This is a genomic window from Enterobacter sp. MGH 38, from assembly GCF_000492855.1.
In the GTDB taxonomy this organism is placed as follows: Bacteria; Pseudomonadota; Gammaproteobacteria; order Enterobacterales; family Enterobacteriaceae; genus Enterobacter; species Enterobacter hormaechei_C.
In genome coordinates this window covers 111973-225160 of record NZ_KI535607.1, presented here as the reverse complement: position 1 = coordinate 225160, position 113188 = coordinate 111973, and the positions used below count along the sequence as shown (strand labels likewise).

Genomic DNA, 113188 nt, shown 5'->3' with positions numbered 1-113188 from the left:
AACCGTGGTGCGCCTGAAAGGGGGCGATCCGTTTATCTTCGGTCGTGGTGGCGAGGAGTTGCAGGCGGCAGCCGAAGCGGGCGTCCCGTTCCAGGTGGTTCCCGGCATTACGGCGGCGTCTGCCGTCACGGCCTACGCCGGTATTCCGCTGACCCATCGCGATTACGCCCAGAGCGTGACCTTTGTGACCGGGCACTATAAAGCCGACAGTACGCCGTTTGACTGGTCGCATCTCGCCCAGAGCCGGCAAACGCTGGCGATTTATATGGGCACGATGAAAGCGGCAGACATCAGCGAACAGCTTATTCAGCACGGTCGCGATGCGGCGACGCCGGTAGCGGTGATCTCCCGCGGGACACGCGTCGATCAGCATGTCGCCATCGGCACTTTACAAGACCTTGCAACCCTGGCGAAAGACGCCCCAATGCCCGCCCTGATTGTGGTGGGAGAAGTGGTGCAGCTGCACAGCACGCTCGCCTGGTTCCAACACACAACCGACACAGAAGGCTTTGGCGCTTCTGTTATAAATTTGGCTTAAGGAACGGTTATGGACCAAAAACGACTTACTCACCTGCGGCAGCTCGAAGCGGAAAGTATCCACATTATCCGCGAAGTGGCCGCCGAGTTTTCTAACCCGGTGATGATGTACTCCATCGGTAAAGATTCCAGCGTCATGCTGCACCTGGCGCGTAAAGCGTTTTATCCGGGTACGCTGCCGTTCCCGCTGCTGCACGTGGATACCGGCTGGAAATTCCGCGAGATGTACGAGTTTCGTGACCGTACCGCCAAAGCCTACGGCTGCGAGCTGCTGGTGCACAAAAACCCGGAAGGGGTGGCGATGGGTATCAACCCGTTCGTGCACGGCAGCGCCAAGCATACCGACATCATGAAAACCGAAGGGCTGAAGCAGGCGCTGAATAAATACGGTTTTGATGCGGCCTTCGGCGGCGCGCGCCGTGACGAAGAGAAATCCCGCGCCAAAGAGCGTATCTACTCTTTCCGCGACCGCTTCCACCGCTGGGACCCGAAAAACCAGCGTCCGGAGCTGTGGCACAACTACAACGGCCAGATCAACAAGGGCGAAAGCATTCGCGTCTTCCCGCTCTCCAACTGGACCGAGCTGGATATCTGGCAGTATATCTATCTGGAAAATATTGAGATCGTTCCGCTGTATCTGGCGGCCGAGCGCCCGGTGCTGGAGCGCGACGGCATGCTGATGATGATCGACGACGATCGCATTGATTTACAGCCGGGCGAAGTGATCAAAAAACAGATGGTCCGTTTCCGTACTCTCGGCTGCTGGCCGTTGACCGGCGCGGTGGAATCCAGTGCGCAGACGCTGCCGGAGATCATCGAGGAGATGCTGGTGTCGACTACCAGTGAGCGACAGGGGCGCGTGATTGACCGCGACCAGGCAGGCTCCATGGAGCTGAAGAAACGTCAGGGTTATTTCTAAGGAGCCGCCATGAATACGACTATTGCCCAACAAATTGCCGATGAAGGCGGCGTAGAAGCTTATCTGCACGCCCAGCAGTACAAAAGTCTGCTGCGTTTCCTGACCTGCGGCAGCGTGGATGACGGGAAAAGTACCCTGATAGGACGTCTGCTGCACGACACGCGCCAGATCTACGAAGATCAGCTCTCTTCCCTGCACAATGACAGTAAACGCCACGGCACCCAGGGCGAAAAACTCGACCTGGCGCTGCTGGTAGACGGCTTGCAGGCGGAGCGCGAGCAGGGCATTACCATTGATGTCGCCTATCGCTACTTCTCTACCGAAAAGCGCAAATTTATTATCGCCGACACCCCGGGGCACGAGCAGTACACCCGTAACATGGCGACCGGCGCGTCCACCTGTGATCTGGCGATCCTGCTGATTGACGCCCGTAAAGGTGTGCTGGATCAGACTCGTCGTCACAGCTTTATCTCTACGCTGCTGGGGATCAAACATCTGGTGGTGGCGGTGAACAAAATGGATCTGGTGGACTACAGCGAAGCGCGATTCGACGAGATCCGTCAGAGCTACCTGACCTTTGCTGAACAGCTGCCGGGCAACCTCGATATTCGCTTTGTGCCGCTGTCGGCGCTGGAAGGGGATAACGTCGCCTCTCAGAGCGGGAACATGCCGTGGTACAGCGGCCCGACGCTGCTGGAAGTGCTGGAAACCGTTGAAATTCAGCGCGTGGTTGATACCCAGCCGATGCGCTTCCCGGTGCAGTACGTGAACCGTCCGAACCTCGATTTCCGCGGCTTCTCGGGCACCATTGCGTCCGGCGCGGTGAAGGTGGGCCAGCGCGTGAAGGTGCTGCCGTCCGGTGTGGAATCGGCCATTGCCCGAATCGTCACCTTTGATGGCGATCTGGACGAAGCCGGAGCAGGTGAAGCGGTAACCCTGGTACTGAAAGACGAAATTGATATCAGCCGCGGCGACCTGCTGGTCGACGCGCAGGAAACTCTGGCGGCGGTGCAGGGCGCATCCGTGGACGTGGTGTGGATGGCGGAACAGCCGCTGACCGCAGGCCAGAGCTATGACATTAAAATCGCCGGCAAGAAAACCCGCGCCCGCGTGGACGGCATTCAGTTCCAGGTGGACATCAACAACCTGACCCACCGTGACGTGAGCGAGCTGCCGCTGAACGGCATCGGTCTGGTGGATATGACCTTCGACGAGCCGCTGGTGCTGGATCCGTATCAGCAGAATCCTGTTACGGGCGGGCTCATCTTCATTGACCGCCTGACGAACGTTACCGTCGGTGCCGGCATGGTGCGCGAGCCTGACGCGCAGGCGAGCGTGACGTCTGAGTTCAGCGCCTTCGAGCTGGAACTGAACGCGCTGGTGCGTAAGCACTTCCCGCACTGGGGCGCACGCGATCTGCTGGGAGGCAAGTGATGGCCACCCATGATGAGAACGTCGTCTGGCATCCTCATCCGGTCACCGTCGCCCAGCGCGAACAGCTCCATGGTCACCGTGGGGTTGTGCTGTGGTTTACCGGGCTGTCTGGCTCCGGTAAATCCACGGTGGCAGGCGCACTGGAAGAGGCGCTGCATCAGCAGGGGGTGAGCACCTACCTGCTGGACGGCGACAACGTGCGTCACGGCCTGTGCAGCGATTTAGGGTTCAGCGATGAAGATCGTAAAGAGAACATTCGTCGGGTGGGGGAAGTCGCCAGCCTGATGGCGGATGCCGGGCTGGTGGTGCTGACGGCGTTTATCTCACCGCACCGCGCCGAACGTCAGATGGTGCGTGAGCGCGTGGGGCAGAATCGCTTTATTGAAGTGTTTGTGGATACCCCGCTGGCAATCTGCGAAGCGCGCGATCCTAAAGGGCTGTACAAAAAAGCCCGCGCGGGAGAGCTGCGAAACTTCACCGGCATTGACTCCGTTTACGAAGCGCCTGAATCCCCTGAGATTCATCTGGAAGGTCAACAATTGGTAACAAATTTAGTAAGCCAATTATTAGACCTGCTCAGACGGGACGATATTATCAGATCCTGAGACGGTATCGTTCGGGAGCTGTCTTCCCGAGCGATGAGTCACGGTCACAGGATTAGCTATGCGCAACAGTGAAAACTACATGATTACCACCGGGTCGGAACCGTTAACGACCGACGACGAGACGACCTGGTCCTTCCCTGGGGCGATAGTCGGCTTCGTATCGTGGCTACTGGCGCTGGGTATCCCGTTTTTGATCTACGGTGGTAACACCCTCTTTTTCTTCCTCTATACCTGGCCTTTCTTTTTGGCGCTGATGCCCGTTGCGGTGGTTGTGGGCGTGGCGCTGCACTCCCTTTTCAACGGCAAGCTTCTGTATAGTACGCTCATCACTATCGCCACCGTTGTGGTCATCTTTGGCCTGCTGTTTTTATGGCTGATGGGCTAACTTACGGCATAATTAGAACCCCGCAGTAGAGTCCAGCGGAAAGTTATGGGATGATGATGCCGTTTTTTCAGGGGGCAGGATGGGTAAACTAACGCTGCTGTTGCTGGCTTTGCTGGTCTGGCTGCAATATTCGCTGTGGTTCGGCAAAAACGGACTGCACGACTACAGCCGGGTGAGCGATGACGTCGCGGCACAGCAGGCGACAAACGCCAAACTTAAAGCGCGTAACGATCAACTTTTTGCTGAAATTGATGACCTCAATGGCGGCCAGGAGGCGATTGAGGAGCGCGCGCGCAATGAACTCAGTATGACTAAGCCGGGCGAAACGTTTTATCGCCTGGTTCCGGATGCGTCTAAACGCAATCAGGGCTCCGCACAAAACAATCGATAATCAGGCCCAGGATTACGACATGGCAGCAACTTTTTCGGACGTCTGTGCCGTGGTGCCGGCCGCAGGTTTTGGCCGGCGCATGCAGACAGAATGTCCTAAGCAGTACCTCTCAATTGGCGATAAAACGATCCTCGAGCACGCCGTGGCGGCGCTGCTGGCGCATTCTCGGGTGAAACGCGTTGTTATTGCCATCAGCCCCGGCGATGCACGTTTTGCTCAGCTCCCGCTGGCGAATCACCCTCAGATTACCGTCGTTGACGGCGGCGCAGAGCGGGCTGACTCCGTTCTGGCGGGCATTCAGGCTGCCGGGAACGCGCAGTGGGTGCTGGTGCACGATGCCGCGCGTCCCTGTCTGCATCACGACGATCTGTCACGTCTGCTGGCCCTGAGCGAAACCAGTAACGTGGGCGGCATTCTGGCCGCCCCGGTGCGTGACACCATGAAGCGTGCCGAACCGGGTAAACCGGCGATTGCCCACACCGTCGAGCGCGTCGATCTATGGCACGCGCTGACGCCACAATTTTTTCCCCGCGAATTACTCCACGACTGCTTAACGCGTGCGCTTAAAGAAGGTGCGACCATTACGGACGAAGCCTCGGCGCTGGAGTATTGCGGTTTCCACCCCACGCTTGTTGAAGGGCGCGCTGATAATATAAAAGTGACGCGCCCGGAAGACTTACAGCTCGCGGAATTTTATCTTACCCGTACGACCCCTCAGGAGAAGGCATAATGCGTATTGGACACGGTTTTGATGTACACGCCTTTGGCGGCGTTGGCCCAATTATCATTGGCGGCGTGCGCATTCCATACGAAAAAGGTCTGCTGGCGCATTCTGATGGCGACGTGGCGCTGCATGCGCTGACCGACGCGCTGCTGGGTGCCGCCGCGCTGGGCGACATTGGCAAACTGTTCCCGGACACCGATCCTGCTTTTAAAGGCGCAGACAGCCGCGAACTGCTGCGCGAAGCCTGGCGTCGTATTCAGGCCAAAGGCTACACCCTTGGCAACGTTGATGTGACGATCATTGCTCAGGCACCGAAGATGCTGCCGCACATCCCTCAGATGCGCGTGTTTATCGCTGAAGATCTGGGTTGCCATATGGACGACGTCAACGTCAAAGCGACCACCACGGAGAAGCTGGGCTTTACCGGTCGTGGCGAAGGCATTGCCTGTGAAGCCGTGGCGCTGCTGGTGAAGGCGGCCAAATGACGGATTTCGACAACCTGACGTATCTGCACGGTGAACCGCAGGGCAAGGGGCTGCTGAAAGCCAACCCTGAAGATTTCGTGGTAGTGGAAGATCTCGGTTTTGAGCCGGACGGCGAAGGCGAGCACATCCTGGTGCGCATTCTGAAAAACGGCTGCAACACCCGCTTCGTGGCGGACGCGCTGGCAAAATTCCTCAATATTCACGCCCGCGAAGTGAGCTTTGCCGGTCAAAAAGATAAACATGCCGTGACCGAACAGTGGCTTTGCGCCCGCGTGCCCGGCAACGGCATGCCCGATTTAAGCAAATTTGAGCTTGAGGGCTGTAAGGTACTGGAGTACGCCCGCCATAAACGCAAATTGCGTCTGGGAGCGTTAAAAGGCAATGCCTTTACTCTGGTGTTGCGCGAAGTGACCGAACGCGAAGACGTTGAAAAACGCCTGAAGGCCATTAACGAACGCGGCGTGCCAAACTATTTCGGCGCACAGCGCTTTGGCATTGGTGGCAGCAACCTGCTTGGCGCGCTGCGCTGGGCGCAAAGCGGTGCACCGGTGCGCGATCGTAATAAACGCAGTTTTTGGTTGTCGGCGGCCCGCAGTGCGTTGTTTAATCAGATTGTGAGCGAACGGCTGAAAAAACCGGACGCGAATCAAGTTGTTGTCGGCGATGCGCTACAATTAGCGGGACGCGGAAGCTGGTTTGTGGCAACGGCCGATGAGATGGCCGATGTCCAGTCGCGCGTGGACGCTAAAACGCTGATGATTACCGCCGCCTTGCCGGGTTCAGGCGACTGGGGAACCCAGGGCGAGGCGCTGGCCGCTGAGCAGTCAGCGGTGGCGGATGCGCCAGAATTACAATCGTTGCTGGTGCGGGAAAAGGTCGAGGCGGCGCGCCGTGCGATGCTCCTCTACCCGCAACAGCTGAGCTGGAACTGGTGGGATGACGTAACCGTCGAGTTACGCTTCTGGCTGCCGGCAGGTAGCTTTGCCACCAGTGTTGTCAGGGAACTTATCAACACGTCGGGTGATTATGCGAATATTGCTGAGTAACGATGACGGGATCCATGCGCCAGGTATTCAGACGCTGGCGAAACACCTCCGCGAATTTGCGGATGTGCAGGTCGTGGCTCCCGATCGTAACCGCAGTGGCGCGTCTAACTCATTGACGCTGGAGTCTTCACTTCGCACCTTTACCTTTGAGAATGGCGATATTGCCGTCCAGATGGGGACGCCGACCGACTGCGTGTTTCTGGGCGTAAATGCGCTGATGCGCCCTCGGCCGGATGTTGTGGTCTCCGGCATCAATGCCGGACCAAATCTTGGCGATGATGTGATTTACTCCGGCACCGTGGCCGCGGCGATGGAAGGGCGTCACCTGGGTTTCCCGGCGCTGGCGGTCTCGTTAAACGGCCACACCCACTATGACACTGCCGCCGCGGTGACCTGCTCCATTCTCCGTGCGCTTGGCCGCGAGCCACTGCGTACCGGACGTATCCTTAATATTAACGTGCCGGATCTCCCACTGGACGAGATTAAAGGGATCCGCGTGACGCGCTGCGGCAGTCGCCACCCGGCCGATCAGGTTATTCCCCAGCAGGATCCGCGTGGCAATACCCTGTACTGGATCGGCCCGCCGGGAGATAAATGCGATGCCGGGCCAGACACCGACTTCGCTGCGGTGGATGAGGGTTACGTTTCCGTAACGCCGTTGCACGTAGATTTAACCGCTTATAGCGCGCATGATGTGGTGTCGGACTGGTTAGATCGGGTCGGAGTGAACGCGCAATGGTAAGTAAACGTGTACAAACTCTTCTGGAACAATTACGCGCACAGGGGATTGCCAACGAGCAGGTGCTGGATGCGCTTGCCCAGGTTCCCCGTGAGAAGTTTGTAGATGAGGCGTTTGAACACAAAGCGTGGGAAAACGTGGCGCTGCCCATCGGGCAAGGCCAGACGATTTCGCAGCCCTACATGGTGGCGCGTATGACGGAGCTTCTGGAGTTAACGCCAGACTCCCGGGTGCTGGAAATTGGCACCGGTTCAGGGTATCAGACCGCGATCCTGGCCCACCTTGTGCACCATGTCTGTTCCGTGGAACGGATTAAAGGGTTGCAGTGGCAGGCGCGCCGTCGCCTGAAACAGCTTGATTTACATAATGTATCGACACGCCACGGCGATGGATGGCAGGGTTGGCAGGCTCGCGCCCCGTTTGACGCCATCATTGTCACGGCAGCGCCACCTGAAATCCCCGCTGCACTTCTCTCGCAGCTGGACGAGGGCGGCATTCTTGTTTTGCCCGTCGGCGATGAGCAGCAGCTTTTAAAGCGCGTTCGTCGACGCGGCGGCGAGTTTATTATCGATACCGTGGAAGCCGTACGCTTTGTGCCCCTGGTTAAGGGCGAGCTGGCCTGAGACTCGGATTTTTCCAGGGTTATTAAGGCAAATTCAGCGTATGGTGTGGCGCGATAGGTTCGTGCCATCACGGTTATTTTTAAGTCACTGGTAGTTAACACATTCCTGGGGGATAAATGAGCGCGGGAAGCCCAAAATTCACCATCAGCCGTGTTGCGGCATTATCACTGGTTTCGCTCTGGCTGGCAGGCTGTACAAGTTCAAATAACGCGCCTGCGCCCGTCAGTTCCGTTAATGGAACCAGCGGCTCGGGTAACACGTCCAGCGGAATGTTGATCACCCCTCCGCCTAAAATGGGCACCTCAACGGCGCAGCAAACGCCGCAGATCCAGCCGGTTCAGCGTCCAGTTACGCAGCCTACGCAGATACAGCCAGTGGAACAGCCTGTTCAGACTGAAAATGGCCGCATAGTGTATAACCGTAAGTATGGGAACATTCCGAAAGGTAGCTATACCGGCGGCAGTACCTATACCGTGAAGCGCGGCGATACGCTGTTCTATATTGCCTGGATCACCGGGAACGATTTCCGCGATCTGGCACAGCGAAACAACGTCCAGGCCCCGTATGCTCTGGAAGTCGGGCAAACGCTTCAGGTTGGCAACGCGACGGGGACACCGCTTACGCCAGGCAACACCGTTTCAGCAGCCGACGTAACTGCGCAAAATAACAGCGTCACCCCTGCACAAAAAACCACCGCGGTGGTTGCTTCACAACCTGTAATTACGTATTCTGAGGATTCAGGTGATCAGAGTGCTAACAAAATGTTGCCGAATAATAAAGGTACTGCGACTGTTGTCACAGCACCGACTACGGCACCTGTGGTTAGCTCTACTGTACCGACTGCAAGCAGTCAGAATGCCAGCTCGTCAATTACCACCTGGCGTTGGCCAACTGACGGCAAGATCATCGAGAACTTCGCTACCTCTGAGGGGGGCAACAAAGGGATCGATATCGCAGGCAGTAAAGGACAGGCAATCATCGCGACCGCAGACGGACGCGTTGTCTATGCCGGTAACGCACTGCGCGGTTACGGTAATCTTATTATCATCAAACATAATGATGATTACCTGAGTGCCTACGCCCATAACGACACAATGCTGGTCCGGGAACAACAAGAAGTTAAGGCGGGGCAAAAAATCGCTACCATGGGTAGCACCGGAACCAGTTCTACACGCTTGCATTTTGAAATTCGTTACAAGGGGAAATCCGTAAACCCGCTGCAATATTTACCGCAGCGATAAATTGACGGGGCATGCCAGCCAGGGTGTCTCGTCCAGGGATCACGGGTAGGAGCCACCTTATGAGTCAGAATACGCTGAAAGTTCATGATTTAAATGAAGACGCGGAATTTGATGAGAACGGAGCAGAGGCTTTTGACGAAAAAGCCTTAGTAGAAGAGGAACCCAGTGATAACGATTTGGCTGAAGAAGAGCTGTTATCGCAGGGTGCCACACAGCGTGTGCTGGACGCGACTCAGCTTTACCTTGGGGAGATTGGTTACTCCCCACTGCTAACGGCCGAAGAAGAAGTCTATTTCGCACGTCGTGCTTTGCGTGGTGATGTTGCCTCGCGTCGTCGCATGATCGAAAGTAACCTGCGACTGGTCGTGAAAATTGCCCGCCGTTACGGCAATCGTGGTCTGGCTCTGCTGGATCTGATTGAAGAGGGCAACTTAGGTCTCATCCGCGCAGTTGAGAAGTTTGACCCGGAACGCGGGTTCCGTTTCTCAACCTACGCGACCTGGTGGATTCGTCAGACCATCGAACGGGCTATTATGAACCAGACCCGTACGATTCGACTGCCGATCCACATCGTCAAAGAGTTGAATGTTTATCTGCGTACCGCGCGCGAGTTGTCCCATAAACTGGACCACGAGCCAAGTGCGGAAGAGATTGCAGAGCAACTCGACAAACCGGTTGATGACGTAAGCCGTATGCTGCGTCTCAACGAGCGCATTACCTCGGTTGACACCCCGCTGGGTGGCGACTCCGAAAAAGCGCTGCTGGACATCCTGGCCGATGAAAAAGACAACGGCCCGGAAGACACCACGCAGGACGATGACATGAAACAGAGCATCGTCAAATGGCTGTTCGAACTGAACGCCAAACAGCGTGAAGTGCTGGCACGTCGTTTCGGTTTACTGGGGTATGAAGCTGCGACACTGGAAGATGTCGGCCGTGAGATTGGCCTGACCCGTGAACGTGTTCGTCAGATTCAGGTTGAAGGCCTACGCCGCCTGCGTGAAATCCTGCAAGGGCAAGGTCTGAATATCGAAGCGCTGTTCCGCGAGTAAGCAACCATTCGTCAGAAAAGGCCCGTCGTGAGACGGGCCTTTTTTATGCCTTACGGCTGCGCCGTTTCGTGCAGCAAACGCCAGGTGATGTTATCCCCTTCCTGATTAAGCACCGCGGTTGACCAGCGCACGTTGACGGGCTGGCCTGGCCGGGTTTGCGTCTCCCGGTAATGGAGCACCGCGCCGTTGTCCCATGTCTGAAGCGTTGTTAACGCGTCAATACCGATCCTGAGCCCGGGTCGGGTTCCCCGCTGCGCATATAAAAATTGGGCAAGCGCGTGATGATCTAACGGGTTGCCACTCGGTGGAACCATCAGAAAATCCGGACGGAAACGGGCGAGCAGGGCGTCCCGATTGCCTTCGCCTGCACCTAACCAGTTTTCAAGGGCGACGTGAATGTCGAGGATCTCTTGTTCGAAATGGGTCATGGTTGCTCCTGTTGCAGTTGCGCAAGTAACTGCGTGTTGTTAAGACGGTAGACGTACAGTACGGGCAGTAGAGTGATGACTGCGGCAAAAACAAACATCCCGTGCCAGGCGGCCAGCGGCGAGAGATAAGCCTGCATGAAGCTCAGCGCCTGCGCCAGCAGCAGAGCGCCCGCAAAAAAGCTCAACTGACGATTGAGATTCCATAGCGCGCTGGCATCGGGCATATCTTCCGGTCGCATCGTCAAAAACGCGCTGCTCTGAGCCGTACTGCTGCAAAGGCTTCCCCCCGCGCCCATCAGCGCAAACGCAACGGCAGGTAGCAGCATTGCCGGGCCGACGTTAACTAAAAGCAGAATGCCCGTCGCCTGCAAAAGGCAACCGATGACCACCAGCGGCCGGGGGCCGATACGGTTGAAATAGCGTCCTGTCGCGGTGATAGCCAAAAACGAAGCCACAGACCACGGCAGCATAAGCATGCCCGTTGCGGCGGGTGTCATATTGGCCTCGCTCTGGAGGTAATACATGCCCGTTACGTTCACGCCGATAAAAATGCCGGGTACGCACACATAGATAAGCATGGATAAGCGCAACAGCGGATCCGTCAGCAAAGACAGGTTTACTGTCCTGGTGGGGGTTATCGGCGACGGTTCTGTTTTAAGCCACGCGCAGGCCAAAGCAAAGGTGACAATGACGACGGGCAGGGTGGCAAAAAATATCCAGCGCCAGCTGAATGTCTGAACCAGCATACCGCCCACAGCCGGTGAGCACGCGGGGGCAAGCAGTGCGACCAGCATCACCGCCGAGGAGAGTCTGGCCCGCTCATGAGGCTTAAACTGTTGCCAGGTCAGCGCCTGACCAACCGGGATCAGTAACCCCCCTCCGGCGCCCTGCACGACTCGCCAGGCAATCAGACTTTCCAGCGAAGATGAGAGACCCGCCGCAACGGAGGCCGCGCTAAAGAGAAGCAGTGAGAGCAGGATAACGCGCTTCGGCCCGACGCGGCGCATCAGGATACTGCTGAAAGGGATGACTAGCGTCAGCCCGGCAATGTATCCGTTACTTACCCAGGCAAGCGCGGAAGGTGTGGTATTGAAAGCGCGAGCCATCGCCGGAAAGGCGACGCTGGCAATAAACATGTTTATCAAATCAAGGAAAAAGCCGAGCAGAAAGACGACGGCGATTTTGCTGCGATACGTCATGGAAGTTCCTCCGGTGAGGTGGCGTATCGTATCGGCCCGCGCGTTACGGATAAACGCGACAAAGCACGATATACTGTCAACATTATTTTGACAGTTAACCAGGCAAGCGATGCTTAATTTACAGCGTACGGCAATGTTTATCGCCGTAGCGGAAACCGGCAGTTTCACCGCCGCGGCGGAGGCGATGGGGCTGACAAAAGCGGTGGTCAGCTTTCATATTCGTCAGCTTGAAGAGGAGCTGGGCGTCACCCTGTTGCTGCGAACCACCCGACGCCTGACGCTGACCGAGGCGGGGAAGCTCTTTCATCAACGAAGCGTGATGCTGTTACGGGATGCAGAGCGATTGCAGGATGACGTTCGCGCCAACCACGCCGGGCTGACGGGAGAACTGCGGATCACCACCACGCCCGAATATGGCTCGCAGGTGGTGGTGCCTTTGCTGGCTGAATTTAGCCAGTTGCACCCGGACCTTCGCGTGCGGCATGTCTCGTCCTCTTTGCATGCCGATCTTATCGCCGAGCGCTTCGATGTCGCTATCCGGCTCGGCACGCTTGCAGATTCGCGCTACCACGCCGCGTTGATGACCTCCTTCACCATCCTACCCGTGGCAACGCCAGGCTGGCTGGCAAACCATCCGGTTGACTCGCTGGAACAACTGGCGGAAGCGGACTGGATCATTCACGAGCGTTTAACGTCGCCGCTGCGCTGGCAGGTAAGAGGTGTTGATGGGCATCCGGTTTCCTTTGAGATCAAGAAAGCGCCGCGCCTGTATGCAGACAGCGCCCAGGCGCTGATGGCTTTTGCCCTCGCGGGATGTGGAGTGGCGCTGCTGCCGGAGTGGCTGGTGCGTAACGCACTGGATGCGGGGGAACTGGTCTCGCTGTTACCGGCGTACACGTTTGCTCAGCAGGGCATCTATGCCGTTTATCCCGATGCCCGGCATGTGCCCGCGAAAGTGCGAACATTTATTGATTTTATGCGCGTCAGGGTGACTTAACCCTGCATCATCTTTTTAATGAGCGCTGAAAATTGCTCTCGTTCCGCGCCGTTAAGGCGCCCCAGAAATGCCTCATCCACCTCATTTCCAATCGGTTTACTGCTCTCAAGCAGGGCCTCTCCTTCGGCAGTCAGAAAGACAAACCGACGGCGTTTGTCTGCCGGATCGTGCTCGCGCCTGACCAGGCCGCGTGCTTCCATGCGGCTCAGCATTTCTGCCAGCGTCGCTTTGGTGCTCACCGCGACTTCAGTCAGGGCAACCTGCTCAATACCAGGATTTTCAGCAATTGACCGCATCACCGCATATTGTGGCTTGGTCAGTTCAGGCAATGCGTGCTGCCACTGGGCGGTATGCTGTTGAAAAAGCTGACGTAGCAGGTGGAAAGCTTCTTGTCTTAACTCCATGGACACTCCGACGGAAAAATACTCCCTCTATGATAGCCGCTCTTGGGCTGAATTTTAACGCGAGAGTTTTTTAGCGATTAGTGTGATCGTATGCGAACGATCTTGTCAGCAGCAGGATCAAGGCGTAGTTTAATTAATTTGTTCGTATACGAACAAATTAATTGAGGTGCTGAATGAGATTGATTGTGGGAATGACGGGCGCGACGGGTGCGCCATTAGGCGTGGCGTTGTTACAGGCGCTGCGGGAAATGCCGGAGGTGGAAACGCACCTGGTGATGTCGAAGTGGGCAAAAACCACGATTGAGCTGGAAACGCCCTTCACTGCGCATGACGTTGCTGCACTGGCGGATGTCGTCCATAGCCCGGCCGATCAGGCTGCCACCATCTCCTCCGGCTCATTTCGCACCGACGGCATGATCGTCATCCCGTGCAGCATGAAAACGCTGGCGGGTATCCGCGCGGGCTACGCCGAAGGGCTGGTAGGGCGTGCGGCAGACGTAGTGTTGAAAGAGGGGCGCAAGCTGGTGCTGATTCCCCGTGAGACGCCGCTCAGCACCATCCATCTCGAGAACATGCTTGCTCTTTCCCGTATGGGCGTGGCGATGGTGCCGCCTATGCCTGCGTACTACAACCACCCGCAAACCGCCGATGACATTACCCAGCATATCGTGACCCGTGTTCTCGACCAGTTTGGTCTGGAGCATAAAAAAGCCCGACGCTGGGAAGGTTTGCAGGCAGCGAAACATTTTTCACAGGAGAATAAAGATGGCATTTGATGATTTGAGAAGCTTCCTGCAGGCGCTCGATGAGCAAGGGCAACTGCTGAAAATTGAGGAAGAGGTTAACGCCGAGCCGGATCTGGCGGCGGCCGCCAACGCGACCGGACGCATTGGCGATGGTGCGCCTGCGCTGTGGTTCGATAATATTCGCGGCTTCACCGATGCCCGTGTGGTGATGAACACTATCGGCTCGTGGCAAAACCACGCTATTTCGATGGGGCTGCCAGCGAATACCCCGGTGAAAAAACAGATCGACGAGTTTATTCGTCGCTGGGACAAATTCCCCGTCTCGCCAGAGCGTCGTGCAAATCCGGCCTGGGCGCAGAACACGGTGGACGGGGAAGACATCAACCTGTTCGACATTCTGCCGCTGTTCCGCCTGAACGACGGTGACGGAGGCTTTTATCTCGATAAAGCGTGCGTTGTCTCCCGCGATCCGCTCGACCCCGATCACTTCGGCAAACAGAACGTCGGGATCTACCGTATGGAAGTGAAGGGCAAGCGTAAGCTCGGCCTGCAACCGGTGCCGATGCATGATATCGCGCTGCATCTGCATAAGGCAGAAGAGCGCGGCGAAGACCTGCCTATTGCCATTACGCTGGGTAACGATCCGATCATCACCCTGATGGGCGCCACGCCGCTGAAATACGATCAATCCGAGTATGAGATGGCCGGTGCGCTACGCGAAAGCCCGTATCCGATTGCGACGGCTCCACTGACCGGTTTCGATGTGCCGTGGGGGTCGGAAGTGATCCTCGAAGGGGTGATTGAAGGCCGGAAACGTGAAATTGAAGGGCCATTCGGTGAGTTTACCGGACACTACTCCGGCGGACGCAATATGACGGTTGTACGCATTGATAAAGTCTCTTACCGCACCAAACCCATTTTCGAATCCCTTTACCTCGGCATGCCGTGGACCGAGATTGATTATCTGATGGGGCCCGCCACCTGCGTACCGCTCTATCAGCAGCTAAAGTCGGAATTCCCGGAAGTGCAGGCGGTAAACGCCATGTACACCCACGGTCTGCTGGCGATTATCTCCACTAAAAAGCGTTACGGCGGTTTTGCCCGTGCGGTCGGCCTCCGCGCCATGACCACGCCACACGGTCTGGGTTACGTGAAAATGGTGATTATGGTGGATGAAGACGTCGATCCGTTTAACCTGCCGCAGGTGATGTGGGCGCTGTCATCAAAGGTCAATCCGGCAGGCGATCTGGTGCAGCTACCGAATATGTCTGTGCTCGAGCTTGACCCCGGCTCCAGCCCGGCGGGGATCACTGACAAGCTGATCATTGATGCCACCACCCCGGTTGCCCCGGACAACCGTGGTCACTACAGCCAGCCGGTACAGGATCTCCCTGAAACCAAAACCTGGGCCGAAAAACTGACCGCGATGCTGGCGGCACGTCAATAAGGAGGAAAAAATGATTTGTCCACGTTGTGCCGATGAACATATTGAAGTGATGGCAACATCACCGGTGAAAGGTGTCTGGACGGTATATCAGTGTCAGCACTGTCTGTATACCTGGCGCGATACCGAACCGCTGCGCCGTACCAGCCGCGAGCATTACCCGGAAGCGTTCCGCATGACGCAGAAGGATATTGATGAAGCACCGCAGGTGCCGACGATCCCGCCGCTGCTGTAAAAAAAGCCCGGTGGCGCTACGCTTACCGGTCCTACGGGTTTTGTAGGCCGGGTAAGGCGAAGCCGCCACCCGGCAAAAGACCGCAGAAAACTAAACCAGACTCTTCAACCGATAAATCCACTCCAGCGCCTGACGCGGCGTCAGCGAATCCGGGTCGAGATTTTCCAGCGCTTCCACGGCCGGAGAGGTCTCTTCCGGGACCGCCAGCAGTGACATCTGCGTACCATCTATCTGCGTCGCCGCCGCATTCGGTGACAAACTTTCCAGTTCACGCAATTTCTGACGCGCGCGCTTGATCACCTCTTTTGGCACGCCCGCCAGCGCCGCGACGGCCAGGCCATAACTCTTGCTTGCCGCGCCGTCCTGCACCGTGTGCATAAAGGCGATGGTGTCGCCGTGCTCAAGCGCATCAAGGTGGACGTTAGCCACGCCTTCCATTTTCTCTGGCAGCTGTGTCAGTTCGAAATAGTGCGTTGCGAACAGCGTCAGCGCTTTGATTTTATTTGCCAGACTTTCCGCGCACGCCCAGGCCAGAGACAGGCCGTCATAGGTGGAGGTACCGCGTCCTACTTCGTCCATCAACACCAGACTGTTCTCTGTCGCGTTATGCAGAATGTTGGCGGTTTCGGTCATCTCGACCATAAAGGTAGAGCGACCGCTCGCCAGATCGTCCGCCGCACCCACACGGGTGAAGATACGGTCGATAGGGCCAATCTCAACCTTCTGCGCCGGAACGTAGCTGCCGATGTAGGCGAGCAGAGCGATAAGGGCTGTCTGGCGCATATAGGTGCTTTTACCGCCCATGTTGGGGCCGGTAATGATCAGCATTCTTCGCTGCGGTGACAGGTTCAACGGGTTGGCAATAAACGGCTCGTTCAGCACCTGCTCAACCACCGGGTGGCGGCCTTCGGTAATGCGAATGCCGGGTTTGTCAGTAAAGGTCGGACAGGTGTAATTCAGCGTGTCGGCGCGCTCAGCCAGGTTTACCAGGACATCCAGCTCGGCCAGCGCAGCGGCGCTCAGTTGCAGGTCAGCCAGGTGCGGCATCAGGATGTCGAACAGCTCGTCATACAGCTGTTTCTCCAGCGCCAGCGCTTTACCTTTCGACGTGAGCACTTTGTCTTCGTACTCTTTCAGCTCGGGTATAATGTAGCGCTCGGCATTTTTCAGCGTCTGGCGGCGAACGTAGTGAATCGGGGCCAGGTGGCTCTGCCCACGGCTGATCTGGATATAGTAACCGTGTACCGCGTTGTAGCCGACTTTCAGGGTGTCGAGCCCCAGACGTTCACGCTCGCGGATTTCCAGCTTATCCAGATAATCCGTCGCGCCATCGGCCAGCGCACGCCATTCGTCCAGCTCTTCGTTGTAACCCGGAGCAATAACCCCGCCATCCCGCACCAGAACAGGCGGCGCATCAATGATGGCGCGTTCCAGCAGTTCGCGAAGCTCGGTAAATTCGCCCATGGTTTCGCGCAGCTTTTGCACTGGCGCGCTGTCGATCTCTCCCAGCTGAGCGCGCAGTTCCGGCAACTGCTGGAACGCGTGCCGCATACGGGCGAGATCGCGTGGACGCGCGGTGCGCAAGGCCAGGCGCGCCAGGATACGCTCAAGATCACCCACCTGACGCAGCACCGGCTGCAATTCGGTGTAACGATCCTGCAATGCGGCAATGGTTTGCTGGCGGCCAGTCAGCGTTTCGGTATTGCGGATCGGCATATGCAGCCAGCGTTTGAGCATACGGCTTCCCATGGGGGTAACCGTGCTGTCAAGAACCGACGCCAGCGTATTTTCCATGCCGCCAGCGAGGTTCTGCGTGATCTCCAGGTTGCGGCGCGTGGCGGCATCCATGATGATGCTGTCCTGCTGACGCTCCATGGTGATGGAACGAATATGGGGCAGGGCGGTACGTTGCGTATCCTTAACGTACTGCAACAGGCAGCCTGCGGCACACAGCCCGCGCGGGGCGTTTTCCACGCCAAAGCCAATCAAATCGCGCGTGCCAAATTGCAGGTTTAACTGCTGGCGCGCGGTATCAATTTCGAACTCCCACAGTGGACGACGACGCAGGCCGCGGCGACCTTCAATCAGCGCCATCTCGGCGAAATCCTCTGCATAAAGCAGTTCTGCCGGATTAGTGCGCTGTAGTTCAGCCGCCATGGTTTCACGGTCAGCCGGTTCACTCAGGCGAAAACGACCGGAGCTGATATCCAGCGTGGCGTAGCCAAACCCTTTACCATCCTGCCAGATCGCCGCCAGCAGGTTATCCTGGCGCTCCTGAAGCAGGGCCTCATCGCTGATGGTTCCCGGCGTGACGATGCGTACGACCTTGCGCTCAACGGGGCCTTTCGATGTGGCCGGGTCACCAATTTGTTCGCAGATAGCGACAGACTCGCCCTGGTTCACCAGCTTCGCCAGATAGTTTTCAACCGCGTGATGCGGGATACCCGCCATCGGGATGGGCTCGCCTGCCGACGCGCCACGTTTCGTCAGGGAAATGTCGAGCAGCTGAGACGCACGTTTCGCATCGTCATAAAAAAGCTCATAAAAATCGCCCATACGGTAAAAGAGCAGGATTTCCGGATGCTGCGCTTTCAGCTTCAGGTACTGCTGCATCATTGGCGTGTGGGCGTCAAAATTCTCAAGTGTGCTCATAAAATCCTGGTGTCCATGTTCTTAAATTTCAATGAGTTGTATTTTTTTGTTGTCTGGTTACATATCCGCTCATTGGAACTCATGAATCCTGCGTTTCATTCATCGATGTATGGCGACCATGATAACGAAGTCTGTATGGCAGGAAAACAGCAGGAAAGGGCTCTTTCTGTAAAATGCGTACCTCATTCCATCCTTGTAGCTAATCCGGCACTCAAGGTGCTGTCGCGCTGTACAGCGTTAATCCACGCATACATCGCATTTAGCGTCCGTTACTCGTTATTACGTTCATCCCGCGGGTGAATATACTTTAAAAAGAGGCCCGACTATTAAATATTGCGATTGACTGTAAATCTGGTCCTTATCCGCGGCATTAATGTTCTGTCGGAACAGGTAAATGCGGAAGGAAAAAGTGATAACCCCCTGCTTTGACAAGGGTTGATCGCAGAGTATAATTACACTTCACCCCGGCAGTTAACTATTCTGTTTATCGTAAGCGAGCGGCATATGTTCTGGATAATTAACGATAAAATTAAATTTTGTCCAGAGAGGAATTTGCTGATTTCGTTGACCCGTCCTGACTTAAATGTAATTCTGACAACCCCTGCCAGCCGTTGTCTGAACCTTCTTTTAGAATCATTTCCAGAAGTCGTTACGCAGAAATACTTCTTTGATAAAGTCTGGGGCGAGGACGGCATGCTGGTTCCGGCAAATACGCTTTATCAGAATATCTCTATAATTCGACGCGGGCTCCGGACCACAGGAGAGACGGACGATACGCTGGTGGCGACGGTGCCGAGAAAAGGATTCCAGATAGAGAAAAATGTCAGGGTAACCCGCGTTGACACGGACTGTGTTGATGACGGAAAAAAAGCGACAGCGACGGGAGTGGAAACCTCTCCGGTTGAAACAAAGGATAAACCTGTCGAAAATATTCCCGTAATGCCGGGTGGGAGGAAAAAACAGCGTCAATTACGCCAGTATATTTTCTCGACAGCTTTAATGATAATCGCGTTTTGTGCCGGTTTCTTTGCGTTTCAATACCTTTTACATGATAACCCGGAAAAAGATTTTTTCAGGGATTATCCAATTACTCTTACACAGAACGGCTGTCATTTTTCCTCGCAAAACGATGATATTCGTGGCGTCGGCAACTTCAGGCGATTTATAAAAATCATTTTAGACACGGGGCTTGATTGTAAAAAATATCCGTGGGTCTATTTTTCCTCATCCAGCCATGCTCCGGCGCTTTCCGTTCTTGCTTGCAGAGAACCCTTTGAAATAAAAGCAAATGCCGGATGTATTTCGCTCTATTTTAGAGGACATCTCTGATGACCAAAAAGGCAACCGTTCTGTTGTTTCTGGTATTCTTCCTCGCTGGCGCACTGGCCGCATGGCTATACCGTCTACACCAGCAAAACAGTGAAAATACGGAGGCCTGTTCAGCGTCAATCGTCGTCTATCATGAGGATATTCGCGCTAACCTGACGATGGACTTCATGTACACGATGAAGAAGCAGACTGGCGTCATTGCGCTAAGCGGAGCCTATTATAAAAATGATAAACTTGCTGGCGTTATCCGCAGAGATGTCTCCTATGTATGGACAGAAAATAAAGACTCATTCCATTTTACATCGGTAAATATACATGACATTAATGGTCAGCAAACCGCACCAAATGAGATTATGAATGAAATTCTCCCTGACTTCTTTCTGTATCCGAAGAAAAACCTGAATTATTCCATTACGCAGCAGGGGCCCCGTGGGTTTATGTTTTCTGTCGGAAAACGCCCTATTTTTTACTGCTCTCGCTGAACGACATGGCCGGGATGTCCATCATCCGGCTCTTTAATGAGTTCGATAATTATTTTACCCGGCCCGACCTCCACCCGAACCTGCGAATGGGTTAAAAAGCCTGCTTTTTCGAGCCAGTCCCCTTTCAGATTCAGGGCTGCGTGTACGCTGTAACGCGTTGGGATCTTGGTTTTACGATCTTCATGACGCTTTCTGAAATAACCCACTTTTAAGTGACGATACGGTTTGGTGATAGCCATTCCTTGCATAGATCCTCCGGTAACTGTTGGCAACGTGTGTTCAGACTGCCTGTATAAAATAACAGTAAAAACGCGTCAGGAAAGAGCGAAGACTGGAAGGCACCTTCAGAAAACAGATTGCAACGACTGAAATCCCTTTTTTAAAATGGTATTCTGAATGCGTGTTATTGAGGGGGGATGAAAATGGCGGGGAAACGCATTGCGCGCGAAAAAGAGACGATCGCGAAAATGATCGCCCTGTATGAAAAAAACTGTCCGCAGGCGGTAAAGGATGAGGGCCATTATCAGGCGCTGAATGCCTACGCGGATAAGCGCCTGGATAAATGCGTCTTTGGTGAGGAAAAACCCGCCTGCAAACAGTGCCCGGTGCACTGCTATCAGCCCGCCAGACGTGAGGAGATGAAGCAGGTGATGCGCTGGGCGGGGCCACGAATGCTATGGCGTCATCCGATTCTGACTCTTCGCCACCTTATTGACGATCGCCGTCCGGTTCCGGAACTGCCTGAAAAGTATCGACCTAAAAAATAGGCGCTTCAGCGCCGCAGCGGGCGGCAAATCACGCTCAGCGCGACCGCGCTGCACAGTGGAAACACCGCCAGCAGCAGCCACGGGTAAATGGCCTCCGTCGAGGGCACCAGCGCCTTGTCCAGCAGGCTGCCTAAACCTAAATTCCCCACCAGCACCGCGATGCCGCCGGCGGTTGAGAGTGCGCCATAGTGCGCTCCAAGCGTTGACTCCTCGGCAAAGCGCGGGATCAAATCTTTAGCCGACGGCACCAGCAGCATTTGTCCGAGCGTCAGCAGCGTGACAAGGCTTGCAGAGGGCAGCAGGCGCAGCCAGCCCTCCGGCGGCTCCGTCGCGGCAAAGAGCGCCACGCTTGCAAATGAGGCGGAGAGCAGCAAAAAGCCCACCGGTAAAATCCTTACCGCGCCAACCTTTCGGGCGAAGCGGGCGAGGGGCAATTGCAGAACAATGATCAGCACCGAGGCCAGCATAAACAGCGGTCCCAGGTCTTTTTCGTTCCCCCCGGCGCGCTGGATCTCCACCGGCAGCGCCAGATAAAGTTGGTTATAGCTTAACAGCCATGAACTGTAGGCAATGATAAAGGCGACGAAACGCGGCTGGCGGAACGTCGACCACCAGGGCAGAATTTTCAGCGGCTTCGTGCTGCGGTGCGCCGCAGGCAGGCAGAAAAAGAGCACAACGAGCGCAACGATAAATATTCCCGCCCCCGCGAGCGCAACCTGACGAAAGCCCAGCCCCGTCAGCAGGGCCCCCATCACCGGGCCAAGAACGGCGCCAAGTTCACCGCACACCGCAAACAGCGCAAACCACTCCGCGCGGCTGCGTTTACCCTTTGCCTCACTTTGCGTTCCCGCTTTTGCCAGCAGGGCTTCTATCGACGGTGAGAACAGCGCGCCGCCGACGCCCGTCAGACAGGCCCCCAGAATGACGGGCCACAGGGATTGTCCAAAGGCCAGCAGCAAATAACCCGCCACACGAACAATGCAGCCGCTGAGGATCACGCTCTTCGCGCCAAACCGGTCTGAAAGCGCGCCGCCGACAATAAACATCCCCTGCTGGGAGAAGGTGCGCAGCCCCAGCACCAGCCCAATCAGCCCGCCGGAGAGCAGCATATCGTCACGTAAGAAGATCGCCAGGAAGGGGACGACCGCGTAAAAGCCGATATTAAACACAAACTGGCTGCCCAGCAGAACGGGCGGCCAGAGCGTGGTGGCAGTGCGAAGAGGCATCGTTTTAACTCACCCCTACACGATAAAATGGATGTGTTTTTTGCCGTGGTACGGCGAGATCTCGATTCTGGTTTTCACCCTGAAGACGTCCCAGAGTAGTTCCTCGGATAAGATTTCCTGCGGCGTTCCGGTCGCCACAATCTGCCCTTGCTGCATCACAATCAGCGAATCGCAGAACATGGATGCGTGGTTAAGATCGTGAATGGCGACGATGCTGGTTACCGGCAGCTCACTGATAAGCTGCATGAGCTGCATCTGATGATGAATGTCCAGATGGTTGGTCGGTTCATCCAGCAGGATCTCGGTGGGCGTTTGCGCCAGCGCGCGGGCGATATGTACCCGCTGACGCTCGCCGCCGGATAAGCTCAGCCAGCCCTGTTCGCTGCGATCCAGCATATCCACGCGTTGCAGGGCGGCGGTGACGGTTTCGTCATCCTGCGCGCTCCAGTTTGAGAAGGGAGAATGGTGCGGAATTCGCCCCAGTTTGACGACGTCACGCACGCGCATATTGGCGTCGGTCATTCCGTGCTGTTCAACAAACGCCACGCGCCGCGCCAGCTGCTTTTTGGCAATGCGGGCAATGTCCTGTCCGTCCAGCGTCACGCACCCGGCATCCGGGCGGCGCAGACCTGCCAGTATGCGCAACAGCGAGGATTTACCGCAGCCGTTAGGGCCAAGCAGGCCCACCGTTTCGCCCCGGGAAACCTTCAGCGAAACATGATTCACAATGATCTTTTTACCTACCTTCCAGGTGATTTTCTCGGCGCAGATGCTCATTACTTATTCCTTGAGCGGTAGATAATCACGGCGAAGAACGGTACGCCCACCAGTGCGGTAACGACGCCAACCGGCAGGCTTTGCGGAGCAATCAGCATCCGCGAGGCGATGTCGGCCAGCACCATCAGGATCGCCCCCGCCAGCGCGCTGGCTATCAGCAGCGTGCGGTGCAGCGGCCCGAACAGGAAACGCATAACGTGCGGCACGACCAGCCCGACAAAACCAATAGAGCCCGCCATGCTGACGATGGTCGCGGTGATCAGGGCGGTGGTGGTAAACAAGGCCAGGCGCACCCAGGGCACGGCAATGCCCAACGAGGCGGCGGCATCATCACCGAACGTAAAGGCGTCCAGCGCACGGGAATAATAAAGACAGACGGCCAGCCCCGCCAGTACCACTACCAGCGCCAGCTGGAATTCCGGCCAGCGTACGCCGCTAAAGCTGCCCAGCAGCCAGAACATCACGTCGCGCGCCTGTTGCGCGCTGGCAGAGGTGCTGATGGTATAGGCGGTAATGGCGTTAAACAGCTGAGAGGCCGCTACGCCCGCCAGGATCGTGCGTTCATTGCCGCCGCGCGCGCCGTTGGTCAGGAAGGCGACGAAGGCAAAGGCGGCGAAGGCTCCGGCAAACGCGCCCGCAGAAAGCGATACTGCGCCGGTGCCGAGACCCAATACGACGACTGACACCGCCCCGGTTGACGCTCCCGCCGACACGCCGAGCACGTAAGGTTCCGCCAGCGCATTCTTCAAAAGGCTCTGCAATACGGCCCCGCAGATGGCCAACCCGGCTCCGCAGCAGGCCGCCACCAGCGCGCGGCTGAGGCGAAAGTCCCAGATGACGCTCTCGTAGATGCGGTTGAGCGGAACGTCAGTCAGCCCCAGCTTATTGCTGATGGCGTAGAACACGTTATTGAGCGGGATAGACAACTCACCGATGCTGACGCCAAGGGCGATCACCAGAAACAACAGCACGAAGGCGAGCAGGCATGACGTGGTCAGGAGCACCCCCTGCCGCATCTGAAGTACGGCGGTGGTCATCAGTTCAGTCCCAGTTTTCTGAGCTGTTCGCCGACCTGCTCAGCACCGTAAAGCGTGCGAATCGTCGGGTTCATGGCCTGGCCGTCCATCACCACAATATGACCCTTCTTCACCGCCTCCATCTGGCTGACGGCTGGATCGCTTTTCAGGAATTTGATTTTTTCTTCGGCGTTGTCCAGCGCCCAGCGGTTACGATCCAGGCTGGAGACCACAATCACGTCCGGATTAGCGGCAATAATACTTTCCCAGCCCACGGTCGGCCATTCGGTCTCAGAGGTAATGGCGTTATGGCCGCCCAGCACGTTAGCAATAAAGCCAGAGGCGCTGTTTTTGCCGCCGACATAGGCATCAGCCGAAGGTGAGGAGCTTGAGAACCAGAAAACAAAGGAGAGGTCTTTGTTGTTTTTGCCAAACTCCTGGCGCAGGTCGGCTTCACGTTTTTTGAAGTCGGCGATAACGGCCTGACCGCGCGCTTCCACGTTGAAAATCTTGGCGAAATCCTCAATCTCTTGATAAAGGTAGGTCATGTCCCACAGCGTCTGGCGGCTGCCGTACATGTCCCCTGCGGCTTTTTTGGTGGCGCACATGCCCGGAGATAAATAGCTGTTTACCCCAACGGTGGCCAGGTCTTCGCGTTTTGCGACCTTACTTTCCGGTCCGAGCAGCAGCGGCAGCTGTGCAGGAACAAAATCAGGGTTTTGCGCAAGAATGGATTCAAGCGTCGGAATTTCGACGGTCAGGGTTTTGATTTTTGCATTCTGCTCAGCCAGCTGCGGCAATACTTTGGTCGGCCAGAACGCGCTGGCTTTCACCTTATCTTCCAGACCCAGCAGAAGCAGGATCTCGACGGTATTCTGCCCCAGGGCCACAACGCGTTCCGGCGCTTTGGTGAAGGTTTCTTTATACCCGCAGTTTTCTATCGTGAGCGGGTACGTGGTAGCCAGAGCTGTACTCATTGATGCAACCGCCAGGCCTAACGCGCAGAGAACCTTTTTCATTAAACGCTACCTTCATTAAAATTATTTTGATGCAAATGAAACGCATTATTAAGGCGGAATTTTATACAGAGGAAAATATATTGTGTCAATGTGAGACAATTACGCAGAGTGATGAAAGGCGGCGCCATATACGGCGCCGGAATGACGGGTTAATTCAGGCTCTCTTTATCGATTCCCAGACGCTTCATGCGCGAGAGCAGGGTGGTACGCTTCAGCCCCAGCCGTTGCGCCGCGCCTTTCGGCCCGGCCACCACGCCGTTGGTCTCCCTGAGCACGCGCAAAATGAGCTGATATTCATCCTCTCCATCCTTCGCAACCTCGGTTGCGGCCACGGTCGTTTCCGCAAGAGAAACCTCCGGCAGGGACAGCTGAAGCACGTTCCCGCGCGTCAGCAGCACCGCGCGCTCGATGACGTTTTCCAGCTCGCGCACGTTCCCCGGCCACTCCATCGCCGAGAGTGTGCGTAGCGTTTCGGCAGGAATACTGTCGATATTTCGCCCCATCCGGCGGGCAATCTTCGCGGTAAAGGCTTTCACCAGCAGCGGAATATCTTCCGGGCGCTCGCGCAGCGGCGGCAGGCAGATCGGGAATACGTTCAGGCGATAGTAGAGATCGCTTCTGAACTCACGGTCTGCGACCATTTTTTTCAGATCGCGGTTGGTGGCGGCAATCAGACGCACGTCGGTCTGGATCAGCTTGTTGCTGCCGAGGCGCTCAAACTCCTGCTCCTGCAGCACGCGCAGCAGCTTGGGCTGGAGCTCCAGCGGCATATCGCCCACTTCGTCGAGGAACAAAGAGCTTTTATCCGCCAGCTCAAAACGGCCCAGCCGCTGGCTGCTGGCGCCGGTAAAGGCACCGCGCTCGTGGCCGAACAGGTCGCTTTCCAGTAAGCCAGCAGGCATCGCCGCGCAGTTCATCTTCACCATCCGGCGGCTGTTGCGGTTGCTCAGGTTGTGGATCGCCCGGGCAATCAGCTCTTTCCCGGTACCGGTTTCACCGAGGATCAGCACCGTGCTGTCGCTTTGCGCCACCATCTCCACCTGCTTGAGCACGCTGTACATGGCATCGCTGCGCCCGATGATTTCGCCAAACTCGCTGTCCACGTTGTTGAGCTGCTCGGTCAGCGCCAGGTTTTCGTCCACCAGCCGCTCCTTCAGGCGGTGGATCTCCTGATAGGCGAGGGCGTTATCCAGCGCGATGGAGATGCGCTCGGCGATCTGGCGCAGCAGCTTCAGGTTGGCGGTGGTAAATACGGCTTCATCGCACTGCGCCAGTTTGAGCACGCCGAGCATGGTGTTGCCGGACATCAGCGGCAGCAGGCACAGGGTCTGGATCTTGTTGCCCCAGGTGTTGAAGAGCATCCGCTCGTAGGGGGCTACCGGATCCTGTTCATTGAGATTGAGCAGCAGGATCTCTTTGCTTTTAAATACCCGCTCGGACAGCGTTCCCGCTTCGTCCACTTCGCTCTGCTCGTGCGCCGGGTTAGCTTCATCAAGGTAGTGGGTGGAGTAGATGTTCAGCTTGCCTTTCCGGTTGCCGCGTAGCGCAATGCTGATGGCATCGATTTTAAAATAGTGATGGATCTCTTTTGATACTTCGCTGACCAGCTCATCCATGTCCAGGCGGGAGAGCACGGCGTTGGTGATGGCAACCAGAATGCGGAAGTTATCGCGCTCGCGGCTCAGCAGGTCGTAGTCCACGTTATTGGTGACGCGGCTTTGGATCTGCTCCGCGACAACGGCCACAATCTGGGTAAAGGTGTGCAGGCGTTCGTACTCCGCCTCGCTCCAGGGCTGGTCGGTATCGCGGATAAACTCGCAGCCGCCAAAAATTTGCCCTTCCACCGCCAGCGGCAGCATGCTGTAGTGGCCGAAAGGGTGGTAAAGGTTGCTCTCTGCCAGCTTCGGCCAGGCCTGGCGAAACTGGTCAAAATTGCAGTGCAGCGCTTCCGGGCGGGAGAGAATACGCCGCACCGGGCCGTGGGCAAGAAACGTTTCATCTTCATATTCGAAGATTTTGCCGTTATCACGCGTTGAGAAATAGCTCGCGCGGTGGGTTGCGCTATGCCAGAGCACAATGGCGGCGCTGTCCGCCAGCGCAGATTGCCTGACCAGCCGCGTCAGGGCATCGCTCAGTGCGCCGAGGTCGGGCTGTTGTAAAAGTGTGCGCGTGATGTCAAACAGGCCCTGCTGTCCAAGATCGCTCATCGGTGTATACGGCATTGTTGCTTTCCAATAGAAACTGGCAAAAAGAGAAATTCAGCGCTGACCGCTTTTGGCGCGGTCTAGCAAATTCGGGGTAACGGTTCAGCGTGCGGCAGATCCAGCGTACGCTTCACGCCGTAAAGCCCGGTCAGGCGCACCCCTTTGCGCTCAACCACGTCGCCGATGATGGCCGCGTCTTTCCCTAATGGATGCGCGCGCAGCTGTGCAAGTACGGCTTCGGCAGCCTGGCGCTCCACGCCGATCAGCAGCTTGCCCTCGTTGGCAAAGTTCAGCGGGTCGAGCCCCAGCAGTTCGCACAGGCCACGAACGGCAGGTCTGACGGGCAGGCTGCGCTCGTTAAGCTCAATACCACAGCCACTGCTGGCGGCAAACTCATGCACCACGGCATTCACGCCGCCGCGGGTGGCATCGCGCAGCGCTTTCACGCCGGGAACGGTACGCAGCGTCTGGATCAGCGGCGTGAGTACCGCGCAGTCACTGCGCAGTTCCCCGTCCAGCCCCAGGCCTTCGCGCAGGTTCAGGATGGTTGCCCCGTGGCAGCCCAGCGTGCCGCTGACAATCAGCACGTCGCCTGCGCAAAGCTGTTGAGCGCCCCAGTGAATATCGGCGGGGATCGCCCCCATCCCGGCGGTGTTGATAAAAAGCTTATCCGCCGCGCCGCGCTGCACCACCTTGGTATCCCCGGTGACGATAGCGATCCCCGCCTCGCGGGCGGTGTGCGCCATGCTGTTGACCACCGCCGTGAGCGTTTCCATCGGTAACCCTTCTTCGAGGATAAACCCGCAGGAGAGGTAGCGGGGGATCGCGCCGCTGACGGCGACGTCGTTTGCCGTGCCGCAGACGGCGAGCTTGCCGATATCGCCGCCCGGGAAGAACAGCGGGTCAATCACGTAGCTGTCGGTAGAGAACGCCAGCCTGTCACCGTGTGCGGTGAGGGTTGAGAGCGCAATGCGCGCCTGATCTTCCTGCTCGGCGAGCCAGGGATTGTTAAAGGCGTCCATAAACAGCCGGTTAATCAGCTGCTGCATCGCCTGTCCACCGCTTCCGTGCGCCATTTCCACCGTGTTCATGCTTCACACTCCTGGTTGCGATAGTGATACCACGCGGCGCATGCCCCTTCTGAAGAGACCATCAGCGCGCCAAACGCGGTTTGCGGGTTACAGGCGTTGCCAAATAACGGGCAGTGATAAGGTTTGCATTTTCCGGTGAGTACGTCGCCACAGCGGGCGCGGGGATCGTCGCACACCTGCTGCGGCTGCGGTCGGAAATGCGCTTCGGCGTCGAAGGCGCGATACGCGGGCGTCAGGTGTACGCCGGATTCGGCAATCAGCCCCAGTCCGCGCCACTCGCTGTCGCCTTCGACGCTAAACACGTCGGCTATGGCCTGCTGTGCCCGTCTGTTACCTGCATCGGGCACCACGCGGCGATACTGATTTTCCACCGCACTCAGGGCCGCTATTTTCTGCTCAACCAGCATGGTCACGCCTTGCAGTAGATCAAGTGGCTCGAAACCAGCCACCACTAACGGACGATTGTACTGTTCAGCGATAAAACCGTAGGCTTCTGTGCCGATCACCATGCTGACGTGGCCCGGCGCCAGAAACGCGTCGATACCGTTATCTGGCGCTTCCAGCAGGCTGCGCAGCGTGGGAATAAGCGTGATGTGCTGGCAGAAAAAGTAAAAGTTTGTGACGTTGCGGGCTTTCGCCTGCTGGAGGGTAATGGCGGTGGCGGGCATGGTGGTTTCAAAACCCAGCCCGAAAAAGACGACCTTACGCTCAGGATTAGCCATCGCCAGCGTCAGGGCATCCATCGGTGAGTAGACGATCCGCACGTCCGCGCCGCGCGCCTTCGCCTGGAGCAGCGAGCCATTTTTTCCCGGTACACGCATGGCGTCGCCAAAGGTACAAAAAATCACACCGGGGCGGCTGGCGATGTCGAGACAGCTGTCGATGCGCCCCATCGGCAGCACGCACACCGGGCAGCCGGGGCCGTGGATAAATTCGATGTTTTCCGGCAGCAGCTGGTCGAGGCCAAATTTAAAGATGGCGTGGGTGTGTCCGCCGCACACCTCCATGATCCGCAGCGGTTTTTCTTTCGTGTAGTCCAGCAGCGACGCGCGGGAATTCAGGCGATCGATAAGCTGCAACACCTGCTCAGGCGCGCGATATTCATCAACGTAACGCATGTATTATCGTTCCTCCCCATACAGCAGGGCGCCCACGTCCGGCTCGACGTCAAACATATTCTGTAGCGCGTCCAGCGTGTCGCGGGCTTCTTCCTCATTAATCACGCTCATGGCAAAACCCACGTGGACCAGCACCCACTGGCCGAGACGCGATGCGCCGGTCTCATCGTGGCTGCCTACCAGCGTCAGGTCGACATCGCGCAGGATGCCGCATACCTCCACTTTGGCCTGATTGCCGTCGATGGAATGAATTTGTCCGGGGACGCCTATGCACATCGTTCGTTCTCCAGCCAGTTCAGCCAGGCGTCCATCCCGTCGCCGCGCGTGGCGGAAACCAGCAGGATCTCAATGTCCGGGTTCACTTCGCGGGCGTAAGCCAGGCACTTATCCACGTCGAAATTCAGGTACGGCAGCAGGTCGACTTTGTTCAGCAGCATGAGGGAGGCGGCGGCAAACATATGCGGATATTTCAGCGGCTTGTCTTCCCCTTCGGTCACGGAGAGTACCGCCACTTTATGCCGCTCGCCGAGGTCGAAGCTTGCCGGGCAGACCAGGTTGCCGACGTTTTCAATGAACAGGATGCCGTTGTTCGCCAGCGGCAGGCGCGGGGCGGCGTCGGCAATCATCTGCGCGTCCAGATGGCACCCTTTCCCGGTGTTGACCTGAATCGCAGGCGTACCGGTTTCGCGGATGCGCGCGGCGTCGTTTACCGTTTGCTGGTCACCTTCGATAACGGCGCAGGAGACACGTTTATTCAGCCGTTTGAGGGTTTCGGTCAGCAGCGTGGTTTTACCGGAGCCGGGGCTGGAGACCAGGTTCAGCACCAGCTGTTCGCGCGCGGCAAAGCGGGCGCGATTGCGGACGGCGAGCTGGTTGTTTTTATCCAGCACGTTAATCTCCACCTCCAGCATCTGGCGCTGGCTGATGCCCGGCGCGTGGGTGCCCGCTTCGCCGCGGCCGTAATGCAGGTCACCCGCGTCGGAACGCTGCGGCGCGAAGGTGATGCCGGTCAGTGCCGCCGCGGGACGCGGGGCAGGGGAAAAGGGCGCGGAGCGAAACGCGGAGTGGGGGCGGTGTTCATCCCCTTCGATATACAGGTTGCCTTCAGCGCAACCGCAGGTACTACACATACTTTACTCCTTCTCGATTTCGAGGCGTTGGATCTGCATACCGTCATCCGCCACGATGCGCAGCCCGCTGCTCTGGCACTGCGGACAGCGCTGTACCTTCGATGACAACAGCGTGACGTACTCCTGACACTGTTCGCACCAGCACTCCGCCTGCTGCTCCTCGATATGCAGTGCGCAACCTTCCGCCAGCGTGCCGCGGCACACCAGCTCAAAACAGAAGGTGAGGGCGCTGGTCTCGACGCAGGAAAACGCCCCGACCTTCAGCCAGACGCCGGTCACGCGCTTCGCATGGTTCTGCACAGCCTGCTGTTCGATAAGTTCCAGTGCCCGCTGGCAGAGGGTGATTTCGTGCATGACGCCTCCTTAATGAATTGCCCCTTCAATGCAATAACAGTGCCAGCTTGATTTGCGTTACGGCGTGACGATGTCAACGCTGTCGAAATGACACGTCGACACCGCGGCGGTGACAGTACGTATCTTGTTAAAAGATATTTAAATCAACAGATTAAAAACTGGCACGAAAACTGCTTAACAGCCGCTAACTCCATTAACCGGATACCTTTTATGACTATTTGGGAAATTAGCGAAAAAGCGGATTACATCGCGCAACGTCATCAGCAGCTTCAGGATCAGTGGCACCTCTACTGCAACTCTCTGATCCAGGGGATCACCCTGTCAAAAGCCCGTCTGCACCATGCCATGAGCTGCGCGGCGCAGGGGGACATGCGCTTTGTGTTGTTTGGTCACTTCACGATTTTTGTCACCCTGGCGGAGAGCTTCAACAGCCACACCATTGAGTATTACGTTGAGACAAAAGAGGGTGAAAAACAGTGTATTGCGAAAGCTCAACTGATGGCCGACGGCATGGTGGACGGTCACGTCAGCAACCGCGATCGCCAGCAGGTGCTGGAGCACTATCTGGAGAAAATAGCGCCGGTTTATAACAGCCTCTACGCCGCCGTTGAGCACGATCAGCCGATCAACCTGAAACAGCTGATCGACGGAAAATCCTCCGCGAACGTGGCCTGAAAAGCGAGTGTCGAGAAGTGTCGATAAGACAGTTTTTTTTCGTCAAAAATGACCATCACCAGAGGATGACCCGGTGAACCGTTTTGTAATTGCTGACTCGACGGTCTGTATTGGCTGTCGGACCTGTGAGGCGGCGTGCTCGGAAACGCACCGCCTGCACGGGCTACAGTCCATGCCGCGCCTGCGCGTCATGCGTAATGAGAAAGAGTCTGCCCCGCAGCTCTGTCACCACTGTGAAGACGCCCCGTGCGCGGGCGTTTGTCCTGTCAATGCCATCACCCGCGTTGACGGCGCGGTACAGCTGAACGAAAGCCTGTGCGTGAGCTGCAAGCTGTGCGGCATCGCCTGTCCGTTCGGCGCCATTGAGTTTTCCGGCAGCCGTCCGCTGCATATTCCGGCGAATGCCAATACCCCGAAAGCGCCGCCTGCGCCACCGGCTCCGGCACGTGTGAGCACGCTGCTGGACTGGGTGCCGGGCATTCGCGCCGTTGCGGTGAAGTGCGACCTGTGCAGCTTCGATGAGCAGGGTCCGGCCTGCGTGCGGACCTGCCCGACCCGGGCGCTGGTCCTGGTCAACATCCGCGACATCGCTCGCACCAGCAAACGCAAGCGTGAGCTGACCATCAATACCGACGTCGGCGATCTTTCGCTGCTGCGGGCGCTTAACGAGGGGGCGAAATGAACGCGATAGTTATGATGACCAGCGGCGTGGCCTGGTTTGCCGCCGCCGCTGTCCTGGCGCTGCTCCTCGCCTTCCATAAAACGCTGAGCGGCGTGATCGCCGGTATCGGCGGGGCGGTCGGCAGCCTGATGACGCTGGCGGCGGGCGGGGTTGTCCTGATCGACGGGCAATCCGTCGACACCCTCATCCCGCTGATTCACCACGCCGTTGAGCTTACGCCGCTGAACGCCATCTGGCTGATAACCTTTGGCCTGTGCGGGCTGTTTATCAGCCTGTTTAATATCGATTGGCACCGCCATCAGCACACCAAAGCCAACGGCCTGCTGGTTAACCTGTTGATGGCCGCCGCGGTCTGTACCGTTGTCGCCAGCAACCTCGGCGCGCTGGTGGTGATGGCTGAAATCATGGCCCTGTGCGGCGTGTTCCTGACCGGATGCAGCGCCTCCGGCAAGCTGTGGTTTGCGCTCGGACGTCTCGGCACGCTGCTGCTGGCGCTGGCCTGCTGGCTGGTGTGGCAGCGTTTCGGCACGCTGGATTTCGCCGCGCTTAACGGCCAGCCGCTGGGCAACGACGTCTGGCTGTTGAGCGTAGTCGGTTTTGGCCTGCTGGCCGGGATAATCCCGCTGCACGGCTGGGTGCCGCAGGCGCATGCCAATGCCTCAGCCCCGGCCGCTGCGCTGTTCTCCACCGTGGTGATGAAGGTCGGTCTGTTCGGCATCCTGACGATAACCCTGACGGGCGATCAGCCGCCGCTGTGGTGGGGCGTGGCGTTGCTGATTGCGGGGATGATCACCGCGTTCGTCGGTGGCCTCTACGCGCTGATGGAGCACAACATCCAGCGTCTGCTGGCGTACCACACCCTGGAGAACATCGGGATTATCCTGCTCGGCATGGGCGCAGGCGTCACCGGGCTGGCGCTCAACCAGCCGGCGCTGATTGCCGCCGGGTTTATTGGCGGTCTGTATCACCTTATCAACCACAGCTTGTTTAAAAGCACCCTGTTCCTCGGCGCGGGCAGCGTCTGGTTCCGCACCGGGCACCGCGATATTGAGAAGCTCGGCGGGATTGGCAAAAAAATGCCCGTCATTTCGCTGGCGATGCTGGTCGGGCTGATGGCGATGGCTGCGCTGCCGCCGCTGAACGGCTTTGCCGGCGAGTGGGTGATTTATCAATCCTTCTTCGCCCTCGGCCAGAGCGAGGCGTTTATCGGGCGTTTACTCGGCCCGCTGCTGGCGGTGGGCCTGGCGATCACCGGGGCGCTGGCGGTGATGTGTATGGCTAAAGTTTACGGTGTCACCTTCCTGGGCGCGCCGCGCACCCGAGAAGCGGAAAACGCCTGCTGCGCCCCGGTACTGATGACCACCAGCGTGGTCGCGCTGGCGCTGTGCTGCATCGCGGGCGGGGTTGCCGCGCCGTGGCTGCTGCCGCTGCTGGGCCACGCTATTCCGCTGCCGCTGGTCACGGCGCATACCGTCGTTTCCCAGCCGATGATGGCGCTGCTGCTGATTGCCGCGCCGCTCCTGCCGTTCGTGCTGATGCTGTTCTTCAGACGCGACCGTCTCGCCTCCCGCTCGCGCGGCGCGGCGTGGGCCTGCGGCTACGAACACGAGCAGTCGATGGTCATCACCGCCCACGGTTTCGCCATGCCGGTGAAAGAGAACTTTGCCGCCGTGCTGAAGCTGCGCCACTGGCTGAACCCGGTGGGCTGGGTGCCGGGCTGGCAGGGGGCCGCCGTGCCCGTACTGTTCCGCCGCCTGGCGCTGATCGAGCTGGCGGTGCTGGTGGTGATTGTCATTTCACGAGGAGCCTGACATGAGTCTGTTACTGGCAATTCTTCAGGCGCTGGGGCTGTTCGCCGCCGCGCCGCTGCTGTCGGGCATCACGCGCGTGGCGCGCGCCCGGCTGCACAACCGTCGCGGACCTGGCGTGCTCCAGGAGTACCGCGATCTCTTCAAACTGCTCTCCCGTCAGAGCGTCGCGCCGGATGCCGCGGGCTGGGTGTTCCGCCTGACGCCGTTTGTGATGGTGGGCGTGATGCTGACCATCGCCACCGCGCTGCCGGTGGTGACGGTGGCGTCGCCGCTGCCGGTGCTGGGCGATCTGATTACGCTGATCTACCTCTTCGCCATCGCGCGTTTCTTCTTTGCGATTGCGGGCCTGGACACCGGCAGCCCGTTTACGGGTATCGGCGCCAGCCGCGAGGCGATGCTCGGCGTGCTGGTTGAGCCAATTCTGCTGCTGGGGCTGTGGGTCGCCGCGCAGGTTGCAGGCTCGACCCACATCAGTTTCATCACCGACACCGTTTACCACTGGCCGGTTTCACGTTCGCTCCCGCTGGTGCTGGCGCTCTGCGCCTGCGCGTTCGCCACGTTTATCGAGATGGGCAAGCTGCCGTTCGATCTCGCGGAAGCGGAGCAGGAATTACAGGAGGGGCCGCTCACCGAGTACAGCGGCTACGGCTTTGCGGTGCTGAAGTGGGGCATCAGTCTCAAGCAGCTGGTGGTGTTGCAGATGTTCGTCGGCGTTTTCTTCCCGTGGGGGCAGATGACGCACTTCTCTGCGGGCGGCCTGCTGCTGGCCGTGGTGGTGGCTGTGCTCAAGCTGCTTATCGGCGTGCTGGTCATTGCCCTGTTTGAAAACAGCATGGCGCGCCTGCGTTTTGTCGAAACGTCACGCATTACCTGGGCTGGTTTTGGTTTTGCATTTTTAGCGTTCGTCTCCTTGCTGGTGGCGTGATTAAAGAGAGTGTTTATGTCTGAAGAAAAGAAAGGTCAGCAGTATCTCGCCGCGTTGCATCAGGCTTTCCCGGGCGTGGTGCTGGAGGAGTCCTGGCAAACCAAAGACCAGATCACCGTCACCATTAAGGTGAACTATCTGCCGGAAGTGGTGGAGTTTCTCTACTACCAGCAGGGCGGCTGGCTGTCGGTGTTGTTCGGTAACGACGAGCGCCAGCTGTGCGGCAGTTACGCGGTGTACTACGTGATGTCAATGGAGCAGGGCGAGAAGTGCTGGATCACCGTGCGCGTCGAAGTCGACCCGAATAAACCGGAATACCCGTCCGTCACGCCGCGCGTGCCCGCCGCCGTCTGGGGCGAGCGCGAAGTGCGCGACATGTACGGCCTGGTGCCGGTTGGCCTGCCTGACGAGCGTCGCCTGGTGCTGCCGGACGACTGGCCGGATGAACTCTATCCGCTGCGCAAGGACAGCATGGACTACCGCCAGCGCCCGGCCCCGACCACCGACAGCGAAACCTACGAGTTCATCAACGAGCTGGGCAGCAAGAAGAATAACGTGGTGCCGATTGGCCCGCTGCACGTTACCTCTGACGAACCGGGCCACTTCCGCCTGTTCGTCGACGGCGAGAACATTATCGACGCCGACTACCGCCTGTTCTACGTCCACCGCGGCATGGAGAAGCTGGCGGAGACCCGCATGGGCTACAACGAAGTCACGTTTCTTTCTGACCGCGTGTGCGGCATCTGCGGCTTTGCCCACAGCACCGCCTACACCACCTCGGTGGAAAACGGCATGGGGATCGTGGTGCCGGAACGCGCGCAGATGATCCGCGCCATTCTGCTGGAGGTGGAGCGCCTGCACTCGCACCTGCTGAACCTCGGCCTGGCCTGCCATTTCGTCGGATTTGACTCCGGGTTTATGCAGTTCTTCCGCGTGCGCGAGGCGTCGATGAAGATGGCGGAGATCCTCACCGGGGCGCGTAAAACCTACGGCCTGAATCTGATCGGCGGGATCCGCCGCGACCTGCTGAAAGACGACATGATCCAGACCCGCCAGCTGGCGCAGCAGATGCGCCGGGACGTGCAGGAGCTGGTGGATATGCTGCTCAGCACGCCCAACATTGAGCAGCGCACCGTCGGGATTGGTCGTCTTGACCCGGAAATCGCCCGCGACTTCAGTAACGTTGGTCCGATGGTGCGCGCCAGCGGCCACGCCCGCGATACCCGCGCCGATCACCCGTTCGTCGGCTACGGCCTGCTGCCGATGACCGTGCACAGCGAGCAGGGCTGCGACGTCATCTCCCGTCTGAAGGTGCGCATCAACGAGGTATTCACCGCGCTGAACATGATCGACTACGGCCTCGATAACCTGCCGGGCGGCCCGCTGATGGTGGAAGGCTTCACCTACATTCCAAACCGCTTTGCCCTCGGCTTTGCCGAAGCGCCGCGCGGGGACGACATCCACTGGAGCATGACCGGCGACAACCAGAAGCTCTACCGCTGGCGCTGCCGTGCGGCGACCTACGCCAACTGGCCAACCCTGCGCTACATGCTGCGCGGCAACACGGTCTCTGACGCGCCGCTGATCATCGGCAGCCTCGACCCGTGTTACTCCTGCACCGACCGCATGACCGTCGTGGACGTGCGCAAGAAGAAAAGCCAGGTGGTGCCGTACAAAGAGCTTGAGCGCTACAGCATCGAACGTAAGAACTCGCCGCTGAAATAAGGATTCGCCATGTTTACCTTTATCAAAAAAGTGATCAAAACCGGCGCGCAGACCAGCAGTTATCCGCTGGAGCCGATCCCGGTTGATAAAAACTTTCGCGGCAAGCCGGAGCACAACCCGCAGCAGTGCATCGGCTGCGCGGCCTGCGTCAACGCCTGCCCGTCGAATGCCTTAACGGTGGAAACGGACCTGAAAACCGGCGAGCTGGCCTGGCAGTTTAACCTCGGGCGCTGCATCTTCTGCGGCCGCTGCGAGGAGGTCTGCCCGACGGTCGCCATTCGCCTGTCTCAGGAGTACGAGCTGGCGGTGTGGAAAAAAGAGGACTTCCTCCAGCAATCGCGCTTTGCGCTGTGCAACTGCCGCGTCTGCAAGCGTCCGTTCGCCGTGCAAAAAGAGATCGACTACGCCATCGCGCTGCTGAAGCACAACGGCGACGTCCGCGCGGAGCATCACCGTGAAAGCTTCGAAACCTGCCCGGAGTGCAAGCGTCAGAAATGCCTGCTGCCGTCTGACCGCATCGATTTAACCCGCCATATGAGAGAGGCCAGCTGATGGAAAACTTACTCGGCCCGCGCGACGCTAACGGCATTCCGGTGCCGCTGACGGTGGAGGAGTCCATCGCCAGCATGAAGGCGTCGCTGCTGAAAAAAATCAAACGCTCGGCCTACGTCTATCGCGTGGACTGCGGTGGCTGCAACGGCTGCGAGATTGAGATCTTCGCTACGCTGTCGCCGCTGTTTGACGCCGAGCGCTTCGGCATCAAGGTGGTGCCGTCCCCGCGCCACGCGGATATCCTGCTGTTCACCGGCGCGGTCACCCGCGCGATGCGCTCGCCTGCGCTACGCGCCTGGCAGTCTGCACCGGATCCGAAAATCTGCATCTCCTACGGTGCCTGCGGCAACAGCGGCGGCATCTTCCACGATCTTTACTGCGTCTGGGGCGGTACCGACAAAATCGTGCCGGTGGACGTCTACATTCCGGGCTGCCCGCCGACGCCCGCCGCCACGCTGTACGGTTTTGCCATGGCGCTCGGCCTGCTGGAGCAGAAGATCCACGCCCGCGAGCCAGGCGAGCTGGACAACCAGCCAGCCACTATCCTGCACCCGGACATGGTGCAGCCGCTGCGGGTGAAGATCGACCGCACGGCACGCAGGCTGGCGGGCTACCGCTACGGACGCCAGATTGCCGACGATTATCTGCGTCTGCTCAGCCAGGGCGACCATCAGGTGGCGCGCTGGCTGGAGGCCGAGAACGATCCGCGTCTCAATGAGATCGTGGCGAACCTGAACAACATTGTGGATGAGGCGCGTATCCGATGAGTGAAACGGTGGTGTTCAGCCAGCTGAGCCGTAAGTTTATTGATGAGAACGATGCCACGCCGGATGCGGCGCAGCAGGTGGTCTATTACAGCCTGGCGATTGGGCACCACCTCGGGGTGATCGACTGCCTGGAGGCGGCGTTAACCTGCCCGTGGCCGGAATACCTGGCGTGGATCGCCACGCTGGAGGAGGGCAGTACGGCGCGGCGCAAGATGGAGGGCGTGCCGAAGTATGGCGAGATCGTCATCGACGCCAACCACATTGCGATGCTCGCTAACGCCTTTGACGCGGCGCTGAGCGTACAAACCCCGGCGCAGCAGGCGTGGAGCAAAACGCTGCTCGGCATGCTGCACGATATTCATCAGGAGAGCGCCATCTACCTGATGGTGAGGAGATTACGTGACTGACGTTTTACTGTGTGTCGGCAACAGCATGATGGGCGACGACGGCGCGGGTCCGCTGCTGGCGGAACTGTGCGCCGCAAACCCGCCGGGCAACTGGGTGGTGATTGACGGCGGCAGCGCGCCGGAAAACGACGTGGTCGCCATCCGTGAACTGCATCCGGACAGGCTGTTAATCGTCGATGCCACCGATATGGGGCTTAACCCCGGCGAGATCCGCCTGATTGACCCGGACGACATCGCCGAGATGTTTATGATGACCACCCACAATATGCCGCTGAACTACCTGGTGGATCAGATCAAAGACGACGTGGGCGAGGTGCTGTTTTTGGGCATTCAGCCGGATATTGTCGGGTTTTATTACCCGATGACGCCGCCGGTGAAAGAGGCGGTGGAGGGGGTGTATTCACGGCTTGCAGGGTGGGTTGGGGATGGAGGTTTTTCTCCGCTCTGAGCAGTGCCGGGTGGCGGCTTCGCCTTACCCGGCCTACCAAACCCATCTCCCTCTCCCTGTGGGAGAGGGCTGGGGTGAGGGCAACAGGCTACTCGAGATCCCCCCCGTTACTCGCAATCACCTTCTTATACCATCCGAACGATTTCTTGCGTTTCCGTTCCAGCGTGCCGTTCCCGGCGTCGTCGCGGTCGACGTAGACAAATCCATAGCGCTTGCTCATCTCCCCGGTTGAGGCCGAGACCAGGTCAATGCAGCCCCAGGTGGTGTAGCCCAGCAGCGGAACGCCGTCCTCAATCGCGTCGCCCATCGCGCGGATGTGCTCGCGCAGGTAGCTGATGCGGTAGTCGTCGTTAATCTCACCGTTTTCATCAACGACATCTTTCGCCCCCAGACCGTTTTCCACCAGGAACAGCGGCTTCTGGTAGCGGTCGTACATCATGTTCATAGTGATGCGCAGGCCGAGCGGGTCGATACCCCAGCCCCACTCGCTCACCTGAATGTGCGGGTTGCGCAGGGACTTCACGATGTTCGCCGCGCTGGTGTTGCCCGCGTTCATGTCCGCCGACGCGCAGCGCGAGGCGTAGTAGCTGAACGAGACAAAGTCGACGGTATTTTTCAGCAGTTCGTCATCGCCCGGGTCTTTCACAATCACGACGCCTTTTTCGCGGAACACGCGGGCAGAGTAGGCCGGATAGCTGCCGCGCGCCTGCACGTCGATAAAAAACAGGTTCTCGCGGTCTTTCTCCAGCGCCATCCACACGTCTTCCGGCTTGCAGGAGTAGGGGTAGAAGTTACCGCCCGCCAGCATGCAGCCGACCTGGTTTTCCGGGTTTACCTCGTGGGCAATTTTGGTCGCCAGCGCGCTCGCCACCAGCTCGTGGTGCGCGGCCTGGTATTTCACCTGGTCTTCGTTTTCACCTTCCTCAAACACCAGCCCCGCGCCGGAAAAGGGGCTGTGCAGCATGATGTTGATTTCGTTGAAGGTCAGCCAGTATTTCACCAGCCCGTTAAACTCTTCGAAGCAGGTGCGGGCGTAGCGGGCGAAGAAATCGACCATCTTACGGTTGCGCCAGGAGCCGTACTCCGTCACCAGGTGCATCGGCACGTCGAAGTGGCAGAGGGTCACCAGCGGCTCGATGTTGTACTTTTTGCACTCCTCGAACACCGCGCGGTAGAAGGCAATGCCTTCCTGATTCGGCAGCGGTTCGTCGCCGTTCGGGTAGAGGCGGCTCCAGGCAATCGAGGTGCGGAACACCGTAAAGCCCATCTCCGCCATCAGGGCGATGTCTTCTTTGTAGCGATGGTAAAAATCAATCGCCTCGTGGCTCGGGTAGAATTCGTCGTCCCGCAACGAAAACCGTTTTTCCTTGCCGACTTTTACCGCCAGGCGGTTTGCGCCGTGGGGGATCATATCGACCGTCGTCAGTCCTTTGCCGCCTTCACGGTAAGCCCCTTCACTCTGGTTGGCGGCAAGCGCGCCGCCCCATAAAAATCCTTGTGGAAAAACAGACATTCTTACCTCGCTTTCAGTTTATGCTTCTGCTGCTTTGTTCTGTACCGGTGCGGTTTGCAGGGCGCGTGCTTTTTCGGCTTCGTCTTCTACCGGGATATCCTCAAACCCTAACAGCAGGGTCAGCACAAACGACAGCACCACTGCCAGACCCATCACGCCAAACACCCAGACGATGGTCATCGGGTTGGCCGGGTCGAAGAACTGCACGCTGGTAAACAGCCCCGGCGCCGCCATCGAATGGCTGGCAAGACCGGCCATTCCTGCCACCGCGCCGCAGATAAAGCCGCTGATCAGACTCGCAATCAGCGGACGCTTCAGGCGTACCGCCACGCCGTACAGGGCCGGTTCAGAGATCCCCGCCATGATGGCGGAGGCCGCCGCGGCCAGCGCCGTCTGGCGCAGCTCCGGGTTTTTGGTTTTCCACGCTACCGCCAGCGATGAACCGCCGAGCGACAGGTTGGCGCCGATTTCCGACGGCATCACCATCCCTTCTTTGCCCGTTTCGGCAATGGTCTGGATGATGGTCGGCGTAAACACGCGGTGCATCCCGGTCATCACCAGCAGCGGCCACAGCGCGCCCATAATGGCAACGGAGAGCCAGCCCAGATAGCCGTGAATGGTGTAGACCAGCGCGGAGATGGCGCTGCCGATCCAGATCCCGAGCGGGCCAATCAGTACGATGGCGAGCGGGGCGGCAATCAGCACGATCAGCATCGGCTTGAGGAAGTTTTTCGTCACCGCCGGGGTAATGCGATCCACCCAGCGTTCGATGTACGACAGGCACCAGGTCATCACCAGCGCCGGGATAACGGTATAGGTGTATTTCACCGCCGTCACCGGAATGAACGCGAACTCAACGTGCTCGCCCTGCGCGGCCTTGGCCATCAGCTCGATAAAGCTCGGGTGAACCAGCACGCCCGCGATGGCGATTGCCAGGGACATGTTGGTTTTGAACTTCACCGCTGCGGAAGCCGCCACCATCAGCGGCAGGAAGAAGAACGCGCCGTCGCCGATAACGGTCAGGATCGTCAGTGTCGGGTCGCCTTTGCCCAGCACGCCGGTCATCTCAAGGATCATCGCCAGCAGCTTGACCATCGACCCGCCGATGATCGCCGGGATCAGCGGAGACATGGTGCCGATCAGCGCGTCGAGGATCCCGGCGCCAATCCGGCGCAGCGTGAGCTTCTGTGGACCTTCCGCTACGGCAGGTTGCAGGTTGGCGGGCAGCAGGCTCACCACTTCACGGTATGCCTGGGACACGGTGTTGCCGATGATCACCTGGCACTGGTTGTCGTTGCGCACCACGCCGAGCACGCCGCTGATGCTTTTCAGGCGCGCGGTGTCGGTAAGGCTTTCGTCTTTCAGAACGAAGCGCAGGCGCGTCATGCAGTGGGTGACGGCGACGATGTTCTCTTTACCGCCCAGCGCGCTAACAACGTCGTTTGCCAGCGCAGCGTAATTTTTTGCCATCGGATGTGATCCTGTTATCGTTGTGAGAAGTGTAGGAAACCGGTTTCACATAATCATCATGAGTTTCTTTTAATGAAACAAGACCACTTTTTATGCATTTTTTCGTTTCGTGATGACGATCACTCGTGGCCGTAAAAAGCGTGATAACGTCGCTGCGACAATTTTTCTGCGGTGAAGTACACTGCGGCTCATCGGTTTTGAATGGAATAACACTATGACCACCATGCTGGAAGTGGCGAAGCGGGCAGGCGTGTCGAAAGCGACGGTCTCCCGGGTGCTGTCGGGGAACGGTTACGTCAGCCAGGAGACGAAAGACCGCGTGTTTCAGGCCATCGAAGAAAGCGGGTATCGCCCCAATCTGCTGGCGCGAAACCTGGCGACCAAACGCACCCAGACCCTGGGGCTGGTGGTGACGAACACCCTGTACCATGGGGTCTACTTTAGCGAGCTGCTGTTTAACGCCGCGCGGATGACGGAAGAGAAGGGGCGCCAGCTGATCCTGGCGGACGGCAAGCACAGCGCCGAAGAGGAGCGCGAGGCGATCCAGTACCTGCTCGACATGCGCTGCGACGCGGTGATCATCTACCCGCGTTTTCTGAGCGTGGAAGCGCTGGACGAGATCATTGAGAAATGCGAGCAGCCGATCATGGTGCTCAACCGCCGTTTGCGGAAAAACAGCAGCCACAGCGTCTGGTCCGATCATAAAGCGTCGTGTCAGGACGCGGTATCGCAGCTCATCGCGAAAGGCCACCGGGAGATTGCGTTTATCACCGGTTCGCTGGATTCACCCACCGGGGTGGAGCGTCTTTCCGGTTACAGGGACGCGCTGGCGCAGCACGGGATTGCAGTTCGTGACGCGCTGATCGCCGAAGGGAAGTGGAGCCCGGCCAGCGGCGCGGCGGCGGTCTCTCAGCTGCTCACCCGCGGCGAAGCGTTTACCGCGCTGGTGGCGAGTAACGACGATATGGCGATTGGCGCCATCAGGCAGTTGCACGAGAGCGGCGTCGCCACGCCGGGCGCGGTGTCCGTCATCGGCTTTGACGACGTGGCAATCGCGCCCTATATCGTGCCGTCCCTCTCCAGCGTGCGTATTCCGGTAACGGAGATGATCCAGGAGACCATCAGCCGCCTGATTTTCATGCTCGACGGCGGTGAGTTTAAGCTTCAGCAAACCTTCTCCGGCGAGCTTATCCTGCGCGACTCCGTTATTGACGGCCCGCATCGCTGACGTCGACATCTGTCATCGTCACTAATGACGATGACAGAACTACTTCTTTTTATTTCGCTTTAAAATCAAAGCATTAAATATTGGCACGGTTTATGAATAGCTTCGCGCATAACAGTTATGCCGGAGAAGCAGATGAACCGTTTTATTATGGCCGATGCCAGCAAATGCATTGGTTGCCGTACCTGTGAAGTGGCGTGCGTGGTGTCCCATCAGGCAGAGCAGGATTGCGCCTCTCTCACCCCTGATAACTTCCTGCCGCGCATCCACGTCATTAAAGGCGTGAATATTTCTACCGCCGCTATCTGTCGCCAGTGTGAAGACGCGCCGTGCGCCAACGTCTGTCCGAACGGGGCGATTAAGCGCGAGAAAGGCTTCGTGCATGTGATGCAGGAGCGCTGCATCGGGTGCAAAACCTGTGTGGTGGCGTGTCCGTATGGCGCGATGGAGGTGGTGGTTCGCCCGGTGGTTCGCAACAGCGGTATCGGGCTGAGCGTGCGCGCGGAGAAAGCCGAAGCCAATAAATGTGACCTCTGCTACCACCGCGAAGCCGGTCCGGCGTGTATGGAAGCCTGTCCGACGCATGCGCTGGTTTGCGTCGATCGAGACAAGCTCGAACAGATGAGTGCCGAAAAACGTCGCCGCGCGGCGTTCGACACCTCGTCATCACTGCTGTTCTGAACCGTATGAGCAGCAACGGCGTTCAGCTGCGGGTGCGCGGCAAGGTGCAGGGCGTGGGGTTTCGGCCCTTCGTCTGGCAGCTGGCGCACCGGCTGAAGCTTGTGGGCGATGTCTGCAACGACGGAGAGGGTGTCCTGGTGCGTCTCGCGGGTAATGGGGGGGACTTTACCGCGAGGCTGCATCAGGACTGCCCACCGCTGGCGCGCATCGATCGCGTTGAAACGCAGCCGTACAGCTGGAATACGCTGCCGGACGAGTTTGTCATCCGCCACAGCGAGAGTGGGGCGATGGACACGCAAATCGTCCCGGATGCCGCCACCTGTCCCGCGTGCCTGGCGGAGATGCGCGATCCCCGCGAACGTCGCTACCGCTACCCGTTTATCAACTGCACCCACTGCGGGCCGCGGTTTACCATTATCCGCGCCATGCCCTATGATCGCCCGGCCACGTCAATGGCGCCATTCCCGCTCTGTGTGCCCTGTGAAACGGAGTACCGCAACCCGGCTGATCGGCGTTTTCACGCCCAGCCGGTTGCCTGCCCGGACTGCGGGCCGCAGCTGGAGTGGCGAGCCGGGGAGGCTGCTGCTGCCCGCGAATCGGCGTTAAGCGCGGCGGTGGCGATGCTGGAAGGCGGCGGGATTGTGGCGGTCAAAGGGCTGGGCGGTTTTCACCTGGTCTGCGACGCGCTTAACCCGCAGGCGGTTCGGAAATTACGGGCACGCAAGCAGCGCCCGACCAGGCCGCTGGCGGTGATGATCCCGCATGCGAACGATCTGCCGAAGGCCATCCAGACGCTGTTACGTTCACCCGCTGCGCCGATTATGCTGACGCCAAAAGCCTGCCTTCCAGCGTTTCCTGAGGAGATTGCGCCGGGGCTGAATACGGTCGGCGTGATGTTGCCTGCGAACCCGCTCCAGCATTTGCTGATGTTGGACTGTCAGCGTCCGCTGGTGATGACCTCCGGCAACCTAAGTGGCCATCCACCCGTCATAAACAACCAGCAGGCGCTGGAAGAACTCAGTGACATCGCTGACGGCTTCCTGCTGCACAACCGCGACATCCTGCAACGGATGGATGATTCAGTGATGGACCAGGAGGGCACGATGTTGCGTCGCGCACGCGGTTTTGTGCCGGATGCCATCACATTGCCCGCCGGATTCCGCGACATCCCGCCCATGTTATGCACCGGCGCGGAGATGAAAAATACCTTCTGCCTGGTACGTGGCAACCAGGCGGTGCTGAGCCAGCATTTTGGCGATCTGAGCGACGAGGGCGTAGAGGCGCAGTGGCGCAGCGCGCTCTCGACGATGCAGGAGATCTACGCTTTCCAGCCAGAGCGTGTGGTGTGCGATGCCCATCCGGGATACCACGCCCGACAGTGGGCCCGGACGCAGGCGCTGCCCGTTGAGACCGTGCTGCATCATCATGCGCATGCGGCAGCGTGTCTGGCGGAGAACGGCTGGCCGCTCGACGGCGGGGATGTTATTGCCCTGACGCTGGACGGGATCGGCATGGGCGAGAACGGCGCGCTGTGGGGCGGCGAGTGCCTGCGGGTGAACTATCGCGACTGCGAACGGCTGGGCGGTCTGCCAGCCGTTGCGCTGCCGGGGGGCGATCTGGCGGCAAAACAGCCGTGGCGCAATTTGCTCGCCCACTGTCTGGCGTTCGTACCTGACTGGCAGCAGTACCCGGAAACTGAGGTGGTACAGCGTCAAAACTGGCCGCTGCTGGCAACGGCGGTGTCGCGCGGTATCAATGCGCCGCGGGCCTCCTCCTGTGGTCGTCTGTTCGACGCCGTGGCCTGTGCGCTGGGCATTGAAACGCAACGCTATGAGGGCGAAGCCGCGTGCCGGCTGGAGGCGCTGGCCGAACGCTGTGCAGGGGTTGATCATCCGGTGACGCTCCAGACGGATAACCTTGCGCTGTTCTGGCAGCAGTGGCTGGCCTGGCGGGCGGAGCCCGGCGAGCGCGCCTGGGCCTTTCACGATGCGCTGGCAAAAGGGCTGAGCGAACTGGCGGCAACGCATGCCCGCCGACGGTCGCTCTCTACGGTGTGCTTCAGCGGCGGCGTCCTTCACAACCGCCTGCTGCGCGCGCGCCTTTGTCATTACCTTTCTGATTTCACGCTTCTTTTTCCTTCGCGCCTGCCCGCAGGTGACGGAGCGATCTCCTTCGGGCAGGCGGTGGTTGCTGCCGCCCGATCATGTTTACAAAGGACTTAAAATGTTACGACTGTTACGCAATGAACCTCGTGCAGCGTGCCTGCTGCTGGCTCTCGGGATGGCTAACCTGCTGGCCTGGGGGCTGGCGTGGCACACCTTTAGCGACAGTACGGCGCTGATGGCGGCCAGCCTGCTGGCCTGGTGTTACGGACTGCGTCATGCGGTGGATGCCGACCATATCGCCGCGATTGATACCGTGACGCGTAAGATGATGCAGCAGGGCAAGCGCCCGTCCGGCGTGGGCGCATGGTTTTCTCTCGGACACTCCACCATCGTGGTGCTGGCCTCCATTGCTATCGCCGCTACCGCCACGGCGTTTCAGAAAAACATGGCATGGTTCCACGAAACCGGCAGCCTGATTGGCACCGCCGTCTCCGCCACCTTCCTGCTGGCGATGGCGCTGGTGAATATGGTGATCCTGCGCGGCGTCTGGCGCAGTTTTCAGGCACTGAAACACGGCAGGCCGGCGCAGGGCGACATCACGCTGCCTGCACAGGGTGGCGTCATGAACTGGCTGTTCGGCAAAACCTTCCGCCTCGTCAATAAAAGCTGGCAGATGTACCTGGTCGGTTTCCTGTTTGGCCTCGGCTTTGACACGGCCACCGAAATCGGCGTGCTGGGGATCTCCGCCGCCAGCGCCTCCAGCGGGATGTCGGTGTGGTCGATCATGATCTTCCCGGCGCTCTTCGCCAGCGGCATGGCGCTGGTGGATACGCTCGATAACCTGCTGATGGTGGGTGCCTACGGCTGGGCGTTTAACAAGCCGCAGCGCAAGCTGTACTACAACATGACCATCACCGGCACTTCGGTGGTAGTGGCGCTGTTTATCGGCGGCCTGGAAGCGCTGGGTCTGCTGATGGACAAGTTCTCCCTCAGCGGCGGCGTGTGGGATCTGATTGGCGCGGTGAACGATAACCTGGGCGATGCCGGATTTGTGGTGGTCGGGCTGTTTGTCGCCTGCTGGCTGATCTCGATGGCGAACTACCGCTGGCGCGGTTATGACGCGCTGGTGGTGCGCTCCTGACGCTGAAAGGGTAGCCATAAAAAAAGCCCCGGGACATCGGGGCGGTGGACAATAAAATCCAAAGGTTAAGTAAGCGTGGCAGTACTATAGGCCGGGTAAGCGGAGCGCCGCCCGGCATGACGAGGGTTAAGCAGGTAACGATTTCAGCAGCGCGAAGGCCTCCTTCATTCTGTCTTCGCTGACCACAAAGGCGCGCATCTGACCGGCAGTATCGGTGCCGCGCGCCACCATGCCCTGAGGCGAAAGGGCAATCTGCCAGTCCAGATCCTGACGCTGCGTTTCACCTGCGAGATGCAGCGGTAGTTCCGGCGTTTTTACCTTCACCAGCATGGCGGGTAATTTCACCGGGGCGTTGCCGCCGAGCAGGTTTTTCGCCAGGAACATGGCGCTTAACTGAATCGGTTGCAGGAATGGCAGCACCTGGCCGTTAATTTCTGCGCAGTCGCCCAGGGCATAAATATCCGGCTGGGTGGTTTGCAGGTAGCTGTCCACCTTCACGCCGCGATTGATCTCTGCGCCCGCGCGGTGCGCCAGCGCGGTTTCCGGGCGCAACCCCGTCGCCGCAATAACCACATCCACTTCCACGCTGCGGTTGCGGTCGAGCGTCGCACAAATGCCGGTTTCGGTTTTGCTCAGGCTCTGCAACTGCGATTTCAGCAGCAGATGCACGCCCATGTCGGTCAGACGATGCTGTAAGCGACTGCTTACTTCTGCCGGCATCAGCGCTGACAGAATGCTGGCCGCGTGGTCAACCAGGGTGACGGATTTTCCCGCCCGGCAGAAGTCCATCGCCAGCTCGGTGCCAATCAGCCCGCCGCCGACAATCATCACCCGCGTGGCGTCGCGTAACAGGGTCTCGCTGGCCTGATACTCCAGCTGGCTGTTGAGCGTGACCATTAGTTCGCGGCCCTCAACCGGCGGCACAAACGCCGATGCCCCCGTCGCCAGCACCAGCTTGTCGTAGTGCCAGGTTTTATCTTTCGCGTTCACCACGTGGGCGTCGGCGTCGATATCGGTCACCCAGGTGTACGGAAACAGACGCAGGTTAAACTGTTCTGCAAACTCCCCCGCCGTCTGGCGGGTGAGATCGTCGGCGCGCTGATTCTGGCTAATGACGTGGCTTAAATCAGGCTTGTTGTACTCATCCATGCTGTCGGCGGCGATTACCGTCAACGGCACGTTAGCATCCTGTTTGCGGATATTTTTCACCAGCTGGCGGGCGGCAAAGCCCGAGCCGATAATGACGATGCCGTGGCTCATTTTGCCTCCGTTGCCAGTTCATCAAAGACGTCTTTCCCGAGGGAACATTCCGGGCAGAGGAAGTTGTCCGGCACCTCGCTCCATGGCGTACCCGGCGCGACATCCTGCAACGGCTCGCCCAGCTCAGGATCGTAAATCCACTGGCAGACGCTGCACTGCATGCAAGGGCCGAGGTCGGCAGCGGCAGGAGCGGCTTCTGCTACGGCTTCCGGCGCAACAGCCGCGGCGGGTGCGGTTTCCGGCAGTGGCGCAAGCGCCCACTGGCGGGCAATGTCGCGACCGTGCTGGCGACAGATTTCCAGCGCGTCGAGATCCGGACGCCATTTCGCCTTCAGGCTCAGGGACATCTCAAAACCGGCATCCTGTAAACGGGTGGAGAGACGGTCTACCGCGCCGCCGCTCCAGCCGTGTGAACCAAAGGCGCTGGCGCGTTTGTTACGGAAGCGCAGGCCGGTCATCTCTTCCACCAGTCCGGCAATTTTCGGCATCATCACGTTATTCATGGTGGAGGTACCCACCAGCACGCCTTTGGAGCGGAAGACGTTGGTCAATACCTCATTCTTATCGCTGCGCGCCACGTTGAAGATTTTCACCGCCACGTTCGGGTCAACTTCGTTGATGCCCTGGGCAATGGCGTCCGCCATCATGCGGGTGTTGTTGGACATGGTGTCGTAGAAGATCGTAATGCGGTCTTCCTGATAGTCCGCCGCCCACTTCAGGTACAGTTCGACAATCTGGGTTGGATTTTCACGCCATACCACGCCGTGGGAGGTGGCAATCATATCCACCGGCAGGTTGAAGCCGAGGATCTCGGTGATTTTTGGCGTGACCAGACGGCTGAACGGGGTCAGGATGTTGGCGTAGTAGCGTTGGCACTGTTCGAACAGCTCGGTCTGATCCACTTCGTCGTTGAACAGACGTTCGTCGCAGTAGTGCTGGCCGAAAGCGTCGTTACTGAACAGCACCGCGTCACCGGTCATGTAGGTCATCATGCTGTCCGGCCAGTGCAGCATTGGGGTTTCCACGAAGATCAGCTGTTTGCCGTTGCCGATATCCAGCGTGTCGCCGGTTTTCACAGTGTGGAAGTTCCACTCCGGATGGTGGTGGTGGCCGTTGATGGAGTCAATGGCGTTAGTGGTGCAGTAGATCGGGGTATCCGGAATGTGGGACATCAGCTCGGTCAGCGCCCCGGCATGATCCTCTTCCGCGTGGTTGATGATAATGTAGTCGATCTCATTCAGATCGATTTCGCTGCGCAGGTTCTGCACGAACTCGCGGCTGAATTTGTGATCGACGGTATCGATCAGGACGTTTTTACCTTCACGAATGAGATAGCTGTTGTAGCTGCTACCGCGCAGCGTTTTGTATTCCGTCCCGTGAAAATCACGTACTTCCCAGTCACGTTGACCCACCCAATGAATGTTATTTTTAACCAGAATAGACATAGCAACCTCAACTTAATACGGCGTTTTCAAATAAGATGACTGTCAGATATCAAGTTGCGTGCCAACTTTTTAACTTATTGAAAATAATGGATTTATATTTTGATGCTCCCAAATAGGTAGTCATTTTGACTATCTTAAAAATTGTCAATATGACACTATGTATTGTCAAAATGACAGTGAGGCAGAGATGAGCTTTTCCGTAGATGTGCTGGCGAAGATCGCCATAGAACTGCAAACCGGTATTGGTCATCAGGACCGCTTTCAGCGGCTGATCTCCACGTTGCGTCACGTGCTGGATTGCGATGCCTCGGCGCTGCTGCGTTACGAAGGGCGGCAGTTTATTCCGCTGGCTATCGACGGTCTGGCGAAGGACGTACTCGGGCGGCGCTTTACCCTGGAGGGCCACCCGCGTCTGGAAACCATCGCCCGTGCGGGTGACGTGGTGCGTTTCCCGGCGGACAGCGATCTGCCCGACCCTTACGACGGCCTGATCCCCGGGCAGGAGAGCCTGAAGGTGCACGCCTGTATCGGCCTGCCGCTGTTTGCCGGGCAGAACCTGATTGGTGCGTTAACCCTCGACGGCATGTCGCCGGATCAGTTCGATACCTTCAGCGACGAAGAGCTACGGCTGATTGCTGCGCTGGCGGCCGGGGCGCTGAACAACGCCCTGCTGATAGAACAGCTGGAGAGCCAGAATATTCTTCCGGGTAGCCCGACGGCGTTTGAGCAGGTGGCGCACACCGAAATGATCGGCCTTTCGCCAGGCATGGCGCAGCTCAAAAAAGAGATTGAGATTGTCGCCGCGTCTGATTTGAACGTGCTGATCTTCGGGGAGACCGGCACCGGTAAAGAGCTGGTGGCGAAAGCGATCCACGAAGCCTCGCCCCGTGCGGTGAATCCGCTGGTCTATCTCAACTGCGCGGCGCTGCCGGAAAGCGTGGCGGAAAGTGAGCTGTTCGGACACGTCAAAGGGGCCTTTACCGGGGCGATCAGCAACCGCAGCGGCAAGTTCGAAATGGCCGATAACGGCACGCTGTTTCTCGATGAAATTGGCGAACTCTCCCTTTCGCTCCAGGCCAAACTGCTGCGGGTGTTGCAGTATGGCGATATTCAACGCGTGGGAGACGATCGCAGCTTACGCGTGGATGTGCGCGTGCTGGCGGCGACGAACCGCGATCTGCGCGAAGAGGTGCTGGCGGGGAATTTCCGCGCCGATCTGTTCCACCGTCTGAGCGTGTTCCCGCTCACGGTGCCGCCGCTGCGCGAGCGGGGCGACGACGTGGTGCTGCTGGCGGGCTTTTTCTGCGAACAGTGTCGGCTCAAAATGGGGCTTTCCCGCGTGGTGCTAAGCCCCGGTGCGAGGACGCACCTGCTGAGCTACGGCTGGCCGGGTAACGTGCGTGAACTGGAACATGCGATTCACCGCGCGGTGGTGCTGGCGCGGGCTACGCGTTCGGGGGATGAAGTGGTAATTCATGCGCGCCATTTCGCGCTGCATGAGGAAACGACGCCGTCCGTGAAGCCGGTGATACCTGAGAGCGTGAACGAAAACCTGCGCGAGGCGACGAATGCGTTCCAGCGTCAGATGATCGCCCGCGCGCTGGAGCAGAATAACCGCAGCTGGGCGGCGTGCGCGCGGGCGCTGGAGATGGACGTCGCCAACCTCCACAGGCTGGCGAAACGTCTGGGGCTGAAGGGTTAAATAATCCCCGCCTGGTAGAAGTCTTGCAGGTTGATCGCGCCGCACAGCCTGCCGTGCTCGTCCACCACCGGCGCGGCGGTGATTTTGCGCTTCATCAGCACCTCTTTGGCTTCAATGGCGCGGCTGTCGGCATTCAGCGTCAGTCCGCCCTGGGTCATTGCTTCGGATACCCGCGCATCCAGCTTGCCGCCGCCCACCAGCCAGCGGCGCAGGTCGCCGTCGGTGAAGACGCCCTTCACCTGGCGGTCATTGTCGCATACCGCAACCAGCCCCAGCCCGGTGCGGCTCAGCTCCAGCATGGCGTCCATCACGCTGGTGTCGAGTTTGACCTGAGGAATGGCATCGTCGGTGCGCATCAGGTGGTGAACCTTGTTGAGCAGACGTGCCCCAAGCGCGCCCGCAGGATGGGAGCGGGCGAAATCTTCCTCATTAAAACCGCGCGCCTGCATCACCGCCATTGCCAGCGCGTCGCCCATCATCAGGGTGTTGACGGTGCTGGAGGTCGGTGCCAGGTGCATCGGACAGGCTTCGCGCTCAACGGAAATATCCAGCGTTGCTTTCGCGGCCAGCGCCAGCGGCGATCGGGATTTGCCGGTCATCGCTAACAGGGCCACCGATTTTTCTTGCAGGCGAGGGATGATGAGATCCAGCTCTTTGGCTGAACCGGAGTAGGAGATAAACAGCATCACGTCGCGGCTTTCGATCATCCCCAGATCGCCGTGCAGCGCTTCGGCAGGATGCACAAAGAACGCCGGAGTGCCGGTGCTGGCAAGCGTCGCGGCAATCTTCTTGCCGATATGACCGGATTTACCGATACCCGCCACGATCACTTTACCCTCGCAGTGGATAATGGTGTTGGCTGCACGAACAAAATCCTCACCCAGACGCTCCGGCAGGCGGCTGGCTTCCTGTAGCTCCAGCAGCAGGGTCTGACGGCCTGCGTTTAACAGAAAATCACTCATTTTTCTCTCCGGTTACGATCACGTCGATGCCCTTCGCTTCCAGCGCTTTTTTAAATGCCGGATCGATACCTGCGTCGGTAATCAGCTTATCGACGCTTTCAAGGCTACAGACAATGTTGGGGCTTTTACGGCCAAACTTCGACGAGTCCGCCATCAAAATCACTTCCCGTGCGGCGTTGCACATCGCTTTGCTGACGCTGAACACCTCGTTGAAGGTAGTCACGCCCGCGTTGAGGTCGATGCCGTCGGTGCCCATAAACAGCTTATCGAAGCTGAAGTGGTCGAAGGCATTCTCCGCCAGCTGCCCGTGAAACGACGCCGATTTTTTACGGAAGGTGCCACCGGGCATCAGGATGGTCTGCTCGCTATCGAACTCTGACAGGGCATTGACGATGTGCAGGCTGTTGGTCATCACGGTGATGTTATTAAAGCGGCTGAGCAGCGGGATCATCTGTAGGACAGTACTGCCTGCGTCGAGGATAATGGAATCGCCGTCATGGATAAATTTGACGGCGGCTTCGGCAATCAGCGCTTTCTGGTGAGTATTGATCAGCGTTTTGTGGTCGATAGGCGGGTCGGCTTCGTCTTTATTGAGCACCACGCCGCCGTAGGTACGAATGACGGCGCCGGAGTTTTCGAGCAACACCAGGTCCTTGCGTATTGTCGTGCCGGTGGTGTCAAAGTAGTGGGCCAGATCCTCTACCGAGCACTTTCCCTGCTTTTGCAGATGCTCAAGTATGGCCGCCTGCCGCTGACGTGGTTTCATAGGCGCTTCGCTCCTTACGTTGCGAAATGATAATTCCGCAAGTTTATAACTTTCACAACGAAATTATCCATGTTTCAGATTAAGCGCTAATGATAGTGCATTCTGACAGAGTGAATCATGGGGGAAGATCACATCAGGTTGTAATTCATGCAGCGAAATGCCGTTGATCGCCTGAATTTTGGTCGGACGGGCAAACACCGTTACGCCGCGCATGATGAGGGAATCGCTCACCCGGTTGTGTTCATCCAGCGCAACGGCAACCACCACGCGCGGCTTAAAGCGCCCCCCGGAACGCCCGACGCCGACGCGTCCCTTCTGACACAACGCATCAAAGGCGCGGTTAAACTGGTAGATCTGCCAGCCGCCAAACGCCATCTGGCAGATCCAGGCGAGGGCGGCGACGGTGATGAGTGCGGTTACCATATCGGCTCCTTGTTATATTCCCTCTCCCGGTGGGAGAGGGGGAGGGGGAGGGCATCACCCTGCTCGATCAGAACATCACCTGCCCACCGGTGACGTTAATCGACTGTCCGGTGCAGTACGAGGCTTTCGGGCTGGCGTAAAACAGCAGCATGTTCAGCACGTCCTGATAGTCGCACCCGCGCTTGAGCGGCACTTTGTCGATGTAGTACTGCTCCACTTCTTCAGCTTTGATGCCAAGTTTGGCGGCGTACTGCGGCAGCAGGGACTGGAACATCGGGGATTTCAGCAGGTTACCCAGCATCAGCGCGTGAACGGTAATGCCGTATTCGGCCAGATCCAGCGCCAGAGACTGCGTCAGCCCGACGCCGCCAAACTTCGCCGCGCTGTAGCCGGAGTTGTGCTTGCTGCCCACTTTCCCCGATTTTGAGTTGATCTGAATGATGCGACCCTGAATACCGTCGCGGATCATCAGCCGGGAAAACTCACGGGCGCAGAGGAAATAGCCCACCAGATTCACCTGCAACGAGCGGTCAAAATCCCCCAGCTCGAAATCGCTGATAAACGCCGCTTTCGCAATCCCCGCGCTGTAGACCAGCAGGTCGATACGCCCAAATATCTCGTCCACGCCGCGGGCCAGCGCCATCACGCTCTGCTCGCTGGTGGCGTCGGCACCAAATCCGTACGCCATCCCTTCGCCAAACTCGGTGTTGATGGCGTCCGCTACGCGGGCGGCTTTCTCACTCTGAATATCCACGACCGCCACGCGGTAGCCCTCTGCGGCAAGCCCATGGCAGAGGAACTCGCCTAAGGTTTGTCCCCCACCAATGACAACGGCAACCTGACTCATGTGTCTCTCCTTTATTACGAAATAAATTTTAACGTGCAGCCTGGGGTGACAGCCTGCGGAACCGGGCCCACTACGTGAACCGTACCGGGATACTCCGCCTGCGGCTGGCCGTCGAAACGTAGGGTGATATGCCCCAGCTCGCGCAGGTTTTGCTCGGCGACGTCGCCGACGGCGGTCACGGCATAGCGCGCCTCGCCCAGCTGTAGCTGGCTCCCTGCCTTTAGCTCGCCGTTCAGCTCGCCGTGGCAGTGGATAAAGCAAAACTCTTCGATATCTGCCGGGGCGCCTTCGCGGAAGGTGATCAGCATCTGGTCGCTCAGCGCATCCGCCGCGCTCTGGCCGATGCGGGTAATGGTTGTCTGGTAAATCACAGTCATGGCAGGCACCTCTTATTGATAAATAAAGCCGGAAACAAACCAGGCAATCAGCACCGTCGGCGCGCCCGTCAGGAAGCGGCTGACCAGCACGGACGGCACGCCCACGCGCACGGTCTCCTGGCGTGCTTCCGCCAGCGACAGCCCCACGGGGATAAAGTCGCACGCTGCCTGGGCGTTAATGGCAAACAGGGCGGGCAGGGCGAGGTGCGGAGGAATATTCCCCAGACCAATCTGCACGCCAATCAGCACGCCGATAACCTGAGCAATCACCGCGCCCGGGCCGAGGAACGGCGACAGCAGCGGGAAGGAGCAGATCAGCGCCAGCGTCACCAGGCCGAGCGGGTGGCTGGCAAGCGGGGCGAGGCCGTGGGCAATCCAGTCGCCCAGGCCTGAGGCCATGATGATGCCGATCAGCGCCGAGACGAATGCCATAAACGGCAGAATGGTCTTCAGCACCGTGTCGATGGTGTCGCGCCCGGACTGGAACAGCACCGCCACGGCGGACCCCATCCCCATCCCGACCTTCGCCAGCAGGCCATCGCTCTGCTCGGTGATTTTTTTGCTGGTGTCGTACTCGCGCGGGGCCGCTTTTTGCGGCGCAGATGTGCCATTCACCAGCGTGATGTTGTCTTCCTTCACGCCTGACACATAAATATCTTCAACGATGTACTGCGCCAGCGGGCCGGATTTCCCGGTGGAGTGAATATTTACCGTCGGAATGCGGCGCTTCGGATAGATGCCGCAGCGCAGCGTGCCGCCGCAGTCGATCACCACCACGCCGATTTCCGCTTCCGGCGGTTCGCCTTCCTTGAAGCCGTCGACCGCTTCCCAGCCGGTCAGCTCGCGCAACTTGTCGACGATCGCCGGGCGCGTGCCCGCGGTGATGTACACAATCTTTTTGCCTTCGGTGGCGTCGAACTCCAGCGGGCCGCCCCAGCCGCCCGTGCCTTTCTCAATGCGGATCCGGTTCATGCTGTGGCTCCTGAAAGATGGACTTTCTGTTCAAGCTGGATGCCCATTTTTTTCTCGAAAATGGCGGTGGTGAGGTCAGTCACCCAGCCGCGGAAGAAGTTGGTCACCAGACCGACCAGCAGGTAGCTCACCGCCAGCGGGCCGAGCGGCAGGCCAAGCGTGGTCAGGCCGCTGGCGATCCCGAGATAGACAAACAGTTCGCCGGGGTTGATGTGCGGGAACAGGCCGTTCATGGAATGGCAGCTGTAGGAGGCGGCGGCGTAATAGCTCGGCTTGTACTTCTCTGGCATAAAGCGGCCGAGGCTTAAGGTCATCGGATTGCAGAACACAAAGGTGCCGATGAAGGGCAGTATCAGGTAGCGGGACAGCGGGTTTCCGGCGCAGCGCTGGGCGAAGCGCTCAATGCGCTGCTGGCCGATAAAGTTAATCAGCGCGTTCATGATCACCAGCAGGCTGATCAGCAGGGGCAGGATCCCGGTCACCATGCCAGTAAACACTTCTCCGCCTTTCTGAAACAGCCCGATGAACCACTCGGCGCCATGGGTGATGGTTTCTATCATTCTTCTCTCCTGTAGGGCGTTTGTTTTTGTCTATCTGCGGCTAATAATAATCACTTTGAAAGGTTTTAAAGTGTTAATTAGATCTCACAATGAAAGAAAAATGTATTATTTTGAAAGTTTATTGGTGAGGTGAATAATTTTTGGTGGAAAAAGGCACGGATTTGCGTTGGGGAGGTGCGTACCGCTTCCTTGAGGAGTTGGGGATGCTTTACCATACTGGGTTCTTACCGAACTCGTTAAATGGATGCCACATGTTCAAGCGTCGTTATGCAGCGCTGTTGCCTGCGCTTATTCTCCTGTCCGCCTGTAGTAGCAAACCCAAGACCGAAGCCGTTCAGCCAACGGCGGGCGCGCCTTCCGGAGGATTCCTGCTGGAGCCGCAGCACAATATGATGCAGATGGGCGGCGACTTCGCGAATAACCCTGCGGCCGAACAGTTCATCGATAAAATGGTGAGCAAGCACGGTTTTGATCGCCAGCAGCTTCATGCCATTTTGTCTCAGGCGAAGCGTCTGGACTACGTGCTGCGCCTGATGGACAGGCAGGCGCCGACGGCCCAGGTGCCGACCGGGCCAAACGGGGCGTGGCTGCGTTATCGCAAACAGTTTATTACCCCGGACAACGTGCAAAATGGCGTGGTGTTCTGGAATCAGTATGAAGACGCCCTGAACCGCGCGTGGCAGGTCTATGGCGTGCCGCCGGAGATCATCGTCGGTATTATTGGGGTTGAGACCCGCTGGGGACGCATTATGGGTAAAACCCGCATCCTCGATGCGCTGGCGACGCTCTCCTTCAACTACCCGCGTCGCGCGGAGTATTTCTCTTCCGAGCTGGAAACCTTCCTGCTGATGGCGCGAGACGAACAGGACGATCCGTTAGATCTGAAAGGGTCGTTCGCCGGTGCGATGGGCTACGGCCAGTTTATGCCGTCCTCCTATAAGCAGTACGCGGTAGATTTTAACGGGGATGGTCACATCAACCTGTGGGATCCCGAAGACGCTATTGGCAGCGTGGCCAACTACTTCAAAGCGCATGGCTGGACGCCGGGCGGCCAGGTGGCGGTACAGGCGAACGGCGAAGCGTTTGGTCTGGAAAACGGATTTAAAACCAAATACAGCGTGGCGCAGCTGGCTGCGGCAGGCTTAACGCCGTCTCAGCCGCTGGGCAATGTTGACCAGGTGAGCCTGCTGCGCCTGGATGTCGGAACCGGTTATCAGTACTGGTTCGGGCTGCCGAACTTCTACACCATTACCCGCTACAACCACAGCACGCACTATGCGATGGCGGTGTGGCAGCTGGGGCTGGCGGTGTCTCAGGCGCGTGTGCCAGCAGCGTCACCGTTTAGCCAGTAAGTCCCCTTATGCCTCCCTCTCCCTGTGGGAGAGGGCTGGGGTGAGGGCACCCGCCCGCACCTGTTTCCCGCAGAAACATTTCGCCACACTCCCATTTTACTCCCGCCGTTTACATCTCAATCGCCTTTCATTATTGTTATGTTATAACATTATTGAATTGAGATATCCATGTCCCTGTTTTCTCTCTCATCCTCGCTTCGGCTGCTGCTGGCGCTGGTGCTCATTCTGTTTCTCGGCCTGGCCGTGCGCTGGGCGGTGGCGTTGCCATGATCGTGATGAACGACCTGGTGGCGGGTTACGATCGCCAGCCCGTTACGCGCGCGCTGTCCGGCGTGATTGAACGCGGGAGCATGACCGCCATCGTCGGGGCCAACGGCTGCGGCAAATCCACGCTGCTGAAAACGCTCGCTGGCTTTATTCCGCCCGTCAGCGGTACGTTTCGCTGGCAGGGGAGACGTCCGGTGGTGGGCTGGCTGGCGCAGCGTCACGCGCTGGAGGCGCAATTTCCTCTGACCGTGCAGGACGTGGTGAGCATGGGCTGCTGGCCAGCAATCTCTCTGTTTGCCGGTTTTCGTCGGGATGCCCGCATGCGCATTGCCGGCGCGCTGGAGCGCGTGGGGCTGGAGTCCATGGCGTTCTCCACTATTGATGAACTTTCCGGCGGGCAATTCCAGCGCATGCTGTTTGCCCGCGTTTTAGTGCAGCAGGCACCGCTGGTGATGCTGGACGAACCCTTCACTGGCGTCGATGAAGCGACCTGCAACGTGCTGATGGATCTGATGCTGGAGATGTATATGCAGGGGCAGACTCTGCTGGCGGTACTGCACGACAGCGAACGCGTCTCGCGCCACTTCCCACAAACGTTGCGGCTGGACGCTGATACGCCGCACTGGAAAACCGAGCGGGTGAGGGTGGCATGATCTGGCATCTCTTCTTCCAGCCGTTTATTGAGTACGGCTTTATGCGGCGCGCGCTGGTGGTTTGCCTGGCGCTCTCCGTCAGCACCACTGCGCTGGGTGTATTCCTTCAGCTGCGTCGGATGAGCCTGATGGGGGACGCCCTTTCTCACGCCATTTTGCCGGGTGTCGCGGTGGGCTATCTGCTCAGCGGAATGTCGCTGCTGGCAATGACTGTCGGCGGGTTTATTGCCGGTATCGCCGTTGCGCTGGTGGCCGGGCTGGTCAGCCGCCGTACACCTCTTAAAGAAGATGCCAGCTTCGCGGGGTTTTACCTGGGTTCCCTGGCGCTGGGCGTCACGCTGGTGTCGCTGCGCGGTTCAAATGTCGATCTGCTTCATCTTCTGTTTGGCTCCATTCTCGCCGTGGATAGCGTGTCAGCCCTGTTCGTGACGGGGGTCTGCATGTTCACGCTCCTCACGCTGGCGATTTTTTATCGTGGGCTGGTCAGTGAAGCGTTCGATACTGCGTGGTTGCAGGTGAACGCGCGCTGGCTGCCCGGGATGTTACACGGTCTGTTTCTGGCGCTGCTGGTTCTCAACCTGGTGGCCGGTTTTCAGGTACTCGGCACGTTGATGGCCGTCGGGCTGATGATGTTACCCGCCGTGGCGGCACGCTGCTGGGTGCGCACACTGCCAGGGTTACTTTTGATGGCGGGTATCAGCGGTATTTTTTGCGCGTGGCTGGGCTTAAGTCTTTCCTGGGCAGTGAGTCTGCCCGCCGGGCCCTCCATTGTGCTGACCGCCAGCGCATTGTTCTTTATTTCAGTTTTATTTGGCACGCGCAGCAGGCTGGCGGATAGCCTGCGGGCGCTTTTTTAACGCAAGGGGAAACGATGAAACGTACAGGGTTAGCCGTGGCGCTCGCGCTCGGCATGATGACGCACGACGTAATGGCGAAATCGCTTAATGTGGTGACCAGCTTTTCCATCCTGGGAGACATTACGCAGCAGGTTGGCGGCGATCGTGTGAAGGTGACGACGCTGGTGGGGCCAGACGGTGATCCCCATACTTTCGAACCCTCGCCCAAAGACAGCGCGGCGCTGAGTAAAGCTGACGTGGTGGTGGTCAATGGGCTGGGGCTGGAGGGTTGGCTCGACCGTCTGGTGAAAGCCTCCGGATTCAAAGGCCAGCTGGTGGTTGCTTCGGACGGCGTGAAAACGCACACGCTGGAAGAGGACGGTAAAACCGTGACCGATCCGCACGCGTGGAACAGCGCGGCGAACGGCGCGCTGTATGCGCAAAATATTCTCTCAGGGCTGGTGAAGGCCGATTCTGAAGATACGGCGGCGCTTGAAGCTACCGGTAAACCCTATATTGCGCAGCTCTCTCAGCTGGACGGTTGGGCTAAAAAGCGTTTCAGCGACATTCCACAGGCGAAGCGCAAAGTGCTGACCAGCCACGACGCCTTCGGCTATTTCAGCCGCGCCTACGGCGTGATGTTTATGGCGCCGCAGGGGCTGTCGTCTGAGAGTGAAGCCAGCGCGGCGCAGGTAGCGGAGATCATCAACCAGATTAAAGCTGACGGCGTGAAAACCTGGTTCATGGAAAACCAGCTTGACCCGCGCCTGGTGAAGCAGATTGTGACCGCCACGGGCGCCCAGCCGGGCGGTGAACTTTACCCGGAAGCGCTGTCCGCGAAGGGCGGCGTGGCGGACACCTACGTCAAGGCGTTTCGCCACAATGTGGACACCCTCGCTAACAGCATGAAATAAGCGTCTCTCTGGCCGGTGCGCCCGCATCGGCTTTTTTCTGAAGCCCCCTCGTAAAACCCGACGCGCATCCCCATATTTGATGAGAAAGTGCTATCTTGTGCTGCATGTTTTTCTAAGGCCTGGAGCGAGAATGACTGACCATGAATTGATGCAGCTAAGCGAAGTGGTGGGGCTGGCGCTGAAACAGCGCGGCGCGACTCTCACGACCGCAGAATCCTGCACCGGCGGCTGGGTGGCGAAAGCAATTACCGATATTGCTGGCAGTTCCGCCTGGTTTGAACGCGGCTTTGTGACCTACAGTAACGAGGCTAAAGCGCAGATGATTGGCGTGCGTGAAGCCACGCTTGAGCAGCATGGCGCGGTCAGCGAACCGGTGGTGATCGAGATGGCGATTGGCGCGCTGAAAGAGGCGCGCGCAGATTACGCTATCTCCATCAGCGGTATCGCGGGGCCGGACGGCGGCAGCGACGTGAAGCCTGTCGGCACCGTCTGGTTTGGCTTTGCCACCTCAAAAGGTGAAGGGATCACCCGCCGGGAATGCTTCAGCGGCGATCGCGAAAGCGTGCGTCGTCAGGCAACGGAATACGCGTTAAAAACGCTCTGGCAACAATTTCTACAAAACACTTGATACTGTATGACTATACAGTATAATTGCCTCAACAGAACAGAAGTCCATGGTGAAGCGCAGTTGCTTCTCCCGGCATGACAGGAGTAATAATGGCTATCGACGAAAACAAACAGAAAGCGTTGGCGGCAGCACTGGGCCAGATCGAAAAGCAATTCGGTAAAGGCTCCATCATGCGCCTGGGTGAAGACCGTTCCATGGATGTGGAAACTATCTCCACTGGTTCGCTTTCTCTTGATATCGCACTGGGCGCTGGCGGTTTGCCGATGGGCCGTATCGTAGAAATCTACGGTCCGGAATCCTCGGGTAAAACCACCCTGACGTTGCAGGTTGTTGCGGCGGCACAGCGCGAAGGTAAAACCTGTGCGTTTATCGATGCCGAGCACGCGCTGGACCCGGTCTATGCCCGTAAACTGGGCGTTGATATCGACAACCTGCTGTGCTCCCAGCCGGACACCGGCGAGCAGGCACTGGAAATTTGTGACGCGCTGGCGCGCTCAGGTGCGGTTGATGTGATCATCGTCGACTCCGTTGCGGCGCTGACGCCAAAAGCGGAAATTGAAGGTGAAATCGGTGACTCTCACATGGGCCTCGCGGCACGTATGATGAGCCAGGCGATGCGTAAGCTGGCGGGTAACCTGAAGCAGTCCAATACGCTGCTGATCTTCATCAACCAGATCCGTATGAAAATTGGTGTAATGTTCGGTAACCCGGAAACTACCACCGGCGGTAACGCTCTGAAATTCTACGCTTCTGTCCGTCTGGATATCCGCCGTATCGGCGCGGTGAAAGAGGGGGATAACGTAGTCGGTAGCGAAACCCGCGTGAAGGTTGTGAAGAACAAAATCGCAGCACCGTTCAAACAGGCTGAGTTCCAGATCCTCTACGGCGAAGGTATCAACTTCCTCGGCGAGCTGGTTGACCTGGGCGTGAAAGAGAAGCTGATTGAAAAAGCGGGCGCATGGTACAGCTACAACGGTGACAAGATTGGTCAGGGTAAAGCGAATGCTATCTCCTGGCTGAAAGAGAACCCGGCGGCGGCGAAAGAGATTGAGAAGAAGGTGCGTGAACTCCTGCTGAACAACCAGGACTCTAAACCTGATTTCGTGGTCGACGGCGCGGATGCTGAAGAAACCAACGAAGACTTTTAATCCTCTCGGATAAAAATGAAGGGCTGCTGATGCGGCCCTTTTTGCATTTCTGAATCGACAGGTTTTTTATGAGTGAACCGACATCACGCCGACCAGCCTACTCACGCTTGCTGGATCGGGCCGTGCGTATTCTTGCCGTGCGTGACCATAGCGAACAGGAGCTGCGGCGGAAACTGTCAGCGCCCGTCATGAGCAAAAACGGTCCGGAAGACATTGATGCCACCGCGGAAGATTATGACCGCGTGGTTGCCTGGTGCTACGAGCATCACTATCTGGATGACGGCCGTTTTGCCGCTCGCTTTCTTGCCAGTCGTGGTCGTAAAGGCTATGGGCCAGCACGTATCCGCCAGGAGCTGAACCAGAAAGGCGTTGCCCGTGAATCGATTGAAAAAGCCATGCGCGAAAGTGAAATTGACTGGTGCGAACTGGCGCGTGAGCAGGCGGTACGAAAGTACGGTGAGCCGCTGCCGCGTGAATTTTCAGAAAAAGTTAAAATCCAGCGCTTTTTGCTCTACCGCGGCTTCCTGATGGAAGATATTCAGGATATCTGGCGTAATTTTACCGATTGAACGCATGCGGGATTTTACTTCCCACTAAAGAAAACTTATCTTATTCCCACTTTTTCCAGTAGCTGGTCCGTCCAACTGTTTACAGATACAGATCTGCTGCGACATTTCGTTAGCTTGATTTCAGGATAATTATGAGCAAGAGCACCGCTGAGATCCGTCAGGCGTTTCTCGATTTTTTCCATAGTAAGGGACACCAGGTTGTTGCCAGCAGCTCCCTGGTACCGAACAATGACCCGACTCTGCTGTTTACCAACGCCGGGATGAACCAGTTCAAGGATGTGTTCCTTGGTCTCGACAAGCGTAATTATTCCCGCGCCACAACCTCACAGCGTTGCGTGCGTGCGGGCGGTAAACACAACGATCTGGAAAACGTCGGTTACACCGCGCGCCACCACACCTTCTTCGAAATGCTGGGTAACTTCAGCTTCGGCGACTACTTCAAACACGACGCCATTCAATACGCGTGGGAACTGCTGACCGGTGAAAACTGGTTCAATCTGCCGAAAGAGCGTCTGTGGGTGACCGTGTATGAGACCGATGACGAAGCGTTCGACATCTGGGAAAAAGAAGTGGGTATCCCTCGCGAACGTATCATCCGTATCGGTGACAACAAAGGCGCGCCTTACGCGTCTGATAACTTCTGGCAGATGGGCGACACCGGCCCTTGCGGTCCGTGCACCGAGATCTTCTACGATCATGGCGACCACATCTGGGGCGGCCCTCCGGGAAGCGCGGAAGAAGATGGCGATCGCTATATTGAGATCTGGAACATCGTCTTCATGCAGTTCAACCGTCAGGCCGACGGCACCATGGAGCCGCTGCCAAAACCGTCCGTAGATACCGGTATGGGCCTTGAGCGTATCGCGGCCGTTCTGCAACACGTTAACTCCAACTATGAGATTGACCTGTTCAGCACCCTGATCAAAGCCGTTGCTGAGGTAACGGGCGCAACCGATCTGAGCAACAAATCACTGCGCGTTATCGCAGACCATATTCGTTCCTGTGCGTTCCTGATTGCTGACGGCGTTATCCCGTCAAATGAAAACCGTGGCTATGTGCTGCGTCGTATCATTCGTCGTGCGATCCGCCATGGCAACATGCTGGGCGCGAAGGACACCTTCTTCTATAAACTCGTTGGGCCACTGATTGGCGTGATGGGCTCTGCCGGCGACGAGCTGAAACGCCAGCAGGCGCAGGTTGAACAGGTTCTGAAAACCGAAGAAGAGCAGTTTGCCCGTACGCTGGAGCGCGGTCTGGCGCTGCTGGACGACGAGCTGGCGAAACTCAAGGGCGACACGCTGGATGGCGAAACCGCTTTCCGCCTGTACGACACCTACGGCTTCCCGGTTGACCTGACGGCGGACGTTTGCCGCGAGCGCAACATCAAAGTTGACGAAGCAGGCTTTGAAGCCGCAATGGAAGAGCAGCGTCGTCGTGCGCGTGAATCCAGCGGTTTTGGCGCAGACTACAACGCGATGATCCGCGTTGATAGCGCGTCTGAATTTAAAGGCTACGAAGAGCTGGCCCTGACCAGCAACGTAACCGCGCTGTTTGTTGACGGTAAAGCCGTAGACAGCATTAGCGCGGGTCAGGACGCGGTTGTTATCCTGGATAAAACGCCGTTCTATGCGGAATCGGGCGGTCAGGTTGGCGATAAAGGCGAACTGAAAGGCAATGGCTTCAGCTTCAGCGTAAGCGATACCCAGAAATACGGTCAGGCGATTGGTCACCAGGGCAAACTGGTTTCCGGTTCTCTGAAAGTGGGCGAGGGCGTTCAGGCCAACGTTGACGAAGCTCGCCGCGCGCGCATTCGTCTGAACCACTCGGCAACCCACCTGATGCACGCAGCCCTGCGCGAAGTGCTGGGTACGCACGTTGCACAGAAAGGTTCTCTGGTTAATGACAAAGTGCTGCGTTTCGACTTCTCACATTTTGAAGCGATGAAGCCATCTGAAATTCGTGCGGTGGAAGACCTGGTGAATGCCCAGATCCGCCGTAACCTGCCAATCGAAACCCACATCATGGATCTCGAGGCAGCGAAGAAGAAAGGTGCGATGGCGCTGTTTGGCGAGAAATATGACGACCGCGTTCGCGTGCTGAGCATGGGCGACTTCTCTACCGAACTGTGTGGCGGTACTCACGCATCCCGCACCGGTGACATCGGCTTGTTCCGCATCGTTTCCGAGTCGGGGACGGCGGCAGGCGTGCGTCGTATTGAGGCGGTGACCGGGGAAGGCGCAATTGCCAGCCTGCATGCGCAGAGCGACCAGCTACACGAGATCGCGCAGCTGCTGAAAGGCGATAGCCAGAACCTGGGCGAAAAAGTGCGTGTCGCGCTGGATCGTACCCGTCAGCTGGAAAAAGAACTCCAGCAGCTGAAAGAACAGGCTGCGGCGCAGGAGAGCGCAAACCTCTCCAGCAAAGCGGTAGACATTAAGGGCGTCAAACTGCTGGTCAGCGATCTGGCGGGCGTTGAGCCTAAGATGCTGCGTACCATGGTCGACGATCTGAAGAACCAGCTTGGTTCGACGGTTATCGTGCTGGCAACGGTCGCAGAGGGTAAGGTTTCTCTGATTGCGGGCGTCTCTAAGGATGTGACGGATCGTGTCAAAGCAGGGGAACTGATTGGCATGGTCGCCCAGCAGGTGGGTGGCAAAGGTGGCGGTCGTCCGGACATGGCGCAAGCCGGTGGAACGGATGCGGCGGCACTTCCCGCGGCATTAGCCAGCGTTGAAAGCTGGGTAAGCGCGAAACTGTAATAACTACAAAGCACAAGCAGACGCCATAGCGGTAACGTTATGGCGTCTTGCTCACTGCGCTATCGATAACGATAAAGTCAGGTTGAGTTTGTGTATATCGGCTAAACTTACGTTTAACAGAATGTGATGCCGTGACTGCTTACACTTTACGTGTTTGTCATCGCTTACTTTTTGGCGTTATATGATGGATAATGCCGGGATACAAGAGACCCGACTCTTTTAATCTTTCAAGGAGCAAAGAATGCTGATTCTGACTCGTCGAGTTGGTGAGACCCTCATGATTGGGGATGAGGTCACCGTGACAGTTTTAGGGGTAAAGGGTAACCAGGTACGTATTGGTGTTAACGCTCCTAAAGAAGTATCTGTCCACCGTGAAGAGATCTACCAGCGTATCCAGGCTGAAAAATCCCAGCAGTCCAGTTACTGATATTGTCGCGTCTCGCTGTCGGGCGAGACGCAACCCTCCTGTTATTTTTCCTGCATAAAGTTACCGTTCTATTTCAAACGCTTCGTTTTTGACCACTCTCATAACCTTATCTCATCCAAATGACGCCCTTCTCTCAACAGAATTCTGTGAAGATGCCTGCAAAATCCGCTTATAAAACACTCTCTTTGCGGCTTTTACATGCGAATTGCGTGCGAATTGTGCAAACGAAAAAAGCATGTGGAAAATTGTTTGACTTATAAGTCCCAGAAAGTAATATATGCGCCACGCAGCGACGAGAAGCTCTTAACGAGTTGCTCGAAGCACTCGAAAGAGGCGTTGTGTGGTGAGGTGGCCGAGAGGCTGAAGGCGCTCCCCTGCTAAGGGAGTATGCGGTCAAAAGCTGCATCCGGGGTTCGAATCCCCGCCTCACCGCCATTTTGCATCCGTAGCTCAGCTGGATAGAGTACTCGGCTACGAACCGAGCGGTCGGAGGTTCGAATCCTCCCGGATGCACCATATTCTCCTGGATAACAGCGATGCTGTTGTTTTAAGGTATGCGAGTTAATCGCAAGCACCAGGGAGGATAACGTTGCTTTAGCAACGGCCCGCAGGGCGAGGCGTAAGCCGAGTAATCCTCCCGGATGCACCATCTTCTCCCCCCTTTGTTTATTCCTTCGACGTTCCGTCAGCAATCACGCTCTCTGTCAGCGACAAAAATCCCCTTTTACGATAAAGTAATGCTTTGTTAATCGTTTAGCGAGAGCACGATGTACGCACAGTATGACGGTTTGATCTTCGACATGGACGGCACCCTCCTGGATACCGAACCCACGCATCGTCAGGCCTGGACCGAAGTCCTGGGCCGTTACGGTATGCGTTTCGATTTACAGGCGATGATTGCCCTCAACGGATCGCCCACCTGGCGTATCGCACAGGCCGTGATTGAGCTGAATCAGGCCGATCTCGACCCTCATCAGCTCGCGCGTGAAAAAACCGACGCGGTAAAAGCCATACTGTTAGACACCGTGCAGCCTTTACCACTCATTGACGTCGTCAAGGAGTGGCACGGCCGTCGTCCTATGTCTGTCGGTACGGGCAGCGAGAGCGCGATTGCTGAAGCGCTACTCAATCACCTTGGCCTGCGCCACTATTTTTCTGCCGTCGTTGCCGCCGATCATGTTAAACATCACAAACCCGCACCGGATACCTTCCTGCTCTGTGCAGAATTAATGGGTGTTCCACCTGCAAAATGCGTGGTGTTCGAAGATGCTGATTTTGGCATTCAGGCCGCGCGTGATGCCGGAATGGCGGCGGTGGACGTTCGCTTACTGTGAGTGACGCGCTGTCACTCGCTTCATTATTCGCCAGCAGTTTTTTAAGCTCCACCCTCTTACCGGGGAATTCGGAAGTGGTGCTGGTGGCGATGCTGTTGTCCGGCGTAAGTCAGCCCTGGTTGCTGGTCTTAATAGCAACAATGGGTAATAGCCTTGGAGGGCTGACTAACGTTATTCTTGGACGTTTCTTTCCGCTACGCGAAAAATCTCGCTGGCAGGAAAAGGCAGTGGGCTGGCTAAAACGCTATGGCGCTGCCACGCTGTTATTAAGCTGGATGCCTGTAATAGGCGATTTACTGTGTCTGCTGGCGGGATGGATGCGCATCTCCTGGGGACCGGTGCTCTTTTTTTTGTGCCTTGGCAAGGCGTTACGCTATGTTTTACTGGCATGGGTAACACTACAGGGTATGACGTGGTGGCACTAATTGGTGGAATGAATTCGCGACCTTCAATCGTCAACCATTACAATTATGCTGAGTGACAATTTTTTGACAGGCGGGAGGTCAAATTGATCCCGGACGTATCACAGGCGCTGGCCTGGCTGGAAAATCACCCTCAGGCACTGAAGGGGATTCAGCGTGGGCTTGAGCGCGAAACGCTGCGCGTAAATGCGGATGGTAGCTTAGCGACTACGGGACACCCGAAGGCGTTAGGCTCGGCGCTGACACATAAATGGATCACAACCGATTTCGCCGAAGCGCTGCTGGAGTTCATCACGCCAGTAGACGGTGATATTGATCATATGCTGACGATCATGCGCGACGTGCATCGCTTCACCGCCCGCAACCTCGGCGACGAGCGTATGTGGCCGCTCAGCATGCCGTGCTATATCGAGCAGGGGCAGGATATCGAGCTGGCGCAGTACGGTACCTCGAATATTGGTCGGCTGAAAACGCTGTATCGCGAAGGACTGAAAAACCGCTACGGCGCACTGATGCAGACGATCTCTGGCGTGCACTACAACTTTTCTCTGCCGATGGCGTTCTGGCAGGCGAAGTGCGGTGAAACGGATAAAGAAGCGATCTCCGCGGGCTACTTCCGCCTGATCCGCAACTACTACCGTTTTGGCTGGGTTATTCCGTATCTGTTCGGCGCGTCCCCGGCTATCTGTTCATCGTTCCTGCAAGGGAAACCGACCACGCTACCGTTCGAGAAGACCGAATGTGGCATGTATTACCTGCCATACGCGACCTCCCTGCGCCTGAGCGACCTTGGCTATACCAATAAATCGCAAAGCAATCTCGGAATTACGTTTAACGATCTGCACGAATATGTGGCAGGCTTGAAGCGGGCGATAAAAACCCCGTCGGAAGAGTACGAAAAAATCGGCCTCGAAAAAGACGGCAAACGCCTGCAAATTAACACCAACGTGTTGCAGATTGAAAATGAACTGTATGCGCCGATTCGTCCGAAGCGCGTGACGCGCAGCGGTGAAACGCCGTCGGATGCGCTACAGCGCGGCGGGATCGAATACATTGAAGTGCGCTCGCTGGATATCAACCCGTTCTCACCGATTGGCGTTGACGAGCAGCAGGTTCGTTTCCTTGACCTGTTTATGGTCTGGTGCGTACTGGCGGATGCGCCGGAAATGAGTTCCGACGAACTGCTGTGTACCCGTGCCAACTGGAATCGCGTGATTCTGGAAGGGCGCAAGCCGGGCCTGACGTTAGGTATTGGCTGTGAAACGGCTCAGTTCCCACTGTCTAAGGTAGGGAAGGATCTGTTCCATGACCTGAAGCGCGTAGCCCAGACGCTGGATAGCGTGTACGGCGGCGAAGCTTACCAGAAGGTCTGCGACGAACTGGTTGAAAGCTTTGATAACCCGGAACTGACATTCTCAGCACGTATTCTGCGTTCTATGATTGAGCAGGGAATTGGTGGCACAGGGCGTTCACTCTCAGCGGAGTACCGTGAGATGCTGATGCAGGAGCCGTTAGAGATCCTGAGCGAAGCGGATTTTGTGGCAGAGCGCGATGCGTCCGTTGTGCGTCAGAAAGAGGTCGAAGCGGCGGATACGGAGTCGTTTGAGGCGTTTCTGGCGAAGCAGGCCTGAACCAAAAGAAAAAGGCCACATCGCTGTGGCCAAAATATACATCTCTGAATTCAGGGATGATGATAACAAATGCGCGTCTTTCATATACTCAGACGCGCATTCTGTAGAAGAGTTCAGTTTATTTTAAAAAAAATCACTATCGGAGGTGACGTATGCCGTTATTAGATAGCTTTACTGTCGACCATACCCGTATGGAAGCACCAGCAGTCCGCGTGGCGAAGACCATGAACACGCCGCACGGCGACACGATCACCGTTTTCGACCTGCGCTTCTGCGTGCCGAATAAAGAAGTGATGCCAGAGAAAGGCATTCACACGCTGGAACACCTGTTCGCCGGATTCATGCGCGACCACCTGAACGGCAACGGCGTGGAGATCATCGATATCTCTCCGATGGGCTGCCGAACCGGTTTCTACATGAGCCTGATTGGTCAGCCTGAAGAGAAACGCGTCGCGGATGCGTGGAAAGCGGCGATGGAAGACGTGCTGAAGGTGAAAGAGCAGAACCAGATCCCTGAGCTGAACGTTTACCAGTGCGGCACTTACCAGATGCACTCTCTGGAAGAAGCTCAGGAGATTGCCCGTCATATCATCGAACGTGATGTTCGTGTAAACAGCAACGACGAGCTGGCCCTGCCAAAAGAAAAACTTCAGGAACTGCACATTTAGTATCGTGCCTGTGGATGCCCGGTGGCGCTTCGCTGACCGGGCCTACAATCCTGATGACGACAACCACCACCTTCTCCTTTACCCATCGCCCGCTTGTGCCGTTTTCGCATGATTATGCTCATGGCGACAGCGAGCCGTGGCATCAGCACGACTGCGCGCAGCTCCTGCACAGCCTCACCGGCGTCGTGCGGGTGGATACCGCATCCGGCTGCTGGGTGGTGCCGCTCGGTCGCGGCGTCTGGCTACCTGCGGGTACGCAGCACGCCCTGCGCATCACCGGCAACGTTGCCGCCCGCACGCTGTTTATCGACCCGCTGGCGCGCGCCGATCTCCCGGCGACCTGCCAGATCGTGCAGATCTCGCCCCTGCTGCGCGAGCTGATCCTGACCTCCCTTACGCTTCCTGAATCTTACGCACCCGGAAGCCGCGATGAACGTGTTTATGAGCTGATCCTCGATGAAATTCGTCTCATGCCGGTGCTGCCGTTTCACCTGCCCGAGCCGGAAAGCGAAGCGCTGCGCCATCTCTGCCAGCAGATTCGAATGGCCCGAGGAGAAAGCTGGAGCAGCGCCCAGGCCGCAGGTATTGTGGGGATGAGCGAACGCACGCTGAACCGTCATTTTCAGCAGCAGACAGGCCTGAGCTACGGCGAGTGGGTGAGAAGGGCGCGACTGCTGGAAGCCTTAGTGCGGCTGGCGCAGGGCCAGCCGGTATTACGCGTGGCGCTGGATCTGGGGTATGGCAGCCACAGCGCCTTTACGGCAATGTTTCGCCGGGTAATGGGTCTCTCCACCCAGCGATTACTTCAGGAACGACTGACCGCGTTAAAAAGCGCCTGAATCGACGCGCGTGCCACGTCGCTGTCGATGCCCACGCCCCAGCGGCTGGTCCCATCCTGGAACAGGCAGCGGATATAGGCCACCGAGCGGCTGTCGCTGCGTTCGCCTAACGTATGTTCGTGATAATCCTTGATCACAAACGACGCGTTGATCCAGCGGCTTAAGCCGTGAGCGGCGGCGGAGAGCAAACCGTTTCCCTGGCCTTCCAGCTGGCGGGTGCCCCCATGCGTGGCGACGCTTGCCGTCAGCCGCAGCTGGCCGTCCTGCTGGCTGTCGCTGCGGTACGATTGCAGCGCTAATGGCGGGCTCGCCACCAGGCCGTAACGGGCGCGGAACAGCTGCCAGAGCGCATTCTGCGTAATCTCTTTTCCATGGTTATCCGTTTCCTGCTGCACGTGCTGGCTAAAATCCTGTTGCAGGGCGCGAGGCAATTTCAGGCCGTGGTTTTGCTCAATAAGCCAGGCGCTTCCGCTTTTTCCTGACTGGCTGTTCACGCGGATCACCGCTTCATAGGTACAGCCAATATCCTGCGGGTCGACGGGCAGATAGGGCATCTCCCAACGTTCGCCAGGCTTACGGGCATCGAAACCTTTCTTGATGGCATCCTGGTGCGAGCCGGAGAAGGCGGTGTAAGCCAGACGACCCGCCCACGGATGGCGCGGATGGACGGGCAGCTGGTTGCAGGTTTCTACCGTTTCAACCACCCGATTCATATCGCTGAAATCCAGATTCGGGCTAATGCCCTGGCTGTAGAGGTTCATCGCCAGCGTCACCAGGCAGACGTTGCCCGTGCGCTCACCGTTGCCAAACAGGCAGCCCTCCACGCGGTCAGCCCCGGCCATGACGGCCAGCTCCGCGCTGGCGACGCCCGTTCCGCGATCGTTATGCGGATGTACGCTGATACAGACGTCACTGCGGCGGCTGAAGTGGCGGCAGAAATACTCGATCTGGTCAGCATAGACGTTCGGCGTGCTCACTTCGACGGTAGCGGGCAGGTTGACGATCATCGGACGCGCCGCGCACGGCTGCCAGATCTCCGCCACGGCTTCACAAATCTCCAGCGCAAACTCCGGTTCGGTAAAGCAGAAGGTTTCCGGGGAGTACTCGTACTGCCAGCGGGTGTCAGGGTTCTCTTCACACAGCTGACGAATCAGGCGCGTCGCGCGCGTCGCCAGCTCGACGATTTGCGCTTTCTCCATGCCGAATACCAGACGGCGGAACAGCGGGGCGGTAGCGTTATACAGGTGAACGGTGGCCTGCTTCGCGCCGCGCAGGGAGTCGAAAGTGCGATGGATAAGATCGTCCCGCGCCTGCGTTAACACCTGAATGGTGACGTCATCCGGGATGCGGTTCTCCTCAATCAGCTGACGTACAAAATTAAAGTCCGTCTGCGAGGCGGACGGGAAGGCGACTTCTATTTCTTTAAACCCGCAGGTCAGCAGCAGATCCCAGAATTGCAGCTTGCGCGCGCTGTCCATCGGCTCGGCCAGCGCCTGGTTACCGTCGCGTAAGTCGGTCGAGAGCCAACGCGGGGCGCAGGTGATAATCTGCTCCGGCCAGCGGCGGTCGGGCAACGAAAGGGTGGGGTAAGGCTGGTATTTGTCGGCGGGTGTGTTCAGCATGGTGCGCTCCTGTTGTCTTTTCACTATCGTGAATCGATTTCAGGCGCGCTGCTTTATCGGAACTGACAATCGCTGTCGCGTTTTGGACAACCGTAGAAGTTGCCCGGTGGCGCTGCGCTTACCGGGCCTACGATCGTAGGCCGGGTAAGGCGTCCTGTAATGAGGGCTAATGCGCCCCACCGCCCCCGCTACCGGCCCCAAACGGTGGTTTGGCAAACCACACCAGCCCCAGCAGGACGATAAAGATCCCCGCCGATATCCAGAAAATCTCGTTTGCCGAGATAATCAGCCCCTGGTTGGTGATCTGCTGGGCAAGCCAGCCGGACGCCTGCTGCTCCGTCATCCCCATCCCCTCAAGCTGGCTATACATCTGCTGAGCGTTAGGGTTGAACGGGTTCACCGCTTCGGTGAGTTGAGCATGGTGCATCGATTCCCGGTTGGTCCACAGCGTGGTGGTGATCGATGTCCCGATGGAGCCCGCCAGCGTACGGGTGAAGTTCGACAGGCTCGATGCCGCCGCCATCCGCTCAGGCGGCAAGCCGGAAAGCGTAATGGTGGTCAGCGGCATGAAGAAGCACGCTACGGCGAAGCCCTGAATAAACTGTGGCCACGCGGAGGCGCCAAAGTCCATTCCCGGTTCAAACGTATACGCGCGCCAGTAGAAGCACACGGCGTACATGATGAAGCTGAACGTCACCAGCCTGCGCATGTCGAGCTTATGGGCGAAACGGCCAATAATCGGCGACAGCAGAACCGGAATTAACCCCACCGGCGCGGAGGCCAGCCCCGCCCAAGTTGCGGTATAGCCGTACACCTCCTGCAACAGCTGCGGCAGCAGAACAATCGCGCCGAAGTAGAGCATATAGGCGAGGCTGATACACAGGCAGCCGATGGTGAAGTTTCGCGATTTAAACAACGAGAGGTCGACTATCGGGTTGTCGTCCGTCAGCTCCCAGACAATCAGGAAGCTGATGGCCACCACAGCGACCACCGTCAGCACGATGATTTCCGTAGAGGCGAACCAGTCCAGCTCTTTGCCGCGGTCGAGCATGATTTGCAGGCTACCGATGCCGACAACCAGCAGTGCCAGCCCGATGCCGTCGATCCGCCGCTGTTCAGTCCGCGTTTCGCGACCACGCAAAGACTGTAGCGTCATCAGTACCACCAGCGCACCGATGGGTACGTTGATGAAGAAGATCCAGCCCCAGTGATAGTTATCGCTGATATAGCCGCCGAGGATTGGCCCGCAAATTGGGGCGACAATCACCGTCATCGACCACAGCGCGAGCGCGATGGAGCGTTTGGCGGGCGGATAGTTGTTCAGCAGCAAACTCTGCGACAGCGGAATCAACGGCCCGGCGACAATCCCCTGGATGACGCGGAAGAAAATCAGCATCGTCAGGCTACTGGACATGCCGCAGGCCCAGGAGGCCAGCACGAACAGGATCGTCGACCAAAGGAACAGCTTCACTTCACCGACGCGCTTCGCCAGCCAGCCGGTGATGGGAATGGAGATGGCGTTCGCCACCCCGAACGAGGTAATGACCCAGGTCCCCTGGCTCAGCGATGAGCCAAGGTTCCCGGCGATCGTAGGGATCGCCACGTTTGCGATGGTGGAGTCCAGCACCTGCATGAATGTCGCCAGCGACAGCGCAATGGTCATAATGACCAGTTGCGCCCCCTCCAGCGGTTTTTGCGGCTTTTGCTGTTGCATAACGCTCACCTTCGGCTTAACCGGCGTTTGCCTTCACGATGTCATCGATCAGCTTATTGACCGGATCGAGGCTAATTTCACGGGCGTTACTTTCATAAGCTGGCGTACTGCGCACCTGGCTTGCGAGGATCTGACCGTCGCGGTTGGCGGTATCGACCGTCACCAGCGTGGAAAGGCCAATTCGCAGCGGATGGTCTGCCAGCTGCTTAGGATCCAGTTCGATACGCACAGGCAAGCGCTGTACCACTTTGATCCAGTTGCCGGTGGCGTTCTGTGCAGGCAGCAGGCTAAACGCGCTGCCGGTCCCCATGTCCAGACCGACCACTTTCCCGGTGTACTTGATGTCATCGCCGTAAATATCGCTGACCACAGTTGCGGTTTGGCCGATACGCATATGCGCCAGCTGGGTCTCTTTGAAGTTCGCATCGACCCACAGATTGTTCGCCGGAACTACCGCCATCAGCGGCGTGGTGGTGCTAATCTGCGCCCCTGGCTGTACGGAACGACGGGAAACGTAGCCGGTCATCGGGCTGACGATTTTGGTACGTTGCAGGGCAAGCCATGCGTTACGCACTTCGGTCGCCGCCTGTTTCACCGCCGGCTGGTTTTCCAGAGAAGTACCCAGCACCATCGCCTGATTAGCGTTGTACTGTTGGATCGCCACGTCCAGCTGCGCCTGTGCGCTGGCCACCGCATCGCGGGCGTGCTGCAACTCTTCACGGCCAATCAGGTTGGCGGTGCCGAGAGGAACACGACGATTGAGGTCGCTCTGCGCCTGAGCCAGCGCCGTTTTCTGCACGTCGATATTGGCCTGAAGCTGCTTGCTGTTGATCATCAGCTGGCGGGTCTGGCGAACGCTGGAGGCCAGCGCCGTCTGTGCTTTTTCAAAAGCCTGTTGGGCGTCGGTAGGATCGAGCGTGACCAGCACATCGCCTTTTTTCACAAAGTCGGTGTTATCAGCCCAGACTTTCGTCACGCTGCCTGACACCTGGGCCATGATTTGAACCTGATTCCCTGCCACGTATGCATCGTCTGTCTCTTCAACATGACGCAAGACTAAAAACCAATAGATCCCATATGCCACGGCAATAATAATAAAGAGCAAGGTCAGCAGAATAAGGGCGCTCTTACGTTTGCCCTTTTTGTTGACCGGTTGCTGCGGGGGGGTGTTCTCCGCATTTGCGCTCATTGTTGTTCTCCACGATCTTTTTATTTTCACATCGGCTGAGCCGACCTGTTGTCAGAAAGGCCAGCAGTTTCACGTGCTGGCCTGTCAGTTTTTCTTTTTAGCAATCTGGAATGTTGAGCGGATCGTCGCGTTAGCGCAGCGCCTCAAGGATGACGCCATCTTCATCCATCTGGTCCAGACGGGTGAGCAGCTTGCGAGTAATATGCTCAAGCTGGTCGCGCTCGGCGGTGCTGAGGGCAGACCAGAGCTGGTGCAGGCAGTTGTGCTGCGGTGGCAGCACTTCGCGCAAGAATTCGTGACCTTTCTCGGTCAGTTGCAGATGCAGGCAGCGGCGATCGTTATCGCTTTCACGGCGTTCAATCCAGCCGCGCTTTTCCAGTTCATCCGCGATACGGGTTGCATTGGTACGGGATGACCCCAGCGCACAGCTCAGTTCCGATGGCTGAATGCTGTGATTTTCCTGAGACTCCAGCGTAATCAACGCCATAAACAACGTCTCGTTAATCCCTTGCGCTTTCAGCATCTTGTTACGATTTTCCAGCAGCTTACCCTGCATGTGCATGCACAGGCGGGTCAGCAGAATTTCCTGATACGGGAAGTCCTCATGACGACTGGCGCGGAACTTAAGCATTTGTTCAATGGGCGTAAACGAACTATCCATTTTGGGCATAACCTCATTAATTACAGCCGATATAGTAACGACAGTGACAAATAATGTAAATGAATTATTTGTGCGGTTATATCCGCCAAACGTATGTCACCATCAGAAAGCGCCGGGTAAATCCGTGACCCGGTGAGCACAGAGAGTGTGGGGTGTGTACCCGCGAAAGAGGGGATGTGAGGACAGGGGTCTGAACTATTCATGCCGGTAGTAAATATGTCACCCACAGTAAAATTTCTGGGATAAATGATTGCTGTTACCTTAACAGATGCAGGCCCCCTTTACACCCCAGGGGACCCAAAGCAATGTAAAACTTAGTGAATTGCTTCCTGACGGTGATAGCCGCGCCACCATACCAGCAGATTTATCGCCGCGACGATGGCGCCGATGGCGCACACTCCCGTCCAGCCCGCATACTGCCAGGCGGAGGCTGAGATGAGCGAGCCCGCCGCGCCGCCGATAAAGTAGCTGGTCATGTACCCGGCCGTCAGACGGTTACGGGCGTCCGGCTTCACGCGGTAAATCACGGTCTGGTTGGTGATGTGTACGCCCTGCACGGTGAGGTCTAGCACCAGAATACCGACAATCAGCGCCAGCACGGAGACGTGTCCGTACCAGATGGCCGCCCAGGAGAGGAGGAGTAAAACCAGCCCTGCGGAGGTGGTCATATGAGATTTACCTTTATCGGCCAGCCCACCCGCCGGGCGCGCGCCCAGTGCGCCAGCCGCGCCTGCCAGCCCGAACAGGCCAATCACGCCTTCTGAGTAGTTAAACGGTGGCGCGGCGAGCAGAAACGCCATCGACGTCCATAAGATGCTGAAGTTGGCGAAGGTGAGACACCCCAGAATGGCGCGCGTGCGCAGGAGTTTATCCCGGGTGAAAAGGCTGAAAACGGAGGCGAGGAGCTGCGGATAGTTCAGGTGATTTTCCTGCTTCACCTTTGGCAGGCCGCGCCACAGGGCCAGCGCCATGATAAGCATCAGCACGCTCGCCACCCAGTAAACGGTGCGCCAGCCGCCGAGGCTCGCCAGCAGCCCGGCAACGGTTCGCGCCAGCAGGATGCCCAGCAGCAGGCCGCTCATGATAGTACCGACCACTTTGCCGCGTTTTTCCGGGGAAGCCAGCGTCGCGGCGAGGGGAACCAGAATTTGCGCCACCACCGAGAACAGCCCCGTCAGCGCGGTGCCGATAATCATCATCGTTAACGACTGGCTGCTGGCGGTGATCAACATTCCGCCCGCCGCCAGCAGCGTCATGGAGACGATAAGCATCCGGCGCTCAAACATATCGCCTAATGGCACCAGGAACAGCAGCCCGGCCGCATAGCCGAGCTGTGCTGCGGTGACAATAAAGCCGGCGGAGCTGGCTGAAAGATCGAAGGCGCGTGCGATGGTGTCGAGCAGTGGTTGTGCGTAATAGTTGCTGGCGACGGCCAGACCCGTTGCCACGGACATTAAAAGGATGAGTGCGGGGCTAAGCCCTTGAGTTGTTTTTGTCATTAGTTTCAGGAATCGTGAGTTAAGTGATTATTTTTCCGGAAACATAATAACCAATGATGGTGAATGTTGGGGAATTGTTATGTGTGTGTTTGTGCGGTTAAGCCCCTCACCCTAACCCTCTCCTGAAGGGAGAGGGAACGCTAACACCCCCTCCCTTCGGGAGAGTGCTGGGGTGAGGGGAAAGTACTTTACTTCTGCGCCTCAAGCGCCTCTTTCACCCAGCCATCGAACTGCTGCTGGTGGGCTTTGATCCAGCCATCCACGTGGCCTTTGATATCTGCTTCGGATGATTTACCCGCGTGCATCATCGCGTTCTGGGCGTTAATGTCAGCCAGCGGCAGTTTCATCACCGAGAACAGCTTCGCCGCCGCAGGGTTTTTCTCGGCCCAGGCTTTGTTCGCCACGATATGCATGGTATTCACCGGGAAGCCATAGTTCATGCCATTTGGCAGTTTGGTGTCGATATCTTTCTGCTCGCCCGGCAGGGAAGAGAAGGGCACCTGCAACCACACCACGTCTTTGCCCGGCTTCAGCACGTCGCTCACCCAGTACGGCGTCCAGGTGTAGTAGATCACTGGCTTGCCTTCTTTAAAGCGGGCGATGGTGTCGGCCATCATCGCAGAGTAATTGCCGTGGCTCACGTCGACGGTCTTCGCCAGATCGAAGGCTTTGTTCTGGTGGTTAATCACCGCTTCACAGCCCCAGCCCGGCGAGCAGCCCATCATGTCGGCTTTACCGTCACCGTTGGTATCAAACAGTTTGGCGATCTTCGGATCTTTCAGCTGTTCAATATTGGTGATGTGATACTTATCGGCGGTTTTCTTGTCGATCAAATATCCCTGCGCAGCGCCGGTCACAAAGGTGCCTTCACGGTAGAATTTCTTGTCACCGCCTGCGGCGGCATACATATCGTCGTGCAGCGGCTGCCAGTTCACGGCGGTAAAGGTGGCATCGCCGGAGGCAATGGAGGTATAGCCCACGTTGTAATCCACTTCGCTGGCGGTATTCACCGTATAGCCCAGTTTCTCCAGCGCACGGCTGACAATCTGGGTCTGGAAGGACTCTTCCGAAATGGTGCTCTGCACCGGCTGCACGGTAATGCCTTTGCCCGGCAGGTCAGCGGCAACTGCGCTGGTGGAGACAAGGGTCGCAAACGCTGTGGCAAAAAGTACGTTATGTCGCATCGTTGTTCCTTATTTTGTGAATGGGCGGGTGAGTAACCCGACAGGGCCGGTGGTGTACCAGCGACGGTTGCCGCGACTGCGTGAATCACGACCGACAGCCTGGGTCAGGCGGTCAAGAATGATGGCGAGGATCACAATCCCGACGCCGCCGACGGTCGCCAGCCCCATATCGAGACGGCCAATGCCGCGCAGTACCATCTGACCTAACCCGCCAACGGCAATCATTGAGGCGATCACCACCATCGACAGCGCCAGCATCAGCGTCTGGTTAACACCTGCCATAATGGTCGGCATCGCCAGCGGAAGCTGAACCTTAAACAGCATCTGACGCGGGCTGGCGCCGAACGAGCGCGATGCCTCTATCAGATCCGCAGGCACCTGGTTAATGCCCAGAATGGTCAGACGAATAATTGGCGGAAGGGCGAAGATAATGGTCACGACCACCCCCGGTACGTTACCGATGCCGAACAGCATCACGATAGGCACCAGGTAAACGAACGCTGGCGTGGTCTGCATCGCATCCAGCAGCGGGCGGATAATTTTCGCGGCCCGGGGGCTGCGCGCCAGCCAGATCCCCATCGGCAGGCCGATCACCACGCAGAACAGCAGGGCGGTCAGCACCAGCGCCAGGGTGATCATCGCCTGAGACCACGCGCCAATCGCGCCGATGGCAATCAGGGAGATCAGCGTGGCGATCCCCATACCCGCGCTGCCGAACTGCCATGCGATCAGCGAGAACAGGATAATCGCCACCGGCGCGGGCATGCCCAGCATCAGCTGCTGGAAGCCGTTCAGGATGTAATCCACCGGGATGCGGATCCCCTGGAACACCGGACGGAAGTGGGTAACGACCCAGTCGATCCCCTCCGTTACCCAGCTATCCAGCGGGATCAGCGTCTTGTGGAACGGATCCATAATATTGAAATGCTCTGGGGCAGGCGCTGGTGCGCTGTTGAGCCAGTCTGCCGCGCCGCCGCCATCGGCAGGCGCAGGCGTCGAACCCCACGCATCGGCAGATTGCGCCGCGCTGTCCGCTGCTTCAGTGGTGCCCCATGGGTTTGATTGATCAGCCATTGTTTGTCCCCTCGCGATCTAAAGCCTGTAGCAGCATCCGTTTTGAGATGATGCCAACGTACTGTTGTTCTTCACCGACAACCGGCACGGCGCACGGCGCCTGACCCACGTGAGAGAGCAACTCGCTGAGCGGCGTTTCGGCGTCCACGGCAAGCGGAGCGTCAATCAACGCCGCATCGATTCCCTGGTTTTCGCTCAGGGCGGTTTTCAGGGAGTCGATGGAGACAACGCCGACAAATTTATTGCCGCGTTCAACCAGATAACCGTATTCACGGTCTTCGTCCTGCAACAGCTTCAGCGCGGAGCGCGGACCAAAACCTGGCGTTTTACGAATAATGCCGTTTGGTGTTCGACGGGCAATATCTTTCGCACTGAATACGTGGCTAATATCCACGCCGCGGAAGAAGGTGCGCACATAATCATTCGCCGGATTATTGAGAATTTCATCCGGTGTGCCGACCTGCACCACTTCACCATTTTGCATAATGGCGATACGGTCACCAATACGCATGGCTTCATCCAAATCGTGAGAAATAAAAACAATGGTGCGCTGATGTTTGGCCTGTAATTTTACCAGCTCATCCTGCATCTCGGTGCGAATTAAGGGATCGAGCGCCGAGAAGGCTTCGTCCATTAATAAAATATCCGGATTAATCGCTAATGCGCGCGCTAATCCCACACGCTGACGCATACCGCCGGAGAGTTCATCCGGATACGCATGAGCATAATTTTCCAGCCCGACCTGACGCAGTGCATCAAGGGCTTTTTCCTGACGTTCCTGAGCGGGGATACCGGCTAACTCCATGCCAAAGGCGGTATTATCGAGTACCGTCATGTGCGGCATCAGTGCAAATGACTGAAACACCATCGCAATTTTCTTTCTGCGCACCTCGCGGAGTTCCGCGTCTGATATTCTGGCGATATCAACGCCGTCAATCAGCACCTGTCCGCGGGTGGGTTCAATCAGGCGATTGAGAAGGCGAACCATAGTGGATTTACCCGAGCCGGATAATCCCATGATGACAAAAATCTCGCCTTCTTCAATGGCCAGACTGGCGTCTTTAACGCCAAGCGATAGCCCGGTTTTTTCCAGAATTTGCTCTTTAGAAAGGCCTTTCTCAATATATTTGAAAGCACGCTGCGGGTGCTCGCCAAATACTTTATAAAGATTTTTCACTTCTAATTTAATTGCCATGCAATAGAGAGTGTCCTGTTATTTGTTTATGTCGATATGATTACCATGGTAAATAGTTAACTGGCATTACCCTAACATACTCAGAATCTGAGACAACCCTGGGCCGGCCGGAGGCCGGAATTTTGCCGCAAGCGAAACGGCTGAATTTCCCATGAATAAAGGGCTGAGGGCGGTTTGAATTTTTCTCAATTTTTTGCTGCTGCATGGGGAAATTTCGCCTGAATCGGTGTGTTTCAGGCGAATATGACGGGGAAATTACAGTGTAGTACCTGGTGGAATATTTGGCTGGAAATAATGAAATGCAGAGTTAATTAATGAACGTTAATTCATTCATTAAAAATCCCAGTCCTCGTCTTGCGTCTCCACCGCTTTACCCATCACGTACGACGAGCCGGACCCGGAAAAGAAGTCGTGGTTTTCATCGGCGTTGGGCGACAGCGCCGCGAGGATCGCCGGGTTCACTTCCGCCATTTCCGGTGGGAATAACGCTTCGTAGCCCAGGTTCATCAGCGCCTTGTTGGCGTTGTAGCAGAGGAAGGCTTTTACGTCCTCTTCCCAGCCCGTTCCGGCGTACAGCTCCTCGGTATAACTCAGCTCGTTGTCATACAGATCCATCAGTAAATCGAGGGCAAAACCTTTGAGTTCCTCGCGTTTTTCCGGGGTGACTTTCTCCAGTCCTTTCTGGTACTTATAGCCGATGTAATACCCGTGTACCGCTTCATCGCGGATGATGAGGCGAATCAAATCGGCGGTGTTGGTGAGCTTGCCCCGGCTCGACCAGTACATAGGCAGCCAGAAGCCGGAATAGAAGAGGAAAGATTCCAGGAATACGCTGGCGATCTTCTTCTTCAGCGGCTCGTCGGCCCGGTAATATTCCAGCACCAGATCTGCCTTGCGCTGCAATGACGCGCTCTCTTCACTCCAGGCGTAGGCGGCGTCCACGTCCCTGGTCTGGCACAGAGTGGAGAAAATCGAGCTGTAAGAGCGGGCATGCACCGCCTCCATAAAGCTGATATTCGACATTACCGCCTCCTCGTGCGGGGTCAGCGCATCACTCATCAGCGCGGGCGCACCCACGGTATTCTGAATGGTGTCCAGCAGCGTCAGGCCGGTGAAGACGCGGATTGTCAGCTGCTGCTCGGCATGGCTCAGAGTTTGCCAGGCCGGAATATCGTTGGAGAGCGGCACCTTTTCCGGCAGCCAGAAGTTGCTGGTCAGGCGGTTCCATACCTCCAGGTCTTTATCATCCTGAATTTTGTTCCAGTTAACGGCGCTTACGCGTGACAGTTTCATCCATTCTCCTTACAGCGCGCAGGACACGCAGCCTTCAATTTCGGTGCCTTCCAGCGCGAGCTGGCGCAGGCGAATGTAGTACAGCGTTTTGATGCCTTTCTTCCAGGCGTAGATCTGCGCTTTGTTGATATCCCGCGTGGTGGCGGTGTCCGGGAAGAAGAGCGTCAGCGACAGCCCCTGATCCACATGTTTAGTCGCCTCGGCGTAGGTATCAATGATCTTTTCCGGGCCAATTTCATAGGCGTCCTGGTACAGAGCCAGATTCTCATTGGTCATAAACGGGGCAGGGTAGTAGACGCGCCCGGTTTTGCCTTCCTTACGGATTTCAATCTTCGACACGATGGGGTGGATGCTCGACGTGGCGTGATTGATATAGGAAATGGAGCCGGTTGGCGGCACCGCCTGAAGGTTCTGGTTATAAATGCCGTAGCGCATCACCTCTTCACGCAGCTGTTGCCACATCTCACGCGTCGGCAGGGTGATGCCAGCGCGGGCAAACAGCGCGCGTACTTTTTCGGTTTTCGGCTGCCAGTCGCCTTCCAGATACTGGCTGAAATACTCTCCGCTGGCGTAGCGGGACTGCTCAAAGCCTGCGAACCGCTGGTGGCGTTCGCGCGCCAGCATCATCGAGGTATGCACCGCATGCCAGGTGACGGTGTAGAAATAAAGGTTGGTGAAATCCAGCCCTTCGGGGCTGCCGTAGGCGATGCCCTCCCGCGCCAGATAGCCGTGCAGGTTCATCTGCCCAAGGCCGATGGCATGCGACGCGGCGTTGCCCGCTTCAATAGACGGTACGCTGCGGATGTGGCTCATGTCTGATACCGCCGTCAGTCCGCGAATGGCGGTCTCTACCGTGCGGCCAAAATCGGGAGAGTCCATGGTGTGGGCAATATTCAGCGACCCTAGGTTACAGGAGATATCCTTGCCCACGTCCGCGTAGTCGAGGTTCTCGTCGTAGCTGGACGCGCTGTTGACCTGCAAAATCTCCGAGCACAGATTGCTCATGTTGATGCGCCCGCCAATCGGGTTGGCGCGGTTCACCGTATCCTCGTACATGATGTACGGATAACCGGATTCAAACTGAATTTCAGCCAGCGTCTGGAAGAAATCCCGGGCGTTGATGGTTTTTTTACGAATGCGATCGTCGGCCACCAGCTCGTCGTACAGCTCGCTTATCGCCACGTCGCCAAAGGCTTTGCCGTAAATCCGCTCAACATCATACGGTGAGAAGAGCGCCATGTCGGCATTCTCTTTAGCCAGCTTAAACGTGATATCCGGGATCACCACGCCGAGCGACAGGGTTTTAATGCGGATCTTTTCATCGGCGTTTTCACGTTTGGTATCCAGAAAACGCAGAATGTCCGGGTGGTGCGCGTGCAGATAAACCGCACCCGCGCCCTGACGCGCGCCAAGCTGGTTGGCGTACGAAAAGGCATCTTCCAGCATCTTCATCACCGGGATGACGCCGGAGGACTGATTTTCGATGCGCTTAATCGGCGCGCCCGCTTCCCGCAGGTTCGAAAGCAGAAATGCCACACCGCCGCCGCGTTTCGAAAGCTGTAGCGCCGAATTTACCGCACGGCCAATCGACTCCATATTGTCTTCAATACGCAGCAGGAAGCAGGAGACCAGCTCGCCGCGCTGGGCTTTCCCGCAGTTAAGGAACGTTGGCGTGGCGGGCTGGAAGCGGCCGGAGAGGATCTCCTCGGTGAGACTTTCGGCCAGCACTTCATCGCCCTGCGCCAGCGTCAGCGCCACCATCACCACCCGATCTTCAAAGCTTTCTAAATAGCGTTTGCCGTCAAAGGTTTTCAGGGTGTAGCTGGTGTAATACTTCCACGCGCCGAGAAACGTCTGGAAGCGAAAACCGCTGGCGTGCGCCCGTTCAAACAATGCCACCACGAAGGCGCGGTCGTAGCGGGTCAGGACACGCTCTTCGTAATAACCCTCTTTTACCAGCCAGTCGAGACGTTCCTGCTGGCTGCCAAAAACGATGCTGTTCGGGCGCACATGAGCGGCAAAAAAGGCGTCCACCGCCTCACGATCTTTATCAAACTGAATGCGCCCCTCCCGGTCATAGAGGTTTAGCATGGCGTTTAATGCGTGGTAATCCGGCGTTGCCTGAATCACGCGCTCTGCGGTTGTCGTTGCCAAAATTCGTTCACTCCTTTACGCACGTTCTCTACGTCCTGCTGTGTCCCCATCAGTTCAAAACGATAGAGATACGGCACGCCGCATTTTTGAGAGATGACATCCCCGGCGCGGGCAAAGGCCTCGCCGAAGTTGCGATTGCCTGCGGCGATCACGCCGCGAATAAGCTGTCGGTTATGGGGATCGTTCAGAAAGCGGATCACCTGACGAGGCACAGCCCCTGCGGTGCCGCCACCGCCATAGCTGGGCACCACCAGAATGTAGGGTTCGTCTACCTGAATACGCTCCCGCTCGTTCAGCGGAATGCGTATCGCGGGCAGCCCGAGACGCTCCATAAACCGAAGCGTGTTTTCCGAGCTGCTGGAAAAGTAGACCAGCGTGCTCATGCACTGACGCCCTGAGCGGCAAGGCGGTTGATCATGTCCGGACGGAAGCCAGACCAGCTGGTGTCGCCGGCAACCACAACCGGAAGCTGACGGAAACCCTGCGCCCGCAGGGTGTCTGCCGCATCGGGCACCTGATCAATATTGACCATCTCAAATGCCACGCCGCGGCTCTCCATCGCCCGTTTCGTGGCGTGGCACTGAACACAATCGTTACGAGTGTAAATAATAATGCTCATGATTCGCATTTCCATTTAGAATGAGAGGACGGCGCGAGTAAACGCGTCATATTGTGTGTGTCTTACTAAAGGGAATACTAGATGTAGTTTATATAAGTTTCAACCACACAAGATATGGGAAATTCAGATTAATAAGGCCCCGATGATGAGCCTGGCGGGGCAGGGCGGGCTGTACGGTTTTTTCAGGTTGTCAGACAAAGAAAAGCCCCGGCGCCTGAGGCTACCGGGGCTAAGAACGCGCGCTTACTTACGCAGACTAAGCAGGGCGCCGACAAAAATCCCGACCGCCGCGACCGTTCCCAGCGTACAAAGCGGTTTTTCACGTACGAAGGTGGTGGCGCAGCTGGCCATGTCGCAGGCCGCCTGAGTGGTACGTGAGCGGCCGTTCATCCTTGCCCGCGTTTCACGCAGCAGAGACTGAGCCTTACGTTTCGCGGCATCTGCTTCGTCCTTCGCGTCAGAGCCCCAGGATTTCAATACGGCTTCCAGCGTGTCCGCTAATTGGCTGACATCGTTACGAATATCCTGTGTGTCGTCATTAATATCGTTTCGGTTCGGTCTGTTAAACATACGATCCTCCATAATTTGTGTTCCCGTTTAGTTTAGTCCAGAAATGTAATATCTGAAGCGAGTCACGGCTTATCGGGCAGTTTATGGAATATTCTGAAAGCCCTGCTAATGCTGAATACTGTAAGGTTGCCGGGCAGGAATGATAATGAGGAAAAGATATGTATTTACGACCCGATGAGGTGGCGCGCGTTCTTGAAAAAGAAGGGTTCACCATGGATGAGGTAACATCAAAAGCGTACGGATATCGCCGTGGTGAGAATTATGTTTACGTCAACCGTGAAGCAAGAATGGGGCGTACTGCTCTCATTATTCACCCGACACTCAAAGACAGAAGCCTGTCATTTGCTGAGCCCGCCTCGGATATTAAAACCTGCGATCATTATCAGCAATTTCCGCTCTATTTAGGCGGCGAGACGCATGAACATTATGGTATTCCGCACGGTTTCAGCTCGCGTATGGCGCTGGAGCGATTCCTGAAAGGGCTGTTTGGCGACGTACAATAACTCTGCGACTGGCATGAGCCAGTCGCCTTACCTTACGCTTTTGCCTGGCTATAAGGGCTGACTTTGAACAGGCGGCGGCAGTAGTCAAGAAAGTAACCGTACACCGCACCCATCAGCATGGATACCACGATATTTGAACTTACCGCAGCGGCGATTTGATGCCAGTCTGCGCCCACCGTCAGCAAAATAAACACATACACCGGGGACTGGAACGTCACGTAAGCCAGCACGTCCGCCAGGTTTTTTACCCAACCCGCCGGGCTAATACGCCGGGCTAAACGCATCACTGCATCGCGGTACAGGCCGTACGGCCAGGCGATCATGATATTCACCGGAATGGCCACCAGGCGCGACGAGAGAGATTGCTCAAAGGACATTCCCGACAGGAAAATTTCAATCAGCATATTCACGACGGAACAGTAAACGACCATCGCGAACGTATCCGCTACCGCATGGCGCAGGCGAGACTGCGGTGAGAACATGTCTGAACTCCTCGAACAGGACAAAAAAGTGGCGTTTTACCTGCGGCCTTTAGTGCTTTAGGTTGGTTTGTTTTGAGTGTATAGCGTATCTCTCTGGCTTTTAACTAACAAGTAGTGATTAATTTTTATTTACTGGCGCTTTAGCCATAAAATTCTCTAAAATTGTGCGTTTTTTGCGCGCTTCGTTATTTTCTCTCCTCGCGCCTATTTTAGTGAAATATATCAATGAATTAGATTATCTATGCGCGTGTGAAACCTTTGTTGTGTGGGATTTTGGAGGCGGTTTTTTGAACGGTTTAAAACAGGGTTTTTTGGCCTGGGGAAGGGCGGTATATTACGCTTTAAAACAGACATATATTTCAGGGTTATATTAACGGGATATTCTAAAACATTTACAATAATGTCAAAACGTCACGGTGGGTAGATATCAGAACCAAAATCAATTATTCTGTTGCCTGATTTATGTTATACACAAGAAGAAAGGTTTTTCATTATTATGGCTTTAACGTTACAGAATCTTAATAATATTCGTACCCTCCGGGCGCTGGCACGTGAATTATCCATGGATGTTCTGGAAGAAGTGCTGGAAAAATTCCGGATTGTCACTGAAGAAAAACGCAGCGAGCAGGCTGAATTAGAGCGTCAACGCGCTGAACAGCAGGATAAAATTAATGCTCTGCTGGAACTGATGAAAGCTGACGGTATTTCTCCGAGCGATCTGTTAGGCAGTGACCTGGCGCAGGCGGGTCAGCCGACGAAAAAACGTAAAGCGCGTGCGGCGAAATATCGTTTTATTGACGCGAACGGTGAAGAAAAAACCTGGACCGGTCAGGGACGTACGCCAAAGCCAATTGCGACCGCACTGGCAAACGGTAAATCGCTGGACGATTTCCTGATCTGATGATTATTCGGGCGGTGTATTCCGCCCGATTATTGACTTAGCAGACGCCAAAGTCACCTTCTTCGGAGTACAGAACTACGTCCGCCGCTTTCAGGTGATATTTCTCGCCCTGCTCATCGCTGGCCTGCACGGCCACAATGTTTTCACCATTCACTTCGAGCACTTTCAGTTTCGGACCGCCCTGACGCGGTTGGACATAATCACCGACAGAAAACATAGCACCTCCTAATCATTGTCATGATCTTCACCATAGCCCACGTCCGGGACGGGGTACAGCCTAATCTTTCAGATACTCCTTATCAGGTACGTCGGTTCCACGGCATCACTTTCAGAAGTCGCGCCATACCGCAAAAACCTGTCACTCCGGCGAACAGCAGCCCGGCGCCCACAAAACCGCTCAGCAGGAAAAAACCGCTGGAGACGCTGTAACCCAACACCACGCCGCAGAGGATCAGCAGCCCGGCAGCGATCTGCACCTGACGCATCAGCGGAAGCGGCTGCGATCGATCTTCAACGGTCAGCAGCCCGGCCTGTTTCCAGCCCTGAATGCCTCCCTCAACCACACAGGCGTTCGCAGGGGATGCTGCCTGCGCCAGACGAGCAGCATTGTTTGAGGTTCGTGCGCCGGACTGACAGTGGAAAATCACCGTTTCTCCCGGCGCCGCGTTAAGCCCGCCGGGTAACGAATCCAGCGGAATGGAGTGCGCCACCGGAATATGCTCGCGGGCATACTCGTCGGGGTCGCGAATATCGATAAGTTTGGCGCCTTCAGCAATAAGCGCGTTTGCCTGCTGCGGCGAAATAAGAGGAAGAGACATTATGTTTCCTTACGGTCAATTTCAGAACAGTAGAGCATTTAAGGCCGGGTTTAAGCCAGTGTAAAGAGGGTAAAGGCAGGTAAAAGCGCGAGAGATGAATGGCAGTTACCCTTAAACTGGCTACGCTTAGAGAAGTGTCTTTTATAATTTTCAATTGGTTAGCTTGCACGGAGTTATTTATGGGTTTTTGGCGCGTTCTTTTTACGATTATTCTCCCGCCGCTGGGCGTGCTGCTTGGCAAGGGGCTGGGCTGGGCGTTTATTCTGAATATCCTTCTGACCATCCTGGGCTACTTCCCCGGTCTTATCCACGCATTTTGGGTTCAGACGAAGAGCTAGGTACGCCACAGTAAGTCACTGTAGATCCGGGTCAGCACGCCTTCGGGGCCAAATTGCTGTTTTATCCAGCGCGTGACCTGACCGGTCGCCGCATGCTGCGTGGCGAGCAGCATGCGCGAATCCTGGCGCGGATTATTGATTCGCCGCGTTACCAGCAGCCCATCCTCCACCGCCTCACGCGTCATGTATTCCGGTAAAAATCCAATACCTTCCCCCAGGATCTGACACTGGCATTTCGTGTTGAAGTCCGGCACCAGAATCGCCTCCTGACCGTGAAGCAGCCAGCCCACCTTCTTATTGATGGTATGCGCGGTATCCTCGACCATGATATTGGGATACAGACGCAGCTGACTTTCGGAGATGGGCTCCGGGGCGAACGCCAGCGGATGCGTGGGCGCGATGGCAAATACCCAGCGGATCGCGCCTATCTCGGTATAATCAATGCCGCCGCCGTCCAGCAGCGTATCCGGCGCGCCAATGGCGATATTGGCCTGATTATTAATGATGGAATCCCAGACGCCGTTATACACCTCGGTCGTCACCGTGATCTGGCAGGTGGGAAACTGTTTTTTCAGCACCTGGAGCAAACGCGCGGTATGGCGTGGCGTATACAAAAGCTGATTTATGCAGATGCGCACTCGCGTCTCAATGCCCTGAGAAATGGTATCAATCCCGCGCTTGATGGCATGAAAGTCATTCAGCAGGTCGGTCGCTTTACGATAAAAATAAAAACCGGATTCGGTCAGCTCAATGCTGCGCGTGTTGCGTACAAACAGCACCACGTCCAGGCCGGTCTCCATGCGTTTGATGGTGTAACTGATTGCCGAGGTGGTTACGCCCAGCTCGGCAGCCGCTTTGCTAAAACTGCCAAAACGTGCCGCGGTGGTGAAGGCCAGCAAATTCTCTTCGGTAAAGATGGAATTCATATTATGGCTCCTGGTGACCATCAGTTTTGAACATATTTTAACACTGGCGTTACATCATAGTTGATGTTGGTCACAGTTCTGTATTTTTACGTAGGGCCGCGCTGTGTAAGGCTTTTTCAGCCATAAGGATAATGCAGCCTGAAGCGTGTAAAAGCGGTAAAACATAAGAAAAAGGTTGCACAGACGCACGTTTCTGCCGGACCGTTGAATTTAACTCAACAATGAATTGCGTGTCGATGAATCATTTTTAAGCGGATTCTTTTATGACCAGGCTGTTGCTATTCTCAGGTCATCAGAAGTGAAACATAGGGAGTCTGAATATGTCTGCAACTGCACTGGTTACAGAATTTCTGCTGGCGGCAGAAGAGGGCAATATCGACGCGCTAAAAGCCTGCCTGGAAAAAGGCGTGGATATTAACGTAACCAACCGCCAGAAAAGAACCGCCATTATTATTGCCAGCCTGAAAAAGCATTACGCCTGTGTGGAATTTTTAATTGCCGCCGGGGCGGATATTGATAAACAGGACCAGACCTGTTTTAACCCCTTCCTGATCAGCTGCCTGACCAATGATTTAACCCTGCTGCGCATTCTCCTTCCGGCGGATCCGGATCTCGACCGTCTGACGCGCTTTGGTGGCGTGGGCATTACCCCTGCCAGTGAAAAAGGGCACGTTGAAATCGTGCGTGAGCTGCTGGAAAAAACCGACATCAATGTCAACCACACCAATTTTGTCGGCTGGACGCCGCTGCTGGAGGCCATCGTATTAAACGACGGCGGCGCAAAGCAGCAGGAAATTGTGAAGCTGCTGCTGGATCACGGCGCGAACCCGCACATGACCGATAAATACGGCAAAACCCCGCTCGAACTGGCACGGGAAAAAGGCTTCAACGCGATCGCAGACCTGCTGCTGGCGGCAGGCGCGTAGCGCATTCGGTCAGCCTTCCCCTGGCTGGCCGTTACTGAAAAAACGCATTGTTACCGACGTGCATTTAGCACGACGGCGACCCCCTTTTATCTTAAACAGGTGAAAATAATGCCAACCAAAATCGTCATAAAAAAGAATACGTATTTCGATTCGGTTTCCTTAATGTCGGTTTCCACCAAAGCCAATAAATTGCCGGGCGTCGAGCAGGCGTTTGTGGCGATGGCGACGGAAATGAACAAAGGCGTATTAAAAAACCTCGGGCTATTAACGCCGGAATTAGCGGACGCGAAAAATGGCGACCTGATGATCGTGATTAAAGGCGACGCGGCAAATGATGAAACCCTGGCCGCCATTGAAGCGCTGTTCACGCGTAAAGAGCGCACGGGCTCCCATGAAGCACGCTACGCGTCGATTGCCAGCGCCAAAACCCATCGTCCGGACAGCAACCTGGCGGTGATTTCCGTCAACGGCACCTTCGCCGCCCGGGAAGCGCGTCAGGCGCTGGAAAACGATCTTAACGTGATGCTGTTCTCCGATAACGTATCGCTCGACGACGAGCTGGCGCTGAAGCAGCTGGCGCATGAAAAGGGTCTGCTGATGATGGGGCCAGACTGCGGCACCGCCATTATCAACGGCGCGGGGCTGTGCTTCGCCAACGCGGTGCGTCGCGGGACGATTGGCATCGTTGGCGCCTCCGGTACCGGCAGCCAGGAGCTGAGCGTGCGCATTCATGAGTTCGGCAGCGGCGTGTCGCAGTTGATCGGCACCGGCGGACGCGATCTTAGCGAGAAGATCGGCGGCCTGATGATGCTCGACGCCATCGACATGCTGGAGGCGGACGACGCTACTCGGGTGATAGCGCTCATCTCCAAACCGCCAGCACCCGCGGTGGCTGAGAAGGTGCTGGCCCGGGCACGCGCCTGCCGCAAGCCTGTAGTTGTGTGCTTCCTGGGCCGCAACGAACCGCCTGCCGATGAAGACGGTTTGCAGTTTGCTCGTGGCACCAAAGAGGCGGCCCTGAAAGCGGTGCTGCTTACCGGCATTAAAAAAGACGACCTGGATTTACATCCGCTCAACTGGCCGCTGATCGAAGAGGTACGCACCCGCCTGACGTCGCAGCAGAAGTACATTCGCGGCCTGTTCTGCGGCGGCACCCTGTGCGACGAAGCGATGTTTGCCGCGCTGGAGAAGTTTGACGATGTTTACAGCAACATCCAGCCGGACCCGGCCAGGCGTCTGAAAGATATCAGCGTTAGCCAGGCCCACACCTTCCTTGATTTCGGTGACGATGATTTCACCAACGGCAAGCCACACCCAATGATCGACCCGACCAACCGCATCAGCCGCCTGCTACAGGAGGCGCGCGATCCGCAGGTGGGCGTCATCGTGATGGACTTCGTGCTGGGCTTTGGCGCGCACGACGATCCGGTGGGGGTGATGATCGAGGCGATCAAAAAGGCACAGGCGATCGCGAACGCCGACAACCGTCCGTTGGAAATTCTCGGCTACGTGCTCGGCACCGATCAGGATCCGCAGTCGCTGGCGCAGCAGTGCCAGCTGCTGACCGACGCAGGCGTCATCTGGGCCAGCAGCAGCACCAACACCGGATTACTGGCACGCGAATTTGTCTGCAAAGGGGAGAAAGCATAATGACCACTTTATTCAACCAGCCGCTAAACGTCATTAACGTCGGCATTGCGATGTTCAGCGACGACCTCAAAAAGCAGCACGTTCCCGTGACCCAGCTCGACTGGACGCCGCCGGGGCAGGGCAATATGCAGGTTGTTGAAGCGCTCGACCAGCTGGCGGAAAAACCGCTGGCGGAGAAAATTGCCGCCGCAAACAAAATTGCCCTGGAGCGGATTATTCAGTCCCATCCGGTGCTGGTGGGCTATGACCAGGCCATCAACGTGGTGCCGGGCATGACCCGCACGACCATTCTGCACGCCGGTCCGCCAGTTACCTGGGAAAACATGTGCGGTGCGATGAAAGGTGCGGTTACCGGCGCGCTGGTGTTTGAAGGGCTGGCGACGGATCTGGAGGACGCCGCAAGGCTGGCGGCGTCAGGTGACATCACCTTCTCGCCGTGCCACGAGCACGACTGTGTGGGCTCTATGGCGGGCGTCACCTCCGCGTCGATGTTTATGCACATCGTTGAGAACAAAACTTACGGCAACCGCGCCTTCACCAACCTCAGCGAGCAGATGGCGAAGATCCTGCGTATGGGGGCTAATGACCAGAGCGTGATCGAGCGCCTGAACTGGATGCGCGACGTGCTCGGCCCGATGCTGCGCGACGCGATGAAGATTATCGGCGAAATCGACCTGCGCCTGATGCTGGCCCAGGCGCTGCACATGGGCGACGAGTGCCACAACCGCAACAACGCGGGCACCACGCTGCTTATTCAGGCGCTGACGCCGGGGCTGATCCAGGCGGGCTATCCGGTGGCGCAGCAGCGTGAAGTGTTCGAGTTTGTCGCCAGCAGCGACTACTTCTCCGGTCCGACGTGGATGGCGATGTGTAAGGCCGCGCTGGATGCCGCCCACGGCATTGAGTACAGCACCGTCGTCACCACCATGGCGCGCAACGGCTACGAGTTCGGCCTGCGCGTTTCCGGCCTGCCGGGGCAGTGGTTTACCGGCCCGGCGCAGCAGGTGATCGGCCCGATGTTCGCGGGCTATAAGCCGGAAGACTCCGGGCTGGATATCGGCGACAGCGCGATTACCGAAACCTACGGCATCGGCGGCTTTGCGATGGCGACGGCCCCGGCCATCGTTGCGCTGGTGGGCGGCACGGTGGAGGAAGCCATCGATTTTTCTCGCCAGATGCGCGAAATCACCCTCGGCGAAAACCCGAACGTCACCATTCCGCTGCTCTCCTTTATGGGGATCCCGACCGCCATCGACATCACGAAGGTTGCGGGCAGCGGCATTCTGCCGGTCATTAATACCGCCATTGCCCACAAGGACGCCGGGATCGGCATGATTGGGGCGGGCATCGTTCACCCGCCGTTTAGCTGTTTTGAAAAGGCGCTGTTGACCTTCCGCGATCGCTACGTTCTATAAGGTATGCATCCATGAAAAACATGAAACTGGAGTGGAAAAGAGGTGACTGGGCAGCTTATTTCGGGTTGATGACCAACAACCTGACCAATTTGCTGACCATGATGGGGTTGCTCATTTTTGTCGTCGGCATCCCGAAGGAGATTGTTTATGGACGCATCGCGCCAGCCTTCGGGCTGGCGGTGCTGGTGGCGAGTCTTTGCTATACGTGGTTTGGCCTGCAAATGGCGCGCGCTACCGGACGAACGGACGTCACCGCGTTGCCGTCCGGCCCGAGCGCGCCGTCGATTTTTACCGTGACCTTCCTGGTCTTAATGCCGGTTTACCAGCAAACTGGCGATGCGGATTTCGCGATTCAGATTGGCCTGGTGTGGTGCTTTGTGGAAGCGATGATCCTCGCGGGCGGTTCCTTCCTGGGGGAAACCATCCGCAAGATGATCCCGCGCACCGTGCTGCTGTCGTGCCTGTCCGGTCTTGGCTTGCTGCTGCTGGCGATGAACCCGATGTTGCAGGCGTTCGAAGCGCCGACCGTGTCGTTTATCGTCCTGCTGCTGATCTTCATTAACTGGTTCGGTAAAAAGCCGATTTTCGCCCGTATCCCGACCGGCCTGCTGCTGTTAATTGCCGGTACTCTACTTGCGTGGATCTCCGGCCTGCAAAGCCCGGATGCCATTAAAGCGTCCATGTCATCCTTCGGCTTTAACCCGCCGGAAGTGCACGTGGACAGCTTTATGCAGGGGCTGCCGCACGCGCTGCCTTATCTGGCGTCCGCCGTACCGCTGGGGCTGGCAAACTACATCTTTGACCTGGAGAACATCGAAAGCGCCCACGCGGCGGGGGATGAATACCCGACCCGCAAGGTAATGCTGGCGAACGGTCTGGCCTCGATGCTCGGCTGCCTGATGGGCAATCCGTTCCCGGTCACGGTCTACGTCGGCCATCCTGGCTGGAAAGCGATGGGCGCCAGCATCGGCTACACCCTGGCGTCCGGCGTGACCATGTTCATCGTGCCGCTGTTCGGGCTGGGGGCCTTTATGCTCGCCATCATACCGATGACCGCCATCGTGCCGATTCTGGTGTTTATCGGCGTCGTCACCGCCAACCAGGTGGTGAGGGAAACCCCGAAAGTGGAGGTGCCCGTCATCTTCATCTGCCTGTTCCCGTGGATCGCCAACTGGGCGCTGACCATGATGAACAGCGTGATGAGCGCCGCGGGGACCAGCGCGGCGAAAATCGGCACCGACGTGCTGCACAGCAAGGGGATCTACTACGAAGGCTTGATGCATCTCGGCAACGGCGCGCCGCTCGCCAGCATGCTCTGGGGCTGTATCGCCATCTTCGCCATTATCAACAAACCGCTGCGCGGGGCCGTCGCCGCCGCAGGAGGCGCGCTGCTGGCGCTGTTTGGCGTGATCCACGCCCCGGTGGTGGGCTTTGCCGAGGGCAGTTCCCTGATGTTTGTCACGGCCTACCTGATGATGGGCGGGATGTTTGTGGTGAAGCATGTGCTGGATACCTCTGTTAATCCCCCTCTCCCTGTGGGAGAGGGCCGGGGTGAGGGCACCAGAACGCACCTTCTAAAGGAAACAAAATGAAAGAGCTTATGGTCGTCGCCATCGGCGGCAACAGCATTATCAAAGACAACGCCAGCCAGTCGATTGAGCATCAGGCGCAGGCGGTCAAAGCGGTGGCTGAGTCGGTGCTCGAAATGCTGGCCTCGGACTATGACATCGTGCTCACCCATGGCAATGGCCCGCAGGTGGGGCTGGATCTGCGCCGCGCCGAAATCGCTCACGAGCGGGAAGGGCTGCCGCTGACCCCGCTGGCAAACTGCGTGGCGGATACCCAGGGCGGCATCGGCTACCTGATCCAGCAGGCGCTCAACAACCGCCTGGCGGCGCGTGGCGAGCAAAAGGCGGTCACGGTCGTCACCCAAGTGGAGGTGGATAAAAACGATCCCGGCTTTACGCACCCGACAAAACCGATCGGCGCGTTCTTCAGCGAGGCGCAGCGCGACGAGCTACAGCTCGCGCACCCGGACTGGCATTTTGTCGAGGATTCAGGCCGGGGCTATCGCCGCGTGGTGGCCTCGCCCCAGCCGCGGCGCATCGTCGAGGCGGATGCGATTAAGGCGCTAACGCAGAAAGGTTTTGTGGTCATCGGCGCGGGCGGTGGAGGCATTCCCGTGGTGCGCAGTGAACAGGGCGATTACCAGAGCGTGGATGCGGTTATCGATAAAGATCTCTCCACCGCGCTGCTGGCGCGCGAGATCCGCGCCGACGTGCTGGTGATCACCACCGGCGTGGAGAAAGTGTGCGTGAACTTCGGCAAGCCGAACCAGCAGGCGCTGGATACCGTCAACGTGGCGCAGATGACGCGCTACATGGATGAAGGCCACTTCCCGGCAGGTAGCATGTTGCCAAAAATCGTCGCTTCGCTGGAATTTTTACGCCATGGCGGCAGGCGCGTAATCATCACCTCGCCGGACTGCCTGCCCGCAGCGCTGCGCGGTGAAACGGGTACCCATATTATTAATGAAGGAAGATAAGATGAGTGAGAATAAAAGCCGCCGCGAGTTTATCAGCCAGAGCGGCAAAATGGTTACTGCCTGCGCGCTGTTTGGCGCCACGGGTTCCGTCGCGTATGCTGCCGATTCTGTAAAGGCAACCTGCGAGACGGGTAAACCGATGAACATCACCGCAAAACATTACTATCTCGACAACGTGCTGCTGGAAGCCGGGTTTAACTACGACGGCAGCGTGGCGACAAGCACCCGCACCGAGCTGAAAACGCTGGAGATCAAAGACGGGAAAATCGTCGCCCTGCGCGATAACGGCAGCCACGCCGACGCGACCCTGCCGCACTACGACGCGGGTAAAAAGCTGATGCTTCCGGCGATGCGCGACATGCACATTCACCTGGATAAAACCTTCTACGGCGGCCCGTGGCGCTCCCTGAACCGTCCGGCGGGCACCACCATTCAGGACATGATCCGCCTGGAGCAGAAGCTGCTGCCGGAGTTACAGCCCTACACGCAAGAACGCGCCGAAAAGCTGATCGACCTGATCCAGTCCAAAGGGTCCACCATCGCCCGCAGCCACTGCAACATAGAGCCGGTTTCCGGCCTGAAAAACCTGGAAAATTTGCAGGCGGTACTGGCGCGCCGGGGCGCAGGCTTTGACTGCGAAATCGTTGCCTTCCCGCAGCACGGCCTGCTGCTGTCGAATTCTGAAAAGCTGATGCGCGAGGCGATGCAGGCGGGGGCGCATTATGTGGGCGGGCTGGACCCAACCAGCGTCGACGGCGCGATGGAGAAATCGCTAGATACCATGTTCCAGATTGCGCTGGATTACGACAAAGGGGTGGATATTCACCTGCATGAAACCAGCCCGGCGGGCGTGGCGGCGGTGAACTACATGGTAGAAACCGTGGAGAAAACGCCGGCGCTGAAGGGGAAGCTGACCATCAGCCACGCCTTCGCGCTGGCCACGCTTAACGAACAGCAGGTGGATGAGATCGCCACCCGCATGGCGGCACAGCAGGTAACCATCGCCTCGACCGTGCCGATTGGCACCCTGCACATGCCGCTGAAGCAGTTACGTGATAAAGGCGTGTTTGTCATGACCGGTACCGACAGCGTGATCGACCACTGGTCGCCGTACGGTCTGGGGGACATGCTGGAGAAAGCCAACCTCTACGCCCAGCTCTATATTCGCCCGAACGAGCAGACGCTTTCGCGGGCGCTGGGCATCGCCACCGGCGACGTGCTGCCGCTGAACGACAAAGGTGAGCGCGTGTGGCCTAAAGCGCAGGACGACGCCAGCTTTGTGCTGGTTGACGCCTCCTGTTCCGCCGAGGCGGTGGCGCGCATTTCTCCGCGCACCGCGACGTTCCACAAGGGGAATCTGGTCTGGGGCACGGTCGCCTGACGCCACGTTGGGGTATCGCTACAGGTGATACCCCGACAATCGCAACTCACGGTCAATCCACTCGACGAACTGCTGGATCTTCCACGCGCGTTCGTTCATGTGCGGCATCACCAGATGGTGCGCGTTGATGGCGATACCCATTTCATCAGGCAGCACCTGCACCAGCGAGCCATCCTTCAGGTGATCGGTAGCCATCATTTTGCTCTCCAGAATAAACCCAAGCCCCATGCGCGCCGCTTCAAAGCTCATGTAGGAGCGGTCGAAGCTGAGGCTGAAATTAAGCCAGGGCCTGTCGATATTGTGCCAGGCGAACCATTTCTCCCAGTTCACGAGAGTGCTGGTGGACGAGATAAGCGACTGTTGCAGCAGATCGGCGGGCGTGCTGATGGGATGCTCTTCTGCATAGTCCGGCGAGGCCAATACCACCAGCGTGTCGTTTTTAATGGTCATCACCCGGTAGGCGTCCCAGTCCGGAATACCGTGACGGATATCAATGTCGATATTATCTCTGGCGAACTGTAGGTTCTCATAGGAGCAGGTGAGATTGATGGTGATATCAGGATATTCGGCGCGGAATCTGCCCAGACGGCGCAACAGCCAGGACAGCCCGAAGGTGGGGGAAGAGTGCACGCGAAGCACAGCATTGTCTTTTTCTTTCACGATTTGATCGGTGGCGCGCCCGATGGCGCTCATCGCCGCCGAGACCTCCCGCAGATATTTTTCTCCCGTCGGGGTGAGTTGAACCCCTTTGCCGCTGCGGATAAATAATTTCTTGCCCAGCCACGATTCCAGCGACGCGATCTGGTGGCTTACCGCCGAAGGCGTGACGTTGAGCTGTTCCGCCGCCTGATGGATGCTCAGGGCGTTAGCAACGGCGATAAACGCCTGCAAATTTCTGAGCGAGGGCAGCGATAACGTCTGGCGATCCTGCGCGGACATGGCCTACTCCTTACACGATAATTGATAAAAAACATAACATTGAGACTGCGAGCGGGCAATTTTATCCCGATGTTATTTTTTTGAGCTGTATCGCGAATCAAATTTATCTCAGCAATAAATGAGCTTTATTGAATGGCGTTTCATGGGTGAGCCGATATATTGACGTTGAACGCAATAATAAAACGACTCACGGTGTTCGAATAATGAGGTAAGTTATGTCTCGTATAGAACAAGCTGTCCCCTACATAAAGACTAAAAAAACCAATTACCGTTTCGTTGTGCTGGCATTAATTTTTATTGTTTATGCCATTAACTATGCTGACCGAACAAATATTGGTGCAGTACTGCCGTTTATCATTGACGAATTTCATATCAATAATTTCGAAGCCGGTGCCATCGCCAGCATGTTTTTTTTGGGATACGCCCTGAGCCAAATTCCTGCGGGCTTTTTTATTGCCAAAAAGGGAATTCGCGGCATGGTGGCACTGTCGATATTCGGCTTCTCTGCCTTTACCTGGCTGATGGGCACCGCAACCTCGGTTCTGGGCCTGAAGTGTATCCGCCTGGGGCTGGGGTTAACAGAGGGGCCGTGCCCGGTCGGGCTGGCCTCCACCATCAATAACTGGTTTCCGCCAAAGGAGAAGGCCACGGCCACGGGCGTCTACATCGCCGCCACCATGTTCGCGCCCATCCTCGTGCCGCCGCTGGCAGTGTGGATCGCCATGACCTGGGGCTGGCGCTGGGTCTTCTTCTCCTTTGCGATCCCAGGATTGGTCATTGCCGTCCTGTGGTATCTGCTGGTACGCACCAGGCCGTCCGAGAGCGCATTCGTCTCGAAAGCGGAGCTGGAGACCATTACCGCCGGTCAGGAGACCCCGGACGCCAGACGGGAAAATATCGTGATTTCACCAGGCTTTGCACGCCTCGATCGGCTGATCCGCGTGCGGGAATTAGCCCCGGTAAGCACGGTGAAAGGGCTGTTTACCTCGAAGAATATTCTCGGCGACTGCCTGGCCTATTTTATGATGGTCAGCGTGCTGTACGGACTGTTGACGTGGATCCCGCTCTATCTGGTGAAAGAGAAAGGCTTTACGTTTATGAGCATGGGGCTGGTCGCCAGCATGCCGTGCATCGGTGGATTTATCGGTGCGATTTTTGGCGGCTACGTCTCCGACAAACTGCTCGGCCGCCGACGTAAACCGACCATGATGTTTACCGCCATCAGCACCGTTTTAATGATGGTTATTATGCTGAATATTCCGCAAAGCACCGTCGCGGTTTGCGTCGGGTTATTTTTTGTCGGCCTCTGTCTGAATATCGGCTGGCCCGCTTTTACGGCTTATGGAATGGCTGTTGCGGACAGTAAAACCTATCCGATTGCCGCGTCCATTATCAATAGCGGCGGTAATCTCGGCGGATTTGTTTCCCCGATGCTGGCAGGTTATCTGCTGGATAAAACAGGTAGTTTTAATTCCGTGTTTATTTATTTCGGTATTTGCGCAGCCATTGGCTTAATAATGATTATGCTGCTGGAAGAACCGAAATAAAACATTAAATCTCTCTTGTCCTAATGGAGTAAATGTATGCTACTGAAAAATAAAGTCGCCGTTATTACCGGCGCGGCTTCCGTACGCGGTTTGGGTTTCGCTACGGCGAAATTATATGCTGAACAGGGTGCGAAAGTGGTGATTATCGATTTAAACGCTGAAGCCAGCCGGGCTGCCGCCGCGAGCCTTGGCGACGAACATCTGGGCCTTGCGGCGAACGTCAGCAATGAATTACAGGTTAATGCCGCCATTGAGCAGGTGCTGGGGAAATACGGGCGCATCGATATTCTGGTGAATAACGCCGGCATAACTCAGCCGATCAAGCTGATGGATATCAAACGCGAAAATTACGATGCGGTGCTTGACGTCAGCCTGCGCGGCACGCTGCTAATGTCCCAGGCGGTTATTCCCACTATGCGCGCGCAAAAGTCGGGCAGCATCGTCTGCATTTCATCGGTATCGGCCCAGCGCGGCGGCGGCATCTTTGGCGGCCCACACTACAGCGCTGCAAAAGCGGGTGTGCTGGGGCTGGCAAAAGCCATGGCGCGTGAGCTGGGGCCCGACAATGTGCGCGTAAACTGCATCACGCCGGGTCTTATCCAGACGGACATTACCGCAGGCAAGCTGAGCGATGAGATGAAAACGTCCATTCTGGCGGGCATTCCGCTTAACCGCCTCGGAGACGCGCAGGATATTGCCCGCGCCGCGCTGTTCCTCGGCAGCGACCTCTCTTCTTACTCCACCGGTATCACGCTCGACGTGAACGGCGGGATGCTGATCCATTAAGGAGATACGACGATGACGGATACCACAGTTCAACAGGTTGCCGCCGCGGCCTGGCGCATTCGCCGCTACGCGCTGCGCATGGGCGAAGTGCAGGGGCAGGGCTACATCGGGCAGGCGCTGGGCTATGCCGATGTGCTGGCCACCGCGTTTGCCCACGGGATGAACCTTAAGCCGGGCGAGCCGGAGTGGGAGGGGCGTGACCGTTTTTTGCTCTCTCACGGCCACTACGCCATTGCCTGTTACGCCGCCCTGATTGAAGCGGGGATCGTTCCTGAAGAGGAGCTGGAGACCTACGGCGCGGACGACAGCCGCCTGCCGATGTCCGGCATGGCAACCTACACGCCGGGCATGGAGATCTCCGGCGGTTCGCTGGGGCAGGGCTTAAGCATTGGCGTTGGCATGGCGCTGGGGCTGAAGCGCAAGCAGAGCGCGGCATGGGTCGTTAACTCCATGTCGGACGGCGAGCTGGACGAAGGGTCAACCTGGGAAGCTGCGATGTCGGCGGCACATCACGGCCTGTCGAACCTGATCGTGCTGGTGGACATTAACCGCCAGCAGGCGGATGGCAACTCGCACGCGATCCTCGGCTTTGAGCCGCTGGAAGATAAATGGACCTCCTTCGGCTGGTACGTGCAGCGCGTCAACGGCAACGATGTCCCTTCACTGGTAACGGCGTTTGATAACGCCAAACGCTACCCGGAAAACCAGCCGCGCGTCATTTTGTGCGACACGCTGATGGGCAAGGGCGTGCCGTTCCTCGAAAAGCGTGACAAGAACCATTTTATTCGCGTGGATGCTGACGAGTGGCAAAAGGCACTCGCTGTGCTGGATGCCAACAAACCTGAAGGAGTGCTGTAATGAGCCAGACCACGGAGAAAAAACCGCGTTTAACCACGTCGGCGATGATTGCCTCTATCGCGGAAGAGGGCCAGGAGACGCGAGCCGCACCGTTCGGCCACGCGCTGGTGAAGCTGGCGGAACAGCGACCGGAGGTCGTAGGCATGACTGCGGATCTGTCGAAGTACACCGATCTGCATATTTTCGCTCAGGCCTACCCGGAACGCTTCTTTCAGATGGGCATGGCCGAGCAGTTGTTAATGGGGGCCGCGGGCGGCATGGCGAAAGAGGGTTTTATTCCTTTCGCCACCACCTATGCCGTCTTCGCCACCCGCCGCGCCTACGATTTTATCCATCAGGTGATTGCTGAAGAGCACCTGAACGTGAAGATCTGCGCGGCGCTGCCGGGGCTAACCACCGGTTACGGGCCGAGCCACCAGGCGACGGAAGATATTGCGATTATGCGCGGTATTCCGGGCATGACGATTATCGATCCCTGTGACGCAATCGACACCGAACAGGCGGTGCCGGCGATGGCAGCGCACGATGGCCCTGTCTATATGCGCCTGCTGCGCGGCAAGGTGCCGGTGGTGCTGGACCAGTACAACTACCAGTTTAAGATTGGCAAAGCTGCGCTGCTGGAAGAGGGGAACGATGTCCTGATCGTCGCCTCAGGCCTGATGACCATGCGTGCGCTGGAGGCGGCGAAGCAGCTGCGTAAGGATAACGTCAGCGTGGCGGTGCTGCACTCGCCCACCATTAAGCCGCTGGACGAAGAGACGATCCTGGCGCAGGCTGCGAAGCCGGGACGGCTGGTCATCGTGGCGGAAAACCACAGCAGCGTAGGCGGGTTGTGCGAAGCCGTCGCGTCGCTGTTGATGCGCAACCGCGTGAACGTGGATTTCGATACCGTCGCACTGCCGGACGCGTTCCTTGATGCGGGCGCGTTGCCCACCCTCCATGACCGCTACGGGATCTCAACCACAGCCATGGTGGAGAAAATCCGGCGCAGGCTGTGATTTATAAGACGGATACGTTGTCAACGGGCGAGGGGTGCTTTACCCTCGCCACTGTTGCGATAAAGGAGTCCGTTATGGCACAAAACATCTACGACAACCCGGCATTTTTTGAAGGCTATGCCCAGCTTCCGCGCTCGGTTCAGGGCCTGAACGGCGCGCCGGAGTGGCCCGCGCTCAAGGCAATGCTGCCAGATTTAACCGGTAAAGCGGTTGTCGATCTCGGCTGCGGCTACGGATGGTTCTGTCGCGCAGCGCGCGAGCTGGGCGCGTCTGACGTCACGGGTGTTGATATTTCAGAAAAAATGCTCGCCCGCGCGGCTGAACTGACTGATGACAATCGGATTCACTATCAGCGTAGCGATCTGGAATCTCTGGCGCTGAAAGCGAATAGCCTCGATCTGGTCTACAGCTCGCTGGCGCTGCACTATCTGCCGGAACTGGACACGCTATTCGCCAGGGTGCAGCGCGCGCTTAAACCCGGCGGCAGCCTGGTCTTCTCGATGGAGCACCCGATTTATACCTGCGCCACCCGTCAGGGCTGGCTCACCGACGACAACGGCGAGCGGTTCTGGGGCGTGAACCATTATCAGGACGAAAGCCAGCGCGTCAGCAACTGGCTGGCGGACGGGGTGATTAAATACCACCGCACGCTGGGCACCACGCTTAACGCACTGATCAAAGCGGGGTTAACGATAAGCGAAGTCAATGAGTGGGGACCAACGCAGACGCAGGTTGACGCCTGGCCCGCGCTGGCCGAAGAGGCGGAACGCCCGATGCTGGTGCTGATCGCCGCCCGTAAGGCTTAATAGCCGACTTTATATACCCGCCCGCTCTGTACCCCTTCCACGCTGCGGCGGTAGGCCTGCGCAACGGTCGCAGCGGGAACGCTTTCAAACCCGGGGAAGAAGCCGTCGTACGCTTCGGCGGATTCGGTCAGCACCGTCGGGCTGATCAGATTAATGCGAATGCCGCGCGGCAGTTCACAGGCTGCGGCGCGCACAAACCCTTCCAGCGCCGCATTGACCGTGGTGGCATTGATGCCCTGAGCAATCGGCTCGTGAGCCACAATGCCGCTTATCAGCGTAATCGAGCCGCCTTCGTTCAGGTAGTGCTGGCCGGTCAGCGCCAGACGAATCTGCCCCAGCAGCTTATCCTGCAAGCCCCGGTTGAATTCGCTGTCGGTCATGGTTGCGAGCGGGCCGAAGTGTACCCCACCGCTGGCGGAGACAATCGCATCCACCGGGCCGATCTTTTCGAACAGCGCCTGTACGCTCGCCTGCGAGGTGATATCCACCTGATGGTCGCCCTGCGTGCGACCCACGCTGATCACCTCGTGACGACGGCTTAGCTCTTCTGTCACAGCACGACCGACCGTACCGCTGGCACCAATAATGACGATTTTCATAGCAGACTCCTTATGTTGTGAGCCTTCATTCTTTAATAAATAAAAATTCAGATAAACTGGGTTGATGTTAGAAGATTGCTAACCAGAGGTTCGGAATATGGATAAGCTTCGCGGCATGGAGACGTTCATCGCGGTGGTGGAAAGCGGCAGCTTTACCGGCGCGGCGGCCCGGCTGGAGATGTCGGCGGTGATGGTCGGGAAGTATATTACGCAGCTGGAAACGCAGCTCGGCACGCGGCTGCTGGAGCGCAACACCCGTCGCCAGAGCCTGACCGACGCCGGACGCGTTTATTTCGAAGAGGCCAGGCGCGTGCTGGAGCAGGTCTCGATTGCTGAAAACGCGGTTGAGCGCCTGCGAGCCACACCCGCCGGCACCCTGCGCGTGACAGCGCCCACCTCGTTTGGCGGCTGCGTTATCGCGCCTCTGACGGCCACGTTTTTGCAGCGTTACCCGGAAGTGCGCATCGAACTGGATCTCACCAACCGAATGGTTGATCTGGTCGAGGAAGGGGTCGATCTGGCCATTCGTATCGGTGAGATCCGTAATGAGGACCTGGTGGCGAAATATCTGTGTCCCTACAACATGGTGATCTGCGCCGCGCCGGATTATCTGGCGCGTCACGGTACGCCGCAAACGCCAGCCGATCTGGTGGATCACCTGTGCCTGTCGCACACGGTATGGACGGCGCGTAACGAGTGGCGGCTGCCGGGTGTGGAAGGCGAAGTGCGCTGGAAGCGTGATGCCGTCTTACGATGCAATGACGGCTACGGCTTACGCATGGCGGCGCGAGCCGGGGCGGGACTCCTGCTGCAACCGGAAGTGCTGGTGGCGGAAGAGCTGGCGAGCGGCAGGCTGGTTCGGGTTCTGGAAGCGTTTACGCCCGCGCCGAGGCCGGTGCATTTACTGTGGCGCCAGGATTTGCGGCCGCTGCCTAAGCTAACGGAATTTATTGCCCATATTCTGCTAAGATTGGGCACAATATAAAAAAAGAAGGTAAGTAAAGAATGTCTGCAAACAAACTCGCCAGCAGCGCGCAGGGCCTGCAATCCTCTGCCATCCGTGAATTATTAAAACATAGCAAAATGGCAGGCGTGATTTCGCTGGGTGGCGGTATTCCAAATCCGGACCTGTTCGATCATGAAGGTTTAAAAATCGCCGCTGATGCCGTGCTGTCTCAGCATTTTGGCGAAGCATTCCAGTACGGTCTGACGGAAGGCGTCCCGGGGCTGCGCGAAGAGATCCAACGCATCTCTGAAGGTCGCGGCATTGCCTGTAAAGCCGATGATGTGGTCATTACTTCCGGCTCGCAACAGTCGCTTGACGTGCTGGCGCGGGCGTTAATCAACCCGGGCGATACGGTCGTCGTGGAGCGGCCTACCTACCTCGCCGCGTTGCAGGTCTTTGGCCTGGCGCAGGCGAAATTTGAATCCGTCGGTACCGACGGCGACGGCATGAAAGTGGATGAACTTGAAGCGCTGGTGGCAACTAAAACCATCAAAGCGGTTTATATCGTGCCAACCTTTGGTAACCCGGGCGGCGTGACGCTCTCCGAAGCGCGTCGTAAACAGCTGGTGGAATTATCGAAGCGCTATGACTTCGTGATTATCGAAGACGACCCGTACAGCGAGATCAACTACACCGACGAAGCGTTCCGCCCGCTGATTGCTCATGCCAAAGATATCGGCAATGAGGATAACGTGGTGTACACCTCCACCTTCTCTAAAATCCTCGCGCCGGGCACCCGCGTGGGCTGGGTGCTGGTGCCGGAGTGGCTGAAACGCGCGGTGGTGAACCTCAAGCAAACCACCGATCTGCACACCAGCACGCTGTCGCAGCTGATGACGTACGAGTATCTGAAAACCGGTCGTCTGGCGAATCAGATTAAAATGATCCGCGAAGCCTATCGCCAGAAATACCAGACCTTTGCAACGGAACTGGAAGCGGAGCTGGGCGATGTGATGTCGTTCCACAAGCCAAAGGGCGGCATGTTCCTGTGGGCGAAAATGAACAACGGCATCAATACGACGAAATGGCTGGAAAAAACGTTGAGCAACGGCGTCGTGTTTGTGCCGGGTGAGTTCTTCTACTGCAACGAGCCGGACCATACCACGCTGCGCATGTCTTTCGTTACCCCAACGGATGAGCAGCTTAAAGAAGCGGTTCGACGCCTCAAAATTTCCCTGTAACAGGATGCGCATAATGGCAGATGCCGTTATGCGCCGTTCCCGTGTCGGGTAAGCGTATTGCGTGGCGCGAGCGGATCAGGCAACGTCCGGCTTGCCGGATTTTCGCTTCGCCATGACTTCCGCAACGGTTTTTATCCGGCTTAACTCCTCCTGCGTGCGGGAGTTAGATTGCGCTTCCCAGATATCAACGTTTAGCTGTAAGTTCAGCCAAAATTCAATAGTGGTATTAAAGGCTTTTGCCAGTTTGATCGCCATATCGGCAGTAAGTTTGCGATTGTTATTGACCAACGCGCTTACGGTATTGCGGTGTACATTTAGCATCTCTGCCAGATCGTTGATTTTCAGATTGAGCGGTTCAAGATACTCATACTGCAACACCTCGCCCGGCGTGGTGGGTTTGCGGAGTGCCTGTTGAAGTGTCATAGGTGATGCCTCACTTGTGTTGCGTGTACTTGTGTGGAGAGAGATAGAGATCGTCTGCTTTTCCCTCTGACCAGCGAAATACAAGCCTGTATTGTCTGTTTAACCGGATAGAGGAGTATCCCTTCAACGGAGGACTCAATGCTTCATACATATTGCCCGGTGGCGATCGTAAATCCAGGTGCGACATAGCCGCATTGATGATGTCGAGCTTTCTTGCAAGCGCTGTTTCCAGATTCAAAGGAATAACATTGCTCGATCTCCCGTAGAGAAAAAAATCCTCAAGCCATTGATCCCGAAAATGATTAATCATAATGCTGGTAAGCTCCAGTCCTTGAAGCTGAGTGGATAGTAATGCACTCCTGCACTGTGCGCAAGTGCGTTTTGTCTGCGAGTAATATTACCCTGGTCATGGCTGAAGGGAAGTGTGATGCATGACTAAAGGTTAATTCTTCGAGGCGGATTCCACGTCTTGCGTGCGGATTAATGCCCGGCGGCGCTGCGCTTGCGCGGGCCTGCGAGAATGTAGGCCGGGTAAGGCGCAGCCGCCACCCGGCGTTTGACTACCGCTCCCTCAGCGCCTCCTTCGCCCGGTTAAACGGTTTGATCATATAATCCAGCACCGTTTTCTCTCCGGTCTTAATATCCACCGTCGCTATCATCCCCGGCACGATCGAGAAGTGCCTGCCCGCCTTATTCACCAGATAATCCTGGCTGGTACGGATAAATACCCGGTAATAGAACACCTCCGGCTTCGCTTCGTCCTGAATGGTGTCTGGCGAAATGGTCTCCACCACCCCGTGCAGCCCGCCGTAAATCGCGTAATCGTAGGCGGTGATTTTCACCAGCGCCTCCTGATTAGGGTGGATAAAGGCGATATCCCGCGGCGAGAGGCGGGTTTCAATCAGCAGGTGGTCGTCCACCGGCACAATTTCCATCAGCTCACCGTTGGGCGGGATCACACCGCCAATCGTTGTCACTTTGATGTTTTTCACGATCCCGCGCACCGGAGACTTCACCGTCAGGCGGGTAACGGAATCCTCGCGGCCTTTCAGGATCGCTGACACCATATCCACCTCGGCGTTGGCCTTCGACAGCGCTTCACGGGCCTGCACGTAATACTGGGAACGGACGTCAGTGAGCTTCAGCTCCAGGTCGCTTTTCTGCCGTTGCAGGCGCAGCACTTCCACGTGGCTGGCGGCCCCGGTTTTCACCAGCCGCTGGGTGATCGCCAGTTCTTTGTTCGCGAGATCTAACGCGGCGCGCAACTCCCGCTGGGTATCCTCCAGCTGGGCGCGGCGCGAGTTGTAGAGCCGCGTTTCAGCGGCGGTCAGGTCGGTCCATTTCGCCAGGGACGGCGGGAATTTGAGCGGCAGATCGTTCACCTCGGCATACAGACGCGCGCTGGAGGCCAGCGACGCGCGGTAACGCGCCGCGCTTTCGCCGACGTTAGATTCCGAGCGGGTAGGATCCAGCCGCGCCAGCACCTGTCCGGCCTGCACCTGATCCCCTTCGTGCACGTTCAGCTCGGTGAGGATCCCCCCATCCAGCGACTGCAACACCTGCTCGCGTGAGCTGGGGATCACTTTTCCGGTGCCGGTTGAGACTTCGTCCAGCACGCCGAACCACGCCCAGACGCCGAGCACCACAAACATCACCAGGGAGAAGAAAACAATGCGCCGGGCGCCGGTATAACCGCTTTCGGAGTCGAGCGCGTTATCCAGATCTTCTACTGCGGCAACGTCACGCTGACTGATTTTCATTTTTCCACTCCCGTCCGGTTGCCTGCTGCTGTTGCTGCATACGGCTGTTGTTCAGCGCCTGGGCTTTTGGCGCGTCCATCACCAGCATGCCATCTTTGAGTACCACCACGCGCTCCACCAGCTCCAGCACCGGCACGCGGTGGGTCGCGACAACCAGCGTGCGGTTGCCGAGCCACGCCCCGAGACGTTGAATAAATTCCCGCTCGGTATGTTCATCAAGGGAGGCGGTCGGTTCATCCATCAGCACGATATTCGGGTCGCGCAGCAGCATCCGCGCCAGCAGAATAGACTGCCGCTGCCCGCCGGACAGCCCGACGCCGTTCTCCATAATCGGGTAATCCAGCCCCTTTGGCAGCTTCTGCACAAAGCTGGCCGCGCCGCACATCTCCAGCACCTCGAAGATCTCTTTATCGGTGGCGCGCGGCATGCCGAGCGTGATGTTCTCGCGCAGGGTGCCATAAAACAGCCGGGCGTTTTGGGTCATAAAGCCGACGTTTCTCCGCACGTCAGCCACGTCCAGATGCGGCAGGCTGAGGTTGTCGAGCCGCAGTTCACCACCCGCCAGATCCATCCCGCCCGCCATCGCCTGCAACAGGGTTGATTTGCCCGCGCCGTTGCGCCCGAGGATCGCCACTTTTTCGCCCGCTTTGATCTCCAGGCGGTTAATGCGCAGCGCCATGCGGGGATCTTCCGGGTGATAGCGGAACTGCGCCTGCTCGAAAAGATAGTGGCCGCGCAGCACGTCCTGGCGGATCGGTGTCTCTTCGCGCTGGTTCTCGGTCGGCAGCTGCATAATGCTGTCCAGCCCCTCTTTGGCCGCCTTCACCTGCTGCCAGCGGGCCAGCACGCCGCATAGCGTCGCCATCGGGGCGATCATCCGTGAGGCGAGCATCGAGGCGGCCACCACCGAACCGGTGGTTAAGGTGCCGTCGATCACCATCGGCGCGCCCACCACGATCACCCCGGCATAGACCAGGCTCTGAATGGTCATCCCCCAGCTGATCAGGTTCTGCGTCAGTTCGCGGGTGCGCAGGCCGGATTCGGCGGTGATCTGGATATAGCTGTTCCACTGCTGCAAAAAGCGGTTCTCTGCCTGCATCAGCTTGATGTCCTCCAGCCCCTGCACGCTTTCCACCAGCACCGCGTTGCGCAGGGTTGATTCATGCGCCGACTGCTTCGCCAGCTCCGCCAGCTTCTTTTGCAGCAGCAGGCCAGGCAGGACCATGATCACCGCCGCCACCGGAGCGATCCACGCCAGCTGCGGCGCGATGATCGCCAGCACAATCACAAACAGGATAAAAAACGGCAGATCGACGATGGTGGAGATGGTGGAGGAGGTGACCATCTCGCGGATCTGCTCCAGCTCGCGCAACTGGGAGATAAAGCTGCCGGTGGATCGCGGAATGGCGCTGTGGCGCAGCCGCAGCGCGTGGCCGAACACCCGATCCGAGACGCGCAGATCCGAGCGTTTGCCCAGCAGATCCATAATGTGTCCGCGCGCCACGCGCAGCACAAAGCCAAACAGCGTGGCGATCAGCACCCCGATAGTCAGCACATAGAGCGTCGGATAGGACTGGGCGGGGATCACCCGGTCATACACCTGCATGGAAAAGACGATGCCCGAGAGGGAAAGCACGTTAATGAACAGTGCAGCCAGCATCACCCAGCTGTAAGGGCGAAGGTCGCGCATCACCAGCCGGTAGAGCCAGTCCGGGCGGTATTTTGATATATAGGCATCCACGCGGCTGTCCTTCAGCGCCGCCAGCGGACGCAGGGCGATGACGTGGCGGATGGCAGGCAGCATCGCGCTCATCGACAGGCGGTTGGTGTGCGTGCTGTCGTCGAAAAAGCTGACCTCAAGCGTATCCTCGCCGTCGAAATTGTCGATGACGCCGATTTTACCGTCGTTCAGCTCCACCACCACCGGCAGACGCCAGCTGTTGATAGCGTGCTGATCGGCCGTCAGCAACTGGAATGTCAGCCCGGCTTCACGGGCGAGCTGCGTCAGCGCGGGCACCATCGGTTTGCCTTTCAGCCACGGCGCGCCTGCGACGAGCGAGCCTGGCGAGCAGGCAACGCGATAGCGCGTCGCCACGTAGCCAAACGCCTGCGCCCACTGCTCTAGCGCCTGATCCGTCATGTTTTCACCCTGCGGGATATCGCGTTGCTTCATGGCTGGATCTCCACGGTCTGGATGGTGCGGTTTTCAAGATCGAACGCGTGACGCAGGCGCCCGGTGTTGTACAGACAGTTGAGCTGAAGCTGATGCAGCTGTCCGGCGGTTTGCTGTTGGGTAAAGCGCGCCTGATACACCTCCTGCTCGGCGTTGAGCACGTCGAGCAGCGGGCGGGAACCAAGATCGAGATACTGCTGCTGATACAGCTCGCGGGTGCGGGCGCTGAGCGCTTCCTGACGGCCCTGGATCTGAAGCGTGCTCATCAGGCTCATCACCTGGCTGCGCGCTTCCAGCAGTTTTTGCCGCACCTCAAGACGGGTGCGCTGGATGGTGGACTGGGCGGATTCCACCGCGTGTCCGGCGGCGTTACGCCGGGCGGTGAGGCCGCCACCCTGATAGAGCGGCATTTGCACTTTAACCCACGCGGAGTACTGGGTGCGGTCCCGCGTTTCGTTGCCCGCGTAGCGGTCGTTCAGGTAGTGACGAACTTCCGGCTCCAGAGAAACGGTAGGGGTCATTTGCGCGTTGGCATAATCGAGATTTGCCTGCGCGACGTTGGCCTGCGCCCAGGCCGCTAATACCGAGGGCACCAGACGATCGTCCGGCTCGGCGATGTCGCAGCTGCGGGCCAGGCTTTGCGGAAAGTCATTGCTGACCGCGTTCAGGCTGTCCCAGCCCAGCAAGCTCATCAGCGTGGCGCGCGAGCTGTCGAGGCTCGCCTGATACTGCATCAGCTGCGCACGCGCCCCTTCGATACGGGCATCGGTCTGGACCACGTCAGAGAGTGACGTTGCGCCTTCATCATTACGTTGTTTCGTCAGGGTGCCGATGGAGGACAGGGCATCCAGCTGTTCTTTGGCGGTCTCGACCATCTGCTGCCAGGTCTGCACCTGCACCATGGCGATGGCGGTATCGTGGGCGATGGTGTCGATGCTCACCAGCACGTTGGCCTGCTGCTGGGCGACGCCCGCGTTTTCGGCGCGCACCTGGCTTGCGACTTTGCCGAAGTCGTACAGCATTTGCGAAAGAGAAAGCACCAGCGAGGGGGTAAAGCCATTATCGTCACCGTCGTGGCTATAGCCGTTATCCATGCCAGCGTTAATTTGCGGATAATATTTCGATTTAGCGACGTCCACATTTTCGCTCTGCTGATAAAGTTTGCCGACGGCTTCACTGATGGCCGGATGCCAGGTCACGGCGCGGTTAACCGCTTCATTCAGCTGTAGCGTGCCGGGGGCGGCTTTGCTGGCTACGGGCGCCACGCGGCCATTTAAAGAGGGGAGTTCCTGCGTTTCGCTTAATTGTCCGGTATTAATCATCGCCGCAGGGTTTGCCGCGATAGCGGGCACAGATATCAGGCAGCACGAGAGCCACCAGTAAGGCATCTTCTTTCCCATGTCTTGTCCCTAATAAAAAAGTACTGCTTTTTTGTTTATGCCCGGGCGCTGCGCGCGCCCGGGTCATTTCTTGCAGGTGCTATCAGGTAATGATGTGTTGCTGGTTTACAAGCTCGTCGTAGGTGGTCTGAACATTGTCCAGCGTAACGAGTGTAGATTTAGTGTAGGCGGCTCCCGTGCCGTCACGGTCGATGGAGATCACAGTATTGTTACCGCTTTGTGAAACAGAGACATAGTTCCCCAGCGTCGACGCGCTACCGTTCCACCCCACCAGCAGATCGCCAATGTCGACCTTGTCTCCCTGCGTGAGGGAGAAGTTCGTCCAGTGGTCGCCCGTGCTGTTACCTGCGGTGGCGTTACCCGCCGTGTTGTTCAACACCTGATAAATCAACGTGTCGCCGTAGGCCGTACCGCTAATCACATCGTTATGCTCCGAACTGACAAATTTCGGCGCCATGTCAATGGTCAGCGACGCGGTATCTTTAACACCGTTGGCATCGGTCAGTGTGTAGTTAAAGACCTCCTTGCTGGTAATGGTAGAGAGCGAAATACCCGGGTTGAGGGTGTAGGTGTAACTGCCGTCAGCGGCAATCGCCAGCGTCCCGTAGTGGCCCGTGATGTTTGACATCGTGCTGCCGGTGTACGGATCCAGCGTAGTGGTAACGCCGTCGTAGCCGGTAATGCTCACGCGGGTATCAACCGAGTGGAGCTGGTCCATCGCCCCTGCGGAGTCGGTGCCGTCGAAGATATTGCCGTCAACGGTGTGGGTACCCGTCGCGTCGAACTGCGACAGCGAGTAGCTGGTGCCGGTCACGCTTGGGGTGATGGTGATATTTCCTACCCCCAATGGCCCCATTTTGCCCGTATAGCTCAGCGTATAGGTTCCCGCCTCCAGATCGAGACCCGTCAGGTTGATGGTCGCCGTGCCGCCCAGCAGTAACCCACCGTTAAACGAGCCGGTTCTGACGGTGGTTGCGCCGTTGGACAGCGTCCAGTCCACCGTTAACCCGGTAAGCGTCAGCAGCGAGGCGACGTTAAACGACAGAACCACGTTATGCAGCGCGGTATTAGGATCCACCACGAAGGTCCCGCTCCCGCTGCCCTGGGTTGAGGCAAGCAGCGCAGCGTTCCAGCTCGCCGACCCGACCGTCGTATCGGAATAGGCGGCCGTATGGTGAACCGACGTGACGTCCATCGCGGTGCTGACATCGTTTACCGCATCCATTGGGCGCGCGGTTGGGGTGATGTTCAACGATGCCGTGTCTTTCGAGCCGTCAGGCGCGGTGATGGTGTAAACGAAGGTATCCGGCGTGCTGATATGGTCCGCGCCGACCCCGCTGTTCAGGGTGTAGGTGTACTCTCCGGC

The 113188-nt window shown here is 57.7% G+C and carries 115 protein-coding genes, 2 tRNA genes and 1 pseudogene (2 of these 118 running past the window's edge); 66 read left to right on the top strand and 52 right to left on the bottom strand.

The genetic code is table 11. The features are described 5' to 3' along the window. The 11 genes from cysG to L384_RS19820 form a co-directional block, all read left to right on the top strand. Positions 1–538, top strand: partial view of a siroheme synthase CysG gene (cysG, locus tag L384_RS19770; RefSeq protein WP_022651777.1) — the 3' end only. 821 nt of this gene lie to the left of the window's left edge; only the last 538 of its 1359 coding nucleotides appear in the window; its start codon lies off the left edge, out of view; it ends in the stop codon at positions 536–538. A 9-nt stretch (positions 539–547) separates the two neighbouring features. After that, entirely contained in the window at positions 548–1456 is a 909-nt protein-coding gene (gene cysD / locus L384_RS19775; protein WP_006811770.1) for a sulfate adenylyltransferase subunit CysD, read from the top strand. A 9-nt stretch (positions 1457–1465) separates the two neighbouring features. Continuing rightward, the gene (gene cysN, locus L384_RS19780; protein WP_023314741.1) at positions 1466–2890 is read left to right on the top strand and encodes a sulfate adenylyltransferase subunit CysN; all 1425 of its coding nucleotides are present in this window, start codon (positions 1466–1468) and stop codon (positions 2888–2890) included. Next, positions 2890–3495 carry an adenylyl-sulfate kinase gene (cysC, locus tag L384_RS19785; protein WP_023314740.1) on the top strand — a complete coding sequence of 202 codons (606 nt, stop codon included), beginning with the start codon at positions 2890–2892 and terminating at the stop codon, positions 3493–3495. Before cysN ends, cysC begins: the two co-directional genes overlap by 1 nt. 58 nt (positions 3496–3553) lie before the next feature. After that, entirely contained in the window at positions 3554–3880 is a 327-nt protein-coding gene (locus L384_RS19790) for a DUF3561 family protein (protein WP_006811767.1), read from the top strand. A 79-nt stretch (positions 3881–3959) separates the two neighbouring features. After that, positions 3960–4271 carry a cell division protein FtsB gene (gene ftsB, locus L384_RS19795; protein ID WP_003862095.1) on the top strand — a complete coding sequence of 104 codons (312 nt, stop codon included), beginning with the start codon at positions 3960–3962 and terminating at the stop codon, positions 4269–4271. Positions 4272–4290: 19 nt separating this feature from the next. Continuing rightward, positions 4291–5001 (top strand): 2-C-methyl-D-erythritol 4-phosphate cytidylyltransferase, encoded by a 711-nt coding sequence (gene ispD / locus L384_RS19800; RefSeq protein ID WP_022651774.1) that lies wholly within the window; start codon positions 4291–4293, stop codon positions 4999–5001. Further along, the gene (ispF, locus tag L384_RS19805) at positions 5001–5480 is read left to right on the top strand and encodes a 2-C-methyl-D-erythritol 2,4-cyclodiphosphate synthase (RefSeq protein ID WP_003862097.1); all 480 of its coding nucleotides are present in this window, start codon (positions 5001–5003) and stop codon (positions 5478–5480) included. Before ispD ends, ispF begins: the two co-directional genes overlap by 1 nt. Further along, positions 5477–6526, top strand: a complete 1050-nt coding sequence (gene truD, locus L384_RS19810; protein WP_023323677.1) for a tRNA pseudouridine(13) synthase TruD — start codon at positions 5477–5479, stop codon at positions 6524–6526. Before ispF ends, truD begins: the two co-directional genes overlap by 4 nt. Further along, entirely contained in the window at positions 6507–7268 is a 762-nt protein-coding gene (gene surE / locus L384_RS19815; RefSeq protein ID WP_017382816.1) for a 5'/3'-nucleotidase SurE, read from the top strand. The genes truD and surE overlap by 20 nt, the downstream gene beginning before the upstream one ends. Beyond that, complete coding sequence (locus L384_RS19820) at positions 7262–7888, top strand: protein-L-isoaspartate(D-aspartate) O-methyltransferase (protein WP_015571709.1); 627 nt, start codon at positions 7262–7264, stop codon at positions 7886–7888. Before surE ends, L384_RS19820 begins: the two co-directional genes overlap by 7 nt. A 94-nt stretch (positions 7889–7982) precedes the next feature. Here the strand turns inward: L384_RS19820 and L384_RS22880 are convergent, their stop codons facing one another. Beyond that, entirely contained in the window at positions 7983–8114 is a 132-nt protein-coding gene (locus L384_RS22880; protein ID WP_306173474.1) for a peptidase, read from the bottom strand. Between L384_RS22880 and nlpD the strand changes: the two genes are divergently transcribed. Further along, a complete protein-coding gene (gene nlpD, locus L384_RS19825) occupies positions 8056–9129 on the top strand; it encodes a murein hydrolase activator NlpD (RefSeq protein WP_316396003.1) in 1074 nt (357 codons plus the stop codon). The genes L384_RS22880 and nlpD overlap by 59 nt on opposite strands. Positions 9130–9188: 59 nt before the next feature. Beyond that, a complete protein-coding gene (rpoS, locus tag L384_RS19830; protein WP_013098493.1) occupies positions 9189–10181 on the top strand; it encodes an RNA polymerase sigma factor RpoS in 993 nt (330 codons plus the stop codon). Positions 10182–10231: 50 nt separating this feature from the next. On the opposite strand, the gene L384_RS19835 is transcribed toward rpoS, so the two are convergent. Both L384_RS19835 and L384_RS19840 read right to left on the bottom strand, forming a co-directional pair. Next, complete coding sequence (locus L384_RS19835) at positions 10232–10609, bottom strand: DUF4440 domain-containing protein (protein WP_022651771.1); 378 nt, start codon at positions 10607–10609, stop codon at positions 10232–10234. Beyond that, positions 10606–11808 carry an MFS transporter gene (locus L384_RS19840; RefSeq protein WP_023323675.1) on the bottom strand — a complete coding sequence of 401 codons (1203 nt, stop codon included), beginning with the start codon at positions 11806–11808 and terminating at the stop codon, positions 10606–10608. The genes L384_RS19835 and L384_RS19840 overlap by 4 nt, the downstream gene beginning before the upstream one ends. Positions 11809–11917: 109 nt before the next feature. Here L384_RS19840 and L384_RS19845 point away from each other — a divergent pair, with 109 nt between their 5' ends. Next, complete coding sequence (locus L384_RS19845; RefSeq protein ID WP_023323674.1) at positions 11918–12805, top strand: LysR family transcriptional regulator; 888 nt, start codon at positions 11918–11920, stop codon at positions 12803–12805. On the opposite strand, the gene L384_RS19850 is transcribed toward L384_RS19845, so the two are convergent. Beyond that, complete coding sequence (locus tag L384_RS19850; RefSeq protein ID WP_022651767.1) at positions 12802–13209, bottom strand: MarR family winged helix-turn-helix transcriptional regulator; 408 nt, start codon at positions 13207–13209, stop codon at positions 12802–12804. The two genes, L384_RS19845 and L384_RS19850, sit on opposite strands and share 4 nt — an antisense overlap. 173 nt (positions 13210–13382) lie before the next feature. On the opposite strand from L384_RS19850, the gene L384_RS19855 reads away from it, so the two are divergent. The 3 genes from L384_RS19855 to L384_RS19865 are packed head-to-tail and all read left to right on the top strand — an operon-like array spanning position 13383 to position 15634. Next, positions 13383–13985, top strand: coding sequence for a non-oxidative hydroxyarylic acid decarboxylases subunit B (locus L384_RS19855; protein ID WP_023323673.1), 603 nt, complete (start codon positions 13383–13385; stop codon positions 13983–13985). After that, positions 13975–15402, top strand: coding sequence for a non-oxidative hydroxyarylic acid decarboxylases subunit C (locus tag L384_RS19860; RefSeq protein WP_023323672.1), 1428 nt, complete (start codon positions 13975–13977; stop codon positions 15400–15402). Before L384_RS19855 ends, L384_RS19860 begins: the two co-directional genes overlap by 11 nt. Before the next feature lie 10 nt (positions 15403–15412). Continuing rightward, positions 15413–15634, top strand: a complete 222-nt coding sequence (locus L384_RS19865; RefSeq protein WP_003862116.1) for a non-oxidative hydroxyarylic acid decarboxylases subunit D — start codon at positions 15413–15415, stop codon at positions 15632–15634. Positions 15635–15724: 90 nt separating this feature from the next. Here the strand turns inward: L384_RS19865 and mutS are convergent, their stop codons facing one another. Further along, positions 15725–18286: a DNA mismatch repair protein MutS gene (mutS, locus tag L384_RS19870; RefSeq protein WP_023323671.1), complete on the bottom strand. Its 2562-nt coding sequence runs from the start codon at positions 18284–18286 to the stop codon at positions 15725–15727. A 504-nt stretch (positions 18287–18790) separates the two neighbouring features. On the opposite strand from mutS, the gene L384_RS19875 reads away from it, so the two are divergent. Together L384_RS19875 and L384_RS19880 are read left to right on the top strand one after the other, a co-directional pair. Then, the gene (locus L384_RS19875; RefSeq protein ID WP_023323670.1) at positions 18791–19615 is read left to right on the top strand and encodes a winged helix-turn-helix domain-containing protein; all 825 of its coding nucleotides are present in this window, start codon (positions 18791–18793) and stop codon (positions 19613–19615) included. Next, positions 19615–20097 (top strand): hypothetical protein, encoded by a 483-nt coding sequence (locus L384_RS19880; protein WP_023314733.1) that lies wholly within the window; start codon positions 19615–19617, stop codon positions 20095–20097. The genes L384_RS19875 and L384_RS19880 overlap by 1 nt, the downstream gene beginning before the upstream one ends. Here L384_RS19880 and L384_RS19885 read toward each other — a convergent pair. Beyond that, positions 20082–20345 carry a SymE family type I addiction module toxin gene (locus L384_RS19885; RefSeq protein WP_023314732.1) on the bottom strand — a complete coding sequence of 88 codons (264 nt, stop codon included), beginning with the start codon at positions 20343–20345 and terminating at the stop codon, positions 20082–20084. The two genes, L384_RS19880 and L384_RS19885, sit on opposite strands and share 16 nt — an antisense overlap. 174 nt (positions 20346–20519) lie before the next feature. On the opposite strand from L384_RS19885, the gene L384_RS19890 reads away from it, so the two are divergent. Next, positions 20520–20864 (top strand): nitrous oxide-stimulated promoter family protein, encoded by a 345-nt coding sequence (locus tag L384_RS19890; protein WP_023314731.1) that lies wholly within the window; start codon positions 20520–20522, stop codon positions 20862–20864. Positions 20865–20869: 5 nt separating this feature from the next. Here the strand turns inward: L384_RS19890 and L384_RS19895 are convergent, their stop codons facing one another. The 10 genes from L384_RS19895 to hypA form a co-directional block, all read right to left on the bottom strand. Beyond that, entirely contained in the window at positions 20870–22090 is a 1221-nt protein-coding gene (locus L384_RS19895) for an MDR family MFS transporter (protein WP_023323669.1), read from the bottom strand. A 15-nt stretch (positions 22091–22105) separates the two neighbouring features. Next, the gene (locus L384_RS19900) at positions 22106–22867 is read right to left on the bottom strand and encodes a siderophore ABC transporter ATP-binding protein EitC (protein WP_022651751.1); all 762 of its coding nucleotides are present in this window, start codon (positions 22865–22867) and stop codon (positions 22106–22108) included. Continuing rightward, positions 22867–23904, bottom strand: coding sequence for a FecCD family ABC transporter permease (locus L384_RS19905; protein ID WP_022651750.1), 1038 nt, complete (start codon positions 23902–23904; stop codon positions 22867–22869). Before L384_RS19905 ends, L384_RS19900 begins: the two co-directional genes overlap by 1 nt. Beyond that, positions 23904–24902 carry a siderophore ABC transporter substrate-binding protein EitA gene (locus L384_RS19910; RefSeq protein ID WP_022651749.1) on the bottom strand — a complete coding sequence of 333 codons (999 nt, stop codon included), beginning with the start codon at positions 24900–24902 and terminating at the stop codon, positions 23904–23906. The genes L384_RS19905 and L384_RS19910 overlap by 1 nt, the downstream gene beginning before the upstream one ends. A 149-nt stretch (positions 24903–25051) precedes the next feature. Continuing rightward, positions 25052–27124, bottom strand: a complete 2073-nt coding sequence (flhA, locus tag L384_RS19915; RefSeq protein WP_023323668.1) for a formate hydrogenlyase transcriptional activator FlhA — start codon at positions 27122–27124, stop codon at positions 25052–25054. A gap of 62 nt (positions 27125–27186) precedes the next feature. After that, positions 27187–28197, bottom strand: a complete 1011-nt coding sequence (gene hypE, locus L384_RS19920; RefSeq protein WP_023323667.1) for a hydrogenase expression/formation protein HypE — start codon at positions 28195–28197, stop codon at positions 27187–27189. Further along, positions 28194–29315: a hydrogenase formation protein HypD gene (hypD, locus tag L384_RS19925; protein WP_023323666.1), complete on the bottom strand. Its 1122-nt coding sequence runs from the start codon at positions 29313–29315 to the stop codon at positions 28194–28196. The genes hypE and hypD overlap by 4 nt, the downstream gene beginning before the upstream one ends. A 3-nt stretch (positions 29316–29318) precedes the next feature. Continuing rightward, on the bottom strand, positions 29319–29591 hold the full coding sequence (locus tag L384_RS19930; protein WP_003862132.1) for a HypC/HybG/HupF family hydrogenase formation chaperone: 273 nt from the start codon (positions 29589–29591) through the stop codon (positions 29319–29321). Continuing rightward, on the bottom strand, positions 29582–30445 hold the full coding sequence (gene hypB / locus L384_RS19935) for a hydrogenase nickel incorporation protein HypB (protein ID WP_023323665.1): 864 nt from the start codon (positions 30443–30445) through the stop codon (positions 29582–29584). Before hypB ends, L384_RS19930 begins: the two co-directional genes overlap by 10 nt. Before the next feature lie 3 nt (positions 30446–30448). Then, positions 30449–30799, bottom strand: a complete 351-nt coding sequence (hypA, locus tag L384_RS19940) for a hydrogenase maturation nickel metallochaperone HypA (protein WP_022651745.1) — start codon at positions 30797–30799, stop codon at positions 30449–30451. A 210-nt stretch (positions 30800–31009) separates the two neighbouring features. Here hypA and hycA point away from each other — a divergent pair, with 210 nt between their 5' ends. From hycA to hycI, 9 genes are all read left to right on the top strand, one after another. Then, positions 31010–31474, top strand: a complete 465-nt coding sequence (gene hycA / locus L384_RS19945) for a formate hydrogenlyase regulator HycA (RefSeq protein WP_023323664.1) — start codon at positions 31010–31012, stop codon at positions 31472–31474. 73 nt (positions 31475–31547) lie between these two features. Beyond that, positions 31548–32156, top strand: coding sequence for a 4Fe-4S dicluster domain-containing protein (locus tag L384_RS19950; protein ID WP_017692772.1), 609 nt, complete (start codon positions 31548–31550; stop codon positions 32154–32156). Beyond that, positions 32153–33967, top strand: a complete 1815-nt coding sequence (gene hycC / locus L384_RS19955) for a formate hydrogenlyase subunit 3 (protein ID WP_023323663.1) — start codon at positions 32153–32155, stop codon at positions 33965–33967. The genes L384_RS19950 and hycC overlap by 4 nt, the downstream gene beginning before the upstream one ends. Before the next feature lies 1 nt (position 33968). Next, positions 33969–34892: a respiratory chain complex I subunit 1 family protein gene (locus L384_RS19960; RefSeq protein WP_023323662.1), complete on the top strand. Its 924-nt coding sequence runs from the start codon at positions 33969–33971 to the stop codon at positions 34890–34892. Between the two features lie 15 nt (positions 34893–34907). Further along, positions 34908–36617: a formate hydrogenlyase subunit HycE gene (hycE, locus tag L384_RS19965; protein WP_022651741.1), complete on the top strand. Its 1710-nt coding sequence runs from the start codon at positions 34908–34910 to the stop codon at positions 36615–36617. Between the two features lie 9 nt (positions 36618–36626). Further along, positions 36627–37169, top strand: coding sequence for a formate hydrogenlyase complex iron-sulfur subunit (locus L384_RS19970; RefSeq protein ID WP_003862138.1), 543 nt, complete (start codon positions 36627–36629; stop codon positions 37167–37169). After that, entirely contained in the window at positions 37169–37936 is a 768-nt protein-coding gene (locus tag L384_RS19975; protein ID WP_003862141.1) for an NADH-quinone oxidoreductase subunit B family protein, read from the top strand. The genes L384_RS19970 and L384_RS19975 overlap by 1 nt, the downstream gene beginning before the upstream one ends. After that, on the top strand, positions 37933–38343 hold the full coding sequence (locus L384_RS19980; protein WP_003862143.1) for a formate hydrogenlyase maturation HycH family protein: 411 nt from the start codon (positions 37933–37935) through the stop codon (positions 38341–38343). Before L384_RS19975 ends, L384_RS19980 begins: the two co-directional genes overlap by 4 nt. Continuing rightward, positions 38336–38791, top strand: coding sequence for a hydrogenase maturation peptidase HycI (hycI, locus tag L384_RS19985; RefSeq protein ID WP_003862145.1), 456 nt, complete (start codon positions 38336–38338; stop codon positions 38789–38791). Before L384_RS19980 ends, hycI begins: the two co-directional genes overlap by 8 nt. An 88-nt stretch (positions 38792–38879) precedes the next feature. On the opposite strand, the gene L384_RS19990 is transcribed toward hycI, so the two are convergent. Together L384_RS19990 and ascF are read right to left on the bottom strand one after the other, a co-directional pair. Then, positions 38880–40304: a 6-phospho-beta-glucosidase gene (locus tag L384_RS19990; protein WP_023314720.1), complete on the bottom strand. Its 1425-nt coding sequence runs from the start codon at positions 40302–40304 to the stop codon at positions 38880–38882. A gap of 18 nt (positions 40305–40322) precedes the next feature. Then, positions 40323–41774 (bottom strand): PTS cellobiose/arbutin/salicin transporter subunit IIBC, encoded by a 1452-nt coding sequence (gene ascF / locus L384_RS19995; RefSeq protein WP_023314719.1) that lies wholly within the window; start codon positions 41772–41774, stop codon positions 40323–40325. A gap of 214 nt (positions 41775–41988) precedes the next feature. Between ascF and L384_RS20000 the strand changes: the two genes are divergently transcribed. The 4 genes from L384_RS20000 to L384_RS20015 all read left to right on the top strand — a co-directional run bounded on the left by L384_RS20000 (position 41989) and on the right by L384_RS20015 (position 46926). Next, the gene (locus tag L384_RS20000; protein WP_022651738.1) at positions 41989–43002 is read left to right on the top strand and encodes a LacI family DNA-binding transcriptional regulator; all 1014 of its coding nucleotides are present in this window, start codon (positions 41989–41991) and stop codon (positions 43000–43002) included. Positions 43003–43134: 132 nt separating this feature from the next. Continuing rightward, positions 43135–43680 (top strand): electron transport protein HydN, encoded by a 546-nt coding sequence (hydN, locus tag L384_RS20005; protein ID WP_023323661.1) that lies wholly within the window; start codon positions 43135–43137, stop codon positions 43678–43680. Between the two features lie 5 nt (positions 43681–43685). Continuing rightward, positions 43686–45902 (top strand): carbamoyltransferase HypF, encoded by a 2217-nt coding sequence (gene hypF, locus L384_RS20010; protein ID WP_023323660.1) that lies wholly within the window; start codon positions 43686–43688, stop codon positions 45900–45902. 1 nt (position 45903) lies between these two features. Beyond that, positions 45904–46926: a HoxN/HupN/NixA family nickel/cobalt transporter gene (locus L384_RS20015; RefSeq protein WP_023314717.1), complete on the top strand. Its 1023-nt coding sequence runs from the start codon at positions 45904–45906 to the stop codon at positions 46924–46926. Positions 46927–47052: 126 nt separating this feature from the next. Here L384_RS20015 and norW read toward each other — a convergent pair whose 3' ends face one another. Together norW and norV are read right to left on the bottom strand one after the other, a co-directional pair. Further along, positions 47053–48186, bottom strand: coding sequence for an NADH:flavorubredoxin reductase NorW (gene norW, locus L384_RS20020; RefSeq protein ID WP_023323659.1), 1134 nt, complete (start codon positions 48184–48186; stop codon positions 47053–47055). Further along, complete coding sequence (gene norV / locus L384_RS20025; RefSeq protein WP_022651734.1) at positions 48183–49631, bottom strand: anaerobic nitric oxide reductase flavorubredoxin; 1449 nt, start codon at positions 49629–49631, stop codon at positions 48183–48185. The genes norW and norV overlap by 4 nt, the downstream gene beginning before the upstream one ends. A 187-nt stretch (positions 49632–49818) precedes the next feature. Between norV and norR the strand changes: the two genes are divergently transcribed. Next, on the top strand, positions 49819–51333 hold the full coding sequence (gene norR / locus L384_RS20030) for a nitric oxide reductase transcriptional regulator NorR (RefSeq protein WP_023323658.1): 1515 nt from the start codon (positions 49819–49821) through the stop codon (positions 51331–51333). Here the strand turns inward: norR and gutQ are convergent. From gutQ to srlA, 7 genes are all read right to left on the bottom strand, one after another. Continuing rightward, entirely contained in the window at positions 51330–52295 is a 966-nt protein-coding gene (gutQ, locus tag L384_RS20035) for an arabinose-5-phosphate isomerase GutQ (RefSeq protein ID WP_023323657.1), read from the bottom strand. The two genes, norR and gutQ, sit on opposite strands and share 4 nt — an antisense overlap. Then, positions 52288–53061: a glucitol operon DNA-binding transcriptional repressor SrlR gene (locus L384_RS20040; protein ID WP_022651731.1), complete on the bottom strand. Its 774-nt coding sequence runs from the start codon at positions 53059–53061 to the stop codon at positions 52288–52290. Before L384_RS20040 ends, gutQ begins: the two co-directional genes overlap by 8 nt. Before the next feature lie 63 nt (positions 53062–53124). Beyond that, positions 53125–53484 (bottom strand): transcriptional regulator GutM, encoded by a 360-nt coding sequence (gutM, locus tag L384_RS20045; protein WP_023323656.1) that lies wholly within the window; start codon positions 53482–53484, stop codon positions 53125–53127. Positions 53485–53551: 67 nt separating this feature from the next. Beyond that, the gene (gene srlD, locus L384_RS20050; protein ID WP_003862162.1) at positions 53552–54331 is read right to left on the bottom strand and encodes a sorbitol-6-phosphate dehydrogenase; all 780 of its coding nucleotides are present in this window, start codon (positions 54329–54331) and stop codon (positions 53552–53554) included. 14 nt (positions 54332–54345) lie between these two features. Continuing rightward, complete coding sequence (gene srlB, locus L384_RS20055) at positions 54346–54708, bottom strand: PTS glucitol/sorbitol transporter subunit IIA (protein ID WP_022651730.1); 363 nt, start codon at positions 54706–54708, stop codon at positions 54346–54348. 12 nt (positions 54709–54720) lie between these two features. Next, a complete protein-coding gene (locus tag L384_RS20060; RefSeq protein ID WP_022651729.1) occupies positions 54721–55680 on the bottom strand; it encodes a PTS glucitol/sorbitol transporter subunit IIB in 960 nt (319 codons plus the stop codon). Next, positions 55677–56240 carry a PTS glucitol/sorbitol transporter subunit IIC gene (gene srlA, locus L384_RS20065; protein ID WP_003862164.1) on the bottom strand — a complete coding sequence of 188 codons (564 nt, stop codon included), beginning with the start codon at positions 56238–56240 and terminating at the stop codon, positions 55677–55679. The genes L384_RS20060 and srlA overlap by 4 nt, the downstream gene beginning before the upstream one ends. Before the next feature lie 251 nt (positions 56241–56491). Here srlA and mltB point away from each other — a divergent pair, with 251 nt between their 5' ends. From mltB to L384_RS20145, 16 genes and pseudogenes are all read left to right on the top strand, one after another. Further along, a complete protein-coding gene (gene mltB, locus L384_RS20070) occupies positions 56492–57592 on the top strand; it encodes a lytic murein transglycosylase B (protein WP_057979986.1) in 1101 nt (366 codons plus the stop codon). A gap of 266 nt (positions 57593–57858) precedes the next feature. Then, positions 57859–58512: a metal ABC transporter ATP-binding protein gene (locus L384_RS20075; RefSeq protein ID WP_023323655.1), complete on the top strand. Its 654-nt coding sequence runs from the start codon at positions 57859–57861 to the stop codon at positions 58510–58512. Further along, positions 58509–59369, top strand: a complete 861-nt coding sequence (locus L384_RS20080) for a metal ABC transporter permease (RefSeq protein ID WP_023323654.1) — start codon at positions 58509–58511, stop codon at positions 59367–59369. Before L384_RS20075 ends, L384_RS20080 begins: the two co-directional genes overlap by 4 nt. A 14-nt stretch (positions 59370–59383) precedes the next feature. Continuing rightward, entirely contained in the window at positions 59384–60262 is an 879-nt protein-coding gene (locus L384_RS20085) for a metal ABC transporter substrate-binding protein (protein WP_023323653.1), read from the top strand. Between the two features lie 130 nt (positions 60263–60392). Beyond that, a complete protein-coding gene (gene pncC, locus L384_RS20090) occupies positions 60393–60890 on the top strand; it encodes a nicotinamide-nucleotide amidase (protein WP_003862172.1) in 498 nt (165 codons plus the stop codon). 89 nt (positions 60891–60979) lie between these two features. After that, positions 60980–62038, top strand: coding sequence for a recombinase RecA (gene recA / locus L384_RS20095; RefSeq protein ID WP_015571667.1), 1059 nt, complete (start codon positions 60980–60982; stop codon positions 62036–62038). 68 nt (positions 62039–62106) lie between these two features. After that, positions 62107–62607 carry a recombination regulator RecX gene (gene recX / locus L384_RS20100; protein WP_017382782.1) on the top strand — a complete coding sequence of 167 codons (501 nt, stop codon included), beginning with the start codon at positions 62107–62109 and terminating at the stop codon, positions 62605–62607. A gap of 131 nt (positions 62608–62738) precedes the next feature. Then, positions 62739–65366, top strand: coding sequence for an alanine--tRNA ligase (gene alaS, locus L384_RS20105; RefSeq protein ID WP_022651724.1), 2628 nt, complete (start codon positions 62739–62741; stop codon positions 65364–65366). Between the two features lie 241 nt (positions 65367–65607). Then, on the top strand, positions 65608–65793 hold the full coding sequence (gene csrA, locus L384_RS20110) for a carbon storage regulator CsrA (RefSeq protein ID WP_000906486.1): 186 nt from the start codon (positions 65608–65610) through the stop codon (positions 65791–65793). 342 nt (positions 65794–66135) lie between these two features. Beyond that, positions 66136–66228: transfer RNA gene (locus tag L384_RS20115), tRNA-Ser, on the top strand. A 4-nt stretch (positions 66229–66232) separates the two neighbouring features. Further along, a tRNA-Arg gene (locus L384_RS20120) sits at positions 66233–66309 on the top strand. Between the two features lie 251 nt (positions 66310–66560). Then, positions 66561–67127 (top strand): fructose-1-phosphate/6-phosphogluconate phosphatase, encoded by a 567-nt coding sequence (gene yqaB, locus L384_RS20125; RefSeq protein ID WP_015571665.1) that lies wholly within the window; start codon positions 66561–66563, stop codon positions 67125–67127. After that, a complete protein-coding gene (locus L384_RS20130; protein ID WP_017692791.1) occupies positions 67124–67552 on the top strand; it encodes a YqaA family protein in 429 nt (142 codons plus the stop codon). Before yqaB ends, L384_RS20130 begins: the two co-directional genes overlap by 4 nt. 83 nt (positions 67553–67635) lie before the next feature. After that, complete coding sequence (gene gshA, locus L384_RS20135; RefSeq protein WP_022649137.1) at positions 67636–69180, top strand: glutamate--cysteine ligase; 1545 nt, start codon at positions 67636–67638, stop codon at positions 69178–69180. Between the two features lie 152 nt (positions 69181–69332). Continuing rightward, the gene (gene luxS / locus L384_RS20140) at positions 69333–69848 is read left to right on the top strand and encodes an S-ribosylhomocysteine lyase (protein WP_003862180.1); all 516 of its coding nucleotides are present in this window, start codon (positions 69333–69335) and stop codon (positions 69846–69848) included. Positions 69849–69901: 53 nt separating this feature from the next. Next, positions 69902–70667: pseudogene (locus L384_RS20145) on the top strand (helix-turn-helix transcriptional regulator). Here the strand turns inward: L384_RS20145 and leuA are convergent. The 13 genes from leuA to L384_RS20210 all read right to left on the bottom strand — a co-directional run bounded on the left by leuA (position 70654) and on the right by L384_RS20210 (position 85461). Then, positions 70654–72309, bottom strand: a complete 1656-nt coding sequence (leuA, locus tag L384_RS20150) for a 2-isopropylmalate synthase (RefSeq protein WP_023323651.1) — start codon at positions 72307–72309, stop codon at positions 70654–70656. The pseudogene L384_RS20145 and the gene leuA overlap by 14 nt on opposite strands. 166 nt (positions 72310–72475) lie before the next feature. Then, a complete protein-coding gene (gene emrB, locus L384_RS20155; protein WP_006811709.1) occupies positions 72476–74023 on the bottom strand; it encodes a multidrug efflux MFS transporter permease subunit EmrB in 1548 nt (515 codons plus the stop codon). Between the two features lie 16 nt (positions 74024–74039). Beyond that, entirely contained in the window at positions 74040–75212 is a 1173-nt protein-coding gene (emrA, locus tag L384_RS20160; RefSeq protein ID WP_022651722.1) for a multidrug efflux MFS transporter periplasmic adaptor subunit EmrA, read from the bottom strand. A gap of 130 nt (positions 75213–75342) precedes the next feature. After that, the gene (gene emrR / locus L384_RS20165; protein ID WP_017694792.1) at positions 75343–75873 is read right to left on the bottom strand and encodes a multidrug efflux transporter EmrAB transcriptional repressor EmrR; all 531 of its coding nucleotides are present in this window, start codon (positions 75871–75873) and stop codon (positions 75343–75345) included. A gap of 314 nt (positions 75874–76187) precedes the next feature. Further along, positions 76188–77372 carry an MFS transporter gene (locus L384_RS20170; protein ID WP_023323650.1) on the bottom strand — a complete coding sequence of 395 codons (1185 nt, stop codon included), beginning with the start codon at positions 77370–77372 and terminating at the stop codon, positions 76188–76190. Positions 77373–77560: 188 nt separating this feature from the next. Further along, positions 77561–78556, bottom strand: coding sequence for a glycine betaine/L-proline ABC transporter substrate-binding protein ProX (proX, locus tag L384_RS20175; protein WP_017382774.1), 996 nt, complete (start codon positions 78554–78556; stop codon positions 77561–77563). 9 nt (positions 78557–78565) lie between these two features. Beyond that, positions 78566–79630 (bottom strand): glycine betaine/L-proline ABC transporter permease ProW, encoded by a 1065-nt coding sequence (gene proW, locus L384_RS20180; RefSeq protein ID WP_015571659.1) that lies wholly within the window; start codon positions 79628–79630, stop codon positions 78566–78568. Further along, positions 79623–80825: a glycine betaine/L-proline ABC transporter ATP-binding protein ProV gene (gene proV, locus L384_RS20185; RefSeq protein WP_022651720.1), complete on the bottom strand. Its 1203-nt coding sequence runs from the start codon at positions 80823–80825 to the stop codon at positions 79623–79625. The genes proW and proV overlap by 8 nt, the downstream gene beginning before the upstream one ends. A gap of 333 nt (positions 80826–81158) precedes the next feature. After that, positions 81159–82118, bottom strand: coding sequence for a class 1b ribonucleoside-diphosphate reductase subunit beta (nrdF, locus tag L384_RS20190; RefSeq protein ID WP_022649130.1), 960 nt, complete (start codon positions 82116–82118; stop codon positions 81159–81161). Positions 82119–82127: 9 nt separating this feature from the next. Then, positions 82128–84272 carry a class 1b ribonucleoside-diphosphate reductase subunit alpha gene (nrdE, locus tag L384_RS20195; protein WP_022651719.1) on the bottom strand — a complete coding sequence of 715 codons (2145 nt, stop codon included), beginning with the start codon at positions 84270–84272 and terminating at the stop codon, positions 82128–82130. Next, on the bottom strand, positions 84245–84655 hold the full coding sequence (gene nrdI / locus L384_RS20200; RefSeq protein ID WP_003862188.1) for a class Ib ribonucleoside-diphosphate reductase assembly flavoprotein NrdI: 411 nt from the start codon (positions 84653–84655) through the stop codon (positions 84245–84247). Before nrdI ends, nrdE begins: the two co-directional genes overlap by 28 nt. Continuing rightward, positions 84652–84891, bottom strand: a complete 240-nt coding sequence (nrdH, locus tag L384_RS20205) for a glutaredoxin-like protein NrdH (RefSeq protein WP_017382770.1) — start codon at positions 84889–84891, stop codon at positions 84652–84654. Before nrdH ends, nrdI begins: the two co-directional genes overlap by 4 nt. Positions 84892–85134: 243 nt before the next feature. After that, entirely contained in the window at positions 85135–85461 is a 327-nt protein-coding gene (locus L384_RS20210; RefSeq protein ID WP_017382769.1) for an ElaB/YgaM/YqjD family protein, read from the bottom strand. Between the two features lie 158 nt (positions 85462–85619). Here L384_RS20210 and L384_RS20215 point away from each other — a divergent pair, with 158 nt between their 5' ends. After that, positions 85620–85964, top strand: a complete 345-nt coding sequence (locus tag L384_RS20215; RefSeq protein ID WP_006811693.1) for a DUF2002 family protein — start codon at positions 85620–85622, stop codon at positions 85962–85964. Between the two features lie 32 nt (positions 85965–85996). Here L384_RS20215 and alaE read toward each other — a convergent pair whose 3' ends face one another. After that, the gene (gene alaE / locus L384_RS20220; protein WP_022651718.1) at positions 85997–86446 is read right to left on the bottom strand and encodes an L-alanine exporter AlaE; all 450 of its coding nucleotides are present in this window, start codon (positions 86444–86446) and stop codon (positions 85997–85999) included. A gap of 496 nt (positions 86447–86942) precedes the next feature. Between alaE and stpA the strand changes: the two genes are divergently transcribed. Then, the gene (stpA, locus tag L384_RS20225; RefSeq protein WP_022651717.1) at positions 86943–87347 is read left to right on the top strand and encodes a DNA-binding protein StpA; all 405 of its coding nucleotides are present in this window, start codon (positions 86943–86945) and stop codon (positions 87345–87347) included. Between the two features lie 37 nt (positions 87348–87384). Here the strand turns inward: stpA and L384_RS20230 are convergent, their stop codons facing one another. Together L384_RS20230 and L384_RS20235 are read right to left on the bottom strand one after the other, a co-directional pair. After that, positions 87385–87564 carry a hypothetical protein gene (locus L384_RS20230; protein WP_003862199.1) on the bottom strand — a complete coding sequence of 60 codons (180 nt, stop codon included), beginning with the start codon at positions 87562–87564 and terminating at the stop codon, positions 87385–87387. An 82-nt stretch (positions 87565–87646) separates the two neighbouring features. Continuing rightward, on the bottom strand, positions 87647–88165 hold the full coding sequence (locus tag L384_RS20235) for a rhodanese family protein (RefSeq protein WP_023314705.1): 519 nt from the start codon (positions 88163–88165) through the stop codon (positions 87647–87649). Positions 88166–88344: 179 nt separating this feature from the next. Here L384_RS20235 and L384_RS20240 point away from each other — a divergent pair, with 179 nt between their 5' ends. Further along, on the top strand, positions 88345–88503 hold the full coding sequence (locus L384_RS20240; RefSeq protein ID WP_023314704.1) for a YqaE/Pmp3 family membrane protein: 159 nt from the start codon (positions 88345–88347) through the stop codon (positions 88501–88503). Here L384_RS20240 and L384_RS20245 read toward each other — a convergent pair. Then, the gene (locus L384_RS20245) at positions 88500–89429 is read right to left on the bottom strand and encodes a LysR substrate-binding domain-containing protein (RefSeq protein ID WP_015571650.1); all 930 of its coding nucleotides are present in this window, start codon (positions 89427–89429) and stop codon (positions 88500–88502) included. The genes L384_RS20240 and L384_RS20245 overlap by 4 nt on opposite strands. Before the next feature lie 320 nt (positions 89430–89749). Between L384_RS20245 and L384_RS20250 the strand changes: the two genes are divergently transcribed. From L384_RS20250 to L384_RS20275, 6 genes are all read left to right on the top strand, one after another. Continuing rightward, on the top strand, positions 89750–90355 hold the full coding sequence (locus L384_RS20250; protein ID WP_023323649.1) for an ankyrin repeat domain-containing protein: 606 nt from the start codon (positions 89750–89752) through the stop codon (positions 90353–90355). A 108-nt stretch (positions 90356–90463) separates the two neighbouring features. Beyond that, entirely contained in the window at positions 90464–92005 is a 1542-nt protein-coding gene (gene fdrA, locus L384_RS20255) for an acyl-CoA synthetase FdrA (RefSeq protein ID WP_023323648.1), read from the top strand. Next, positions 92005–93420, top strand: a complete 1416-nt coding sequence (locus L384_RS20260) for a YlbE family protein (RefSeq protein WP_023323647.1) — start codon at positions 92005–92007, stop codon at positions 93418–93420. The genes fdrA and L384_RS20260 overlap by 1 nt, the downstream gene beginning before the upstream one ends. An 11-nt stretch (positions 93421–93431) precedes the next feature. Continuing rightward, positions 93432–95012: a hypothetical protein gene (locus L384_RS20265; protein WP_022651712.1), complete on the top strand. Its 1581-nt coding sequence runs from the start codon at positions 93432–93434 to the stop codon at positions 95010–95012. Continuing rightward, positions 95009–95965, top strand: coding sequence for a carbamate kinase family protein (locus L384_RS20270; protein ID WP_022651711.1), 957 nt, complete (start codon positions 95009–95011; stop codon positions 95963–95965). Before L384_RS20265 ends, L384_RS20270 begins: the two co-directional genes overlap by 4 nt. Position 95966: 1 nt before the next feature. Then, complete coding sequence (locus L384_RS20275; protein ID WP_023314699.1) at positions 95967–97346, top strand: amidohydrolase family protein; 1380 nt, start codon at positions 95967–95969, stop codon at positions 97344–97346. A gap of 18 nt (positions 97347–97364) precedes the next feature. Here the strand turns inward: L384_RS20275 and L384_RS20280 are convergent, their stop codons facing one another. After that, on the bottom strand, positions 97365–98285 hold the full coding sequence (locus L384_RS20280; RefSeq protein WP_023323646.1) for a LysR substrate-binding domain-containing protein: 921 nt from the start codon (positions 98283–98285) through the stop codon (positions 97365–97367). A gap of 215 nt (positions 98286–98500) precedes the next feature. Here L384_RS20280 and L384_RS20285 point away from each other — a divergent pair, with 215 nt between their 5' ends. The 5 genes from L384_RS20285 to L384_RS20305 all read left to right on the top strand — a co-directional run bounded on the left by L384_RS20285 (position 98501) and on the right by L384_RS20305 (position 103280). After that, positions 98501–99832, top strand: coding sequence for an MFS transporter (locus tag L384_RS20285; RefSeq protein WP_023323645.1), 1332 nt, complete (start codon positions 98501–98503; stop codon positions 99830–99832). 36 nt (positions 99833–99868) lie between these two features. Then, complete coding sequence (locus L384_RS20290; protein ID WP_003862216.1) at positions 99869–100618, top strand: SDR family NAD(P)-dependent oxidoreductase; 750 nt, start codon at positions 99869–99871, stop codon at positions 100616–100618. Positions 100619–100630: 12 nt separating this feature from the next. After that, entirely contained in the window at positions 100631–101476 is an 846-nt protein-coding gene (locus L384_RS20295; RefSeq protein ID WP_022651707.1) for a transketolase, read from the top strand. Further along, entirely contained in the window at positions 101476–102474 is a 999-nt protein-coding gene (locus L384_RS20300) for a transketolase family protein (protein WP_022651706.1), read from the top strand. Before L384_RS20295 ends, L384_RS20300 begins: the two co-directional genes overlap by 1 nt. Positions 102475–102548: 74 nt before the next feature. Next, positions 102549–103280 (top strand): class I SAM-dependent methyltransferase, encoded by a 732-nt coding sequence (locus tag L384_RS20305; protein WP_023314697.1) that lies wholly within the window; start codon positions 102549–102551, stop codon positions 103278–103280. Here L384_RS20305 and L384_RS20310 read toward each other — a convergent pair. Beyond that, a complete protein-coding gene (locus tag L384_RS20310; RefSeq protein WP_023323644.1) occupies positions 103277–103879 on the bottom strand; it encodes a short chain dehydrogenase in 603 nt (200 codons plus the stop codon). The two genes, L384_RS20305 and L384_RS20310, sit on opposite strands and share 4 nt — an antisense overlap. 97 nt (positions 103880–103976) lie before the next feature. On the opposite strand from L384_RS20310, the gene L384_RS20315 reads away from it, so the two are divergent. Both L384_RS20315 and L384_RS20320 read left to right on the top strand, forming a co-directional pair. Next, positions 103977–104864: a LysR family transcriptional regulator gene (locus L384_RS20315; RefSeq protein WP_022651703.1), complete on the top strand. Its 888-nt coding sequence runs from the start codon at positions 103977–103979 to the stop codon at positions 104862–104864. A 20-nt stretch (positions 104865–104884) separates the two neighbouring features. Beyond that, entirely contained in the window at positions 104885–106066 is a 1182-nt protein-coding gene (locus L384_RS20320; RefSeq protein ID WP_023323643.1) for an aminotransferase-like domain-containing protein, read from the top strand. Between the two features lie 75 nt (positions 106067–106141). Here L384_RS20320 and L384_RS20325 read toward each other — a convergent pair whose 3' ends face one another. From L384_RS20325 to L384_RS20345, 6 genes are all read right to left on the bottom strand, one after another. Continuing rightward, the gene (locus L384_RS20325) at positions 106142–106489 is read right to left on the bottom strand and encodes a HigA family addiction module antitoxin (RefSeq protein ID WP_022651701.1); all 348 of its coding nucleotides are present in this window, start codon (positions 106487–106489) and stop codon (positions 106142–106144) included. A 10-nt stretch (positions 106490–106499) separates the two neighbouring features. Next, positions 106500–106799: a type II toxin-antitoxin system RelE/ParE family toxin gene (locus tag L384_RS0120890; protein ID WP_032627934.1), complete on the bottom strand. Its 300-nt coding sequence runs from the start codon at positions 106797–106799 to the stop codon at positions 106500–106502. A 250-nt stretch (positions 106800–107049) separates the two neighbouring features. Beyond that, the gene (locus L384_RS20330) at positions 107050–108249 is read right to left on the bottom strand and encodes a putative HlyD family type I secretion protein (protein ID WP_003862224.1); all 1200 of its coding nucleotides are present in this window, start codon (positions 108247–108249) and stop codon (positions 107050–107052) included. Then, positions 108230–110422, bottom strand: a complete 2193-nt coding sequence (locus tag L384_RS20335; protein WP_022651699.1) for a type I secretion system permease/ATPase — start codon at positions 110420–110422, stop codon at positions 108230–108232. Before L384_RS20335 ends, L384_RS20330 begins: the two co-directional genes overlap by 20 nt. Beyond that, a complete protein-coding gene (locus L384_RS20340) occupies positions 110419–111822 on the bottom strand; it encodes a TolC family outer membrane protein (protein WP_023295304.1) in 1404 nt (467 codons plus the stop codon). Before L384_RS20340 ends, L384_RS20335 begins: the two co-directional genes overlap by 4 nt. Positions 111823–111904: 82 nt before the next feature. Beyond that, on the bottom strand, positions 111905–113188 hold the final stretch of the coding sequence (locus L384_RS20345; RefSeq protein ID WP_023323642.1) for a BapA/Bap/LapF family large adhesin. Its footprint extends 10140 nt past the window's final position; 1284 of the gene's 11424 nt are visible here — the last part of the coding sequence; its start codon lies off the right edge, out of view; its stop codon occupies positions 111905–111907.

Bases quoted from the DNA above. Each gene is read 5' to 3' on its own strand.
- cysD (WP_006811770.1), top strand. From the start codon at position 548: ATGGACCAAAAACGACTTACTCACCTGCGGCAGCTCGAAGCGGAAAGT.
- cysN (WP_023314741.1), top strand. From the start codon at position 1,466: ATGAATACGACTATTGCCCAACAAATTGCCGATGAAGGCGGCGTAGAA.
- cysC (WP_023314740.1), top strand. From the start codon at position 2,890: ATGGCCACCCATGATGAGAACGTCGTCTGGCATCCTCATCCGGTCACC.
- L384_RS19790 (WP_006811767.1), top strand. From the start codon at position 3,554: ATGCGCAACAGTGAAAACTACATGATTACCACCGGGTCGGAACCGTTA.
- ftsB (WP_003862095.1), top strand. From the start codon at position 3,960: ATGGGTAAACTAACGCTGCTGTTGCTGGCTTTGCTGGTCTGGCTGCAA.
- ispD (WP_022651774.1), top strand. From the start codon at position 4,291: ATGGCAGCAACTTTTTCGGACGTCTGTGCCGTGGTGCCGGCCGCAGGT.
- ispF (WP_003862097.1), top strand. From the start codon at position 5,001: ATGCGTATTGGACACGGTTTTGATGTACACGCCTTTGGCGGCGTTGGC.
- truD (WP_023323677.1), top strand. From the start codon at position 5,477: ATGACGGATTTCGACAACCTGACGTATCTGCACGGTGAACCGCAGGGC.
- surE (WP_017382816.1), top strand. From the start codon at position 6,507: ATGCGAATATTGCTGAGTAACGATGACGGGATCCATGCGCCAGGTATT.
- L384_RS19820 (WP_015571709.1), top strand. From the start codon at position 7,262: ATGGTAAGTAAACGTGTACAAACTCTTCTGGAACAATTACGCGCACAG.
- rpoS (WP_013098493.1), top strand. From the start codon at position 9,189: ATGAGTCAGAATACGCTGAAAGTTCATGATTTAAATGAAGACGCGGAA.
- L384_RS19835 (WP_022651771.1), bottom strand. From the start codon at position 10,609: ATGACCCATTTCGAACAAGAGATCCTCGACATTCACGTCGCCCTTGAA.
- L384_RS19840 (WP_023323675.1), bottom strand. From the start codon at position 11,808: ATGACGTATCGCAGCAAAATCGCCGTCGTCTTTCTGCTCGGCTTTTTC.
- L384_RS19845 (WP_023323674.1), top strand. From the start codon at position 11,918: ATGCTTAATTTACAGCGTACGGCAATGTTTATCGCCGTAGCGGAAACC.
- L384_RS19850 (WP_022651767.1), bottom strand. From the start codon at position 13,209: ATGGAGTTAAGACAAGAAGCTTTCCACCTGCTACGTCAGCTTTTTCAA.
- L384_RS19855 (WP_023323673.1), top strand. From the start codon at position 13,383: ATGAGATTGATTGTGGGAATGACGGGCGCGACGGGTGCGCCATTAGGC.
- L384_RS19860 (WP_023323672.1), top strand. From the start codon at position 13,975: ATGGCATTTGATGATTTGAGAAGCTTCCTGCAGGCGCTCGATGAGCAA.
- L384_RS19865 (WP_003862116.1), top strand. From the start codon at position 15,413: ATGATTTGTCCACGTTGTGCCGATGAACATATTGAAGTGATGGCAACA.
- mutS (WP_023323671.1), bottom strand. From the start codon at position 18,286: ATGAGCACACTTGAGAATTTTGACGCCCACACGCCAATGATGCAGCAG.
- L384_RS19875 (WP_023323670.1), top strand. From the start codon at position 18,791: ATGTTCTGGATAATTAACGATAAAATTAAATTTTGTCCAGAGAGGAAT.
- L384_RS19880 (WP_023314733.1), top strand. From the start codon at position 19,615: ATGACCAAAAAGGCAACCGTTCTGTTGTTTCTGGTATTCTTCCTCGCT.
- L384_RS19885 (WP_023314732.1), bottom strand. From the start codon at position 20,345: ATGCAAGGAATGGCTATCACCAAACCGTATCGTCACTTAAAAGTGGGT.
- L384_RS19890 (WP_023314731.1), top strand. From the start codon at position 20,520: ATGGCGGGGAAACGCATTGCGCGCGAAAAAGAGACGATCGCGAAAATG.
- L384_RS19895 (WP_023323669.1), bottom strand. From the start codon at position 22,090: ATGCCTCTTCGCACTGCCACCACGCTCTGGCCGCCCGTTCTGCTGGGC.
- L384_RS19900 (WP_022651751.1), bottom strand. From the start codon at position 22,867: ATGAGCATCTGCGCCGAGAAAATCACCTGGAAGGTAGGTAAAAAGATC.
- L384_RS19905 (WP_022651750.1), bottom strand. From the start codon at position 23,904: ATGACCACCGCCGTACTTCAGATGCGGCAGGGGGTGCTCCTGACCACG.
- L384_RS19910 (WP_022651749.1), bottom strand. From the start codon at position 24,902: ATGAAAAAGGTTCTCTGCGCGTTAGGCCTGGCGGTTGCATCAATGAGT.
- flhA (WP_023323668.1), bottom strand. From the start codon at position 27,124: ATGCCGTATACACCGATGAGCGATCTTGGACAGCAGGGCCTGTTTGAC.
- hypE (WP_023323667.1), bottom strand. From the start codon at position 28,197: ATGAACACGGTGGAAATGGCGCACGGAAGCGGTGGACAGGCGATGCAG.
- hypD (WP_023323666.1), bottom strand. From the start codon at position 29,315: ATGCGTTACGTTGATGAATATCGCGCGCCTGAGCAGGTGTTGCAGCTT.
- L384_RS19930 (WP_003862132.1), bottom strand. From the start codon at position 29,591: ATGTGCATAGGCGTCCCCGGACAAATTCATTCCATCGACGGCAATCAG.
- hypB (WP_023323665.1), bottom strand. From the start codon at position 30,445: ATGTGTAGTACCTGCGGTTGCGCTGAAGGCAACCTGTATATCGAAGGG.
- hypA (WP_022651745.1), bottom strand. From the start codon at position 30,799: ATGCACGAAATCACCCTCTGCCAGCGGGCACTGGAACTTATCGAACAG.
- hycA (WP_023323664.1), top strand. From the start codon at position 31,010: ATGACTATTTGGGAAATTAGCGAAAAAGCGGATTACATCGCGCAACGT.
- hycC (WP_023323663.1), top strand. From the start codon at position 32,153: ATGAACGCGATAGTTATGATGACCAGCGGCGTGGCCTGGTTTGCCGCC.
- L384_RS19960 (WP_023323662.1), top strand. From the start codon at position 33,969: ATGAGTCTGTTACTGGCAATTCTTCAGGCGCTGGGGCTGTTCGCCGCC.
- hycE (WP_022651741.1), top strand. From the start codon at position 34,908: ATGTCTGAAGAAAAGAAAGGTCAGCAGTATCTCGCCGCGTTGCATCAG.
- L384_RS19970 (WP_003862138.1), top strand. From the start codon at position 36,627: ATGTTTACCTTTATCAAAAAAGTGATCAAAACCGGCGCGCAGACCAGC.
- L384_RS19975 (WP_003862141.1), top strand. From the start codon at position 37,169: ATGGAAAACTTACTCGGCCCGCGCGACGCTAACGGCATTCCGGTGCCG.
- L384_RS19980 (WP_003862143.1), top strand. From the start codon at position 37,933: ATGAGTGAAACGGTGGTGTTCAGCCAGCTGAGCCGTAAGTTTATTGAT.
- L384_RS19990 (WP_023314720.1), bottom strand. From the start codon at position 40,304: ATGTCTGTTTTTCCACAAGGATTTTTATGGGGCGGCGCGCTTGCCGCC.
- ascF (WP_023314719.1), bottom strand. From the start codon at position 41,774: ATGGCAAAAAATTACGCTGCGCTGGCAAACGACGTTGTTAGCGCGCTG.
- L384_RS20000 (WP_022651738.1), top strand. From the start codon at position 41,989: ATGACCACCATGCTGGAAGTGGCGAAGCGGGCAGGCGTGTCGAAAGCG.
- hydN (WP_023323661.1), top strand. From the start codon at position 43,135: ATGAACCGTTTTATTATGGCCGATGCCAGCAAATGCATTGGTTGCCGT.
- hypF (WP_023323660.1), top strand. From the start codon at position 43,686: ATGAGCAGCAACGGCGTTCAGCTGCGGGTGCGCGGCAAGGTGCAGGGC.
- L384_RS20015 (WP_023314717.1), top strand. From the start codon at position 45,904: ATGTTACGACTGTTACGCAATGAACCTCGTGCAGCGTGCCTGCTGCTG.
- norW (WP_023323659.1), bottom strand. From the start codon at position 48,186: ATGAGCCACGGCATCGTCATTATCGGCTCGGGCTTTGCCGCCCGCCAG.
- norV (WP_022651734.1), bottom strand. From the start codon at position 49,631: ATGTCTATTCTGGTTAAAAATAACATTCATTGGGTGGGTCAACGTGAC.
- norR (WP_023323658.1), top strand. From the start codon at position 49,819: ATGAGCTTTTCCGTAGATGTGCTGGCGAAGATCGCCATAGAACTGCAA.
- gutQ (WP_023323657.1), bottom strand. From the start codon at position 52,295: ATGAGTGATTTTCTGTTAAACGCAGGCCGTCAGACCCTGCTGCTGGAG.
- L384_RS20040 (WP_022651731.1), bottom strand. From the start codon at position 53,061: ATGAAACCACGTCAGCGGCAGGCGGCCATACTTGAGCATCTGCAAAAG.
- gutM (WP_023323656.1), bottom strand. From the start codon at position 53,484: ATGGTAACCGCACTCATCACCGTCGCCGCCCTCGCCTGGATCTGCCAG.
- srlD (WP_003862162.1), bottom strand. From the start codon at position 54,331: ATGAGTCAGGTTGCCGTTGTCATTGGTGGGGGACAAACCTTAGGCGAG.
- srlB (WP_022651730.1), bottom strand. From the start codon at position 54,708: ATGACTGTGATTTACCAGACAACCATTACCCGCATCGGCCAGAGCGCG.
- L384_RS20060 (WP_022651729.1), bottom strand. From the start codon at position 55,680: ATGAACCGGATCCGCATTGAGAAAGGCACGGGCGGCTGGGGCGGCCCG.
- srlA (WP_003862164.1), bottom strand. From the start codon at position 56,240: ATGATAGAAACCATCACCCATGGCGCCGAGTGGTTCATCGGGCTGTTT.
- mltB (WP_057979986.1), top strand. From the start codon at position 56,492: ATGTTCAAGCGTCGTTATGCAGCGCTGTTGCCTGCGCTTATTCTCCTG.
- L384_RS20075 (WP_023323655.1), top strand. From the start codon at position 57,859: ATGATCGTGATGAACGACCTGGTGGCGGGTTACGATCGCCAGCCCGTT.
- L384_RS20080 (WP_023323654.1), top strand. From the start codon at position 58,509: ATGATCTGGCATCTCTTCTTCCAGCCGTTTATTGAGTACGGCTTTATG.
- L384_RS20085 (WP_023323653.1), top strand. From the start codon at position 59,384: ATGAAACGTACAGGGTTAGCCGTGGCGCTCGCGCTCGGCATGATGACG.
- pncC (WP_003862172.1), top strand. From the start codon at position 60,393: ATGACTGACCATGAATTGATGCAGCTAAGCGAAGTGGTGGGGCTGGCG.
- recA (WP_015571667.1), top strand. From the start codon at position 60,980: ATGGCTATCGACGAAAACAAACAGAAAGCGTTGGCGGCAGCACTGGGC.
- recX (WP_017382782.1), top strand. From the start codon at position 62,107: ATGAGTGAACCGACATCACGCCGACCAGCCTACTCACGCTTGCTGGAT.
- alaS (WP_022651724.1), top strand. From the start codon at position 62,739: ATGAGCAAGAGCACCGCTGAGATCCGTCAGGCGTTTCTCGATTTTTTC.
- csrA (WP_000906486.1), top strand. From the start codon at position 65,608: ATGCTGATTCTGACTCGTCGAGTTGGTGAGACCCTCATGATTGGGGAT.
- yqaB (WP_015571665.1), top strand. From the start codon at position 66,561: ATGTACGCACAGTATGACGGTTTGATCTTCGACATGGACGGCACCCTC.
- luxS (WP_003862180.1), top strand. From the start codon at position 69,333: ATGCCGTTATTAGATAGCTTTACTGTCGACCATACCCGTATGGAAGCA.
- leuA (WP_023323651.1), bottom strand. From the start codon at position 72,309: ATGCTGAACACACCCGCCGACAAATACCAGCCTTACCCCACCCTTTCG.
- emrB (WP_006811709.1), bottom strand. From the start codon at position 74,023: ATGCAACAGCAAAAGCCGCAAAAACCGCTGGAGGGGGCGCAACTGGTC.
- emrA (WP_022651722.1), bottom strand. From the start codon at position 75,212: ATGAGCGCAAATGCGGAGAACACCCCCCCGCAGCAACCGGTCAACAAA.
- emrR (WP_017694792.1), bottom strand. From the start codon at position 75,873: ATGGATAGTTCGTTTACGCCCATTGAACAAATGCTTAAGTTCCGCGCC.
- L384_RS20170 (WP_023323650.1), bottom strand. From the start codon at position 77,372: ATGACAAAAACAACTCAAGGGCTTAGCCCCGCACTCATCCTTTTAATG.
- proX (WP_017382774.1), bottom strand. From the start codon at position 78,556: ATGCGACATAACGTACTTTTTGCCACAGCGTTTGCGACCCTTGTCTCC.
- proW (WP_015571659.1), bottom strand. From the start codon at position 79,630: ATGGCTGATCAATCAAACCCATGGGGCACCACTGAAGCAGCGGACAGC.
- proV (WP_022651720.1), bottom strand. From the start codon at position 80,825: ATGGCAATTAAATTAGAAGTGAAAAATCTTTATAAAGTATTTGGCGAG.
- nrdF (WP_022649130.1), bottom strand. From the start codon at position 82,118: ATGAAACTGTCACGCGTAAGCGCCGTTAACTGGAACAAAATTCAGGAT.
- nrdI (WP_003862188.1), bottom strand. From the start codon at position 84,655: ATGAGCACGCTGGTCTACTTTTCCAGCAGCTCGGAAAACACGCTTCGG.
- nrdH (WP_017382770.1), bottom strand. From the start codon at position 84,891: ATGAGCATTATTATTTACACTCGTAACGATTGTGTTCAGTGCCACGCC.
- L384_RS20210 (WP_017382769.1), bottom strand. From the start codon at position 85,461: ATGTTTAACAGACCGAACCGAAACGATATTAATGACGACACACAGGAT.
- L384_RS20215 (WP_006811693.1), top strand. From the start codon at position 85,620: ATGTATTTACGACCCGATGAGGTGGCGCGCGTTCTTGAAAAAGAAGGG.
- alaE (WP_022651718.1), bottom strand. From the start codon at position 86,446: ATGTTCTCACCGCAGTCTCGCCTGCGCCATGCGGTAGCGGATACGTTC.
- stpA (WP_022651717.1), top strand. From the start codon at position 86,943: ATGGCTTTAACGTTACAGAATCTTAATAATATTCGTACCCTCCGGGCG.
- L384_RS20230 (WP_003862199.1), bottom strand. From the start codon at position 87,564: ATGTTTTCTGTCGGTGATTATGTCCAACCGCGTCAGGGCGGTCCGAAA.
- L384_RS20235 (WP_023314705.1), bottom strand. From the start codon at position 88,165: ATGTCTCTTCCTCTTATTTCGCCGCAGCAGGCAAACGCGCTTATTGCT.
- L384_RS20240 (WP_023314704.1), top strand. From the start codon at position 88,345: ATGGGTTTTTGGCGCGTTCTTTTTACGATTATTCTCCCGCCGCTGGGC.
- L384_RS20245 (WP_015571650.1), bottom strand. From the start codon at position 89,429: ATGAATTCCATCTTTACCGAAGAGAATTTGCTGGCCTTCACCACCGCG.
- L384_RS20250 (WP_023323649.1), top strand. From the start codon at position 89,750: ATGTCTGCAACTGCACTGGTTACAGAATTTCTGCTGGCGGCAGAAGAG.
- fdrA (WP_023323648.1), top strand. From the start codon at position 90,464: ATGCCAACCAAAATCGTCATAAAAAAGAATACGTATTTCGATTCGGTT.
- L384_RS20260 (WP_023323647.1), top strand. From the start codon at position 92,005: ATGACCACTTTATTCAACCAGCCGCTAAACGTCATTAACGTCGGCATT.
- L384_RS20265 (WP_022651712.1), top strand. From the start codon at position 93,432: ATGAAAAACATGAAACTGGAGTGGAAAAGAGGTGACTGGGCAGCTTAT.
- L384_RS20270 (WP_022651711.1), top strand. From the start codon at position 95,009: ATGAAAGAGCTTATGGTCGTCGCCATCGGCGGCAACAGCATTATCAAA.
- L384_RS20275 (WP_023314699.1), top strand. From the start codon at position 95,967: ATGAGTGAGAATAAAAGCCGCCGCGAGTTTATCAGCCAGAGCGGCAAA.
- L384_RS20280 (WP_023323646.1), bottom strand. From the start codon at position 98,285: ATGTCCGCGCAGGATCGCCAGACGTTATCGCTGCCCTCGCTCAGAAAT.
- L384_RS20285 (WP_023323645.1), top strand. From the start codon at position 98,501: ATGTCTCGTATAGAACAAGCTGTCCCCTACATAAAGACTAAAAAAACC.
- L384_RS20290 (WP_003862216.1), top strand. From the start codon at position 99,869: ATGCTACTGAAAAATAAAGTCGCCGTTATTACCGGCGCGGCTTCCGTA.
- L384_RS20295 (WP_022651707.1), top strand. From the start codon at position 100,631: ATGACGGATACCACAGTTCAACAGGTTGCCGCCGCGGCCTGGCGCATT.
- L384_RS20300 (WP_022651706.1), top strand. From the start codon at position 101,476: ATGAGCCAGACCACGGAGAAAAAACCGCGTTTAACCACGTCGGCGATG.
- L384_RS20305 (WP_023314697.1), top strand. From the start codon at position 102,549: ATGGCACAAAACATCTACGACAACCCGGCATTTTTTGAAGGCTATGCC.
- L384_RS20310 (WP_023323644.1), bottom strand. From the start codon at position 103,879: ATGAAAATCGTCATTATTGGTGCCAGCGGTACGGTCGGTCGTGCTGTG.
- L384_RS20315 (WP_022651703.1), top strand. From the start codon at position 103,977: ATGGATAAGCTTCGCGGCATGGAGACGTTCATCGCGGTGGTGGAAAGC.
- L384_RS20320 (WP_023323643.1), top strand. From the start codon at position 104,885: ATGTCTGCAAACAAACTCGCCAGCAGCGCGCAGGGCCTGCAATCCTCT.
- L384_RS20325 (WP_022651701.1), bottom strand. From the start codon at position 106,489: ATGACACTTCAACAGGCACTCCGCAAACCCACCACGCCGGGCGAGGTG.
- L384_RS0120890 (WP_032627934.1), bottom strand. From the start codon at position 106,799: ATGATTAATCATTTTCGGGATCAATGGCTTGAGGATTTTTTTCTCTAC.
- L384_RS20330 (WP_003862224.1), bottom strand. From the start codon at position 108,249: ATGAAAATCAGTCAGCGTGACGTTGCCGCAGTAGAAGATCTGGATAAC.
- L384_RS20335 (WP_022651699.1), bottom strand. From the start codon at position 110,422: ATGAAGCAACGCGATATCCCGCAGGGTGAAAACATGACGGATCAGGCG.
- L384_RS20340 (WP_023295304.1), bottom strand. From the start codon at position 111,822: ATGGGAAAGAAGATGCCTTACTGGTGGCTCTCGTGCTGCCTGATATCT.